Source organism: Methylococcus sp. ANG, assembly GCF_040730495.1.
In the GTDB taxonomy this organism is placed as follows: Bacteria; Pseudomonadota; Gammaproteobacteria; order Methylococcales; family Methylococcaceae; genus Methylococcus.
The window spans coordinates 2300001-2409518 of the sequence record NZ_CP160399.1 but is presented as its reverse complement, the minus strand read 5'-3'; the positions used below and the strand labels follow the sequence as shown (position 1 = coordinate 2409518).

General features: G+C 64.2%; 122 protein-coding genes, 1 other RNA gene and 5 pseudogenes (2 of these 128 running past the window's edge). 66 read left to right on the top strand and 62 right to left on the bottom strand.

Annotated elements, in window-relative coordinates; translation table 11 throughout:
- The 6 genes from ABZN20_RS11740 to iscX form a co-directional block, all read right to left on the bottom strand.
- A protein-coding gene (locus ABZN20_RS11740; protein ID WP_367025374.1) for a hypothetical protein crosses the window boundary here: on the bottom strand, window positions 1-644 show its 5' portion. Its footprint begins 286 nt before the window's first position; 644 of the gene's 930 nt are visible here — the first part of the coding sequence; the start codon lies at window positions 642-644; the stop codon falls past the left edge of the window.
- On the bottom strand, window positions 641-862 hold the full coding sequence (locus ABZN20_RS11735; protein ID WP_218808548.1) for a hypothetical protein: 222 nt from the start codon (window positions 860-862) through the stop codon (window positions 641-643). Before ABZN20_RS11735 ends, ABZN20_RS11740 begins: the two co-directional genes overlap by 4 nt.
- 49 nt (window positions 863-911) lie before the next feature.
- Window positions 912-1478, bottom strand: a complete 567-nt coding sequence (locus ABZN20_RS11730; protein ID WP_218808549.1) for an HPF/RaiA family ribosome-associated protein — start codon at window positions 1476-1478, stop codon at window positions 912-914.
- Between the two features lie 74 nt (window positions 1479-1552).
- Window positions 1553-2194, bottom strand: a complete 642-nt coding sequence (locus ABZN20_RS11725; protein WP_367025372.1) for a phosphoribosyltransferase — start codon at window positions 2192-2194, stop codon at window positions 1553-1555.
- 120 nt (window positions 2195-2314) lie between these two features.
- Window positions 2315-2818: a BCAM0308 family protein gene (locus ABZN20_RS11720; protein WP_367025371.1), complete on the bottom strand. Its 504-nt coding sequence runs from the start codon at window positions 2816-2818 to the stop codon at window positions 2315-2317.
- A gap of 119 nt (window positions 2819-2937) precedes the next feature.
- Window positions 2938-3132, bottom strand: coding sequence for a Fe-S cluster assembly protein IscX (gene iscX / locus ABZN20_RS11715; RefSeq protein ID WP_218808552.1), 195 nt, complete (start codon window positions 3130-3132; stop codon window positions 2938-2940).
- A gap of 285 nt (window positions 3133-3417) precedes the next feature.
- Here iscX and rsxA point away from each other — a divergent pair, with 285 nt between their 5' ends.
- The 9 genes from rsxA to ABZN20_RS11670 all read left to right on the top strand — a co-directional run bounded on the left by rsxA (window position 3418) and on the right by ABZN20_RS11670 (window position 10550).
- Entirely contained in the window at window positions 3418-3999 is a 582-nt protein-coding gene (gene rsxA / locus ABZN20_RS11710; protein ID WP_218808553.1) for an electron transport complex subunit RsxA, read from the top strand.
- Window positions 4000-4022: 23 nt separating this feature from the next.
- Window positions 4023-4571, top strand: a complete 549-nt coding sequence (locus tag ABZN20_RS11705) for an RnfABCDGE type electron transport complex subunit B (protein WP_218808554.1) — start codon at window positions 4023-4025, stop codon at window positions 4569-4571.
- Between the two features lie 2 nt (window positions 4572-4573).
- Window positions 4574-6064: an electron transport complex subunit RsxC gene (gene rsxC / locus ABZN20_RS11700; protein WP_367025370.1), complete on the top strand. Its 1491-nt coding sequence runs from the start codon at window positions 4574-4576 to the stop codon at window positions 6062-6064.
- Entirely contained in the window at window positions 6061-7140 is a 1080-nt protein-coding gene (locus ABZN20_RS11695; RefSeq protein ID WP_218808556.1) for an RnfABCDGE type electron transport complex subunit D, read from the top strand. Before rsxC ends, ABZN20_RS11695 begins: the two co-directional genes overlap by 4 nt.
- Before the next feature lie 5 nt (window positions 7141-7145).
- Window positions 7146-7841 carry an electron transport complex subunit RsxG gene (gene rsxG / locus ABZN20_RS11690; protein WP_367025369.1) on the top strand — a complete coding sequence of 232 codons (696 nt, stop codon included), beginning with the start codon at window positions 7146-7148 and terminating at the stop codon, window positions 7839-7841.
- A complete protein-coding gene (locus ABZN20_RS11685) occupies window positions 7838-8524 on the top strand; it encodes an electron transport complex subunit E (RefSeq protein ID WP_218808558.1) in 687 nt (228 codons plus the stop codon). The genes rsxG and ABZN20_RS11685 overlap by 4 nt, the downstream gene beginning before the upstream one ends.
- 10 nt (window positions 8525-8534) lie before the next feature.
- The gene (locus tag ABZN20_RS11680) at window positions 8535-8825 is read left to right on the top strand and encodes an RnfH family protein (RefSeq protein ID WP_218808559.1); all 291 of its coding nucleotides are present in this window, start codon (window positions 8535-8537) and stop codon (window positions 8823-8825) included.
- On the top strand, window positions 8806-9180 hold the full coding sequence (locus tag ABZN20_RS11675) for a hypothetical protein (RefSeq protein WP_367025368.1): 375 nt from the start codon (window positions 8806-8808) through the stop codon (window positions 9178-9180). Before ABZN20_RS11680 ends, ABZN20_RS11675 begins: the two co-directional genes overlap by 20 nt.
- A 323-nt stretch (window positions 9181-9503) precedes the next feature.
- Complete coding sequence (locus tag ABZN20_RS11670) at window positions 9504-10550, top strand: DUF7482 domain-containing protein (protein WP_367025367.1); 1047 nt, start codon at window positions 9504-9506, stop codon at window positions 10548-10550.
- 496 nt (window positions 10551-11046) lie between these two features.
- On the opposite strand, the gene ABZN20_RS11665 is transcribed toward ABZN20_RS11670, so the two are convergent.
- The 8 genes from ABZN20_RS11665 to ABZN20_RS11630 all read right to left on the bottom strand — a co-directional run bounded on the left by ABZN20_RS11665 (window position 11047) and on the right by ABZN20_RS11630 (window position 21075).
- Complete coding sequence (locus tag ABZN20_RS11665; RefSeq protein WP_367025366.1) at window positions 11047-12516, bottom strand: TolC family protein; 1470 nt, start codon at window positions 12514-12516, stop codon at window positions 11047-11049.
- Window positions 12517-12584: 68 nt separating this feature from the next.
- A complete protein-coding gene (locus ABZN20_RS11660) occupies window positions 12585-15644 on the bottom strand; it encodes an efflux RND transporter permease subunit (RefSeq protein WP_367025365.1) in 3060 nt (1019 codons plus the stop codon).
- On the bottom strand, window positions 15641-16753 hold the full coding sequence (locus ABZN20_RS11655) for an efflux RND transporter periplasmic adaptor subunit (RefSeq protein ID WP_367025364.1): 1113 nt from the start codon (window positions 16751-16753) through the stop codon (window positions 15641-15643). Before ABZN20_RS11655 ends, ABZN20_RS11660 begins: the two co-directional genes overlap by 4 nt.
- Before the next feature lie 144 nt (window positions 16754-16897).
- Window positions 16898-18250: an SCP2 sterol-binding domain-containing protein gene (locus tag ABZN20_RS11650; protein ID WP_367025363.1), complete on the bottom strand. Its 1353-nt coding sequence runs from the start codon at window positions 18248-18250 to the stop codon at window positions 16898-16900.
- Between the two features lie 66 nt (window positions 18251-18316).
- On the bottom strand, window positions 18317-18781 hold the full coding sequence (locus ABZN20_RS11645) for a MarR family winged helix-turn-helix transcriptional regulator (RefSeq protein WP_367025362.1): 465 nt from the start codon (window positions 18779-18781) through the stop codon (window positions 18317-18319).
- A gap of 205 nt (window positions 18782-18986) precedes the next feature.
- Window positions 18987-19295: a hypothetical protein gene (locus ABZN20_RS11640; protein WP_367025361.1), complete on the bottom strand. Its 309-nt coding sequence runs from the start codon at window positions 19293-19295 to the stop codon at window positions 18987-18989.
- A gap of 487 nt (window positions 19296-19782) precedes the next feature.
- On the bottom strand, window positions 19783-20220 hold the full coding sequence (locus ABZN20_RS11635) for a VOC family protein (RefSeq protein WP_266020558.1): 438 nt from the start codon (window positions 20218-20220) through the stop codon (window positions 19783-19785).
- A 120-nt stretch (window positions 20221-20340) separates the two neighbouring features.
- Window positions 20341-21075, bottom strand: coding sequence for a methyltransferase domain-containing protein (locus ABZN20_RS11630; protein ID WP_367025360.1), 735 nt, complete (start codon window positions 21073-21075; stop codon window positions 20341-20343).
- A 147-nt stretch (window positions 21076-21222) separates the two neighbouring features.
- On the opposite strand from ABZN20_RS11630, the gene ABZN20_RS11625 reads away from it, so the two are divergent.
- The 4 genes from ABZN20_RS11625 to hisA all read left to right on the top strand — a co-directional run bounded on the left by ABZN20_RS11625 (window position 21223) and on the right by hisA (window position 25050).
- The gene (locus ABZN20_RS11625; RefSeq protein ID WP_367025359.1) at window positions 21223-22890 is read left to right on the top strand and encodes a pyridoxal phosphate-dependent decarboxylase family protein; all 1668 of its coding nucleotides are present in this window, start codon (window positions 21223-21225) and stop codon (window positions 22888-22890) included.
- Between the two features lie 94 nt (window positions 22891-22984).
- Window positions 22985-23578 (top strand): imidazoleglycerol-phosphate dehydratase HisB, encoded by a 594-nt coding sequence (hisB, locus tag ABZN20_RS11620; protein ID WP_367025358.1) that lies wholly within the window; start codon window positions 22985-22987, stop codon window positions 23576-23578.
- Window positions 23579-23626: 48 nt separating this feature from the next.
- Entirely contained in the window at window positions 23627-24268 is a 642-nt protein-coding gene (gene hisH, locus ABZN20_RS11615) for an imidazole glycerol phosphate synthase subunit HisH (RefSeq protein WP_367025357.1), read from the top strand.
- A gap of 50 nt (window positions 24269-24318) precedes the next feature.
- The gene (gene hisA, locus ABZN20_RS11610) at window positions 24319-25050 is read left to right on the top strand and encodes a 1-(5-phosphoribosyl)-5-[(5-phosphoribosylamino)methylideneamino]imidazole-4-carboxamide isomerase (RefSeq protein ID WP_367025356.1); all 732 of its coding nucleotides are present in this window, start codon (window positions 24319-24321) and stop codon (window positions 25048-25050) included.
- Between the two features lie 3 nt (window positions 25051-25053).
- On the opposite strand, the gene ABZN20_RS11605 is transcribed toward hisA, so the two are convergent.
- Window positions 25054-26124, bottom strand: coding sequence for an IS630 family transposase (locus ABZN20_RS11605; protein ID WP_367025355.1), 1071 nt, complete (start codon window positions 26122-26124; stop codon window positions 25054-25056).
- A gap of 71 nt (window positions 26125-26195) precedes the next feature.
- On the opposite strand from ABZN20_RS11605, the gene hisF reads away from it, so the two are divergent.
- Genes hisF through ABZN20_RS11590 form a run of 3 tightly spaced genes read left to right on the top strand, consistent with a single transcriptional unit; the run spans window position 26196 to window position 27691 of the window.
- The gene (hisF, locus tag ABZN20_RS11600; protein ID WP_367025354.1) at window positions 26196-26987 is read left to right on the top strand and encodes an imidazole glycerol phosphate synthase subunit HisF; all 792 of its coding nucleotides are present in this window, start codon (window positions 26196-26198) and stop codon (window positions 26985-26987) included.
- Window positions 26984-27370: a phosphoribosyl-AMP cyclohydrolase gene (hisI, locus tag ABZN20_RS11595; protein WP_367025353.1), complete on the top strand. Its 387-nt coding sequence runs from the start codon at window positions 26984-26986 to the stop codon at window positions 27368-27370. The genes hisF and hisI overlap by 4 nt, the downstream gene beginning before the upstream one ends.
- A gap of 3 nt (window positions 27371-27373) precedes the next feature.
- Window positions 27374-27691: a phosphoribosyl-ATP diphosphatase gene (locus ABZN20_RS11590; RefSeq protein ID WP_367025352.1), complete on the top strand. Its 318-nt coding sequence runs from the start codon at window positions 27374-27376 to the stop codon at window positions 27689-27691.
- On the opposite strand, the gene ABZN20_RS11585 is transcribed toward ABZN20_RS11590, so the two are convergent.
- Together ABZN20_RS11585 and ABZN20_RS11580 are read right to left on the bottom strand one after the other, a co-directional pair.
- Window positions 27688-28614 carry a GIDE domain-containing protein gene (locus ABZN20_RS11585; protein ID WP_367025351.1) on the bottom strand — a complete coding sequence of 309 codons (927 nt, stop codon included), beginning with the start codon at window positions 28612-28614 and terminating at the stop codon, window positions 27688-27690. The two genes, ABZN20_RS11590 and ABZN20_RS11585, sit on opposite strands and share 4 nt — an antisense overlap.
- Window positions 28614-29186, bottom strand: a complete 573-nt coding sequence (locus tag ABZN20_RS11580; RefSeq protein ID WP_367025350.1) for a LemA family protein — start codon at window positions 29184-29186, stop codon at window positions 28614-28616. Before ABZN20_RS11580 ends, ABZN20_RS11585 begins: the two co-directional genes overlap by 1 nt.
- 77 nt (window positions 29187-29263) lie before the next feature.
- On the opposite strand from ABZN20_RS11580, the gene ABZN20_RS11575 reads away from it, so the two are divergent.
- Complete coding sequence (locus tag ABZN20_RS11575) at window positions 29264-29806, top strand: gamma carbonic anhydrase family protein (RefSeq protein WP_367025349.1); 543 nt, start codon at window positions 29264-29266, stop codon at window positions 29804-29806.
- Between the two features lie 39 nt (window positions 29807-29845).
- Here the strand turns inward: ABZN20_RS11575 and ABZN20_RS11570 are convergent, their stop codons facing one another.
- Window positions 29846-30268 carry a HigA family addiction module antitoxin gene (locus ABZN20_RS11570; protein ID WP_367025348.1) on the bottom strand — a complete coding sequence of 141 codons (423 nt, stop codon included), beginning with the start codon at window positions 30266-30268 and terminating at the stop codon, window positions 29846-29848.
- Here ABZN20_RS11570 and ABZN20_RS11565 point away from each other — a divergent pair.
- The 4 genes and pseudogenes from ABZN20_RS11565 to ABZN20_RS11550 all read left to right on the top strand — a co-directional run.
- Window positions 30260-30400 (top strand): annotated as a pseudogene (locus ABZN20_RS11565) (ISAzo13 family transposase); the annotation flags it as partial. The gene ABZN20_RS11570 and the pseudogene ABZN20_RS11565 overlap by 9 nt on opposite strands.
- A 64-nt stretch (window positions 30401-30464) precedes the next feature.
- A pseudogene (locus tag ABZN20_RS11560) lies at window positions 30465-30641 on the top strand (transposase); the annotation flags it as partial.
- The gene (locus ABZN20_RS11555) at window positions 30641-31228 is read left to right on the top strand and encodes an IS5 family transposase (RefSeq protein WP_367025145.1); all 588 of its coding nucleotides are present in this window, start codon (window positions 30641-30643) and stop codon (window positions 31226-31228) included. The pseudogene ABZN20_RS11560 and the gene ABZN20_RS11555, both read left to right, overlap by 1 nt.
- 25 nt (window positions 31229-31253) lie before the next feature.
- Window positions 31254-32303 (top strand): annotated as a pseudogene (locus tag ABZN20_RS11550) (ISAzo13 family transposase); the annotation flags it as partial.
- On the opposite strand, the gene ABZN20_RS11545 reads toward ABZN20_RS11550, so the two are convergent.
- The gene (locus ABZN20_RS11545) at window positions 32285-32629 is read right to left on the bottom strand and encodes a type II toxin-antitoxin system RelE/ParE family toxin (RefSeq protein ID WP_367025347.1); all 345 of its coding nucleotides are present in this window, start codon (window positions 32627-32629) and stop codon (window positions 32285-32287) included. The pseudogene ABZN20_RS11550 and the gene ABZN20_RS11545 sit on opposite strands and share 19 nt — an antisense overlap.
- Before the next feature lie 29 nt (window positions 32630-32658).
- Here ABZN20_RS11545 and ABZN20_RS11540 point away from each other — a divergent pair, with 29 nt between their 5' ends.
- The 3 genes from ABZN20_RS11540 (at window position 32659) to ABZN20_RS11530 (ending at window position 36352) form a co-directional block, all read left to right on the top strand.
- A complete protein-coding gene (locus tag ABZN20_RS11540; protein WP_367025346.1) occupies window positions 32659-33765 on the top strand; it encodes a transposase in 1107 nt (368 codons plus the stop codon).
- Window positions 33766-34134: 369 nt separating this feature from the next.
- Window positions 34135-34671, top strand: a complete 537-nt coding sequence (locus ABZN20_RS11535) for a phage virion morphogenesis protein (RefSeq protein ID WP_367025345.1) — start codon at window positions 34135-34137, stop codon at window positions 34669-34671.
- A 133-nt stretch (window positions 34672-34804) separates the two neighbouring features.
- Complete coding sequence (locus ABZN20_RS11530; protein ID WP_367025344.1) at window positions 34805-36352, top strand: DUF3320 domain-containing protein; 1548 nt, start codon at window positions 34805-34807, stop codon at window positions 36350-36352.
- Window positions 36353-36519: 167 nt separating this feature from the next.
- Here the strand turns inward: ABZN20_RS11530 and ABZN20_RS11525 are convergent, their stop codons facing one another.
- Window positions 36520-37203, bottom strand: a complete 684-nt coding sequence (locus ABZN20_RS11525) for an RES family NAD+ phosphorylase (RefSeq protein ID WP_367025343.1) — start codon at window positions 37201-37203, stop codon at window positions 36520-36522.
- A gap of 65 nt (window positions 37204-37268) precedes the next feature.
- On the bottom strand, window positions 37269-37628 hold the full coding sequence (locus ABZN20_RS11520) for an MbcA/ParS/Xre antitoxin family protein (RefSeq protein WP_367025342.1): 360 nt from the start codon (window positions 37626-37628) through the stop codon (window positions 37269-37271).
- Window positions 37629-37830: 202 nt separating this feature from the next.
- On the opposite strand from ABZN20_RS11520, the gene ABZN20_RS11515 reads away from it, so the two are divergent.
- Window positions 37831-38175, top strand: a complete 345-nt coding sequence (locus ABZN20_RS11515) for a phenylpyruvate tautomerase MIF-related protein (protein WP_367025341.1) — start codon at window positions 37831-37833, stop codon at window positions 38173-38175.
- Between the two features lie 53 nt (window positions 38176-38228).
- Here the strand turns inward: ABZN20_RS11515 and aroE are convergent, their stop codons facing one another.
- Both aroE and hemB read right to left on the bottom strand, forming a co-directional pair.
- A complete protein-coding gene (gene aroE / locus ABZN20_RS11510) occupies window positions 38229-39068 on the bottom strand; it encodes a shikimate dehydrogenase (RefSeq protein ID WP_367025340.1) in 840 nt (279 codons plus the stop codon).
- The gene (hemB, locus tag ABZN20_RS11505) at window positions 39065-40069 is read right to left on the bottom strand and encodes a porphobilinogen synthase (protein ID WP_367025339.1); all 1005 of its coding nucleotides are present in this window, start codon (window positions 40067-40069) and stop codon (window positions 39065-39067) included. The genes aroE and hemB overlap by 4 nt, the downstream gene beginning before the upstream one ends.
- Window positions 40070-40182: 113 nt before the next feature.
- Between hemB and ABZN20_RS11500 the strand changes: the two genes are divergently transcribed.
- Window positions 40183-40836 carry an MlaC/ttg2D family ABC transporter substrate-binding protein gene (locus ABZN20_RS11500; protein WP_218808586.1) on the top strand — a complete coding sequence of 218 codons (654 nt, stop codon included), beginning with the start codon at window positions 40183-40185 and terminating at the stop codon, window positions 40834-40836.
- Here the strand turns inward: ABZN20_RS11500 and hemF are convergent.
- Window positions 40831-41745: an oxygen-dependent coproporphyrinogen oxidase gene (gene hemF, locus ABZN20_RS11495; protein ID WP_218808587.1), complete on the bottom strand. Its 915-nt coding sequence runs from the start codon at window positions 41743-41745 to the stop codon at window positions 40831-40833. The genes ABZN20_RS11500 and hemF overlap by 6 nt on opposite strands.
- A gap of 95 nt (window positions 41746-41840) precedes the next feature.
- On the opposite strand from hemF, the gene cmoB reads away from it, so the two are divergent.
- The 5 genes from cmoB to ABZN20_RS11470 all read left to right on the top strand — a co-directional run bounded on the left by cmoB (window position 41841) and on the right by ABZN20_RS11470 (window position 45309).
- Entirely contained in the window at window positions 41841-42815 is a 975-nt protein-coding gene (gene cmoB, locus ABZN20_RS11490) for a tRNA 5-methoxyuridine(34)/uridine 5-oxyacetic acid(34) synthase CmoB (RefSeq protein WP_367025338.1), read from the top strand.
- Between the two features lie 81 nt (window positions 42816-42896).
- Window positions 42897-43433: a C40 family peptidase gene (locus ABZN20_RS11485; protein WP_218808589.1), complete on the top strand. Its 537-nt coding sequence runs from the start codon at window positions 42897-42899 to the stop codon at window positions 43431-43433.
- A gap of 5 nt (window positions 43434-43438) precedes the next feature.
- Window positions 43439-44437, top strand: a complete 999-nt coding sequence (locus tag ABZN20_RS11480) for a zinc-dependent alcohol dehydrogenase family protein (protein ID WP_367025337.1) — start codon at window positions 43439-43441, stop codon at window positions 44435-44437.
- Between the two features lie 24 nt (window positions 44438-44461).
- Entirely contained in the window at window positions 44462-44980 is a 519-nt protein-coding gene (locus ABZN20_RS11475) for a glutaredoxin family protein (RefSeq protein WP_367025336.1), read from the top strand.
- A gap of 128 nt (window positions 44981-45108) precedes the next feature.
- Entirely contained in the window at window positions 45109-45309 is a 201-nt protein-coding gene (locus tag ABZN20_RS11470; protein WP_367025335.1) for a hypothetical protein, read from the top strand.
- A gap of 24 nt (window positions 45310-45333) precedes the next feature.
- On the opposite strand, the gene ABZN20_RS11465 is transcribed toward ABZN20_RS11470, so the two are convergent.
- Together ABZN20_RS11465 and radC are read right to left on the bottom strand one after the other, a co-directional pair.
- The gene (locus tag ABZN20_RS11465; protein WP_367027559.1) at window positions 45334-45402 is read right to left on the bottom strand and encodes an SEC-C metal-binding domain-containing protein; all 69 of its coding nucleotides are present in this window, start codon (window positions 45400-45402) and stop codon (window positions 45334-45336) included.
- Window positions 45403-45406: 4 nt separating this feature from the next.
- Complete coding sequence (radC, locus tag ABZN20_RS11460) at window positions 45407-46081, bottom strand: RadC family protein (RefSeq protein WP_367025334.1); 675 nt, start codon at window positions 46079-46081, stop codon at window positions 45407-45409.
- Between the two features lie 91 nt (window positions 46082-46172).
- Between radC and coaBC the strand changes: the two genes are divergently transcribed.
- The 5 genes from coaBC to ABZN20_RS11435 all read left to right on the top strand — a co-directional run bounded on the left by coaBC (window position 46173) and on the right by ABZN20_RS11435 (window position 51670).
- On the top strand, window positions 46173-47405 hold the full coding sequence (coaBC, locus tag ABZN20_RS11455) for a bifunctional phosphopantothenoylcysteine decarboxylase/phosphopantothenate--cysteine ligase CoaBC (RefSeq protein ID WP_367027558.1): 1233 nt from the start codon (window positions 46173-46175) through the stop codon (window positions 47403-47405).
- Window positions 47377-47832 (top strand): dUTP diphosphatase, encoded by a 456-nt coding sequence (gene dut / locus ABZN20_RS11450; protein ID WP_367025333.1) that lies wholly within the window; start codon window positions 47377-47379, stop codon window positions 47830-47832. The genes coaBC and dut overlap by 29 nt, the downstream gene beginning before the upstream one ends.
- Before the next feature lie 2 nt (window positions 47833-47834).
- Complete coding sequence (locus tag ABZN20_RS11445; RefSeq protein WP_367025332.1) at window positions 47835-50249, top strand: phosphomannomutase/phosphoglucomutase; 2415 nt, start codon at window positions 47835-47837, stop codon at window positions 50247-50249.
- Window positions 50250-50273: 24 nt separating this feature from the next.
- Window positions 50274-51176 carry an acetylglutamate kinase gene (gene argB / locus ABZN20_RS11440; RefSeq protein WP_218808594.1) on the top strand — a complete coding sequence of 301 codons (903 nt, stop codon included), beginning with the start codon at window positions 50274-50276 and terminating at the stop codon, window positions 51174-51176.
- Window positions 51177-51265: 89 nt separating this feature from the next.
- Complete coding sequence (locus tag ABZN20_RS11435) at window positions 51266-51670, top strand: ankyrin repeat domain-containing protein (RefSeq protein WP_367025331.1); 405 nt, start codon at window positions 51266-51268, stop codon at window positions 51668-51670.
- 49 nt (window positions 51671-51719) lie between these two features.
- Here ABZN20_RS11435 and ABZN20_RS11430 read toward each other — a convergent pair whose 3' ends face one another.
- The gene (locus ABZN20_RS11430) at window positions 51720-52052 is read right to left on the bottom strand and encodes an SMR family transporter (protein ID WP_367025330.1); all 333 of its coding nucleotides are present in this window, start codon (window positions 52050-52052) and stop codon (window positions 51720-51722) included.
- 369 nt (window positions 52053-52421) lie between these two features.
- On the opposite strand from ABZN20_RS11430, the gene fae reads away from it, so the two are divergent.
- The 6 genes from fae (at window position 52422) to ABZN20_RS11400 (ending at window position 55846) form a co-directional block, all read left to right on the top strand.
- Window positions 52422-52940: a formaldehyde-activating enzyme gene (gene fae, locus ABZN20_RS11425; protein WP_218808597.1), complete on the top strand. Its 519-nt coding sequence runs from the start codon at window positions 52422-52424 to the stop codon at window positions 52938-52940.
- A gap of 224 nt (window positions 52941-53164) precedes the next feature.
- Window positions 53165-53449: a hypothetical protein gene (locus tag ABZN20_RS11420; protein WP_367025329.1), complete on the top strand. Its 285-nt coding sequence runs from the start codon at window positions 53165-53167 to the stop codon at window positions 53447-53449.
- A gap of 36 nt (window positions 53450-53485) precedes the next feature.
- Complete coding sequence (locus ABZN20_RS11415) at window positions 53486-53926, top strand: hypothetical protein (protein WP_218808598.1); 441 nt, start codon at window positions 53486-53488, stop codon at window positions 53924-53926.
- 21 nt (window positions 53927-53947) lie between these two features.
- Window positions 53948-54352 (top strand): hypothetical protein, encoded by a 405-nt coding sequence (locus ABZN20_RS11410; RefSeq protein WP_218808599.1) that lies wholly within the window; start codon window positions 53948-53950, stop codon window positions 54350-54352.
- A 29-nt stretch (window positions 54353-54381) separates the two neighbouring features.
- On the top strand, window positions 54382-55560 hold the full coding sequence (locus ABZN20_RS11405; RefSeq protein ID WP_218808600.1) for an NAD(P)/FAD-dependent oxidoreductase: 1179 nt from the start codon (window positions 54382-54384) through the stop codon (window positions 55558-55560).
- 55 nt (window positions 55561-55615) lie between these two features.
- Window positions 55616-55846 carry a DUF2934 domain-containing protein gene (locus ABZN20_RS11400; RefSeq protein ID WP_218808601.1) on the top strand — a complete coding sequence of 77 codons (231 nt, stop codon included), beginning with the start codon at window positions 55616-55618 and terminating at the stop codon, window positions 55844-55846.
- A gap of 4 nt (window positions 55847-55850) precedes the next feature.
- Here the strand turns inward: ABZN20_RS11400 and ABZN20_RS11395 are convergent, their stop codons facing one another.
- The 4 genes from ABZN20_RS11395 to ABZN20_RS11380 form a co-directional block, all read right to left on the bottom strand.
- On the bottom strand, window positions 55851-56501 hold the full coding sequence (locus tag ABZN20_RS11395; protein ID WP_218808602.1) for a response regulator transcription factor: 651 nt from the start codon (window positions 56499-56501) through the stop codon (window positions 55851-55853).
- Between the two features lie 87 nt (window positions 56502-56588).
- A complete protein-coding gene (locus tag ABZN20_RS11390; protein WP_218808603.1) occupies window positions 56589-57191 on the bottom strand; it encodes a 5-formyltetrahydrofolate cyclo-ligase in 603 nt (200 codons plus the stop codon).
- 19 nt (window positions 57192-57210) lie between these two features.
- Window positions 57211-57394: non-coding RNA, 6S RNA (ssrS, locus tag ABZN20_RS11385), on the bottom strand.
- 73 nt (window positions 57395-57467) lie between these two features.
- Entirely contained in the window at window positions 57468-57761 is a 294-nt protein-coding gene (locus ABZN20_RS11380; protein ID WP_218808604.1) for a cell division protein ZapA, read from the bottom strand.
- A 128-nt stretch (window positions 57762-57889) separates the two neighbouring features.
- Between ABZN20_RS11380 and ABZN20_RS11375 the strand changes: the two genes are divergently transcribed.
- From ABZN20_RS11375 to ABZN20_RS11335, 9 genes are all read left to right on the top strand, one after another.
- A complete protein-coding gene (locus tag ABZN20_RS11375; protein ID WP_218808605.1) occupies window positions 57890-58426 on the top strand; it encodes a UPF0149 family protein in 537 nt (178 codons plus the stop codon).
- Between the two features lie 8 nt (window positions 58427-58434).
- Entirely contained in the window at window positions 58435-59745 is a 1311-nt protein-coding gene (pepP, locus tag ABZN20_RS11370) for a Xaa-Pro aminopeptidase (RefSeq protein ID WP_218808606.1), read from the top strand.
- A complete protein-coding gene (gene ubiH / locus ABZN20_RS11365; RefSeq protein ID WP_367025328.1) occupies window positions 59742-60947 on the top strand; it encodes a 2-octaprenyl-6-methoxyphenyl hydroxylase in 1206 nt (401 codons plus the stop codon). The genes pepP and ubiH overlap by 4 nt, the downstream gene beginning before the upstream one ends.
- 207 nt (window positions 60948-61154) lie before the next feature.
- Window positions 61155-62693 carry a Re/Si-specific NAD(P)(+) transhydrogenase subunit alpha gene (locus tag ABZN20_RS11360; RefSeq protein ID WP_218808608.1) on the top strand — a complete coding sequence of 513 codons (1539 nt, stop codon included), beginning with the start codon at window positions 61155-61157 and terminating at the stop codon, window positions 62691-62693.
- 19 nt (window positions 62694-62712) lie between these two features.
- Window positions 62713-64110 carry a Re/Si-specific NAD(P)(+) transhydrogenase subunit beta gene (gene pntB / locus ABZN20_RS11355; protein ID WP_367025327.1) on the top strand — a complete coding sequence of 466 codons (1398 nt, stop codon included), beginning with the start codon at window positions 62713-62715 and terminating at the stop codon, window positions 64108-64110.
- A 58-nt stretch (window positions 64111-64168) separates the two neighbouring features.
- Complete coding sequence (locus ABZN20_RS11350) at window positions 64169-64603, top strand: DUF29 domain-containing protein (RefSeq protein WP_218808610.1); 435 nt, start codon at window positions 64169-64171, stop codon at window positions 64601-64603.
- A gap of 484 nt (window positions 64604-65087) precedes the next feature.
- Window positions 65088-65429, top strand: coding sequence for a hypothetical protein (locus ABZN20_RS11345; protein ID WP_367025326.1), 342 nt, complete (start codon window positions 65088-65090; stop codon window positions 65427-65429).
- A gap of 102 nt (window positions 65430-65531) precedes the next feature.
- On the top strand, window positions 65532-65906 hold the full coding sequence (locus ABZN20_RS11340) for a DUF3592 domain-containing protein (protein WP_367025325.1): 375 nt from the start codon (window positions 65532-65534) through the stop codon (window positions 65904-65906).
- A 337-nt stretch (window positions 65907-66243) separates the two neighbouring features.
- Window positions 66244-66975, top strand: coding sequence for a DUF4410 domain-containing protein (locus ABZN20_RS11335; protein ID WP_367025324.1), 732 nt, complete (start codon window positions 66244-66246; stop codon window positions 66973-66975).
- Window positions 66976-66993: 18 nt separating this feature from the next.
- Here ABZN20_RS11335 and ABZN20_RS11330 read toward each other — a convergent pair whose 3' ends face one another.
- The gene (locus ABZN20_RS11330) at window positions 66994-67254 is read right to left on the bottom strand and encodes a zinc ribbon domain-containing protein (protein WP_218808613.1); all 261 of its coding nucleotides are present in this window, start codon (window positions 67252-67254) and stop codon (window positions 66994-66996) included.
- 117 nt (window positions 67255-67371) lie between these two features.
- Here ABZN20_RS11330 and ABZN20_RS11325 point away from each other — a divergent pair, with 117 nt between their 5' ends.
- On the top strand, window positions 67372-67968 hold the full coding sequence (locus ABZN20_RS11325) for a nicotinamidase (RefSeq protein WP_218808614.1): 597 nt from the start codon (window positions 67372-67374) through the stop codon (window positions 67966-67968).
- A complete protein-coding gene (locus tag ABZN20_RS11320) occupies window positions 67965-69311 on the top strand; it encodes a nicotinate phosphoribosyltransferase (RefSeq protein ID WP_367025323.1) in 1347 nt (448 codons plus the stop codon). The genes ABZN20_RS11325 and ABZN20_RS11320 overlap by 4 nt, the downstream gene beginning before the upstream one ends.
- Before the next feature lie 40 nt (window positions 69312-69351).
- Here the strand turns inward: ABZN20_RS11320 and ABZN20_RS11315 are convergent, their stop codons facing one another.
- From ABZN20_RS11315 to ABZN20_RS11300, 4 genes are all read right to left on the bottom strand, one after another.
- On the bottom strand, window positions 69352-69663 hold the full coding sequence (locus tag ABZN20_RS11315; protein ID WP_218808616.1) for a type II toxin-antitoxin system RelE/ParE family toxin: 312 nt from the start codon (window positions 69661-69663) through the stop codon (window positions 69352-69354).
- On the bottom strand, window positions 69663-69905 hold the full coding sequence (locus ABZN20_RS11310) for a type II toxin-antitoxin system ParD family antitoxin (protein ID WP_218808617.1): 243 nt from the start codon (window positions 69903-69905) through the stop codon (window positions 69663-69665). The genes ABZN20_RS11315 and ABZN20_RS11310 overlap by 1 nt, the downstream gene beginning before the upstream one ends.
- Window positions 69906-70104: 199 nt before the next feature.
- Entirely contained in the window at window positions 70105-70440 is a 336-nt protein-coding gene (locus ABZN20_RS11305) for a helix-turn-helix transcriptional regulator (RefSeq protein WP_367025322.1), read from the bottom strand.
- 763 nt (window positions 70441-71203) lie between these two features.
- The gene (locus tag ABZN20_RS11300; protein ID WP_367025321.1) at window positions 71204-71494 is read right to left on the bottom strand and encodes a hypothetical protein; all 291 of its coding nucleotides are present in this window, start codon (window positions 71492-71494) and stop codon (window positions 71204-71206) included.
- Window positions 71495-71607: 113 nt separating this feature from the next.
- On the opposite strand from ABZN20_RS11300, the gene ABZN20_RS11295 reads away from it, so the two are divergent.
- A complete protein-coding gene (locus tag ABZN20_RS11295; RefSeq protein ID WP_367025320.1) occupies window positions 71608-71787 on the top strand; it encodes a hypothetical protein in 180 nt (59 codons plus the stop codon).
- Window positions 71788-72019: 232 nt separating this feature from the next.
- Here the strand turns inward: ABZN20_RS11295 and ABZN20_RS11290 are convergent, their stop codons facing one another.
- Window positions 72020-73909 carry a TonB-dependent receptor plug domain-containing protein gene (locus ABZN20_RS11290; RefSeq protein WP_367025319.1) on the bottom strand — a complete coding sequence of 630 codons (1890 nt, stop codon included), beginning with the start codon at window positions 73907-73909 and terminating at the stop codon, window positions 72020-72022.
- Window positions 73910-74092: 183 nt separating this feature from the next.
- Entirely contained in the window at window positions 74093-74422 is a 330-nt protein-coding gene (locus ABZN20_RS11285) for a hypothetical protein (RefSeq protein WP_367025318.1), read from the bottom strand.
- An 84-nt stretch (window positions 74423-74506) separates the two neighbouring features.
- On the opposite strand from ABZN20_RS11285, the gene ABZN20_RS11280 reads away from it, so the two are divergent.
- On the top strand, window positions 74507-75655 hold the full coding sequence (locus ABZN20_RS11280; protein WP_367025317.1) for a choice-of-anchor tandem repeat GloVer-containing protein: 1149 nt from the start codon (window positions 74507-74509) through the stop codon (window positions 75653-75655).
- Between the two features lie 363 nt (window positions 75656-76018).
- Window positions 76019-77197, top strand: coding sequence for a helix-turn-helix transcriptional regulator (locus ABZN20_RS11275; protein ID WP_367025316.1), 1179 nt, complete (start codon window positions 76019-76021; stop codon window positions 77195-77197).
- A 32-nt stretch (window positions 77198-77229) separates the two neighbouring features.
- On the opposite strand, the gene ABZN20_RS11270 is transcribed toward ABZN20_RS11275, so the two are convergent.
- The 3 genes from ABZN20_RS11270 to ABZN20_RS11260 are packed head-to-tail and all read right to left on the bottom strand — an operon-like array spanning window position 77230 to window position 80408.
- A complete protein-coding gene (locus tag ABZN20_RS11270) occupies window positions 77230-77427 on the bottom strand; it encodes a type II toxin-antitoxin system HicA family toxin (RefSeq protein WP_218808634.1) in 198 nt (65 codons plus the stop codon).
- Window positions 77427-77663 (bottom strand): DUF1902 domain-containing protein, encoded by a 237-nt coding sequence (locus ABZN20_RS11265; protein ID WP_218808635.1) that lies wholly within the window; start codon window positions 77661-77663, stop codon window positions 77427-77429. Before ABZN20_RS11265 ends, ABZN20_RS11270 begins: the two co-directional genes overlap by 1 nt.
- A gap of 33 nt (window positions 77664-77696) precedes the next feature.
- The gene (locus ABZN20_RS11260; RefSeq protein ID WP_367025315.1) at window positions 77697-80408 is read right to left on the bottom strand and encodes an MMPL family transporter; all 2712 of its coding nucleotides are present in this window, start codon (window positions 80406-80408) and stop codon (window positions 77697-77699) included.
- Between the two features lie 530 nt (window positions 80409-80938).
- Between ABZN20_RS11260 and ABZN20_RS11255 the strand changes: the two are divergent.
- Window positions 80939-81484, top strand: a pseudogene (locus ABZN20_RS11255) (bile acid:sodium symporter); the annotation flags it as partial.
- Between the two features lie 87 nt (window positions 81485-81571).
- On the opposite strand, the gene ABZN20_RS11250 reads toward ABZN20_RS11255, so the two are convergent.
- On the bottom strand, window positions 81572-82957 hold the full coding sequence (locus tag ABZN20_RS11250; protein ID WP_367025314.1) for a sulfotransferase family protein: 1386 nt from the start codon (window positions 82955-82957) through the stop codon (window positions 81572-81574).
- Between the two features lie 495 nt (window positions 82958-83452).
- Between ABZN20_RS11250 and ABZN20_RS11245 the strand changes: the two are divergent.
- Together ABZN20_RS11245 and ABZN20_RS11240 are read left to right on the top strand one after the other, a co-directional pair.
- Window positions 83453-83629: pseudogene (locus ABZN20_RS11245) on the top strand (transposase); the annotation flags it as partial.
- Window positions 83629-84216 (top strand): IS5 family transposase, encoded by a 588-nt coding sequence (locus tag ABZN20_RS11240; RefSeq protein ID WP_367025145.1) that lies wholly within the window; start codon window positions 83629-83631, stop codon window positions 84214-84216. The pseudogene ABZN20_RS11245 and the gene ABZN20_RS11240, both read left to right, overlap by 1 nt.
- Before the next feature lie 272 nt (window positions 84217-84488).
- On the opposite strand, the gene ABZN20_RS11235 is transcribed toward ABZN20_RS11240, so the two are convergent.
- From ABZN20_RS11235 to ABZN20_RS11200, 8 genes are all read right to left on the bottom strand, one after another.
- Window positions 84489-86825, bottom strand: a complete 2337-nt coding sequence (locus tag ABZN20_RS11235) for a nitric oxide reductase activation protein NorD (RefSeq protein WP_367025313.1) — start codon at window positions 86823-86825, stop codon at window positions 84489-84491.
- Between the two features lie 133 nt (window positions 86826-86958).
- Window positions 86959-88926 (bottom strand): cellulose binding domain-containing protein, encoded by a 1968-nt coding sequence (locus ABZN20_RS11230; RefSeq protein ID WP_367025312.1) that lies wholly within the window; start codon window positions 88924-88926, stop codon window positions 86959-86961.
- 288 nt (window positions 88927-89214) lie between these two features.
- Window positions 89215-90021 carry a CbbQ/NirQ/NorQ/GpvN family protein gene (locus ABZN20_RS11225; protein WP_218808640.1) on the bottom strand — a complete coding sequence of 269 codons (807 nt, stop codon included), beginning with the start codon at window positions 90019-90021 and terminating at the stop codon, window positions 89215-89217.
- A gap of 103 nt (window positions 90022-90124) precedes the next feature.
- On the bottom strand, window positions 90125-90442 hold the full coding sequence (locus ABZN20_RS11220) for a CcdB family protein (protein WP_218808641.1): 318 nt from the start codon (window positions 90440-90442) through the stop codon (window positions 90125-90127).
- A complete protein-coding gene (locus ABZN20_RS11215) occupies window positions 90442-90678 on the bottom strand; it encodes a type II toxin-antitoxin system CcdA family antitoxin (protein ID WP_218808642.1) in 237 nt (78 codons plus the stop codon). Before ABZN20_RS11215 ends, ABZN20_RS11220 begins: the two co-directional genes overlap by 1 nt.
- Window positions 90679-90814: 136 nt before the next feature.
- Entirely contained in the window at window positions 90815-91171 is a 357-nt protein-coding gene (locus tag ABZN20_RS11210) for a ribulose bisphosphate carboxylase small subunit (protein WP_367025311.1), read from the bottom strand.
- A gap of 25 nt (window positions 91172-91196) precedes the next feature.
- Window positions 91197-92618 (bottom strand): form I ribulose bisphosphate carboxylase large subunit, encoded by a 1422-nt coding sequence (locus tag ABZN20_RS11205; RefSeq protein ID WP_367025310.1) that lies wholly within the window; start codon window positions 92616-92618, stop codon window positions 91197-91199.
- A gap of 384 nt (window positions 92619-93002) precedes the next feature.
- The gene (locus ABZN20_RS11200) at window positions 93003-93584 is read right to left on the bottom strand and encodes a DedA family protein (protein ID WP_218808645.1); all 582 of its coding nucleotides are present in this window, start codon (window positions 93582-93584) and stop codon (window positions 93003-93005) included.
- 106 nt (window positions 93585-93690) lie between these two features.
- On the opposite strand from ABZN20_RS11200, the gene ABZN20_RS11195 reads away from it, so the two are divergent.
- The 6 genes from ABZN20_RS11195 (at window position 93691) to ABZN20_RS11170 (ending at window position 99530) form a co-directional block, all read left to right on the top strand.
- The gene (locus ABZN20_RS11195; protein ID WP_367025309.1) at window positions 93691-94734 is read left to right on the top strand and encodes an AAA family ATPase; all 1044 of its coding nucleotides are present in this window, start codon (window positions 93691-93693) and stop codon (window positions 94732-94734) included.
- 23 nt (window positions 94735-94757) lie between these two features.
- A complete protein-coding gene (gene pyrE / locus ABZN20_RS11190; protein WP_367025308.1) occupies window positions 94758-95399 on the top strand; it encodes an orotate phosphoribosyltransferase in 642 nt (213 codons plus the stop codon).
- 4 nt (window positions 95400-95403) lie between these two features.
- Window positions 95404-96435, top strand: a complete 1032-nt coding sequence (locus ABZN20_RS11185; RefSeq protein ID WP_367025307.1) for a DUF4124 domain-containing protein — start codon at window positions 95404-95406, stop codon at window positions 96433-96435.
- A gap of 132 nt (window positions 96436-96567) precedes the next feature.
- Entirely contained in the window at window positions 96568-97737 is a 1170-nt protein-coding gene (hxlAB, locus tag ABZN20_RS11180) for a bifunctional 3-hexulose-6-phosphate synthase/6-phospho-3-hexuloisomerase (protein ID WP_367025306.1), read from the top strand.
- A gap of 197 nt (window positions 97738-97934) precedes the next feature.
- Window positions 97935-98411 carry a DUF6763 family protein gene (locus tag ABZN20_RS11175; RefSeq protein ID WP_367025305.1) on the top strand — a complete coding sequence of 159 codons (477 nt, stop codon included), beginning with the start codon at window positions 97935-97937 and terminating at the stop codon, window positions 98409-98411.
- An 81-nt stretch (window positions 98412-98492) separates the two neighbouring features.
- Window positions 98493-99530, top strand: a complete 1038-nt coding sequence (locus ABZN20_RS11170; RefSeq protein ID WP_367025304.1) for a ribonuclease Z — start codon at window positions 98493-98495, stop codon at window positions 99528-99530.
- 74 nt (window positions 99531-99604) lie between these two features.
- On the opposite strand, the gene ABZN20_RS11165 is transcribed toward ABZN20_RS11170, so the two are convergent.
- The 6 genes from ABZN20_RS11165 to ABZN20_RS11140 form a co-directional block, all read right to left on the bottom strand.
- Entirely contained in the window at window positions 99605-100258 is a 654-nt protein-coding gene (locus ABZN20_RS11165; protein ID WP_367025303.1) for a hypothetical protein, read from the bottom strand.
- Between the two features lie 489 nt (window positions 100259-100747).
- The gene (gene nhaD, locus ABZN20_RS11160; RefSeq protein WP_367025302.1) at window positions 100748-102229 is read right to left on the bottom strand and encodes a sodium:proton antiporter NhaD; all 1482 of its coding nucleotides are present in this window, start codon (window positions 102227-102229) and stop codon (window positions 100748-100750) included.
- Between the two features lie 134 nt (window positions 102230-102363).
- Window positions 102364-102663, bottom strand: a complete 300-nt coding sequence (locus tag ABZN20_RS11155; RefSeq protein ID WP_367025301.1) for a hypothetical protein — start codon at window positions 102661-102663, stop codon at window positions 102364-102366.
- A 38-nt stretch (window positions 102664-102701) separates the two neighbouring features.
- A complete protein-coding gene (locus ABZN20_RS11150) occupies window positions 102702-103421 on the bottom strand; it encodes an HAD family hydrolase (protein ID WP_367025300.1) in 720 nt (239 codons plus the stop codon).
- A complete protein-coding gene (locus ABZN20_RS11145; protein WP_367025299.1) occupies window positions 103408-104364 on the bottom strand; it encodes a nucleotidyltransferase domain-containing protein in 957 nt (318 codons plus the stop codon). The genes ABZN20_RS11150 and ABZN20_RS11145 overlap by 14 nt, the downstream gene beginning before the upstream one ends.
- On the bottom strand, window positions 104354-104848 hold the full coding sequence (locus ABZN20_RS11140) for a flavin reductase family protein (RefSeq protein ID WP_367025298.1): 495 nt from the start codon (window positions 104846-104848) through the stop codon (window positions 104354-104356). The genes ABZN20_RS11145 and ABZN20_RS11140 overlap by 11 nt, the downstream gene beginning before the upstream one ends.
- Before the next feature lie 66 nt (window positions 104849-104914).
- Between ABZN20_RS11140 and moaC the strand changes: the two genes are divergently transcribed.
- Window positions 104915-105418, top strand: coding sequence for a cyclic pyranopterin monophosphate synthase MoaC (gene moaC / locus ABZN20_RS11135; RefSeq protein ID WP_367025297.1), 504 nt, complete (start codon window positions 104915-104917; stop codon window positions 105416-105418).
- Here the strand turns inward: moaC and ABZN20_RS11130 are convergent.
- From ABZN20_RS11130 to ABZN20_RS11105, 6 genes are all read right to left on the bottom strand, one after another.
- Entirely contained in the window at window positions 105373-105891 is a 519-nt protein-coding gene (locus tag ABZN20_RS11130) for a dihydrofolate reductase (RefSeq protein ID WP_367025296.1), read from the bottom strand. The two genes, moaC and ABZN20_RS11130, sit on opposite strands and share 46 nt — an antisense overlap.
- Window positions 105888-106682, bottom strand: a complete 795-nt coding sequence (locus ABZN20_RS11125) for a thymidylate synthase (RefSeq protein ID WP_367025295.1) — start codon at window positions 106680-106682, stop codon at window positions 105888-105890. Before ABZN20_RS11125 ends, ABZN20_RS11130 begins: the two co-directional genes overlap by 4 nt.
- 7 nt (window positions 106683-106689) lie before the next feature.
- Window positions 106690-107478 carry a prolipoprotein diacylglyceryl transferase gene (gene lgt / locus ABZN20_RS11120; protein ID WP_367025294.1) on the bottom strand — a complete coding sequence of 263 codons (789 nt, stop codon included), beginning with the start codon at window positions 107476-107478 and terminating at the stop codon, window positions 106690-106692.
- Between the two features lie 62 nt (window positions 107479-107540).
- On the bottom strand, window positions 107541-108083 hold the full coding sequence (locus ABZN20_RS11115; protein WP_367025293.1) for an NADP oxidoreductase: 543 nt from the start codon (window positions 108081-108083) through the stop codon (window positions 107541-107543).
- Window positions 108076-108807 carry a 2Fe-2S iron-sulfur cluster-binding protein gene (locus tag ABZN20_RS11110; protein WP_367025292.1) on the bottom strand — a complete coding sequence of 244 codons (732 nt, stop codon included), beginning with the start codon at window positions 108805-108807 and terminating at the stop codon, window positions 108076-108078. Before ABZN20_RS11110 ends, ABZN20_RS11115 begins: the two co-directional genes overlap by 8 nt.
- Before the next feature lie 38 nt (window positions 108808-108845).
- A protein-coding gene (locus tag ABZN20_RS11105; protein ID WP_367025291.1) for an NAD(P)H-dependent oxidoreductase subunit E crosses the window boundary here: on the bottom strand, window positions 108846-109518 show its end. The gene runs 1160 nt beyond the window's last position; the window shows 673 of its 1833 coding nt (coding positions 1161-1833); its start codon lies beyond the right edge, outside the window; its stop codon occupies window positions 108846-108848.

Sequence of the window (109518 nt, the reverse complement as noted above, 5' to 3'; positions counted from 1 at the left end):
AGCGGATCGCCGCGGAGCGCCGCTTCCACCCGCTCGAACCCGGCACCCTCGTCCAGCTCCACGTACAGATAGCGCTGCTGTTTGCCGCCGGGGACGTGCAGCTCGGTGCACAGCGCATCCTTCACGCCCGGTACGGCTCGGGCCACCGTGGAATGGTGGAGGCTGGTTCCGGCCGGCCGGTGGGTCGTCTCGGTGTCCCCTTTCGGGGTGAGCAGGGCGAAGAGGCCGCGGAACAGCGACAGCGCGCCGGGTTCCCAGCCGGCGCCGACGATGGCCGGAGTTTCGTAAAGGGCGGCCATGCGCCCCATCTCTTCCTTGTGTTCCGCGAGTTCCCGGCCCTCGAAGCGCGCGCATTCCACCACCGGGATGCCTTGCTGCAGCAGTTCGCGGGACACCTCCCGCACCTGGGCGAGCGGCACGCAGACCAGAGCGGCGTCGACCGTTCCGAGTTCGCTGACGTGGGTCACCGCCGGCCAGGCCGAGAAACGTGAGGGCAGGGGTACCGCCACCGTTTGCTGACGCCGGACGAAACCGGCCGGCACGAAATGATCGTCCAGCGCCAGAACCTCGGCGCAGGCCCGCCCCAGCCGGCCGAACCCAACGACGGCCACCCGCATCGTCTGCGGCATGGCGTGGCGGGTCACCAGCGGACCGCGTAGTTCATGACCTCGATATTCTTCTTGAAGATTTCGAGGGCGAAAGGCTGAGCGAGTTCGTAGAGATCCAGGATGGAATAGTCGATTCCCGGCCGCGCGCCTCCCTTCTTCAGGCTTTCTTCCACGTTCCTGGCCATGACCAGCAGCAGGTCGTCCAGATTTTCCGGGGCTACGGTTTCGATGTCTCGCAATAGCTGGTCGCTCATGGCGGTTCCCCCTCAAAACGGAGCGTCATCAGGATTCGCAGACCGGCGTTCATCCGATCAGGTGGTGCTTCCCTTCGACCAGCACCGAACTGGCCTGCGGTCCTTCGTCGCCCATTTCCTCGGCGAAGCGTACCGGTTCGCCGATGGTCAGCCTGTCGAAGTCCGAATTCACCACGCTGTGCCGGTGAAAATAGATTTCCCGTCCATCCGGTGTCTCGATGATGCCGTAGTCCTCAGCCGGGATCAGCCGGGAAATCCGGCCGTGCGCCTGTACCTCGTGCGCCTTGACCTGGGAGCGCCGGCGCCGTCCCAGGTCTTCCAACTGCCTGCGCGCCGCATCGAAGGCGTCGCGGATCGCGACGTAGGCGTCCTCGTGGGCATGATCGAGTCCCGGGTCCCGGCTGACGGCCAGTTCATGGCCGGGCACGGTGAGATCGATCCGCACGTGGTAGACATTTCCTTGATGGTGATGCCTGTGGGACGCCTCGACCATGACCCGGCAGCTCATGATCCCGTCGTAGAACGAATCCAGCTTCCCGACCCGCTCCAGGATGTTCCGCTCCATCGCTTCGGACGGCGACATGTTTCGAAACGTGATCTGCGGCGAAAGTTTCATCTCTCCCCCCCACTCATTTCGGTTTGATATCCAACGATAGACCTTTTCGGTCCGCGTCGATAGGGCCGGTATTCTCAAGTCCGGGTCGCGCTTCCCCGAGGTGCCTGGGGCTGTTTCATCAGGGCCAGCACGTATTCCACCGCACGCTGCGGCGCCTTGATTCCATGGCGGAGACGCAGTTGGCGGATTGCCTCTTCCGCCGTCGCCGGGAGGGGCTCCATGGCAGCGATGAAACCGCTCAGGTCTTCGGTGAGCGCCCAGGGATAGACGAGCCAGCGCCAGGAGACGATCCGCCGGCCGTAGTAGTCCGGCACGACAAGGGAAACCTTCTTGTGATGAAGCACCGCAACCCTGACCTCCCGAGGTTTGCAGCATCGAAGCTGCTCCAGGGCCAGTTGGAGGGTGTCGCCGGTGTCGCTGCAATCGTCGGCCAGCAGCACCCTGAGGCCGTGAACGTTCACGGGAGGAGGCGAATAACAGCGCGCCTTTTCGGTTTTTCGAGCCCCCGCCTCGTAGTGGCCGATACGGATGCTTTGCAGGTCGTACAGCCCCAAGGCATCGCACAGAAGCCGCGCCGGCACGTAGCCGCCTCTGGCGATGGCCACCACGACGTCGGGCCGGTAGCCGGAGGCGCGGATGTTCTCGGCCACGCGCAGGGACAGCCGGCTCACCTGGCTCCAGGTCACCAACTCGCAATGCATGGAGGGATCGCTCATGGCCGGTGAAGCTCGCTCGGCAGTTCCGGTCGCCGGAAGATTCATCGAGTGCAATCGGCCGGCTGGGCCGCTCGAAGCGGAGCGGATGCCGCGGTGCCGCTGTTTCCGGCCTGGCTGCCCTCAGCGGCTCCAGGACACCCGCAGGAGCGCATCCTCGTCGGTGTAGCGCGAATCCAGCTCGCCCTGGTAAGCATGCCGCAGCGCCTCCCCGACGCCATGCGCGAGATGCGTGTCCGTAAAGGTGATGACGGTGCGGTCTTCCCCTTCCTCGATGGCCATGATCCGCTCGAGCGGATGCTCCGCCCGGGCGGCGGCTTCGGTGTTGCGGACGAGGTTGAGAATTTCCGGACGGTGGGCGCCGAAGAAAGACCCGCTCAGCGTCAACTCGCCGGCCGGTACCTGATCGCGTATCCGCTGGCATGCGGGACAGAGATGCCGTTCGGCGTCCCGCGCAGCCTCGCCCCACTGCCAGCGTCCCTGATGGAAGACGGCGCCGCATTCGGGACACACCGTCGGTTCCGGCCATTTGCCCCGGGCGCGGTAGGGATCGTGCACATGCTCTTCGAACATGCTGTCCCTGCGCGGCTGGTGGGCGGGGTCGAGTCGTTTGCCGGGTCCTGTCATGGGTCACCTCGCATGGCTCAATGGGCATCGGTCCGGGGCTCATCATCGGCCCGCCTTGCCCGCCCGTCAAGCTTCGCCGTGCCGGAATGCGCGGCCGCACCCCGCCGGACCGCCGCTCGTTAGCTTATCTCATCGATCCACGCCATCTGGATTGCCTCCAGGATTTTCTCGTTGCATTTGTCGGCGCTGTCGGCGAAGCCGTCCAGCGCCGTGATCCATGCCAGCAGATCGGTGAAGCGGACGTATCGCGGGTCGACGTCCGAGTGCTGGTCGGCGAGGGCGGCGGCAATGTCGTAGGTGTCGTTCCATTTCATGGGGCGGTCCCGAAGTTTCGGAAGAAGCGATGCCATTGATCGAGCAAATTCGCGGCCAAGCGCCGTTATCCCGCGAAAATCCGGGACGGCGGCCGACCGGATTTGTAGTAAAGGTGACAAAGCCCCACGAAACGGAGGGTCATGTGCAATTTCCGACAAGCCGGGGTTCGTCGGCCGGCGCTTACGGCGCCGCAATTACCCACGGTTGGCGGGGTAAGGGCCGCCGTTCGCCATTGGCATGCGTTATGCCTCAGCCAAGCTGAAACCCTCGAGGAAGCCTTAAGAGTGAACGACTACCTGATGCTGCTGCTCGGCACGGCCCTGGTCAACAACGTGGTGCTGGTCAAGTTCCTGGGGCTGTGCCCTTTCATGGGCGTGTCCAGGAAGCTCGATTCGGCCATCGGCATGGGCTTTGCGACGACCTTCGTGTTGACCCTGACCGCGGTGGCGAGCTGGCTCATCGAACATTTCATACTGATGCCCCTGGGCATCGGCTTCCTTCGCATCCTTTCGTTCATCCTGGTGATCGCGGCCGTGGTCCAGTTCACCGAGATGGTGGTGAAGAAGACCAGCCCGGTCCTGTACCAGGTGCTGGGCATTTTCCTGCCGCTGATCACCACCAACTGCGCGGTGCTGGGGGTTGCGCTGCTGAACATCCAGCAGGAATACGATTTTCTTCACAGCGCACTGTTCGGTTTCGGCTCGGCGCTGGGATTCACCCTGGTCATGGTGATTTTCGCCGGCATCCGGGAGCGGCTGGCCCTGATGAGCGTGCCCGAGGCTTTCACCGGCCCGCCCATCGCCTTCATCACGGCGGGCATCCTGTCCCTGGCATTCATGGGTTTCGCGGGTTTGGCCACGCATTGAACCAGATACCTGAAGGAGAGCATATGTACATTCTGTTCGCCATCATCAGCCTGACCGGCATGGGGCTCGCGCTGGGGTTTCTGCTCGGTGCCGCGGCGCGTTATCTGAAAGTGGAAGAAAACCCGCTGATCGACGAGATCGAGGCGATGATGCCGGGGTCGCAGTGCGGCCAGTGCGGCTATCCCGGCTGCCGCCCGGCGGCCGAGGCGCTGGTGGCGGGCGAGGCGCCGGCGACCCTGTGTCCGCCGGGCGGGCGGGCGCTGGCCGAGCAACTGGCCAACAAGCTGTCGATCGATCTGGATCTGTCCGAGGTGGAGGATCAGGTGCCGATGGTGGCGCGGGTGGACGAATCCACCTGCATCGGCTGCGCCCGTTGCTACAAGGTGTGTCCGACCGACGCCCTGGTGGGCGCGCCCAAGCAGATCCATGCCGTGATTTCCGACGCCTGCACCGCTTGCGGCAAGTGCGTGGACGTCTGCCCGACCGAATGCCTGCGGCTCCACCCCATCAAGGTGACGCTGCGCAACTGGCGCTGGCCCAGTCCGGACACGGTCACGGCGAAGGCGGCTTGACCATGGCGGCCTTCAGCTTCCTCTCGTTCGGAGCCTCCGGCAAGATTCGCGGCGGCGTCCATCCCGAGCCGCGCAAGGAATCCACTTCCGACCGGCCCATCGAAACCGCGTTCCCGCTGCCGAAGCGGCTCTATCTGTCCCTGCAGCAGCATGCCGGCCAGCCCGCCGAACCCGTGGTCCGGGTGGGCGACGAGGTGCTCAAGGGCCAACTGCTGGCGGCGGGGCAGGGCACGATTTCGGCACCGGTGCATGCGCCGACTTCGGGTGTCGTGACGGACATCCTGGAGTATCCCGCGCCTCATCCGTCCGCCCTGCCGACGCCGACCCTGCTGCTCGAACCCGACGGGGAGGACCGCTGGATCGAGATACGAGGGGTCGCCGATCCGTTCAGTCTGTCGCCGGAGGAAATCAGCGCCCGCGTCGGTGCGGCCGGTGTGGTGGGCATGGGCGGGGCGGCATTCCCTTCCGCCGTCAAACTGAACCTGGGACGCAAGACCAAGATTCAGACCCTGCTGATCAACGGCGGCGAGTGCGAGCCTTATCTCACCTGCGATGACCGGCTGATGCGCGAGCGCGCGGCGGACATCGTCGACGGCATCCTCATCATGCTGCACGGGCTGGAGTGCAACAAGGCCATCGTAGGCATCGAGGACAACAAGCCCGAAGCCTATGCCGCGATGAACGAAGCGGCGGCGCCGCACGGCGGCAAGGTGGAGGTGCGGCAGGTGCCCTCGCTTTATCCGATGGGCTGGGACAAGCAGCTCATCCGCTATTTCACCGGCAAGGAGGTGCCGGCCGGCGGCCGCTCCGCCGACGTCGGCGTCCTGATGCACAACGTCGCCACGGCCTATGCGGTGCAGCAGGCGGTGCGCCACGGCAGGCCGCTGGTCAGCCGCGTCGTCACGGTCAGCGGTTCGGCGGTGAGCGCGCCGCGCAACGTCGAAGCACCGATCGGCACCCTGCTGGCGGATCTGCTGGCCTTCTGCGGCCATCGTCCGGACGATACCGCGAGCTACGTCATGGGCGGCCCCATGATGGGCGATTCGCTGCCGCACCCCAGGGTGCCTCTGGTCAAGGGCACCTGCGGCATCCTGGCGCTGTCGCCGCAGGAGGTGGCGGCATCCGACGCCAAGGCCTGCATCCGCTGCTCGCGCTGCGTGAGCGCCTGCCCCGCCGGCCTCCTGCCGCTGGAGATGATGACGCGGATCCGGGCCGGACAGTTGGAATCCGCGCTCGGCTACGGCCTGAAGGACTGCATCGGCTGCGGCTCCTGCTCCTACGTCTGCCCCTCGGAAATTCCGCTGGTGCACTATTTCAAATACGCCAGCGGCGAACTCGTGGCGCGCGAACAGACGAAGCACCGGACCGAGCAGACCAAGCGCCTGGCGGAGGAACGGCAGGCGCGGTTCGATCGTCAGAAACGCGAACAGGCGGCGCTGGCCGCCCAGCGCAAGGCCCAGGCGCAGCAGCGCAAGGCGGAGGAGGCCGCATGAGCCTGTCGATATCGAGCGCGCCCTTCACCCGCTCGGACAGCCAGGTCCAGGGGATCATGGCGGCGGTGATGCTGGCCCTGGTGCCGGCCACCGTATTCGGTTTGGTGATCTTCGGCTGGCCGGCGTTTTTCCTGTGGGCGGTGACCCTGCTCTCGGCCCTGGTGTTCGAGGCGGGCTGTCTCGCGCTGGCTGGCAAACCGGTCAAGGCGGTCCTGCTGGACGGCTCCGCCCTGTTGAGCGGCTGGCTGCTGGCGATGACGCTGCCGCCCTGGGCGCCGTGGTGGATCGGCGTGGTCGGTGCCGGCTTGGGCGTCGTGGTCGGCAAGCAGGTGTTCGGCGGTCTCGGCCAGAACCCGTTCAATCCGGCCATGCTGGCGCGGGTCGCCCTGCTGGTGGCGTTTCCGCTGGAAATGACCACCTGGGCGCTGCCTTCGCTGCCGTTTTCCTCGTCTGCGCCGGGGCTGTTCGACAGCCTGGCGATCACCTTCGCCGGCGCCCCGGCGGTGGATGGCATGACGGGGCCCACCCTGATCGGCAACTGGAAGACGGAACTTTCGCAGGGGCGGGGCTTGAGCGAATCGCTGGTTTCCGGCCATTACAACGTGGTGACGTCGATTCTCGGCTGGAAGGCGGGCAGCCTGGGCGAGACCTCGTCCCTGCTGGTGGCTTTGGGGGGGCTCTGGCTGCTGAAAAAAAAGATCATCACTTGGCATATTCCCGTGTCCTTGCTGGCGACGCTGGCGCTGCTGGCCAGCGTGTTCGCCTGGATCGACGGCGAACGCTATGCCGGTCCGGTCTTCCATCTCACTTCCGGCGCCGTGATGCTCGCGGCGTTCTTCATCGCCACCGACTACGTCACTTCGCCCAGCAGCCCCGCCGGGCAACTCGTATTCGGCGCGGGCTGCGGCCTGTTCATCTTCGTCATCCGCACCTGGGGCGCTTACCCGGAAGGCGCGGGGTTCTCGGTGCTGCTGATGAACGCGCTGACGCCCGTCATCGACCATTACGTGCGGCCGCGCATCTACGGCCGCGACCTCAAGGGCCGGCCGCTGGATCTGCCGGGAGGACGGCGATGAACAGCATGGCGCCTGAAAACCTGCGGGCGGAGGCCGCCGGCCGGTGGGAGCGGCTGCGGCGGCGGTTCGACGACCTGGAGACTCTGCGCCAGCGGCTGGACTACCAGACCTGGCTGCTGGCCGCCGCCGGCCTGGTGGCCAGCCTGTTGCTGGGCCTGGGCGATCTGGCGACTCGGGGGCCCATCGAGCAGCGCCAGGCCGAGGACATGCGGGCGACGCTGGAGCAGGTGCTGCCACCCGATCTGCATGACAACGACCTGCTGCGCGATGTGAAAACGGTGTCCGACACCGGCTTGGGCGAGACTCGGGTGTATCTGGCGCGCAAGAACGGCGAGGTCACCGCGGTCGCCTTCAAGTTGTCCGCCACCGGCGGCTATTCCGGCCCGATCGCCCTGGTGATAGGCCTGAAGGCCGACGGTACGGTGCTCGGGGTCCGCGTGGTGGCCCATGCCGAAACGCCGGGGCTGGGCGACAAGATCGAAACCGCCAAGTCGGAGTGGATTCTGTCCTTTTCAGGCCGTTCGCTGGACAACACCTCGGACGAACGCTGGCGGGTCAAGAAGGACGGCGGCGATTTCGACCAGTTCGCCGGCGCCACCATCACCCCGCGCGCCGTGGTGGGCGGGGTGTTCAAGGGCCTGCAGTTCTTCCGGCGGCACCGGACCGAACTGGTGCCGCCCGCAACAGGAGGTCAACGATGAATCCGGAGTTTCGCAAAATCACCCGCGACGGCCTGTGGGACAACAACATCGTCTTCAGCCAGAGCATCGGCCTGTGTCCGCTCCTGGCCGTCACCGGCACCGCGACCAACGGTCTCGGCATGGGACTGGCCACACTGGCGGTCATGGTCGTGTGCAACGTCCTGGTTTCCTGGGTACGCGTGCTGATTCCCCCGGAGATACGCATCCCGGTGTTCGTGGCGCTGATCGCCATGGTGGTGACGCTGGTGGACATGATGATGAACGCCTGGCTGCACGAGATGCACAAGGTGCTGGGCCTGTTCATCCCGCTGATCGTGACCAACTGCGCCATCCTGGGCCGGGTCGAGGCCTATGCTTCCCGCCATCCGGTGGCGCATGCGGCGATGGACGGGCTAATGATGGGACTGGGTTTCACCCTGGCCCTGGTGGTGCTGGGCGCGGCCCGCGAAGCGCTCGGCGCCGGTACCCTGTTCGCCAGCGCGCGTCTGCTGATGGGCGACTCCTTCGCCTGGCTGGAAACGACGTTCATCCACGACTACCGGGGATTCCTGCTGATGGCTCTGCCGCCGGGCGGATTCCTGATGCTCGGCTTCCTCCTGGCGGGAAAGAAACTGATCGACAAGCGTCTGGCCGCCCGCCAGCGCCGGTTGATCGCGGTGGGCGAAACGCTGGTGGAGACTTGAGGGAGGCGGCATGAACGTGGGGGTGTGCTATGCGGATTCCGACCGCCAGCTCTGGCTCCGGATGGAGATGCCGGATGAGAGCACGGTTGAACAGGCCATCCGCTACTCGGGCATTCTGGAACGGTTTCCGGAAATCGACCTGGGCGTCCAGAAAGTCGGCATCTTCGGCAAGCTGGTGAAACTGGACGCGCCGGTGAAGGAAGGCGACCGCATCGAGATCTATCGTGCGATCACCGCCGATCCCAAGACGGTGCGGCGCCGCAAGATCGCTTCCGACGACGATGATGACGACGACGATTGATGCCGACACCCGGCGCCGGGGCGAAGCCGTCTGCGCAAGGCTCCTGGACGAAATCGAGAAGTTGGGCATCGCGCCCGGCCGGCTTGCGCGGCTGCCCGCCTATGACCAGGCCGAGTTCGAATCCAGCAAAGACCCTTACAGCGGCGAGGAGACCCTCTGCGGCCATTGGCGCGACGCCCGCGGCCACAGCATCGGGCAGATGAAATTCCATGGCGACGGCTCGTTTTATGCCGAGTTCGACGTGGTCCTTCCGCACCCCACCGATCCGCGCTGGTTCGTGGAGGGCGTAACGGCCTGGGGCCGGGACGATGCGATCAAGAGCGAGGCGAAGCTGCTGGAGACTCTGGGGGAGTGAAAAGCGTGCGAGTCATCGCACAAGAAGGGGGGCCAAGAAAAACAAAGAAGGGGGTCAGGTCTTGCATATGGCAAGAAGGGGGTCAGGCAAGAAGGGGGTCAGGTCTTGCATATGAGCATGATGTTTTGCAAGACCTGACCCCTGCGTGCTCTCTTCTCGATAGCCTTCGCCTCGTAATCATTCAGAAACGATCCTCACGGCGATTTGAAAGTCCCGTGAGGACTTTGTGATCACGCGCCCGGCATAGTGGCTCCGCGTCCGCCAAACCTGTTTCGGCAAGGCGACGTATTTGCCCAAGCCACTTCAAATCAGGAGTATCTGTCATGCGAAACACCCGTAACACCTCCCTTCCCTCAACCCCTTTCCACTCTCTGACCGGCGCGCTGTTGCTCGCCGGTTTGGGCCTCCTGTCTTCCAATGTCTATGCAACGGAGAACGAAGGCGGCCGCGACCTATTTATCCGCAGCGCCGTGGAAAACCCTACGGAAGATACCGTGAACCTGCCCCTCTATCGCGGCCGCAGCCAGGGGCAGACGGTCTGGTATGTGGTGCTGGACGCCTCGACCGGCACGGCGGCGGAAAAATACGGTGTCAACCGTGCCGACAAGCTGAAAAATGCCAGAGGCACGGCCGCGGTGCAGAAGGTCCGCCTCGTAGATGGCCTGATCGAGTTTCCGGCGACGGTGGATTTCAGACCGGAGCGCCTGGTGGTCCCCGGCCCATCTGGTTTTCCTCCTCTAGCCGTGCAGCCGGGCGCGGTCGGTCAACCCGGTTACAGCCCTTTGATTGAATTGCCGGATGGCACCATTCTCAATGCGCCGCATCTGGCCAACGATTCAGGGCAAGCGGACAAGGTGGTCGCGCTCGACACCGGGGCTCGCAGCGTGACGTACAAAGAAACGGAAGGGTATGCGAACGGCAAGGAGGTCTATTACGTCTCCACCGATGCCTCGGGCTTTACCGCCGCGGCGCTGGAAGGGGTGACTTTCGCGCCGCAGCTGGACGCCGCACCGTTCTTGGGCGGCGACGGCAGCAAATCCGCCCGCGCCGCGCTGGCCGCCTTCGTCAACGGCCAGACCGGCGCCGACAACCCGGAACGTCAGGGGCTCAACTCGGCCCTGCTGGATGGTCTCGACCCGCTCAACGTGATCGCCTGGACGCCGAATCAGGGTCGTTACAGCCCGCTTTGGGACGTGCATCTCGCCATGTGGAGCGATGCCGCCGTGACCGATGGGCTGAACGTGATGCAGGAGGACTTCGGCGACATCCTCGGGCTGGCCCGGAAGGGTCTGGTGACCGCACCCGGTGGCGCGAAGTTCGGTCCGGCGGGCTTCATCGTCAACTGCCCGGTGGTCAGCCGGGTCAGGTGAGGCTCGGCCGCCTCGTTCGATCGCCGCCGGGTCGTCCGGCGGCGGTCTTTTCCTTCGTGGTGGTCACGGCGATTTGATGAGGCCATGAGGATTTCGCGATTTCCCGCCCCGCATAATTCTCCCCGCCCTTTCGATAATTGCAAAGAGGGGGGCAGGTCTTGCATAAGAGCATGATGTTTTGCAAGACCTGACCCCTTCGTGTGCGCACGTGACCCCTTCGTGTGTGACCCCTTCGTGTGCGTGCTGAAGGTAAATCGGTTACCGTGAAAGCTCCTGATGTTTGAGGCGAGCAGGGTCCTTCCGCCGAAACGGAAATCTGGGTGTTACGCTGGCCGAGGCGAGTTACGCCGCCGCGGGAGCGGCCTTATGCCAGAGGCCGAACTTCTTCCAGAGAAAGGGGGTCAGGTCTTGCATATGAGCATGATGTTCTGTAAGACCTGACCCCTTCGTGTGAGCATGACCCCTTCGTGCGCTTGAATGGATCATTCCAAATCAATCAGTTGCCGGGGGTTTCTTGAGAGTCTGTCTTAGCCGAGAGTCGCTCGTCCTGCCATCCCCCTCCAAACGCCCGATACAGCGAAACCAGCGAAACCAGCGATGCGGTCCGGGCTTTGACGTTTTGATCCAGGGCCGAGAGTCTGCCGCTTTTGGCATCGAGCACCGAAAGGTAGTCGCCGGCCCCCCGTTCATACAGCGCCTCGGCCGAGCGCCGGGCCTGTTCCGCCGCGGCTTCCGCCTGCAGCAGGCGGGCGTGGCGTTCGCTGGCGGTGCGATGGGCTAGATAGGCGTTTTCGACGTCCTCCAGCGCGAGCAGGAAGGTCTTTTCGTAATTCGCCGCCACCTCGTCGAGCCTTGCATCGGCGGCCGCGATCTGCGAGCGGATGCGCCCCGCATTGAAGACCGGTGCGGTCAGGCCCGAGCCGAGCGCATAGACGCTTTCCGCGAGGCTGGGAAAACCGCCGACCGCCAGGGCGCCGAAGCCGCCGCTGGCCGACAGCACCAGTTTCGGCAGCAGGTCGGCGCGGGCCGCCCCCAGGCTGGCCGCGGCGGCGAGGACTTCGGCCTGGGCCTGGCGGAGGTCGGGCCGCTGCACGAGCAGGCTCGACGGCAGCAGTTGGGGAATGGAGGGGGCCGAGGCCGGCAACGGACGGGAGGCGGCCAGCCTGGCTTGCAGCGCCTGCGGTGGTTGGCCGGTCAGGATGCTCAGGCGGTGGATCAAGCGGACGGCGGTTTCGTTCAGCGCCGGCAGGGCCGCTTCCGCGCTTTGCAACAGCGCTTCCTGGCCGGCGACGCCGGCTTCATTGGCGAGGCCGGCACGGTAGAAGGCCTTCAAGGCTTTCAGCCGCTCGCGCTGCACCGCGAGATTGTCTTCGAATATGGCCGTCTGCCGCTGCACTCCGCGCAGTTCCAGGTAGTTCGTCGCCACCTGCGCCAGGAGGCCGACCTGGGCCGCGTGCAGCGTTTCTTCCACGCCCAGCGCCTGGGCCGCCGCCGCTTCGGCTTCCAGGTGGCGCTGGCCGAACAGGTCCAGCTCCCAGCGCGCGGAGAGGCCGCCGGTGACCATGTCGGCGGTGGGCGTGATCAGTTGGTATCCCTGCGAGCCGGGCACGGCGATGATGCGGTCGATCCGTTTTTCGCGTCCGCCGGAGGTGAAGAAATCGATGCTGGGATAAAGCGCGGATTCCGCGACGACCACCATCGCCGCGGCCTCCCGGACCCGGGCCTGGGCACCCCGGAGGTCCTGGTTGGCGGCCAGCGCGCGGTCGATCAGGCCGTCCAGAACCGGGTCATCGAATTTCTTCCACCAGTCTTTCAGGGCCGCAGGGTCGGATACCGGCGCCGCCGGCGCCTGAGCCCAGTTTTCGGGCACGGCCGGGGCCGGGGGGGGATCGACCCGGGTCGGCGTGCAGCCGTACAGCAGGCTTGCGGCCAGCGCGCCGGCCAGCACCTTACGGAACGGTTTCATGCGCGCCCTCCTTGACGCGCCCCCTTCGGGCGCCCTCCGGCTGTCCAAATTCGCTCCCGACGAATTTGTCATGCGGCCTCCTCGCGCCGGCCGACCCTGAACCAGGCCGCGTAGAGCGCCGGCAGGAAGAACACCGTGAGCAGGGTGGCGACGGTGAGACCGCCCATGATGGCGATCGCCTGCGGAGCGAAGAAGTCGTTGGTGGACAGAGGGATCATGGCGAGGATCGCGGCCGCCGCCGTGAGCATGATCGGCCGGAAGCGGCGGACCGTGGACTCGATGATGGCGCGGCGGGTGTCGAGGCCGGCTTTTTCGTCCTGCTCGATCTGGTCCACCAGGATGACCGAATTGCGCATGATCATGCCGGCCAGGGCGATGATGCCGAGCAGCGCCACGAATCCGAACGGCGCCCGGAACAGCAGGAGGGCGAAGGCGGCGCCGATCACGCCCAGGGGCGCCGTGACAAACACCAGGAAGGTCCGGGACAGATTCTGCAATTGCAGCATCAACAGCAGCAGCGTGGCAACGATAACCAAGGGAATCCAGACCAGGATGGATTTCTGCGCGGTCCAGGCGTCCTCCCTGGCGGCGCCGGTTTCGACGAAATAGCCGGGCGGCAGCTCGTCCAGGATGGGTTTGAGCGCCGGTTCTATCTCCGCCGCCACGTCGGGTGCCAGCATGCCGTCGGTCACGTCGGCGCGCACCGAGATCGCCGGGAAGCGGTTGCGTCGCCAGCGCACGCCGTCCTCGAACACGGTTTCGAACCGCACCAGTTGGGACAGCGGTACCGGGTTGCCGCTGCCGGCAGGCACGGCGAGGTCGGGCAGGCCGCCGGCGTCCGTCCGCAACCGGGGCTGGGCGCGCCAGACGATGTCGATGAGCTTGTCGTCTTCGCGGAGCTGTCCCACCGTCACGCCGCTGTAGTAAGCCTGCAGGGCTCGGGCGAGAGACGCGGTGCTGACGCCCAGCGTCCGTGCCTTGTCCTGGTCCAGCGCCAGCCGCAGCGAGGGAATGCGCTCGTGCCAGTCGTCGTTCACGTCCACGGTATGGGGATTGGCGCGCATGACCGCCGCCACCCGGTCGGCGACGCCGCGGACGACGGCCGGGTCTTCGCCGAACACCCGGAATACCACGGGATAGTCCATCGGCGGGCCGACGTTCAGCCGCATGGCGCGCCCGCGCACTTCCGGAAAATCGGCGGCCAGTGCCTCGCGGACCCGCCGCATCACCCGTTCACGGGCGCCGTTGTCGCCCGTCATCACCACGAATTCGGCCAGATTGGCATTGGCGAGCTGCTGCACGATGAGCAGGAAAAAGCGTGGGCTGCCGCCGCCGATATAGGTGGCGTAATTCAGCACATCCGGGTCTTTGGCCAGAACCGCCTCCATCCGCTTGGCCGCGGCTTCGGTCTGGGCGAAGCTGCTTCCCTCGGGCAGCCACAGGTCGATCACGACTTCCGGCCGGTTCGACAGCGGGAAAAACTGCTCCGGCACCCGGCTCAAGGCCGCGATGCCGACGGCGAACAGCGTGGCCGTCGCCAGGATCACCTTGCCGCGGTGCTCGACGCAGGCCGACACCCATCCCCGCAGGCGGTTGTAGAAGGGTGTGTCGTAGAGTTCGTGGGCGAAGCCGGCTCCGGCGCCTTTCGGTCGGAGCGCCATGAATCCCAGGTAAGGCGTGAAGATCACCGCGCCGAACCAGGACAACAGCAGCGAGAGCCCCACCACCTGGAAGATCGCTTGCGTGTATTCGCCGGCCTGTGAACGGGCCAGGCCCACCGGCAGGAAGCCGGCGATGGTGATCAGGGTGCCGGTGAGCATCGGAAAGGCGGTGGCGCGGTAGGCGAAGGTCGCGGCCCGCATCCGGTCCCAGCCTTCCTCGAGCTTCCGGGCCATCATCTCGATGGCGATCATGGCATCGTCCACCAGCAGGCCCAGCGCCAGGATCAGCGCGCCCAGGGAGATGCGGTGCAGGGCGATGCCGGCCAGCAGCATGCCGAGCAGGGTGGCGGCCAGTACCAGGGGCACCGTCAGCGCGACGACCGCACCCGCCCGCAGCCCCAGACTTAGAAAGCTGACCAGGAGCACCGCCGCCAGGGCTTCGAAGAAAGTGCGCTTGAATTCGCCGATGGAGCGTCGGACGACCTGTGCCTGGTCGGCGATCTTTTCCACCTCGATGCCCACCGGCAGCTCGCTTTCGATGCGCTTCAGCGTGGCGTCCAGGGCTTTTCCCAGCGCCAGCACGTCGCCTTTCCTGTTCATGGCGATGCCCAGCCCGATCACGTCCTTGCCGTTGAAACGCATCCGGAATTCCGGCGGGTCGGCGTAGCCGCGCTTGACTTCGGCGAAGTCACCGACCCGGAAGGTCCGGCCGCCGACGCGCACCGCGAGATTCGCCACGTTTTCCACCGAGTCGAAGGCCCCGCTGATCCGGATCGGTAGATCGCCCGCGGCGGTGTTCACCGTTCCCGCCGGCGCCATGGCGTTCTGGGCCTGCAGGGCGGCGGCGACCTCCGTGGCGTCCAGTCCCAGCCGGGCCATCTTCTTGTCGGAAAACTCGATGTAGATTTTTTCGTCCTGGGCACCGATGAGATCGGCCTTTTCCACGTCCTTGACCCGCAGTATCTGCTGACGGGCGGCGTCGACCTGATCCTTGAGCCGGGCGTAATCGAAGCCTTCACCGGAAAAGGCGTAAACCAGGCTGTAGGTGTCGCCGAATTCGTCGTTGAAGAAGGGGCCGACGATGCCCTGCGGCAGCGTCATCCGGATGTCGCCGATTTTCTTGCGGACCTGGTACCAGATGTCGGCGACCTCTTCCGGCGAGGTCTCCTCGCGGGGCACCACGAAGATCAGCGATTCTCCCGGCTTGGAGTAGCTGCGCAGGTGGTCGAGGTCCGGGAGTTCCTGGAGCTTTCTTTCCAGGCGGTCGGTGATCTGCTGCTCCACCTCGCGCGCCGTCGCGCCCGGATACAGCGTCTTCACCACCATCAGGCGGAAGGTGAATTCCGGATCCTCCCGCTGTTCCAGGCGGAAATAGGCGAAAAGCCCGCCCAGCAGGATGAGGGCCATGAGGAAGCCGGTAAAGGCGCGGTGTTCAAGCGCCCATTGGCTCAGGTTGAAATCTTTCATGGCCGGCGGCCGGCCGGGTCGGGGAGGATGCGCACTTTCTGGCCTTCGGCCAGGCGCTGCACGCCGGCAGTCACCACGATCTGGCCGGGCATCAGTCCTTCGACGGAGACGCGCTCCGCGCTCAAGACCCCGCTCAGCCGGACGGGCACCGACCTGACCGTGAGCCGCGCCTCGTCCACCAGCCAGACGCGTGGAGGTTCGGGCTGTTGCTGGGGGCTGAACACGGCCGAGAGCGGGATCGCCGCTCCCTCCGCCGGCCCGGCTGCGTCGATCCAGAGGGTCGCGGTCATGCCGAGGCGGGCGGTGTCCTGGCCTTCCAGCAGGGTCGCCCGGACCCGGTAGGTCCGGCTCGCCGGATCGGCCGCCGCGGCGATCTCGCGGATGCGCGCCTTGAGCCGCCGCCCGTCGGCCCAAAGCGTCACCGCCGCCTCCTGCCCCGGATGGATCCGTCCGACGCGATGCTCGGGAATGTCGACGCTGACCTCCTGTTCGTCGAACCGGGCCAGCGTGAGCACCGGCTGGCCGGCGGCGAGCACCTGGCCGGTTTCCGCCGAGACCGCGGTCACCACTCCGTCCCGGTCGGCACGCAGCTCGGTGTAGTCCACCTGGTTGGCCGCTTGGCCGAGCTGGGCTTCGAGCGCGGCCACGCGCTCCTTCGCGGCGGTGAAAGCGGTGCGGCGGCGATCGAATTCGGGAGGGCTGACGACGCGCTGGTCCAGAAGTTCACGGTATCGCTGAAGGTCTTCGCGGGTGAACTCCAGGTCCGCCCGGGCGGAGACCAACTGGGCCTTGACGGTTTGCATGGCCAGCTTGTAGTCGGCGGCGTCCAGGCTGGCCAGCAACTGGCCTTTCCGGACCCTGTCCCCCAGTTCGACCGGGCGGGAAGCCAGCTTTCCGGCGACCCGGAAGGACAAGGCGGTCTCGTGGCGGGCCTTGATTTCGCCGGCGAAGCTCATGGCGGCGGAATCCGTTTCCGCGCCGACCCGGAAGGTGACGACCGGCCGGGTCTGGTCCGGTCCCCCGCGGCTGTCGGAGCAGGCCGCGAGAGTCGACAGAATCGCGAGGAGGATGAAAGTTCCCGGTTTCCGCGGAATCGTGTCGTATGTCATGGAGGGTTCCCTGGCCCGGGCAGCCGAGGCGGGGAAGCAGGGGCTTCCGCGGGCGTAAAGTCCTGAAGGTTGGGCGGCGGCGTGACCCGCAAGGCGGGCGATGCATTTCATAACGCTTTTTCCCTGTTCATGGCAAGGGGGAAATCAAACGGGAAAACACCGGCCGAATGCCTGAAGCAGCCCCGGAGCGCCCCTGAAGCGTATTTTCCGGCGCAGCAGTGCCCCGACGAGGTTGACTTCTCCCGCGAGGAAGCCGAGCCAGGTCTTGCCGTCCGCCGTGAGCCGGAAATCGGGCCGGCCGTGGAGGCCCTCCCGGACCTCGAGCGTCCGGTCGCGGATCACGACGGTGGCGTCGAGCGTTTCCTCACCGGTGAACCTGAAATGGTAGGTCGCACGAAGGCCCGTGGCCCGGCCGCGCTGAAACACCAGCGGCAGTCCGCTCAGGAAGGTCCGTACCGAGGCGGGCCGGAGCGTGTTCCGCACCCGTTTGGCGGACTTATGCGGAAACCGGCGGCGGACGTGGTCTTCCGCGTCGGAACCGGCGACCACGTACACCGTTTCGGATTTGTCCTGCAGCGGGCGCATCACGTCGGCGATGAAGCGTTTCCGATCCTCCAGAAACGGGCGGACCACGTCTTCCCCCGCCGGGCACACCGACAGGCAATAGGCCGCCTTGTAGTTCGCCCCGAAGGAGAGGCTCTGCCACAGGGACACCGATTCGGCATCGGAGACCTTTTTCCGGTAACGCGACACGCTTGTGCTGGCGGCGACCGTTTCGGCCCAGTCGGCGAAGCCTCCCATGAACTCCCGGTAGTTGTGGGTGTAACAGGCGGAAAAATCGAAATGGCCGTCCGCCCCGATCGCTCCCGTCGGGCAGGCGCCGACGCAAAGTTTGCATTCCAGACAGGGATTGTAGTCGATGGGGCGGGATTCATGGTCGACCGTGGCATCCAGGACCACCGTGCCGAGCAGGATGAAGCTGCCGAAGACGGGATGAATGACGTTCCGGTGCAGGCCCATCCGGCCCAGTCCCGCGGCTTCGGCCACCGGCTTGTGGGAGATCAGCCACATCCTGGCCGGCCACCGGTCTGCTTCCATGGGGAATCCGACGGCGGTGTTGGCGGCGCGGACGCCGTGCCGCTCCAATGTCTGGACGATCCGCCGGCCGGTCTCGTTGACCGCATCCGCCGACTGGTGGAATTCGAGATTGGCGACGGAACGGGCGGGTGCCCGGATGTTTTCGCGGTTCATGCGGCAGACGAAACTCAGCAGGGTTTTCGCATAGGGAAAGGCCCGCAGGATGTCGTCCCGCTGCGGCGCCATTTCGGCGCGTTCCATCCCGACGAATCCGACATCCTCGGCGCCGGCCTCCAGGGCAATCTTGCCGAGCCAGGCGGCCTCGAGCGCCGGTGTGTCCTTCGCCTGTACCGGAGGCTTATCCAGCAGGCGTCTTACCGTGGGATGGTTTTGCAGACCTTTCGCATGGGTGTGGTTCATGGCTGTCGACCTCCGCCGTCGAGCCGGCGTAAAAAGTGTAGATACACATAACTGGCGAAAAAAATTTCACCGCGCCAAGGCGGCTTCGACCAGCGTCGCCATGTTATCCCTCAAGGATTGCAACCGGTCGGGCCCGAGTTTCGCCATCAGCCGGGCCTGGGCTTGCTGCCAAAGCGGGTAGGCCTGCCGAAGGACGGCGAGGCCTTGCTCCGTTATTGCGACCCGTCTGGTCCGGCGGTCCGCACCCGGAGCCACGGCGACGAGTCCTTGCTTTTCCAGCACGTTCAGGTTGCGGGTCAGTGTCGTCCGATCCATCACAGCCATTTCGGCCAGCCGGGTCACCGTCACCGGCCCGGCCATCTTCGCCGCAACCAGGAGGGAAAACTGCGTGCCCCGAATACCGGCGGGACGCAAGGCGTCGTCATAGTGCTGGCCGACCGCGCGCATGGCCTTGCGCAGGTTGAATCCCGTGCAGTCCGCGCACATCTGGTAGTCCGGTTCGTACTCGGCAGGGGGCTCGGAGGGAAGCAAGGTCGCACCGTTCTATCACTGGTAGGAAGGAGTATATGCACCTATTGTCTTCTGTCAATGCCGATGCGGGGCGAGGATGGCGGCAGGGCGCAGGCCGCCGCAAAAAAATACAGGACGGATGAGCCGTCCTGCCCAAAACGATGGGGATTGAGGAAGTCCGTTTATTGGCCGGGGGACGCGGCGTCCCCTGGCTTTGGGGGGGGTACTACCTGCCGCAGTCGTAAGCCTTGGCTGTCGCGACACCGTTGAATACTCCGGACGACCTGAGGTCGCCCCAGACGATGTGGCTCGCGCCGATCTGGGCGGCCTCCCTTTCGGCGGATGCCTTGGCCTGGGGCTGCCAGCTCCCGAAGTTCTTGCCGTATCCCGAAGAACCCGTGACGTTTTTCAAGAACCGGCAGCTCTTGACGTCGCTTTCGGTGACGATATCGGGTTTGGCGTGGGCCTGCCCGGCCAGGAGGCCCATGGTCAGCGCGATGCCCAAGGTAGTTGTCGTTATGGTTTTGGTAAGCATGGAGCGTTCCTCTTGGACGGGATCTTGGCGTCACTGTAGATCGCATCAAAGAGGTGCACAAAATCTATATGCACCAATGATGTGCGCAAGATCATATTACGTATCGTCTCAAAACGAAACCTCTGGCTTATTCTTTTTTCAATTCGTCGCGGATGTCTTTATACTTTAGGCGTGGAAAGCCTTCCGTTCCTGGATGGCCGTACGGGTCTGATTAGACGGGCGTTTGGGTGGTAGGCGCTCTATAATGGGGCGTCGCCTCAGTTTTGGGCGCGCCCGCCCGGGCGGCTGGTGCTGGGCGGGAGCGATTGAAAGTGTCAGCCTTGGGCCGCGGCGAGTTCCGCGTCCAGTGCCGGCACCGGGCCGAATTTGACCGTAATGCGCCGTTCGCAGCCGGCGCCGAGTTCTTTCAGCAGCCTGAGCGTGCCGGTCGAGCGGCCGTCGGGCGCATGGAGCAGCGTGACGCGGCGGTCGGCGTTTATGCGAACCTTCAGTGCTTGGAGAAGAAGACTTCGGCGCGCTGCTTGAGTTCCTCGGCCGGCACGTCCTCGATGTGGGTGGCGATCCACCAGATGTTGCCCGATGCGTCGCGTACGCCGCCGTGGCGGTCCCCGTAGAACTGGTTGGCGGGCGGCGAGATCGAGGCCGCCCCCGCGTCGAGCGCGCGCTGGTAGGCGGCGTCGGAGTCGGGGACATAGAGATAGATCGCGCCGGGCATGGGCTGCCACTCGCCTCTCGCTTCGCTCAGCATGATCACGGAGTCGCCGACCCGCATTTCGGCATGGCCGACGGTGCCGTCCGGCCGCATGATCCGTTCCCATTCCTTCGCGTCGAAGGCGGTTTTCATGAACTCGATCAATTCGGCGGCGCCCCGAACCACCAGATAAGGGATGACGGTGTGATAACCGTCGGGGATTGCTTTAGCCATGTCTTGCCTCCTGTGCTCGCGACCTAGGGCGGATTTCAGCCGGACGCTGCCTGACGGACAGGCATACCGAATTCTAAGCGTAATCGCAGTTTTGCAGATAGGCCAACATCCCGGTCACGGTCAGGCCCAGTCCAGCGCCTTCGCCCGCACGAGTGTGCCGCCCAGCCTTCCCTCGGCGAGCGCCTTCGCAAGCGCTCCATACCAGCCGATCACGGAGCCGCACCAATCCGGACCGTACGTATCCACGATCCAGTCGCGCTCGCGTGCGAATCGGCTAAGGAGGTCCTCGTACCAGCCTGCAAACCGCAGGGTCCAGTCCTCCCGGGTCTGCAGCTTCCAGCCGGCCGCGGCCAGGGTATCGGCCACCGTTTCGAATTCGATCGGATGACCGATCTCGGAACCGAGTTCGGGTGGCGGGGGCTGGCCCGCGGGCCGGGTATAGTCGACGAGGAGCAGGATGCCCCCCGGACGCGCGGCCGCCTTCATTCGGCGCAGTGCCTCCGCCTGGTCGGGGAAGGCGTACAGGGCCGTGAACAGGTAGATCAGATCGAATCGGTCGAACTGTGCCGGCTCCATGCGGCAGGCGTCCTGCTGCATAAACCGGACTTCGGGATAACGCTCCCTGGCGTAATCGATCGACGCGGCGTCGATGTCCACTCCGGTCACCTCGCCCCAGCCGTGGCGCTGAAACCAATCGGCGGTACCGCCGCGCCCGCAACCGACATCCAGGAGGCGGTGGATCCCATCGCGCGGCAGTCCTTCGACCGCGGCGAGAATGGCGTCCTCTTCGCCGGGGTGGGCGTAGTCCGCGCCCCTGGCGCGCGCCAGGATGGCCTTGCCGGTGGGGGAGTTCATTCGGAAATCCATTCGTGCTCCTCGGCGGGGTGTTGGCTGCGGCGATTATATCGCCCGTGTTCGAAGCTGGACCTCGGAGGGCGCGTGGTTTAGTTTGCTAAGATCGAACGCTCCCGAACGGGAGCAGGGCAAAAGGGACGGATGAACGTGAATACCTATCATCGTCATTACAGCGAGATTCTCGAAACCCTCAAGACCTGCTTCCCTGCGCCGGTGTCCAATCCGGTCATGGACGGCTACTTCGTGCACACGCTGTCCTGTTTCCTGGACCGGGTGGACGATCTCAAGTCGGCCTCGCCCATCCTGGGCTCGACGCTGGACGGCGATTATTCCGCCCAGCGCGCCTTGCCGATGCCGGAGCGGATGAGTTCGATCGAGCAGATTACCGCGATGTTGGCGGACTATTGCCGTGGCATGGTGGTATGGGCTCATCCCAACGCCCAGGCCAACGTGATTCCGCCTCCCACCATCGCCAGCATCACCGCCTTCATCGCCAGTGCCATCTACAATCCGAACATCATCTGGGACGAATATTCGGCACGCTTCGCCGAAGCCGAAATCGAGGCGGTGGCCATGCTGGCGGATCTGGTGGGCTACGAGCGGGAGCATGCCGGCGGGGTGTTCACCTTCGGCGGCACCGGCACGATACTCTACGGCCTGAAGCTGGCACTGGAGAAAATTTCGGGCGGTCGTGCGATGCGGGAAGGCGTCCGCAAACCGTACAAGGTACTGGCTTCGGGGGTGTCGCACTATTCCCGGGTGAACGTCGCCGGCTGGCTGGGGCTCGGCAGCGAGAATCTGGTCACCGTGCCCACCACGCTGCAGAACGAGATGTCGCTGACGCATCTGGAAAGCGAGTTGCGGCGGCGGTTCGACGCCGGCGAGGAAGTGGCGGCGATCATCGCCACCCTCGGCACCACCGACGCGTTCGGCATCGACGACCTCGCCGCGATCGCCGATCTGCGGGATGTGCTGGCGGAGGAATACCGCCTGCCGTATCGGCCACACCTCCATGCGGACGCGGTGATCGGCTGGCCGTGGTCGGTGTTCAAGGACTACGACTTCGAGCTGAATCCCTTGGGATTCCATGCCCGTACCCTGCGCTCGCTGCAGGATTCGGTGGAGCGCATCGGCTTCCTGCACCGCGCCGACAGCATCGGGCTGGACTTCCATAAGACCGGCTATGCGCCCTACGTGTCCAGCGCCGTGCTGGTGAAGAACCGCGAGGACCTCGCGCTGCTGAGCCGCGATCCGGCGCAGATGCCTTATCTCTACCAGTTCGGCCATTACCATCCGGGGCTGTTCACGCTGGAATGCTCGCGCTCCGGGGCCGGTGCGCTCGCCGCCCTCGCCAATCTCCGGCTGCTCGGCAAGGAGGGCTACCGGGTCATCCTCGGCCACAGCGTGGAAATGTCGGAACGCCTGCGCGAGCTGCTGGAGGAGCTGGATTTCGTCCATATCCTGAACGGCTGCAATTTCGGCCCGGTCACGCTGTTCCGGCTCTACCCGCCAGGGACCGACGCGGCGGCGGCCTACCATCGCGAGCTGACCGATCCGGGATTCGCCGACGTGCTGGAGCGCCACAACCGTTTCAACCGCGAAATCTTCGACCGGATGCATGCCAAGGCGGTGAAGGGCGAGGGCGTGCTGCTGTCCTGGACCGACGCCTATCGCGATGCCGGGCGCGGCAATGGCCGTATTGCCGCCATCAAATCCTTCATCATGAGCCCCTGGACCGACCGACGGGCGATCGACCGGGTGGTGGACCAGGTATGGCGGGCGTGGGAGGCCTGTGGGCCGGGTTTTTCGGCCTGAATGGCCGGACAGGGCCTAGGGGCTTATGCTCGTTCCGCCCGCGGTATATCATAGGCACTTCAACCGCCAAGACACGATTCATTCCCCCTCCCCCATGAACAGGCGAACCGCTGAGGTCGAGCGCTATACCCTGGAAACGCAGATACGGGTCCAGATCGACCTGGATGGTACCGGCAAGGGCAAACTCCGGAGCGGCGTGCCTTTTCTCGACCACATGCTCGACCAGGTGGCGCGGCACGGCTGCATGGACCTGGAAGTCGAAGCGAAGGGCGATCTGCACATCGACGCCCACCATACGGTGGAAGACGTCGGAATCGCGCTCGGCCAAGCCCTCGCCAAGGCGCTGGGCGACAAGCGAGGCATCCACCGCTACGGCCACGCCTACGTCCCCCTGGATGAGGCGCTGTCCCGCGTGGTGATCGATTTTTCCGGGCGTCCCGGCCTGTTCTACGAAGTCGATTTTCCCCGAGACCGCATCGGCGATTTCGAGGTGGACCTCTTCGTCGAGTTTTTCCGCGGATTCGTGAACCATGCCCAGGCGACGCTGCACATCGACAACCTCAAGGGGCAGAACGCCCATCACGTCGCCGAGACGATCTTCAAGGCGTTCGGGCGCGCGGTGCGCGCGGCCGTCGAACGCGATGCGAGGGCCGCCGGGGTCCTCCCCTCGACCAAAGGCCTGCTCTAAGCCCGATCCCTGATCTATCCTTCCTTACTTTTGACAGAACCTGAGCTTATGTCTTCGGTGGCGGTCATCGATTACGGCATGGGGAATCTCCACTCCATCGCCAAAGCGCTCCAGCATGCGGACGCAAACGCCGTTGTTGCGGTCACCTCCGACCCGGCCGCGATACTCGCGAGCGATCGCGTGGTGTTCCCCGGCGTGGGAGCCATGCGCGACTGCATGGCCCACGTCGCCGAACGGGGGCTGGAGCCGGTGATCCGCCGCGCCGCCGCCGAGAAGCCGTTCCTCGGCATCTGTCTGGGCATGCAGGCGCTGCTTGAAGAGAGCGAGGAGAACGGCGGCACCCGCAGCCTCGGCCTCATTCCCGGCCGGGTGCTGCGGTTCCCGGAAGGGCTCACCGATGCCCGCGGCGAGCCGCTCAAGATTCCGCACATGGGCTGGAACCGGGTGCAATTCAGCGACCCGTCCCATCCGCTCTGGGCCGGCATCCCTGCGGAGAGCTGGTTCTATTTCGTGCACAGCTATTATGCGGCGCCCGCCGATCCGGCCGACGTCGCCGCGACCAGCGACTATCCCGGCCCGTTCGCGGCCGCCGTGGCGCGGGGCAATGTTTTCGCGGTGCAGTTCCATCCCGAAAAAAGCCAGGCCGCCGGCTTGCGCCTGCTGGCCAATTTCCTCCGGTGGGAACCTTAGGACATCCCGTTGAAAAACCCGTTACTGAGGGCGTTGAGGGCCTTACGTTTATGCTGCTGATACCGGCTATCGACTTGAAAGACGGCAAATGCGTCCGCCTCCGGCAGGGCCGCATGGAAGACGATACGGTGTTTTCCGACGATCCGGTGGCGGTGGCCGGCCGGTGGGTCGCCGCTGGCGCCAGGCGCCTCCATCTGGTGGACCTGGACGGCGCCTTCGCCGGCAAGCCGCGCAATGCCGAGACCATCCATGCCATCCGGGAGACCTACCCCGACATCGAGATCCAGGTCGGCGGCGGCATCCGCGACGAGGAGACCATCCAGGGCTATCTGAACGCCGGGGTCGATTTCGTCATCATCGGCACCAAGGCCGTCAGCGCGCCGCATTTCGTGAGCGACGTCACCGCCGAATTCCCCAACCATATCATCATCGGGCTGGACGCCCGCGACGGCAAAGTCGCCATCGACGGCTGGTCCAAGCTCTCGCACCACGACGTGATCGATCTGGCGCAGAAGTTCGAGGAAGATGGGGTGGAGGCGATCATCTACACCGACATCAGCCGCGACGGCATGATGGGCGGCGTGAACATCGAGGCCACCTCCCGGCTGGCGCGCGCCATCCACATCCCCGTGATCGCCTCCGGCGGCATCACCACCATTGATGACATCAGGGCGCTGGGCGGGATCGTCGGCGACGGCGTGATCGGCGCCATCACCGGTCGGGCGATCTACGAAGGCACGCTGGATTTCGCCGAAGGCCTCAAGCTGGCGGAAACCTTCTAGTGTTTAATTGCGTAAATTAGCGATAGTATTGCGCAGCTGGGAGCCTTTGACTTCCCGCTTGCGCCAGACGAATGGGGCGGCCTTGTCGTTGTAGGCGGCGATGAAATCGTTGATCGCCTGCGCCAGTTGGTCGATGCTGTTGAAACTGGCCCCACGTAAGGCCTTGCGGGTCATGATGCCAAACCAGATTTCCACTTGGTTCAACCAACTGGCTGAAGTGGGCGTGAAGTGAAAGTGCACGTTGGGATGGGCGGCCAACCAGTCATCGTTCTTCTTGTGAGTGCAATAGTTGTCGAGAATCACATGAATTTCCCGATCAGCCGGAACATCGGCGACCACCTCATCGAGAAAGGCCTGAAAGTCAGGACGCTTCTTGGTCGTGGTGGTTTTGGACTGAATGGTACCGGTCGCCACATTCAAGGCCGCAAAAAGATTGATCGTGCCATGGCGCTTATAGGTGCTTTTCAATCCACGAACCAGCTTGCCGCTGCTGGTAAAGACGAAACCGCTGGCCCTTTCCAGCGCCTGAATGGAAGGCTTTTCATCAACGGAAATGACCAACGCATTTTGCGGCGGATTCAGGTACAGCCCGATAATGTCGGCCGACTTGATGGCAAACTGAGGGTCCGTGCTGACGCACCACGAGCGATGCCGCTGGAGTTGGATGCCTTCTTTGCGCAACAGACGCCAGACGGCATCATCGGAAACCCCCAAGGCTTTCGACAACGACCCGCCATCCCACGTCGCCTGTCCGGCCGGCGGCGGCTGTTCAATCTGCGCAAGCAATCGATTGCGCAACTCGGACGGCGGGTACCGCGGAGGCTTGCCCGGTCTTTTTCGATCACGCAGTCCTTTCAACCCTTCAGCCGCAAAGCGTCTGCGCCAGATACCCACCGTGCCGGGCCGGATGCCCAACTCAGCAGCAATCTCGTCATTGCGCTTGCCCGCCAGGCAGCCCATGACAATCTTGGCGCGCTCGACCAGACGAGCCTCCTCGGTGCGGCTATTGCTCAAACGCTCCAACTCACGCCGATCTTGGTCCGTACAACTCACCGATATGGCAACTCGCGCCATCCTTCCCTCCGTTCCTGTGGGTAACGGAGACATGATATTACAGTCGCTTAATAATGCAATTAGACACTAGAATGCTGGCTAAGCGCATCATTCCCTGCCTCGACGTCGACAACGGCCGCGTCGTCAAAGGCGTCCGCTTCGTCGACATCCGCGACGCCGGCGATCCAGTCGAGATCGCCCGCCGCTACGACCGGGAAGGCGCGGACGAACTGGCCTTTCTCGACATCACCGCCAGTTCCGACAACCGCGAAACCATGGTGCACGTGGTCGAGCAGGTGGCTGGCGAGGTATTCATCCCGCTGACGGTGGGGGGCGGCATCCGCACGCTGGACGACATCCGCCGCATGCTCAACGCCGGGGCCGACAAGGTCAGCATCAACACCGCCGCGGTGTTCAATCCCGAATTCGTGCGCGACGCCGCCGAGCGTTTCGGGTCGCAGTGCATCGTGGTGGCCATCGACGCCAAGCAGGTGAGCCCTCACCCTGCCCTCTCCCAAGGGGAGAGGGTAAGTCAAAGGTGGGAAATCTTCACCCATGGCGGCCGGAAGCCGACCGGGCTGGACGCCGTGCAATGGGCGCGACGCATGGTCGAGCTGGGCGCCGGCGAAATCCTCCTGACCAGCATGGACCGTGACGGCACCCGCGCCGGCTTCGACCTGGGGCTGACCCGGGCGATCAGCGACGCGGTCAGCGTGCCGGTCATCGCCTCCGGCGGCGTGGGCAATCTCCAGCATCTGGCAGACGGCATCCTGCAGGGCCGGGCCGATGCCGTGCTCGCCGCCAGCATCTTCCATTTCGCCGAGTACAGCGTCGGCCAGGCCAAGGATTTCTTGGCCGCCCAGGGCATCGAGGTGCGGCGGTGAGCGCCTGGCTCGACGAGATACGCTGGACCGCCGACGGCCTGGTGCCGGTGGTGGCGCAGGAGGCCGGGACCGGCCAGGTGCTGATGGTGGCCTGGATGAACCGCGAGGCTCTGGCCCTGACCGCCGAGGAAGGCTATGCGGTGTACTGGTCGCGCTCGCGCGGCCGGCTGTGGCGCAAGGGCGAGGAGTCCGGCCATCGCCAGAAGGTGCTGGAAATCCGCCTCGACTGCGACGAGGACGTGGTGCTGCTCAAGGTCGAACAGGCCGGCGGCATCGCCTGCCATACCGGCCGCCACCACTGCTTCTACCGGGTGCTGAAGGACGGCCGCTGGGAGACGGTCGAGCCGGTGCTGAAGTCGCCCGATTCGATCTACGGAGCCTGAGCGATGGACGTCCTGAACCAGTTGGCGGAAATCCTGGAACAGCGCAAGACCGAAGCGCCCGACACGAGCTATGTGGCGAGCCTGTACGCCAAGGGGCTCGACACCATCCTCAAGAAGATCGGCGAGGAAGCGACCGAAACCGTGATCGCCGCCAAGGACGGGGAACGCGACAAGATCGTCTACGAAATGGCCGACCTGTGGTTTCACTGCTGCGTTCTGCTCGCCCAACAGGGACTCGCACCGGACGACGTGCTGCGGGAGCTGGCCCGGCGCTTCGGCATGTCGGGCCTGGAAGAGAAGGCTTCGCGCAAACCCGGCTAACCGGCCCACAGCCTGGCCGACACGGCGCCGCCCACGCCCGCGGCGACCAGGAAACCCGTCAGCCAGGCCAGCCCTAACCACAAATGGCGCCGGGCCAGGTGATCCTGGGACAGCGCCGAGATCAGGAACCTCGATCCATTGCGCGGCTTCCGCAGCACGTTGAGCTCGACCGAGTGGACCGCCGTGCCCCGGCGCTGCAAGACCTCGTTGCGGGCCGCTTCCCGCGCCGTCTCCCATTCCTCCAGGTCGATGTCGCCGTCCTTGTTCGCGTCGAAGCGCCGCAGCAACGTGGCTTTGTCCCGTTTCCAGGCCGCCAGCAGGTCTCGCGTCTCCTCCTCCGGGGAGCAATCGCCGCCGCCGATGCCGGCGAACTGGCCGGAAACGAAAAGCCATTCGCCTTCGGGGATGCGGGACTCGGTATAGCGGTAGGGACCGGCCGGGAGCAGGACGTCCCAGAGACTTCGGCGCCCGCGCGGCAGGCCGCCGGGCCGAGGGTAGAGGCCGCGCCAGCTCAGGCGGATGGGCGGCAGCACCTCGGCGTCCTCCGGATCGACGACGCAGCGGCCGGTTTCATCCTCGATTTCGAAGATGGCGGTGCTGGTGCCCTCGTCGAGGGTTTGCCAGTCCGAGTCACCGTTTTCCCGGTCTTTGCGTTCCAGCGTGTAGCGGTACCAGATGCAGCGCTTTCCGCTCAGCGGCGCGACGATGGGTTCACCCGGCATCATTCGGGCACGCCCTTCCAGCTCGACGTAGCCCTGGGCCGCCGAACGTATGCGCGAAGTCGGACGGTCGGTGATCGCCCGGCCATGGCTCAGATGGCTGAAGCTCCGCCACAGGCACAAGGCCGCTGCGGCGGCGCACAGCCACGTCAGCAGCCAGATTTCGCGCTCCCCGGCCGCCGCGAGCCAGTCGGACGCCCCCATCAGCCGAACAGGGCGCGCAGGTCCGGGTTGCTGATGTCGGTATCCGAGAATTCCAGCAGCTCGAATGGCTTGAAGCCGAACAGCCGGGCAACGATGACGTCGGGGAACTGGTCGAGCCGGACGTTGTTGGCGTTGACGTGGTCGTTGTAGAACTCGCGGCGGTCGGCGATCGAACTTTCCAGTTCGGTGATGCGCCGCTCCAGCGCCCGGAACGACTGGTCCGCCTTGAGCTCCGGGTAGTTCTCCGCCACGGCGAACAGGCTCATGAGCCCCTGCCGCAGTTCGCCTTCGGCGGAGCCCAGGGCCCGGACGTCGTGATGTTCGCGCGCCGCGGAAACGCCGCTGCGGGCCTGGATCACCCGTTCCAGCGTCTCCTTTTCGTGCTTCATGTACTGCTTGCAGGTTTCCACCAGCTTGGGCAACTCGTCGTGCCGTTGGGCCAGGAGCACGTCGATGTTGGCCCAGGCTTTTACGGTATCATGCTTGAGTTGCACGAGACGGTTATAGATCAGGATCACGTACAGGGCGATCAGGATCAGCACCCCGAAAAATATGAAACCGGCGATGGGCATGGCGACTCTCCTCCTGCGTGGGGCCTAGTATAGCGGCCGGCGGCCATCGCCAGAACGCCGACCGGCAGAGAGGAAAGATGGCGATTCAGACCTACAATGGCATCCACCCCACACTGGGCCAGAACGTATTCGTTGCGGAAAGCGCCTTCGTCGCGGGCGACGTGAGCCTGGGTGACGACGTGTCGATCTGGCCCAGCGTAGTTGCCCGCGGCGACGTCCACCGCATCGAAATCGGCCCCGCCACCAACATCCAGGACGGCAGCGTGCTGCACGTCACCCAGCCCAGTGGTTTCAACGAGGCCGGCTTCCCGCTGATCGTCGGCGCCGGTGTCACCGTCGGCCACCGCGCGGTGCTGCACGGCTGCACCATCGGCGACCTGTGCCTGATCGGCATCGGCGCGATCGTCATGGACGGTGCGGTCATCGAGGACCACGTCATGGTCGGCGCCGGCACCCTGGTGCCGCCGGGCAAGCGCCTGGAAAGCGGCTACCTCTACGTCGGATCGCCCGCCAAACAGGCGCGGCCCCTGAAGGACTCCGAACTCGAATTCCTCGTCCATTCCCGCGATGGGTATGTGAAATTGAAGAACCAGTATTTGCGCGATCTCGGCGCCGCCTGACGGGGTGCCGCGTGACGGGCCGGCGCGAGAGGCTATCGTTCAGGCGGCGACGCGCTGAACCTTGGGGGCGGGTCGCTGGCGGGCTTGCCACAAATCGTAATCCGCCTGCATACGCACCCAGGTCTCCGCCGTGGGACCGTTGATCCACGCTTCGAGCCGCAACGCCATGTCGGCGGAAATCGCGGCTTTGCCGTGCAGTACGCGGGACAGCGCTACCCGCGAAACGCCGAGCTGACGCGCGGCCTCCGTCACGCTCAAGCCCAGTTCCGGGAGAACGTCTTCTTTCAGAATTGCCCCTGGATGGGGCGGGTTATGCATCGCCATGGTGGCGCCTCTTTCAGTGATAGTCCTGGTAATCGACCAGAACTGCGTCTTCGCCTTCAAAGTGGTACGTAAGGCATTGGAACAAAATAACTCTTCCAAATACTGAGGGGTTTGTTTTAAAGTTGCGGTATGGAACATGCCGCAATCAAGAAGCGCTTTGAGAAACTCGATCGGTACCTGGACGAGCGTCTGCGGCGCTTGGTTGCCGGGGCGGAGGCGCTGGCGATTGGCCGAGGCGGAATCTCGGCCGTGTCACGGGAAACCGGTTTAGAACCTGTCTTGAAAAACAAAACGTAGTAAAGTCAATGGTCCCTGGACCTGACGAGCGAAGCCATTGAGTTATCCGAGTGATTTGAAAGAGCACGAATGGGCGCGGATAGAGCGCTACTTTCAGCCCAATGATCGGCGAGGCAGCGGGTGTAAGCATTCGCGAAAACGCATCGTCGATGCCATTCTGTACTTGGTGAAAACGGGTGCCCAGTGGCGGCAGTTGCCCAACGACTTTCCTCCGTGGAAAACGGTGTACGACCATTTCAGCCGCTGGAACAAAAACGGCGTTTGGGAACGCGCGCTGGACGACTTGAATCGGCAACGGCGAAAAAAAACGGCAGAGCGCCCTGTCCCCGCTACGGCATCATTGATTCGCAAAGCGTCAAAACCCAGTACGACAGCGAAGAGCGTGGCATCGACGGCGGCAAAAAAGTGAAAGGCCGCAAACGCCATATCGTGGTCGATGTCTTGGGCAATCTGTTGCACGTCCAGGTTCATGCCGCCAACCTTCACGATACGGTGGGGGCTTGCGAGGTGCTGCGTCGAGCCGCGGAAAAGCATCCCGGTCTACAGGCCTTTTCCGGCGACGCCGGGTATCGCGGCACCGCCGTTCGGTTTGTCGACGAGACCTTGGGGTTGACGCTGCATATTTCCGAGAAGATCAAAGATGGCTTCGCAGTCCTGCCCAAGCGCTGGGTGGTCGAGCGCACCTTCGCTTGGCTCGGGTCGTTCCGCCGACTCGCCAAGGATGTCGAAATCCTCACCGCCACTGCCGAAAACATGATTCGCATCGCCATGCTCAAGCTGACTCTTGCTAAATGTGCTTAAACTTTTACCAGACAGGTTCTTATGTCGAGAGGCGATTCGTCAAGGCTGCCAAGAGTTGGAACAACAGAATGCCTTGCCTCAGGGCCGTATTCGCCGGAAGGGGGCAGGCCGGAAACGGACGGTTGACCAGGACTCCACCCTGAAGGCCGATTTGGAGCGATTGATTGATCCGGTGACGCGCGGGGATCCGGAATCCCCGTTGCGTTGGACGTGTAAGAGCACGCGGCAATTGGCCGAAGCCCTCACTGAGATGGGGCACCGAACCAGCCATCGGATGGTGGGCGAACTGCTCCGCGCGCTGGGCTATAGCCTGCAAGGTAATCGAAAAACCTTGGAGGGCGGTTCGCATCCGGATCGCAATGCCCAGTTCGAGCATATCTACACCCAGGTGAAGCAGTTCCAAGGGCGGGGCGATCCGGTCATCTCGGTGGACACCAAGAAGAAGGAACTGGTCGGGAATTTCAAGCAACAGGGCCTGGAATGGCGCCCCGAAGGGCAGCCGGAAGCCGTTCGGGTGTATGATTTTCAAGACCCCGAACTGGGGAAGGTGGCACCGTATGGCATTTACGATCCGACGTTGAATATCGGCTGGGTCAATGTCGGGACGGATCACGACACCGCGCAATTCGCGGTGGAAAGTATTCGCCGCTGGTGGCACTCCATGGGCGCACCGTGTTATCCGAAGGCACGGCACTTGTTGATTACGGCCGATGGCGGTGGGAGCAATGGCTCGCGTGTGCGCTTATGGAAGCGGGAGCTTCAGGCATTAGCCACCGAGTTAGGACTGGCCATCACGGTGTGTCACTTCCCGCCGGGAACCAGCAAATGGAACCAGATTGAGCATCGCCTATTTTCCTTTATCACGATGAATTGGCGCGGTCGTCCGCTCATCAGTCACGAGGTCGTGGTGAATTTGATTGCCTCGACGACCAATCGCAAAGGCTTGCGGGTCTATTGCGAACTGGACGATAGCGAATATCCCAAAGGGATCAAGGTCACCGACGCGGAAATGGACGGCCTCAAAATACAGCGCCATGCCTTCCATGGCGAATGGAATTATACGATCCTGCCGTAGCATTCATATGGCAGATTTATTTTGTTCCAATGCCTAAGCCGCCAATTTCCCGAGACCTTGACTGCCCACAAGCCGGCCATGCCTCCCTTGAGCGGGTGCAGGCGCCATCCGGGGAGGTCCATTTCCTCCGCCGCTTTCGCCGCATTCAACACGGCCAGTTGGCGGGTGAGCTTGTTTGCATGCTCTGCCTGAATGCCGGCCTTGGAGCCTGTCTCGAAGAAAGCTTGAAGCCCCTTGTGCCGGAAGTCCTTGATCATCGGACAACTGTATAGCGTGCCGATACATTCGGCAATGGCTGGGTCATGTGTAGGGGTCAGGTCTTGCAAAGAAATACATTCCAATATACTCTGCCCCAATGGCAAGACCATTACGTATAGAACTGTCCGGCGGTCTGTATCACGTCACGTCACGCGGCGACCAGCGCGAGGATATCTATCTGTCCGATGATGACAGGAAAGCATGGCTGGCGTTGTTAGGTGAGGTCTGCCGACGCTTTAACTGGGTCTGCCATGCATATTGCCAGATGACCAATCATTATCATCTGCTGGTCGAGACCCTGGAGGGCAATCTTGCCCAAGGTATGCGGCAACTCAATGGGGTTTATACGCAGTTTGTGAACCGGACACATGGGCGTGTTGGTCATGTATTCCAGGGACGCTACAAGTCGATCATGGTAGAAAAAGATAGTTATCTGCTGGAGCTGGCGCGCTACGTGGTACTCAACCCGGTGCGGGCCGGTATGGTAAGCGATGCCGGGGATTGGGCCTGGAGCAGTTACCCGGCAATGATAGGTGCGGCTCCGTCGCCATCCTGGTTGCAAATGGATTGGATTCTTGGGCGGTTTGGCCAGCAACGGGATAGGGCGCGCGCCGGATATGTGGATTTCGTTCGTGCAGGCGTCGGGTTGCCCAGCGTTTGGGATAATTTGCAAGGCCAGATTTATCTCGGCAGCGCAGCATTTGTTTCCCGCATGCAATCGCTACTGCCATCGGATGAGGTTTTGAATGAGATTCCACGCATACAGCAGCGGCCCATTGCAAAGCCACTGGCACATTATATCGAAGAATTTTCTGATGATCCTCGTACGGGCATGGCCTTAGCTTATCTTTCCGGCAATTACTCAATGAAAGCTATCGCCGAGATATTCGGCGTGCATTACGCTACAGTCAGTCGAGCGGTCAAAGCGTATGAAACTAAGGGGTTATGCGGTTATGCAAGACCTGACCCTGAGTTACTCAAACAGCGTCGCGTTTTCAGCCGAGGAGTTGGCGTTGCTCAAGGATTCGGTAGTGACCCACAATCACCCGGTGGTAACGTCGTTTTCCATCGAGGATGTCGCTCTGCTGATAAGATTCGATTTGGCAGAATTGCGGGCGGTCGATGTTCAATGGACGTACGTGCTCGTCAGGGTCGGGTCTCCATTGACGGACGCAGAAAAGCAGGCACTGATTACGCATGCTGAAGAACTGGAGGCCGCAGGATGGGGGGATGCGTTGAAGAAGCTGCGATCTGGAGAGATTGATCAGGCCGCATTTAATGACAATCTCTACCATTGGATTTGGGGCGGACTCAACGATAGCAACAGGTTGTCCTATAGGCGGGAGGCTCGATAGGTTGTGAGTGCAAACGGCGATTTCGTTCTGGATGGGTGGGATTTTTTCCATCCGTACTCCCCTATTTGCCTATTCTGCAAGCATAAGTCCATGACGCCGAAACACACGTGCTCGGCGTTTCCAAATGGCATCCCCCGTGAAATATGGCTAGGCGAGAATGACCACACGACGCCCTATCCGGATGATCAAGGTATTCGATTCGAGCGGGCAGAGACCTGATGGCCGGTACGTTCATTCAAGTCGATGACGAGAACGCCAGGAAAGCCCTGGCGGAGCTGGCGCGCCTGATCGGCAATCCGGAGCCCGCGCTCCATGACATCGGTGCTTATCTGGAGCGGTCCCACGACGAACGCTTCGCCGCGGGGGAAGCGCCGGATGGCTCAAAGTGGGCGCCGCTGTCAGAGTCCTACCGGGCCATCAAGCCACAGCACCAGGACAAGGTGCTGGTGCTCGAGGGGCATCTGCGCAATTCCCTTCACTACCAAGTTGAGGACGACGGCCTGCTGTTCGGTACCGACAGGATCTACGGGGCCGCTCATCAGTTCGGTGCGGCGATGGGCGAGTTCGGAAGGTACTACCAGCTGTCGCGCTTGAAGTACGACAAGAACGACTTCAGGCGCCATGCCGGCTCAAAGAAAGGACATCCGATTCCGTGGGGAGACATCCCTGCGAGGCCGTTTGTCGGCTTGTCCGATGCCGACCGGGAAGAGATCGCCGCGATTCTTGAGGAGCACATTCAGGCCGCGATTGGCTGATTTGTGTTGTTGCGTCGTGTGAAACGTTTTTTCGTTTTGACGTTCCGTTTCTTCCTTCTTTATCCCTGTTCTTCCCGTTTATCTCACACATTCCCGTTCATTTATCTCACTCCCCTTCACCGAAGATCGGGCAGTGAGCTTCCACTATGTGAAAGGCGTGTATGAGAAAGGCGGCGCTCGTATCAACAAGCCGGAAGCCAAGGCGCTGGTAGCTGACCTGGTCGGGCGGTTGAAGTCGTCGGGGTTTCGCCAGTCCGGCCTTACCATCGGTGTCGTCACTTTCAACTCCGAACAGCAAGCCCTCATCGAGGACCTGCTGGACGAGGAGCGTCGCAAGAACCCGTCCATCGAGCCCTATTTCGCGGAAATCGAGCTGGAACCGGTGTTCGTCAAGAACCTGGAAAGCGTCCAGGGCGACGAGCGCGACATCATGTATTTCTCCATCACCTACGGTCCGGACTTGCACGGCGCCGTATCCATGAACTTCGGCCCCTTGAACCGCGACGGCGGCGAGCGGCGGCTGAATGTGGCCATCACCCGCGCCCGTCACGAACTGCGGGTGTTCTCGACCCTCAAGGCCGAACAGATGGACTTGGTGCGCACCCAGGCAGCGGGCGTGCGCGACCTCAAGCATTTCCTCGAATTCGCCGAGCGCGGCCCACGGGCTCTGGCGGAAGCGACACATGGCAGCCGCGGCGACTTCGACAGCCCGTTCGAGCAGGCAGTGGCCCACGCACTTTCCCGCGAAGGCTGGGAACTGCACACCCAGGTCGGCGCTTCCGCTTTCCGCGTGGACTTGGCCGTTGTCCATCCCGACGCGCCCGGCAACTACTTGACCGGCATCGAGTGCGACGGCGCCACCTACCACCGTTCCGCCACCGCCCGCGACCGCGACAAGCTGCGCGAGCAGGTGCTGCGCGGCCTCGGCTGGGAAATCCTGCGCGTCTGGTCGACTGATTGGTGGATCGACGCGGAAGGCACGCTGCAAAAACTGGATTCGAGCTTGCGCGCCCTGCTGGAAACCAGCCGCGCCCAACGCGCGGAGGAAGCCGCGCGGCAAGCGGCGCGCTCGGCCGAGGCAGCGGTTGCCGAGGCCGATGCGGCCGACCAAGTGATCGTTACGGCCATGGATGAAACATACGCCCGGAATGCGGCCGAAATCCCGAGGTCGGCGGCAGCGGTCTTCGTGGAGGCGGACCCGGCTTCCGCCGTCGACCGCGTCGATCCGGAAGCCTTTTACGATCCCGCTTACGAACCCATTCTGGCCCGCATGATCGCCCACGTGGTCGAAGTCGAGGGCCCGGTCTTGGACACCGTCCTCGCCCGGCGCATCGCCAGAACCCACGGCTGGCAGCGCACCGGCTCCCGCATCCAGGAACGGGTAGATGCCGTGGCCGCCAAAGTTCACCGCACCACGCAGGAGGATGTCGGAACGTTCTATTGGCCGGCGGACAAAAGCTCCAAAATGCCCTTTGCCTTTCGTCGAGCGGCAGACGAATCTGTTCGGACAGTAGACGAAATCTGTATGCCGGAGTTGGTTGCGCTGGCGCGGGAGGTTATGGCTGGCGGTAAAGTCGGCGACGAGGTCCTTTTGATTATGGCACGCGAGCTGGGCTTACAGCGGCTGCGGGCGGCGAGTCGAAGGAGGTTTGAAAATGCGATGCAACAAGCAGAGGGTTAGAGATGGCTATTGGTATGTGCGCACTCCACGAATTTTTACTACTGCTCGCCCCGTCCGGCCGGGGCCGATCAACGGCATGGGAAGCTTGGCCGCGGGTGTCGCCGGCCATGGTGATGATACTGGGGCGTCCCGGCTTCGTGGGAACAGATGAAGCCGGTGGCGACCGCTCAGCAAACGGCTGGTAGGGGCAACACACCCTCGACCAGGAAGGTTTCGAGCTCGAAACCTCGAATCTGCCTCGCCTCTCCCAAGAACGCCACTTGTTCCCCCGAGGTTTCCGCGAGCCAGTTCTGGCATTCGACCGGCCGCTGGCTGGCCAGCGCAGCGGGCTCGAACAAGGCGACGTTGATTCCCCCTGCCGGATCCCGTGCCGACACGTACTCGAACGCCTGAACACCGGCTTCTCTCATCGTGCTTCCCAGGTCTTGGGTGGCCGCATAGTGCCCGGGGTCGGTCAGCGCCGCATGCCAGGCGTCGAAGGGCGGATTTTGCAGTTTCAAACCCCTGTCGCAGGCGTAGCGTGCGCTGAACACAGTGTGCTGGGTGACGATGGGGGCTTGAGGCAGCGTTTCCATGCCTTGCCAGAATACGAATCGGTAGTAGGCAACTTCCGCCAGCATCGTGTCGACAGTGGCCGAACCATAGAACAGGCTGGGTTCGTGCCGCCGGCCAAAGCGAGAGCCATGGCGCAGGGGCGGGTAGCGGAAAGGTGTCGTGAGCAGGTAATGGAAATCCCCGGCTGTTTCCGGCGCTGAGGGCTTGGAGGTCTCCAGGAGTTCTTCCAGCAAGGCCTGTTCTTCCAGCGAAGACACGATCCGATAGGTCGCCACCTGTTCCTGGCTTTCGACCATCCGGTAGAGACAACCGTGGAGCGGGTCAAAGGGCGCCTGGCCGCGGCATGTGGCCCATATCGAGCTCAAACCTTCCCTCGCATGGCGTCGAGGTATTCCACGATGCCTACCAGGCCTTGAACGCTGCGGATCTGTTCCGCCGGAATACCGCCGGTGTGCCGATTGCGGGTCTTTATCCAGTGCGCCATCTGCGCTTCATTGCCCCCCATCAGCGCAAACAGGGACCGGTAAATCCGGATCAGCAACAGCGCCAATTCCCCGGACTTGCTGGCCGGGTCGATGCCATTGCGGCTGATCGAGCTCCGGTTGCGAGCGATCGTGGCCTCCAGTACCGACTGGCTCAGTCCAAGTTTCCTGCCAGCCTCGAGAAAGGCGTGTCCCAAAACGGATGAGGGCTCTGGCTTGGCCTTGGCTACGGTATTCATGCTCTTTCCTCCGCGTTATCGTGCGTATGCAACGAATATATCATATGAATTGCGTATGCAGCGATCGGAGTGGATCATTGAGGTAAGCCCCTGGCTTTGCCGGCGGATCAGCACGCAAAATGAGGGCGCGCCGGGCTTTCGGATGTGACGCGGCCGTTTGCATCCGACGTCCGAGGCGGAAGCCAACTACAAGGAGAACACCATGCCTTACCTGAAAATCCAGATGAGCCGTGAGCTCGAACCCGGGAAGTCGAAAGCGCTGCTGGCTGCGGCTTCCCAAAGAATGGCCAGCGAACTGGGCAAGCCGGAACGTTATGTGATGGTGGAGCTTACCTCGAATCCGGCCATGCTTTTCGCCGGCACGGACGAGCCGGCGGCTTTCGTGGAACTGAAGAGCATCGGCCTCCCCGCCGGCAAGACCAAGGCCTTGTCCCAGGTCTTGTGTTCGCTGCTGCAGGATTCCGCTGGAATAGCGCCGGCGCGCGTCTATATCGAGTTTACCGATGCCGCCGGGGGTTTCTGGGGATGGAATAGCTCCACCTTTTGACGGGGTAGGAGGCGTACCCGGGCGGGGTTTTCTTCGAGTGTTGCTCCGCTCGATCACTTCGCGGCTCGCCGCTCGGCTTCGAGGGTCTCGATCACCGGCCGCGTTTCCGGGCGCACGCCGCGCCAGAGCAGGAAGGCTTCGGCGGCCTGTTCCACCAGCATGCCGATGCCGTCGGCGCTGACGACCGCATGCTTTTCCCGGCCCCACCGCGCGAAGGGCGTGGGCTCGGATGCATAGGCCAAGTCGTAGCAACTGCCGCCGGGGGCGAGCGCGTCGGCGGGGAGCGGCGGGAGTTCGCCGCTCAGGCTGGCGGCGGTGGCGTTGAGGATCAGGTCGAAGCGGTGCCCGGCCAGTGCAGCGAAGCCGCAGCCTTCGACTGGGCCCAGGTCGCCGAATTCCGCAGCCAGGGTTTCCGCCGTGGCGACGGTGCGGTTGGCGATGACCAGCCGGGCCGGCCGCTCCGCCAACAGGGGCGCCAGGATTCCCCGCGTCGCGCCGCCGGCGCCGAGTATCAGGATTCTCGCGCCCGCCAGGTTCAGCCCGAGGTTGTCCCGCAGGTCGCGGAGCAGGCCGATGCCGTCGGTGTTGTCGCCGAAGACCGAGCCGTCGTCCCGCAAGGCCAGCGTGTTGACGGCGCGCGCCCGCTCCGCCCGCTCGCTGCGGCTGTCCGCCAGCCGCCAGGCGAGTTCCTTGAGCGGGACGGTGCAGTTGAGGCCGCGGCCGCCGCCGTCGAAGAACTCGCGGACTTGGGATTCGAACCGTTCGGGCGGCACGTCCTCGGCGGTGTAGATCAGGTCCTGGCCGGTCTGGGCGGCGAACAGGGCGTGGATGCGGGGCGACTGACTGTGCTTGATCGGGTGCCCGAACACCGCGTATCGGTCGGGCCGGGTCATTTCAGCCAGGTCGCCACGTCCTTGGCGAAATAGGTGAGGATGCCGTCGGCGCCGGCCCGCTTGAAGGCCAGCAGTGATTCCAGGACGACCGCGCGCTCGTCCAGCCAGCCGTTCTGCGCCGCGGCCTTCAGCATGGCGTACTCGCCGCTGACCTGGTAGGCGTAGGTGGGTACCCCGAAGCGCTCCTTCACCCGCCGCACGATGTCCAGGTAGGGCATGCCGGGCTTGACCATGACCATGTCCGCGCCTTCCTGCAGGTCCAGTTCGACTTCCCTAAGCGCTTCGTCGCCGTTGGCGGGGTCCATCTGGTAGCTGTATTTGTTGCCGCCACCGAGGTTTGCGGCCGAGCCCACCGCGTCGCGGAACGGGCCGTAGAAGCTGGAGGCGTACTTCGCCGAGTAGGCGAGGATGCGGGTGTTGACGAAGCCCTCGGCCTCGAGGGCCTGCCGGATGGCGCCGATGCGGCCGTCCATCATGTCGGAAGGGGCGACGACGTCGGCACCGGCGGCGGCGTGGGACAGCGCCTGTCTCACCAGGGCTTCCACCGTCTTGTCGTTGACCACGTAGCCGGCCTCGTCGATCAGGCCGTCCTGGCCATGCGAGGTGAAGGGGTCCAGGGCGACGTCGGTGACGACGCCGAGTTCGGGCAGCCGGGCCTTCAGTATCCTGACGGCGCGCTGGGCCAAGCCTTCCGGGTTCCAGGCTTCGCTGGCCTCCAGATCCTTCTTGTCCGGGTCGATCACGGGAAACAGGGCGACCGCCGGGACGCCCAGCTCGAAAGCGGCGGTTGCCTCGTCCAGCAGGAGGTCCAGGCTGAGGCGCTCCACGCCGGGCATCGATGCGACCGGTTCGCGGAGCTTGCTGCCTTCGGTGACGAACAGGGGATAAATCAGGTCGTCCACCGTCAGCCGGTTTTCCCGCATCAGGCGGCGGCTGAAGTCGTCCTTGCGCATGCGGCGCGGGCGGATGGAAGGGAAACGTCCGGGTCGGGTCTCGAGCATGTCCATTAACTGGGTAGTTTCCGAATCGAATGGTATAGTGTACTGAAGGCCCGCACGCTATGATACCGCGTGCTTCTCGCCTCCGTTTTCCCTAATTCCCTCAGGAGTCTTTCATGAATGTCAAGGCCGTATTGCGTTACGCGAGTTGCTTGCAATTCGTGCTACTGCTATGCGGGGTGTCTGCGGCGTCGGCCTATGCCGAGCAACTCTCGCCTCCGCAGCAAGTGATCCAGCAGACGTCGAACCAGCTCCAGAGCTCGCTGCAAAAGCCCGAATACAAGGAGGACTTCCGCAAGGCGACCGAACTGGTCGAGCGCATCATCGATCCGCATGTGGATTTCGAGCGGGTCTCCATCCTGGTTCTCGGAAAATTCTGGAAGACCGCCACGCCGGATCAGAGAGACCGGTTCAAGAAGGAGTTCAGGACGCTCCTGGTCCGGACCTATACCACGGCGTTTACCGAGTATTCCAACTGGAACATCCGCTATCTGCCAGTGCAGGAGGGCACCGATCCCGGCAAGACGATGGTCCGGACCGAAGTCCTGCAGGAAGGCGCGCAGCCGGTCGCGGTCAACTACCGCATGGTCCTGACCGGCGGCGAGTGGAAGGTCTACGATGTGCTGATCGAAGGCATCAGCCTGCTGCAGAACTATCGCACCAGCTTCACCAATCAGGTCGCGCAGACGGGCCTGGAACCGCTGATCAAGGACCTGGTAAAGCGCAATGCCAACGCGTTCAAGGAACCGCTGGCTCACAAGGAATCATGATTCCAGCCATTCCCGCGGTTTCAGATAGTTGAGATAGAGGTTTTCCTCGGCACTGCCTTGCTCCGGCCTCCAGTTGTAACGCCAATGGGCGACCGGGGGCAGTGACATGAGGATGGATTCGGTTCTCCCCCCCGACTGGAGCCCGAACAGGGTTCCGCGATCGTAAACCAGGTTGAATTCGACGTAGCGTCCGCGCCGGTAAAGCTGGAACTCCCGCTCCCGCTCCCCATAAGGTATCGCCTTCCGCCGCTGGACGATCGGGAGGTAAGCCTTCGGGTAATGGTCGCCCACGCTGCGCAGGAAGGCGAAGCTGCGCTCGAATCCCCATTCGTTCAGGTCGTCGAAGAACAGGCCGCCCACGCCGCGGGTCTCGTTGCGATGCTTCAGGAAGAAATACTCGTCACACCAGCGCTTGAACCGGGGGTAGACGTCCTCCCCGAACGGCAGGCAGGCGTCCCGGGCCGTCCTGTGCCATTGGATCACGTCCTCCTCGAACGGGTAGTAAGGCGTCAGGTCGAAGCCGCCGCCGAACCACCAGATCGGCGCCTCCCCTTCCTTCTCGGCGAGGAAGAACCGCACATTGGCGTGCGAGGTGGGCACGTAAGGATTCAGCGGATGGATGACCAGCGACACGCCGGTCGCCTGGAAGCTGCGGCCGGCCAGTTCCGGCCGGTGTGCCGTCGCCGAGACCGGCAGGCTGGCGCCCAGGACATGCGAGAAATTGACGCCGCCCTGCTCGAAGGTGTCTCCGCCGCTCAGGACGCGGGTCCGGCCGCCGCCGCCGGAGGCGTGCTCCCAGCGGTCCTCGCCGAAGCGGGCGCGCGGTTCTTCGCCTTCCAGGGTATCGCAGATGCGGTCCTGAAGATCGAGCAGATAGGTCTTGACGGCTTCGATGTCGGGTCCGGCCATGCCTTGATTCCTCCGTGGGGTGGTTCCGCTCGGCGCGGCGCCGAGGTTTGGGCGGATTCTAGCACGGCCGGCCGGGTGCTCCGGGCGGAGGGGGCGTGAGCGATCGCGATCTGTTTTCCGGGCTGCTGGCTCCCCGGTTTTGTCCGGGCTGGGCGGAGCTTCTTCTGCCCAGGATCGAGGCCCGTCTTCAGGACGGGCGCCACGGCGATTGGCCGGGCTGGCTCGCGCTCCTGCGGGAGCTGCCGAATGTCGCTCCCACGCTGCTGGACTTCGCAGCGGATGCGGTGACGGTGGGGGCGGAGACGGATTGCGATGGCGCCACCCGCCGGTCCATCGAAACCGCTCTGCGCCGGCTCCACCCCTGGCGCAAAGGGCCTTACGCGATTCACGGCATCCTCATCGACACCGAATGGCGCTCGGATCTGAAGTGGCGGCGGCTGGCGGGAGCCATCGCGCCGCTCGCGGGGCGGCGGGTGCTCGACGTCGGCTGTGGCAACGGCTATCACGCCTGGCGCATGCTGGGGGCGGGAGCGAAGTCCGTGATCGGTATCGATCCCACCCTGCTCAGCGTGGCGCAGTTCCTAGCCGTGCGGCATTTCGCGGGAGACTGGCCGGTCGCCGTGCTGCCTTTGGGAATTGAGGACTTTCCGTCCGGGACCTGCGCCTTCGACACGGTGTTCTCGATGGGAGTGCTGTATCACCGCCGCTCGCCGTTCGACCATCTGGCGGAATTGAAAGGCTGTCTGCGGCCGGGCGGGGAACTGGTACTGGAAACCTTGGTCATCGAAGGCGAGGCGGGCCAGGTGCTGGTGCCCGAGGGGCGCTATGCGCAGATGCGCAACGTCTGGTTCATTCCGTCGCCGCCGACGTTGTCGTCCTGGCTGGCGCGCGCCGGCTTTCGCCGTGCCCGGCTGATCGATGTTTCCCCCACTACGATCAGGGAACAGCGCTCGACCGGCTGGATGCGGTTCCAGTCGCTGGCGGACTTCCTCGATCCGGACGATCCGTCCCGCACGGTCGAAGGCCATCCCGCGCCGCGGCGGGCGATCTTTCTGGCCGAGGCGCCCTGAGTCCGGCCGGGCAGCGCACTTCCTCCCGCAGTGGAATCTCCGGATAATGGCAGCCCGTGACTTAGAACGCTTCATCCGCCGATGGCCGTGGTTCCCCTGACGCGCTTCGTCCTGTTGCTGTTCCCTGTGCTGCTGTCGGGCTGCGCGAGCACGCCCGAGGTGAAGCAGAGCGCGCCGGCTGCTGCCAATGGCCATGTCGTTCCCTATGCGCTGAGTCTGCAAGGGGCACCGTATGTGTGGGGCGGAGCCTCGCCGGCGCGTGGATTCGACTGCAGCGGTTTCGTCCAGCACGTCTACCAGCGGCATGGCGTCGACCTGCCGCGCACCGCCCGCGAGATGGCGAGCAAGCTGCCGGAGGTGCCCAAGCATTGCCGCCTGCCCGGCGACCTCCTGTTTTTCCGGACCGACGGACGCTCGTATTCCCACGTCGGCATCTACATCGGCAATGAATCCTTCGTCCATGCCTCCAGCAGCCATTCCGGCGTCAAGATTTCCAGCCTGAACAAGCCGTACTGGCTGAGCCGCTTCCTGGGCGTGCGGCGGCCGCATTCCCGATACCGGTTGCCGGACGATACCGTGGCCGCCGCCAATCACCGCCATCGAACCCAACGGAGATGACATCCATGAAAGCCATCGTCATGACCAAGCCCGGCACGGCTGCCGAAGCGCTGGAACTGCGCGATCTGCCCGAGCCGGCGCTGGCGGCGCCGACCCAGATCAAGGTCCGGCTCAGGGCGGCCGGGGTCAATCCCATCGACACCAAGGTCCGCCGCCGCGGGCTGTTCTACGACGATGCCCTGCCGGCGGTACTCGGCTGCGACGGCGCCGGCGAAGTCGTCGAAACTGGGGCCGAGGTCGACCGCTTCCGGATCGGCGACCGGGTCTGGTTCTGCAACGGCGGACTCGGCGCGGAGCAGGGCAACTATGCCGAATACACGGTGCTGGACCAGCGCTGGGCGGCGCCCATACCGGCATCGCTCGATTTCATCCGTGCGGCGGCCGGTCCCCTGGTGCTGATCACGGCCTGGGGCGCTTTGTACGACCGGGGACGGCTGCAGCCCGGCCAGACCGCGCTGGTCCATGCCGCGGCCGGCGGCGTCGGCCACGTCGCGGTGCAACTGGCAAAGCTGCGGGGGGCGCGGGTGATCGCCACCGTGGGATCTCCCGAGAAGGCTGCACTGGCCAAGCGCTGGGGAGCCGATGAAACCATCGATTACCGGACTCAGGATTTCGTCGCCGAGGTCAACGCCCTGACCGGCGGCCGGGGCGCCGATCTGGTGCTGGACACGGTCGGTCCCGAGGTGTTCCGCCGCAGCATCGAATGTACCGCCCACTTCGGCGATCTGGTGACCCTGCTCGATACCGGCGATACGTCCCTCGCCGAAGCGCGGATGCGCAACCTCAGGATCGGCTTCGAACTGATGCTGGTGCCGATGCTGCGCAAGCTGGACGCGGCGCGGGACCATCACGTGGAAATCCTCCGCGCCTGCGGCGAATGGATCGATGCCGGCAAGCTCGAGCTGTATGTCGGTGGCGTCCATCCGCTGGAACAGGCCGCCCGGGCGCATGAAATCATCGAGGCAGGACACGCCACCGGCAAGCTGGTGCTGCGTATCGACTGAGCGGCGAATACGGCTTCGACACGGATGGCGACGCTGGCCAGCGCGGCGTGGGCGGAGGCGCCTGCCGACGTCGAAGTCTTCGTACGGCCGGGGTGCCCGCATTGCGAGGAAGCCGAAGCCTTTCTGGAGGCGCTCGCCCGCGAGCGTCCCGCCCTGCGTGTCCTGATCCGCGACGTCGTCCAGGACCGGCGCGCCCTGGCCCGGCTGCAGGCGCCGGCAGCCGAACACCATGAACCTCCCCGGTTCCCTCGTTTCTGGTGCGGGGACACTGGTTCGTCGGCTATTCCGGTGAATCCGGCGATGGGCAGCGGATCGCTGCACTGCGGGGTGGTGCCGGGCCGGCCGGTAGCTGCGCAGCCGAAGCAGACCTACGGCCGCGGGGTGTCGCTCTCCCTTCCCGCCTCCGCCAAGCCGGGCTTCTATGCCTGCATGCGGAAAACCTCTGGGACGCCATTGTCGGCGCCGTCGTGCTCGCCGTCCTGGTTCAGTGGCTCGAACTCCTTTGCACCTCCGGGTTCCCGGCCCCGTACACCCGGATCCTGACCCTGCGGCAGTTGGGTGGCGCCGAATACTATGTCTATCTCCTGGGTAGGGCTGGGGCTGTACTTGATCGGCATGCCGCGGTAACGATGGGCCGTCTGGTCGCAAGGGTTTGGCACGCGGGAAAATCCATGTCCAAGATGCAAACCGAAACCTGTGTCGGCGACCGCCTCATCGCCAGGCAAGCTGGGGACACGTTGGTGCTGGAGCGGCGCGAAGCCGTCGAACGACGCCTGCTTGCGCGTTTCGCCCAGATCCCTCGCGAAGAAGACCTCGCCGCTGAATTGATTGCCGATCGGCGGGTCGAGACCGGGCGGGAAGAACCGCCGTGAGCGTGGTGCTCGACGCCTCGGCCCCTACGCCGTGCAGCAATGCTTGAATTTCCTCCCGCTGCCGCAGGGGCAGCCCGATGTCGTGCCGGTCATGGGCTCAGAGCAATCCCCGCTCGGCAAAGGAATAAGGTAGGCCGTCGCCGATGATGAAATGGTCGAGCACGCGGATGTCGACCAGTCCCAGCGCCTGCTTCAGCCTTTGCGTGAGCATGCGGTCGGCCTCGCTGGGTTCGCAGATGCCGGAGGGGTGGTTGTGGGCGAAGATCATGGCCGCGGCGTTCTCGGCGAGCGCCTGTTTGACCACTTCGCGAGGGTACACCGAGGCCCCGTCGATGGTGCCGCGGAACAGCTCCTCCGCGCGGATCACCCGGTGCTGGTTGTCCAGGAACAGCCCGACGAACACCTCGTAAGGTTTGCCCTTCAGCCAGTTGGAGAGGTATTGCCGCGTCAGCTCGGGGCTGGTGAGCGCATCCTCGCGCTTCAGGCATTCTTCGAAATGGCGCCGCGCGAGTTCGAGCACGGCTTGAATCTGTGTGTATTTCGCGGTGCCCAGGCCGGCCGATTTGACGAAACGCTGGTGGTCCGCCTTGAGCAGGGCGGACAGCGAGCCGAACTCCAGGAGCAGGTCGCGCGCGAGGTCGACCGCGCTTTTGCCGGCGATGCCGGTACGCAGAAAAATGGCCAGCAATTCGGCGTCGGACAGCGCGGCGGGGCCGAGCTTCAGCAGCCGTTCGCGCGGGCGTTCGTCGGCGGGCCAGTCGGTGATGGGCATGATCTTAGCGTCCTTCCGTGTCGGGTCGTTTCAAGCATAGAAGGGCTGGACTAAACTTGCCATAATGTCGCCCCGTGTGACCCTTCCTTAGATTCCATCCTTGGCTGACCTCCACCACAAGCGCATTGTTCTCGGCGTGACCGGCGGCATTGCGGCCTATAAGGCCGCAGAGGTCACCCGTCGCCTGCGCCAGGCCGGTGCCGAGGTGCGGGTGGCGATGACGCCGGCGGCCTGCCGGTTCGTCCAGCCTTTGACCTTCGAGGCCCTGTCCGGCCATCCGGTCGCCCACGACATGTTCATGCCCGGTGCCGAGTCGGCGATGGGGCACATCCAGTTGTCCCGCTGGGCGGACGCCATCCTGGTCGCACCGGCTTCGGCGGATTTCATGGCCCGGATCAGCCTGGGGCTGGCCGACGACCTGCTGGCCACCCTGTGCCTGGCCGCGGAAGTGCCGCTGTTTCTGGCGCCGGCGATGAACCGCGCGATGTGGCTGCATCCGGCGACCCGCTCCCACGCCGCCGCCTTGGCCGGGCGGGGAGTTGCCCTGTTGGGGCCGGACGAAGGCGATCAGGCGTGCGGCGAGACGGGGCCGGGCCGGATGCGGGAGCCGGCGCGGCTCGTCCCCGACCTTGCCGACGCGCTGGCGGCGGAGGGCCTTCTTTCGGGCCTCAGGGTGTTGGTCAGCGCGGGTCCTACCCGCGAGCCCATCGACCCGGTACGTTTCATCGGCAACCGCAGCTCGGGAAAAATGGGCTACGCCCTGGCCGCCGCGGCGCGGAATGCCGGCGCGGACGTCACGCTGGTCAGCGGGCCGGTGGCGCTCGATGCGCCGGCCGGCGTGGAAACCGTGCGGGTGGACACCGCCGCCGAGATGTACGCGGCGGTAATGGCCCGGACCGGCGGCGCGGACATCTACATCGGCACCGCCGCCGTGGCGGATTACACGCCCGCGCGGGTGGCGGACGCCAAGATCAAGAAACACGGCGAGCAGTTGGAGCTGACCCTGAACCGGACCCCGGACATCCTCCGTTCCGTCGCGGCTTTGCCGGACAAGCCGTTCGTCGTGGGATTCGCCGCCGAGACCGGCGAGGTCGAGGCCCACGCCCGCGCCAAGCTGGAGGCCAAGGGCGCCGATCTGGTGGCCGCCAACGAGGTCGGCCGTGGGGCGCCGGGCGGTTTCGAGCGGGACGAAAATGCCCTGTTCGTGTGCTGGCGCGGCGGCGAGTGCCATTTGCCGCTGGCCGGCAAGACCGAGATTGCCCGCCGACTGATTCGATTGATAGCCGAACGCTACTATGCCGAAAATACAGATCAGGATCCTTGATCCCCGCCTCGGCAACGAAATCCCATTGCCGCACTACGCCACGCCGGGCGCCGCCGGGCTCGACCTCCGGGCCTGCCTCGACGCACCGATGGTGCTGCGGCCGGGCGAGACGGAGTTGATCCCGACCGGCTTCGCCATCCATATCGGCGACCCGGACTTGGCGGCCGTGCTGTTGCCGCGCTCGGGACTGGGCCACAAGCACGGCATCGTGCTGGGCAATCTGGTGGGCCTGATCGATTCCGATTACCAGGGCCAGGTGCTGGTATCCTGCTGGAACCGGGGCTCGGAAGCCTTCGAAATCGCCGTCGGCGAGCGCATCGCCCAGATGGTGTTCGTGCCGGTGGCCCAGGTCGCCTTCGAGCAGGTCGAAGCGTTCGCCGAAAGCCGGCGGGCCGAGGGCGGATTCGGCCATACCGGCCGGCATTAGCCGTGCCCTCGCTGAGTCTCCGCCGGCTCCTTTGGTCGGTCGGCCTGGCGTCGATGCTGGCGGTCGCCGCGACCGCTGCCGGTCTCGTGGGGGCCGAGCGGCACCGCACCGAAGTTTCCAGCCGGCAGGCGATGGCGGCCGCGGCGGATGCCGCGGCATTCAATGTGCGCGACCGTCTGGGCTGGTCCTTCCGCGCCCTGAGCGGCATGGCGGGCGACGCGCGGCTGGCCGAGGCGCTGGCGTCCGGCGATCCGGCCGGCATCGCGGCGGAGGAGGGCAGGCTCACCGGCGCCCTGCCGGGTTCGCTCCTCGTGCGCCTGATACCGAATCACAGCGACCTGCTGGATACCGCCCGCGCGCCGGCGATGGGATACGCCGACCTCGAGGCGATCCGCGATGCCCGGCACGGCCAGTCCTTGCCCGCCATGCACGCGGCCAACAGCCCGAATGTCCACATTGCGCTTGCCGTGCCGCTTGCCGAAGGGCGAGGGGTGCTGCTGGCCAGTTTGTCCCCGGATATCCTGCTCGATGCCATGCGCTCGGTTCCGATGCCTTTCGGCGCCGCGCTGGAGCTCCGGCAGGGCGAGCTTCCCCTGGTTTTCACCGGCGACCGCGCCCGCCGGGCCGAGCCGCCGGACGGAGACGCATCGGTGCTGGGCAGCCGCGGCTGGCGGATCGTCTACTGGCGTCCGGCGCAGGACCAGTCCCCTGCGTGGTGGGCTTTCGCGGCCGGCGGACCGGCGCTGCTGCTGATCCTGGCGGTGCTGCTCTGGACGGGCTTTGTGCTGGCGAAGGCGATGAATCACGATACGGCGCTGGTGTTGGCGCTGGTCCCCGCGGTGCCGTCGGGGATCCCGCGCATCACCGGCCGCGCGCGGCTCAGGGAAATGCAGGACTTGCTCGAAGGACTGAGGGCGCTTGGCACGCCGGTGCCGGAGGAAATCGAGGTACGGCCCCCCTCGCCGGAAGAAGCCCCTTTGCTCCGGCCGGCGCTCACCGATGATCAGAACGAGGAGAAGATTCACATGCACACCCAACCGGTTCCGCCCATTGCCTCCACCCTGTTCCGGGCCTACGACATCCGCGGGATCGTCGGCGACACGCTGACACCGGAAGCGGCCCAGGCGATAGGCCGGGCCATCGGCAGCGAAGCGCTCGACCGTGGCGAACGGCGGGTCGTCGTCGCCCGCGACGGGCGGCTGAGCAGTCCCGCGCTCTGCGCCGCCCTGGCGGAGGGGCTACGCGAGGCCGGCTGCCAAGTCACCGATCTGGGGTTGGCGCCCACGCCTGTGCTGTACTTCGGCACCCAGGTGCTGGCGGGTCGTTCCGGCGTCATGGTGACCGGCAGCCACAATCCCGCGAATTACAACGGCTTCAAGATCGTATTGGGGGGGCAGACGCTGGCCGGCGAAGATATCCAGGCGCTGCGGTGCCGCATCGAATCGGGGAATTTTCATAGCGGGGAAGGGCGGATCGAGCGCCGCGATCTGCTGCCCGACTACCACTTGGCGATCGTGGAAGACATGCAGGTCGGCAGGCAATTCAAGGTCGTGGTCGATTGCGGCAACGGCGTGGCGGCGGTGGCGGCGCCGCAGATCCTCCGGGCGCTGGATTGCGAGGTGATCGAATTGTTCTGCACGGTCGACGGCAATTTTCCCAATCATCACCCCGATCCAAGCAAGCCGGAGAACCTGGCGCTGCTGATCGGAACGGTGAAGCGGGAAGGCGCGGACATTGGCGTCGCCTTCGACGGCGACGGCGACCGGCTCGGCGTGGTCGACTCGGCCGGCAACATCATCTGGCCGGACCGGCAGATGATGCTGTTCGCCGCCGACGTGCTGTCCCGCGAGCCCGGCGCCGACATCATCTACGACGTCAAATGCACCCGCCACCTCGCCGGCTACATTTTGCGCCACGGCGGCCGCCCGCTGATGTGGAAGACCGGCCATTCCCTGATCAAGGCCAAGATGAAGGAAACCGGTGCCCTGCTGGCGGGGGAGATGAGCGGCCACTTCTTCTTCAAGGAGCGCTGGTACGGTTTCGACGACGGTATCTACGCCTGCGCCCGGATGGTGGAGATCCTGTCCGCCGATTCCCGCCCCACCGCCGAAGTGTTCGCGGAGCTGCCGGACAGTGTGAACACGCCCGAACTCGGCGTGCGGCTGCAGGAGGGCGAGAACCTCGCCTTCGTGGAAAAAATGCGCGCCCTGGCCGATTTCGACGATGGCCGTATCACCGACATCGACGGCCTGCGGGTCGATTTCGCCGACGGCTGGGGGCTGGTGCGCGCCTCCAACACCACGCCCTCCCTGGTGATCCGCTTCGAAGCCGATACCGCCGAAGGGCTCGCCCGAATCCAGCAGCGCTTCCGGGAGCTGCTGCTGAAGGTGCGGCCCGGTCTCGAGCTGCCTTTCTAGACACACTGACACACCGGTTTGCCCATGAAACAACAGGAACCCCTGGAAACCTCCTTCGCCAATCGGATCGCCCATGTCCTGACCGAAGCGTTGCCTTATATCCGGCGCTTCAAGGGCAAGACCATCGTCGTCAAATATGGCGGCAACGCCATGATCGACGAGCGCCTGAAGAACAGCTTCGCCCGCGACGTCGTGCTGCTGAAACTGGTCGGCATCAACCCGGTGGTGGTGCACGGCGGCGGGCCGCAGATCGGCAATCTGCTCCAGCGTTTGGGGAAAACCAGCGAATTCGTGCAAGGCATGCGGGTCACCGACGCCGAAACCATGGACGTGGTGGAGATGGTGCTGGGCGGTCTGGTGAACAAGGAAATCGTCAACCTCATCAACCGCCAGGGCGGCGCCGCGGTGGGCTTGAGCGGCAAGGACGGCAACCTGATCCGGGCGCGCAAGATCCGCATGTCCCAGCCGCAGTCCGACGCGCCGGAACTCATCGATCTCGGCCACGTCGGCGAAGTCGCCAGCATCGATCCGGCCGTGGTGGACATGGTGGTCAACAGCGACTTCATCCCGGTGATCGCCCCGATCGGCGTCGGCGAGGATGGCTGCTCCTACAACATCAATGCCGACCTGGTCGCCGGCAAGATGGCCGAAGTGCTCAAGGCCGAGAAGCTGATCCTCCTCACCAACACCCAGGGCATCCTGGGCAAGGACGGTGCACTGCTGACCGGCTTGTCGCTCAGGGAGGTCGACGCCCTGATCGAGGACGGCACCATAAGCGGCGGCATGATCCCGAAAGTACGTTGCGCGATGGATGCGCTGCGCGGCGGCGTCAACAGCGCCCACATCATCGACGGCCGCGTCGACCACGCCGTGCTGCTGGAGCTGTTCACCGACCAGGGCATCGGCACCCTGCTACTGCGGCGTTGAGCAGCCGGACGGGCTTCGTCCGCGCAGATGCAGTTCCGGCGGGATCGCGCCGGGCGTTTTACGTGACCTTTGACTCAAGGAGTCGTGTCATGACAATCGGCCGTTCGCGCCACGACAAATCCTCTCTCGGCCTCATGCTGTTCGCCGGGGTCCTGGCGGTGTCTCACGTTCCCGCATCCTTTGCGGCTCCCGATCCGGCCCAGGCAAGGACGGCGCTGCATCGGATGGGTGTGGAGTATTCCGAACAGCAGTTCGCCAAATCCGCCGGCGCCGGCGACAAGACGGCCGTCGAGCTCTTCCTTGACGCGGGCATGGATGTGAACGCCGGCGGCGGTGCGGCGATCGGTCTGGCCGCGGGCCGGGGACAGCTCGAAATCGTCAAGCTGTTGCTTGCAAGAGGCGCGAAGCCGACATCCAACGCCTTGCAGTTCGCCCGCACGCGCGGCCACGCCGAGATCGCAAAGCTCCTGACGGACGCCGGCGCCATGGAATGAACCTCGTCCGCGGACGCGCCTTCGGTTTCGGCGCACCGCTCGCCGCCGGTCATCCGTGGGTGGCCGACTTCGACCACAGCGTGCAGACCAGCACGCCGGCGATGATGAGCCCCATGCCGGCGATGGCGGGGCGATCCAGCGCCTGGCCGTGGAGAATCCAGGCGATGAGCGAGACCAGCACGATGCCGAGAGCCGACCAGATCGCGTAGGAGATGCCCACCGGAATCTTGTCGACGGTGAGCGAGAGGAAATAGAAGGCGACCGCATACCCCACGATAACGGTCGCCGAGGGCCAGAATCGGGTGAAGCCCTCCGTGGACTTCAGCGCCGAGGTGCCGATGACCTCGCCGATTATCGCGATCATCAGATAGATCCATGGCATAGCTGCTCCCCAGAGCGGATGGAAAAGGCCGCAATGATACTCGCCCCCTCCCGAGCCGGTCTGCGGATCCCGGCAATTTGCCCGACGCGGCCTTCACCCTGGCCGCAAGGCAATACGGCAAGACCGGTGGGCGCCCAGCCCGCGGTCAACTGAGGTTCAATCGCACCGCCCCCCTCGTGCCCGCCGGGATATCCGGGATTGAACCTTCGCCATTCAGTGCTCCCACCATACGTAGATCTACTTAGGTAGCGGTTCGTATTGGCGCCGGGGCGGTGCCGGTATTAAAAGACCTGAGAGGATGGGCAGGTGATCCTTCTGTTCGTCGGACCAGCGGTCCGTCCCCCCGGCAGACATACAGGAGAAACCGAGATGAACGGTTTGAAGATCGATCGGGTTCTGGTGGGCGAGGCTCTGGTCGGCGAAGGCAACGAACTGGCGCATATCGATCTCATCATGGGACCCCGCGGGAGCGCCGCGGAGCTGGCCTTCTGTACCACCCTCACCAATCAGAAGCGCGGCGACAACGCCTTGCTCGCGCTGGTCGCGCCCAACCTGATGGCGAAGCCGGCCACGGTGATGTTCAACAAGGTGGAAATCAAGAACGAAAAGCAGGCGACCCAGATGTTCGGACCTGCGGAACGCGGCGTTGCCAAGGCGGTCGTGGATTCGGTCAAGGACGGTATCATCCCGAAGGCGGAGGCCGAGCAGATATTCATTTGCGTCGGCGTGTTCATCCACTGGGACGCCCAGGACAACGCAAAGATCCAGGACTGGAACTACCAGGCGACCAAGCTGGCGATCGCCCGAGCGGTGGGAGGCAAGCCGGGCATCGAAGAAGTCATCGCGCAGGAGGACGTCGTACACCATCCCCTTGCAGCACATGACTAACGATCATGGCGACCAGCCGCCCTGGATGATGAAAGTAACTGCCCGCCATGATCGTTCCCCCCACCGCGGCCCAGTCATGCCAGGCTGTCCTGCCCGGCGCCCTTCGGGTCAATGCCCAAATCGGCAGGAAAGCCGATTTGCACGCGGAGCGCCCGAAGAGGCGGATAGGGATGTGCCGCATAAAATCTGCTCCTGGCGGATTTGTGTGCGTCCGTGAGGACGCTTTGTTAGCGACTTCATCCCGGCGAAAGAGCGCGGGACTGGCCATCGGAGGCATCGCCGGCACCCTGGCGGGTCGGGTGGCGCCCGCCCTGCCGACCGGCATGATAGGGCTGGACGTGGAGCATTCCCGGCTCAAGAATTATCAGGGCGCGGTCGAAAAAGGCGGGCTCCTGCTGATGGTGGACGTGCCGCGCGATCGGGTGGAAGAGATTCATCAACGGGTCCAGAAGCATCATCCGGAAGCCGAATTCGAGGGCGCCGAGCCAACGATTCCGGCGTTTCCCTGACACGGCCGGCCGGGTTTCCGGCGGCAAGGAGGACGTATGAAAATGACATCGGCCATTCATGTCTGGCTGGCAGTGATCGCGTGGGTGGTGAGCGGTTCCGCGGCGTCGGCGGCTCCCCGTTCCGGCAGTTGCTGGGTGGACATTTACAAGGGGCCGGACTATACGGGTACCAAGATCAGGGTATTCGGTCCGGCGGAGTTGGCGAACCTGAAAAATCTCGAGGGTGCCGACTGGAACGATGCGATCGAAAGCCTGGAAGTCGGGCCGGGCGCGGAGGTCAGCGTCTACGGCAACGAGAACTTCGTCCTTCCCTCCGGGCCGGTTTACCACGAGCAGGAAATCCGGAGCTGGGGAGGCGAGGACGAGAATTACCGCAGCCAGGTTGCGACTTTTACCGCCGGGCACAAGGTGCATCACCTCGGTGAATACGGTCTCCACGACCAGGTCAGCGCCCTGAAAGTCCGCTGCACGAACTAACGCTTCCAGGCTGCCGATGAAATGAGCACCAAGCCTGTCGCTTCAACCGATTGGGTCGGGTTCTGCGAGGAGTTCAGCCGCCAGCACCGGGGATGGCTGGTGACGACCAGCATCAGGGACAAACCGCTGGCGGCTGAGAACAATGTGGCCGATGCCGCGGAAGAGCGTTGCGTCGTGCGCGACGTGCGATTCCGGGGCCTGTCCTTCGAGCCGAAGGACGGCAGCCTGTCGGTGTCGCTGGGGGAAGGGGCGCTGCAGATCACTCAATCGATCGCGGAGGTGGCCGCGATCGGATTGCTGGAGGCGGGACAAGGCGTCCATGCGGGCCTGCGCATTGACAGCGCCGGCCATGGTGCCATGATACTGAGGTTCCGTGCACCGGCCTCGCCGGATAGCCTGGACGGACCTTTTGCACCTTGGCTCTGATCAAGTTTTTTCAGATGCGGAGAGCGATCATGCACAGCTACAAATACCTGGTGGTCGGCGGCGGCATGACGGCGGATGCGGCGATCCAGGGCATACGCGAGCTCGATCCGCAGGGCTCGATCGGCCTCATCGGCGCGGAACCGCATCTTCCGTATAAGCGGCCGCTGCTGTCCAAGGGACTCTGGCTGGGCAAGTCCTTCGACCAGATATGGTACGGCACCGAAACCCGGGGAATCAGCGCATTTCTGGGGCGGACCGCGACCCGTCTCGACTTGGCGGAAAAGTCCGTCGCCGACGATGAAGGTACCCTCTACGGATTCGAGAAGCTGCTTCTGGCCACGGGCGGCCGGCCGCGCCGTTTTCCGTTCGGGGGCGACGATATCCTGTATTTCCGCACCGTCGACGACTACCTCCGGCTGCGGACGCTGACCGAGACGGGGCGGAAGTTCGCCGTCATCGGCGGCGGCTTCATCGGTTCGGAGATCGCCGCCGCCCTGGCGTCGATCGGCAAGGAAGTCGTGATGATCTTCCCGGAAGACTGCATCGGCGGCCGGGTGTTTCCGGGAAACCTTTGCCGGTTTCTCAACGGGTATTACCGGGACCAGGGCGTCGAACTGGTGAGCGGCCGGACAGTCACCGGCCTGGTTCGGGAGGGCGATAAGATCCGCCTCGCGCTCGGCGAGACCGGTGAAGAAGCCATCGTGGTGGACGGCGTCGTCGCCGGGATCGGGATCGAACCCGAGACACGGCTTGCCGAGGCGGCCGGGCTCCCGGTGGAGCGTGGCATCGTCGTCAACGAGTTTCTGCAGGCCGGCCACACGGACGTCTATGCCGCCGGCGATGCCGTCTCCTTTTACAGCCCGGCCCTGGGCCGCCGGATGCACGTGGAGCACGAGGATAACGCCCGAACCATGGGGCGGCTGGCCGGGCGCAACATGGCCGGCGAAGCGAAACCCTACCGGCATCTGCCCTACTTCTACTCCGATCTGTTCGAGCTGGGTTATGAAGCGGTGGGGGAACTGGATTCGAGGCTGGAGACCGTGGAGGACTGGTCCGAGCCTTACCGCAAGGGAGTGGTCTACTATCTGGTCCAGGGGCGCGTGCGCGGCGTGCTGTTGTGGAACGTCTGGGACCGGGTGGAAGCCGCCCGCGCGCTGATCGAGGAGCCCGGCCCTTTTGGGGCGGGAGAACTGGCAGGAAGGCTGTGACAAGGAGGACGCGTGGAGTAGGGAGTTTTTTGACCTGACGAAGAGGTGAGGCATCATGGCAGCAACCGTATTGTCCCGAACCACCAAACCCGTTCGCTACGAGGAGGCGGAGACCGTGCCACCGCCGCCCGACCCCGACATGCTGCGCGCGCTGATCGCGGAAGCGGCGTATTTGAGGGCCGAAAAGCGCGGTTTCGTAGGAGGCAGCGAGCTGGAAGACTGGCTGGAGGCGGAGAAGGAAGTGCTGGAAATGCAGGAGAGGCTTTCGATCCCGACGCCCGATTGAGGGCTCAATCGGTTTCGAGCAGGAGGGCTATCCGTACCAGTTCCGCCAAAGTTTCGGCGCGCATTTTCCTCATCACGTTGGCACGGTAGATTTCGACGGTCCGATGGCTGATGCCGAGGGATTTCGCCGTGTCCTTGGACGAATAGCCCTTGACGGTGCAATGCAGCACCTGCTTCTCCCGCTTGCTGAGGCGGGCATACTGCGATGCGGCTTCCGCTTGCCTGCGCCGGTGCTCGCAGGTCCTCAAATCCAGCGCAATGGCTTCCCGCAGCCGGTTCATGAAACCCGCATTCTCGAACGGCTTTTCGATGAAGTCGAAGGCACCGCTCCGGAAGGCCTCCGCCACGGCCGGTACGTCGCCTTTCCCGCTGATGAAAATGATCGGTGTCCGTATGCCTTTGTCTGTCAATGTCTTCTGCAGTTCCAGGCCGGAGATTTCCGGGAGCCGCAGGTCGAGGAGGATACAGCCGTGGGTATCGGGCGTGCAGTAATCCAGAAAGTCCTTCTCGGTGGCGAAGCAGCGCGCCGGCAGGCCCTCGGATTCGACCAGGATTTTCAGCGCGTCGCGCACCGCCGGCTGGCCGTCGACGATATGGACCAGGGGTTCGGTCCTGCCGTGCAGCGGGTTGTTGCGGATGTTTAGGCTCGTTGGCATAAACAAGACTCCGTGCTGGCAGGTAACGGTTGTTTGACCTGCCGCAAGAGGAAAATACTCCGTCTTCCGGCAATTATCCAGCACGGATCAGGCTGAACGGGGTGGCCGGTCTGGAAAGCGGTAAACGCTTGCCTCGGTGACCACGGCGTCCAGCGGGACGTCCCACGGTTGGGCATCCAGCCGCTCGAGCTTCTGGCCTTCGAAAGCGAGGCCGATCAGACGGGGTTTTATGGACGCAGGTTCATCGCGCCGGAATGCGAAGGTGCGGTCGTAATAGCCGCCGCCCATGCCGAGGCGGTTACCCTGCGGATCGAACGCCACCAGGGGCACGAATACGAGATCGAGTTCCCTGGCGTCGGCGATCGTCCCTTCGTCGACAGCGGGTTCGGGAATGCCGTAGCGGTTCGGATGCAATGTGGCCGGGCCGGCATACGGTCCGAACCAGAGCATGCGTTGCCGCAGAATGGGGATGAAGGCGGTGCGGCCGCGTTCGCGGAGGTAATCGAACAGCGCCGTCGTATCGACCTCGCCGTCATTGGAAAGATAGGCCGCTATCCGGCCATCGGCGTCGAGCCAGCCCGAGCCGATGCAATGGCCGGCTATCAGCAGGCTGTTCCGGTGGATGTCGAAAGGAGACTGGGCGTGCCGCCACTCGCGGATTCGGGTCCGGATCTCGGCAGGTGTGGTCATGGAAACCGCGCGAGAAAGAGTATTCCCCGTTTGCGCCGTAGCATGCTTTCGCCCTTGAACCAAACGGTTCAGGTGGGACCAGAGGATGCCGAATCAGGCTTTCCGCCCGGAGCGGACTTGCGCACATCGAGCATCCGGAAGTCCCGGGGTTTTAGATTAGGCTCAAAGAGTAACCCAGCACGCTTCGAGCGTTACAGGGAATACTGGCGGCTATCTTACCCGATAAATGGCGCAGGTGAGAGACTTGACGCGCCCGAAAAATCCCGTTCCCGGCCCTCAGCCGTTCCAGCCGCCGCCGGAGCCGAGCGAACTCATGGCATGCTGACTGGCGAGGCTCTGGTTCAGCAGCCGGATTTCGTGCTGGGCCTGGACCAGTTCGTGGGCGATGTTCAAGGCCGCCATGATCGCGATGCGCTCGGTGCCGATCACCCGGCCGGTTTCGCGGATCTTGCGCATTCTCTCGTCGAGGAAACGGGCGGCGATCAGCAGATCGTGCTGCTCATCTTCGGCGCAGCCGATGGGATATTCCTTGCCGAGAAGCTGCACTTTGATGGGGCGATGTTCGCTCATGGCGGGTATTTCCTGGAGATGGGGAAGAATCAGAGGGTTGCGGGACGGCCGGCCAGAGTTTGGGTACCGGCCTTGCCTCGAGGGGTGGTAGCATAATGAAATATCCGCAAGTTCGACAAGTCACCTCCATGCACGAGAGTCCCTCCTACGAGGACATCCAGGCGATATTCCTCAACCACCACGTTCCTGGCAGCGCCGCCGAAGCCCACGGCACGCTGGCGGGCCTGCTGTGCGTCGACGGGCGGCTGGATTGCGGGCAATGGCTGAGCACCGTGTTCGGCAAAGACAAGGCGGGGCTGGATCCGGACGAGCGGGCGTCCTGCGAAAACCTGTGCAACCGGACGCGCGAGCAACTGGATGCCTTCGACTTCAGCTTCGAATTGTGCCTGCCGGACGACGCCCACCCGATGACCGACCGCGCCCGCGCCCTGGGCGAATGGTGCCAGGGATTCCTCTACGGTCTGGGTTACAAACTCGGCGGCAGCGACTGGCCCGGCGAATGCACCGAGGTGCTCGACGACATCCTCCAGCTATCCCGTCTCGACGCCGAGCATGCGGATGAAACCGACGAAGAGGCCTATGCCGAACTGACCGAATTCGTACGGGCCGGCGTACAGCTCGTCCGCAGCGAATTCGAGCAGAACGCCGCTCCCCAGCTTCACTGAGTCCTTCCATGTTGCCTCTGTCCGAATTCCAGCAGCGGCGCCGCCGCCTGCTCAAGCGCATGAAGAAACGGAGCGTCGCCCTGATCGCCGGCGCGCCCGCCGCGGTGCGCAACCGCGACGTGGAGTTCCCCTACCGCCAGGACAGCGACTTCGCCTATCTCACCGGCTTCGCCGAGCCCGAGTCGCTGGCGGTATTCATTCCGGGCCGGAAAGAGGGCGAGTTCGTGCTGTTCTGCCGTGAATTCGACGCCAAGATGGCCGTCTGGGTGGGGCGCAGCGCCGGGCTCGAGGGCGCCCGCGAGGTATTCGGAGCGGATGAGGCCCATCCGATCACCGAGCTCGACGCGGTGCTGCCGGGCCTTTTGGAAAACCACGAAACCGTGTACTACCCGATCGGGCATCAGTCCGAATTCGACGCCCAGGTGATGCGGGCGATCAACAACATCCGCAGCCGGGCGCGCAGCGGGGTTGGCGTGCCGGAACAGTTCGTCTCGCTCGACAAGCTCCTGCACGAGCTGCGGCTGTTCAAGTCGGAGCACGAGATCGCCCTGATGCGGCGGGCCGCCGAAGTCTCCGCCGAGGCGCACAAGCGGGCCATGCAGGCCTGCCGTCCCGGCCTGTGCGAGTACCAGATCGAGGCGGAAATCCTGCACGAATTCACCCGCCACGGCATGCGTTCGCCCGCCTATCCCAGCATCGTCGCCGGCGGCAACAACGCCTGCACGCTGCACTACACCGCCAACGACGCGGTGCTGCGCGACGGCGATCTGCTGCTGATCGACGCCGGCGCCGAGCATGATCATTACGCCGCCGACATCACCCGGACCTTCCCGGTCAACGGCCGATTCAGCGAAGCCCAGCGTGTCCTGTACGAACTGGTGCTGGAGGCGCAGTTGGCGGCGATAGCCGAGGTCAGGCCGGGCAAGCGCTGGAGCGACCCGCACGCCGCCGCGGTGCGGGTGCTGACGAAAGGCCTCATCGACCTCGGGCTGCTCGACGGCAAGCCGGCCAGGCTCATCAAGAGCGAGGCCTACAAGAAGTTCTACATGCACCGGACCGGCCATTGGCTCGGCATGGACGTCCACGACGTGGGCGACTACAAGGCCGGCGGCGACTGGCGCAAGCTGGAGCCCGGCATGGTGCTCACGGTCGAGCCGGGACTCTACGTGCCGGCGGATTGCGAGGAGGCCGATCCGCGGTTCCGGGGCATCGGCATCCGCATCGAGGACGATGTCGTCGTCACCGAAGCGGGCTGCGAAATCCTCTCTTCCGGCGTGCCCAAGACGGTCGCCGAGATCGAAGCGCTGATGCGGTCATGAAATCTGTCGACTACGACGTCCTCATCATCGGCGGCGGCCTGGCCGGCGGCAGCCTGGCCTTGGCCTTGGCCGGTTCGCCCCTCAAGGTGGCCGTGGTGGAGAGCAGCACCGAATCCGAACGCCAGGCGGCTCCCGCCGGCGCGCGCGCCCTGGCGCTGGCCCGCGGCACCGCCCGTATCCTCGAGGCTCTGGGGGTTTGGACCTCGGTCGAGCCGAAAGCCACGCCGATCCGCGACATCCACGTTTCGGACCGGGGCCATTTCGGCAAGACCCGACTCAGCGCCGAACGCGAAGGCGTCGCAGCTTTAGGGTATGTGGTTACCGCGCGCGATGTCGAGGATGCGGTGGCCGGCGCCCTGCACGCCGGAGCGGTCGAGCTGATCCAGCCCGCCCGCCTGATCGGGCTGCGGGCCGGGCCGGACTCGGTCCACGTCAGCCTCAAGCGCGGCGACGAAACCCTGATGCCGTCCGCCCGTCTCGTCGTCGGCGCCGACGGCAGCGATTCCACCGTCCGCCGGCTGCTGGAAATCCCCCAGATCGTCCGCGAATACGGACAGACGGCCCTGGTGTTCGAGGTCGCCACCGAGCTCGACCACCGCAACGTCGCCTACGAGCGCTTCACCGTCTCCGGCCCGCTGGCCGTTCTGCCGCTCGGGCGGCGGCGCTGCTCCATCGTATGGACGCTGGCGCCGTCCGACGCCGAGGAGCTGCGCGCCGTGTCCGAAGGAGAATTCCTGGCCCGTCTGCAGGATGCCTTCGGCTACTGGCTGGGGGCGCTGGGTCCGGTCGGTCCGCGCCAGACCTTCCCGCTCAAGCTGATCCGCGCCGGCCGCATGGCCGATGACCGGGTGGTGCTGATCGGCAACGCCATGCACCAGCTCCATCCGGTGGCGGGGCAGGGCTTCAACCTGGGGCTGCGCGACGCCGCCCAGCTCGCCGAGCGCCTGATCGTGAAACAGGGTTTCGGTGAGGACATCGGCGACCCGGCCTTCCTCCACGGCTATGCCGAGGCCCGCCAGCGTGACCTCCGCAGCACCGTCGCCTTCACCGACAGCCTGATCCGGCTATTTTCCAGCGATTTCCCGCCTCTCGCGCTGATTCGCAATATCGGTCTGCTCGCGCTCGATTGCCTGCCACCGGCCAAACACTTGCTGGCCCGCCACGCCATGGGTCTGGCCGAGCGCCTGCCCCGTTTTCGCTGATCTTTTCCGTTTCCCTCGCTTGGGAAAAAAGGTTGACCCGGCCCCGCTTTGCCGGTATTAAAAGAGCGGGCGCTCGGCGCCCGATTTGCTTTTGTCAATCCAGACTCACGAGATGGGTTGTTTCCTCGGGATGACGGTTCGCCGCTTGCGGGCGGCTTCCATGCGAGGCCCATCTCCCAACCAGAACAGGGATAAGGAGTGGCTTGCATGCGAATTGGAATACCGAAGGAAATATTCCCCGGGGAGCGCCGGGTAGCGACCACACCGGAGGTGGCCGAGAAGATAAAGAAGCTGGGATTCGAGGTCGCGGTCGAGTCGGGCGCCGGGGACGCGGCGAATTTCTCCGACGACACCTTCAGGGAAGCCGGCGTTGCCGTCGTCGAAAACGCGTCCGACCTGTGGGCCGGTTCCGACATCGTCCTCAAGGTGCGCGCGCCTTCCTTCGCCGAAGTCGAACTGATGAAGGAAGGCGGGTGCCTGATCAGTTTCATCTGGCCGGCCCAGAACCCGGAGCTGATGGACAAGCTGGCCGCCACCGGCGGAACCGTGCTGGCCATGGACAGCGTGCCGCGGATCTCCAGGGCGCAGAAACTCGACGCCCTGAGCTCCATGGCGAACATCGCCGGCTACCGTGCGGTGATCGAAGCGGCCCATCATTTCGGCCGCTTTTTTTGTGGCCAGGTGACGGCGGCCGGCAAGGTGCCGCCGGCCAAGGTCTTCGTCATCGGCGCCGGCGTGGCGGGGCTTGCCGCGATCGGCGCCGCCAGCGGGTTGGGCGCCATCGTCCGGGCCAACGACACCCGGCCGGAAGTGAAGGACCAGGTCAAGTCCATGGGCGCCGAGTTCGTCGAGGTGGAATACCAGGAGGAGGGCACTGGCGTCGGCGGCTATGCCAAGATCATGAGTGAAGGCTATCAGAAGGCTCAGGCCGAGATGATCGCCCGCCAGGCCATGGACGTCGACGTCATCGTCACCACCGCCCTGATTCCCGGCAAGCCCGCGCCCAAGCTGATCACCGCCGGCATGGTCAAGTCCATGAAGCCGGGCAGCGTGATCGTCGACATGGCGGCCGAACAGGGCGGTAACTGCGAACTGACCGTTCCCGGCGAGGTCGTGGTGCGCCACGACGTCACCATCATCGGCTATACCGACCTGCCCAGCCGGCTGGCCCGCCAGTCCAGCACGCTCTACGCCACCAACCTGCTGCGTCTGCTCGAAGAGCTGTGCCCGCAGAAGGACGGCAACGCCGTGGTCGACATGGACGACGAAGTGATCCGCGGTGCGACGGTGATCAAGGACGGGACCATCACCTGGCCACCGCCGCCGCCCAAGATCAGCGCGGCGGCTCCGCAGATGGCCACGGCCGCGCCGCCGGTCGTGGTCGAAAAGAAGCCGCTGCTGCCGGCCTGGGCCCGAACCGGCCTCGGCATCGGTATCGGCGCATCGATCTTCTACCTGATCGGGGCCAACGCCCCGGCTGACTTCATGGAACATTTCACCGTGTTCGTGCTCGCCTGCTTCGTCGGCTATATGGTGATCTGGAACGTGACGCCCGCGCTGCACACGCCCTTGATGAGCGTCACCAACGCCATCTCCAGCATCATCGCGATCGGCGCGCTGATCCAGATCTCCTCGCCCGGCACGCTGATCCTGGCGCTGGCAGGGTTGGCCGTCGCCCTGACGGCGGTCAACATGGCGGGCGGATTCTGGGTGACCCAGCGCATGCTGCGCATGTTCAGAAGATAACTAAGGACGGGAGAAGATCATGTCTGAAGGTTTGGTTACGGTCGCGTACATCGGCGCGACCATCCTGTTCATCCTCAGCCTGGGCGGGCTGAGCCATCCGGAAACCGCGCGGCGGGGCAATTTCTACGGCATCGCCGGCATGGCCATCGCCATCCTGGCGACGCTGCTGGGACCGAAGGTCACGAGCTACGTGCCGATCCTGATCGCCATGCTGGTCGGCGGCAGTGTCGGCGTATATGCCGCGATCAAGGTCAAGATGACCGAGATGCCGGAACTGGTCGCGCTCATGCACAGCCTGGTCGGCCTCGCGGCAGCCCTGGTCGGTTTCGCCAACTACTTCGATCCGAGCGCACACTTCGCCGGCGTCGAGAAGACCATCCACGAATCGGAGATCTACATCGGGATCCTGATCGGCGCCGTGACCTTTTCCGGGTCGGTCATCGCCTTCGGCAAGCTGTCGGGCAAGATCAGCGGCAAGCCGATGCTGATACCGGGGCGCCACTGGCTCAACCTGGGGCTATTGATCGCCGTCCTCGTGGTCGGCAAGCAGTTTCTCGACGCCGATTCGACCACGACCGGCATCGTGCCGCTGGGTATCATGACGGGGATCGCCCTGCTGTTCGGCATCCACATGGTCATGGCGATCGGCGGCGCCGACATGCCCGTGGTCGTGTCCATGCTCAACAGCTATTCGGGGTGGGCGGCCTCGGCCACGGGCTTCATGCTGTCGAACGACCTCCTCATCGTCACCGGCGCGCTGGTGGGCTCTTCCGGCGCGATCCTGTCCTACATCATGTGCCGCGCCATGAACCGCCACTTCCTGTCGGTCATCGCCGGCGGCTTCGGCACCGAGGGCGGCACCGCCGCGGCGGGCGCCAAGCCGGAGGGCGAGGTGCAGCCGATCAACGCCGAGGAAACCGCGGAGCTGCTGCGCGGCGCCCGCAACGTGGTCCTGGTGCCGGGCTACGGCATGGCCGTGGCCCAGGCCCAGCACACGGTGTATGAAATCACCAAGCACCTGCGGGACAAGGGCGTCAACGTGCGTTTCGCCATCCATCCGGTGGCCGGCCGCATGCCGGGGCACATGAACGTGTTGCTGGCCGAAGCCAAGGTGCCTTACGACATCGTGCTGGAAATGGACGAGATCAACGAGGACTTCCCGGAGACCGACGTGGCGATGGTCATCGGCGCCAACGACATCGTCAATCCGGGTGCCCAGGAAGACCCCAACAGCCCCATAGCCGGCATGCCGGTGCTGGAGGTCTGGAAGGCGGGCACTTCCATCGTCATGAAGCGTTCCATGGCGTCCGGCTATGCCGGCGTCGACAATCCGCTGTTCTACAAGGAAAACAACCGCATGCTGTTCGGCGACGCCAAGAAAATGCTGGACGAAGTCCTGCAGCACCTGAGGGGATGAGCGGAAATCCGCGGGGCGGGAACTCCCGTCCCGCGCTCCTGACGACGAGGGTCATCATGTGAACGCCAGTCTCTACGAACACGATTTTTTCGGCTGGACTCTGCAACAGTCCGAACTGCTCAAAGCCGGCCGCTTCTCCGAACTGGATACCGAGCATCTCTGCGAGGAAATCGAGGCCATGGGTCGCAGCGCACGGCTGCAACTGACCCGGCGCCTCGAGGTGCTGCTGACGCATTTGCTGAAATGGGGCCACCAGCCAGAGTTTCACGGGCAGCGCTGGGAGTCGGCCATCCTCGACCAGCGCAGGCGCATCGCCAAGCTGATCGACGCCAACCCGAGCCTGAAGCCCGCTCTCCACGTCTGTTTTCTCGAAACCTACGACAACGCCCGTTTCAGCGCCATGATGGAGACGGGGCTGACGCTGGAAGCCTTCCCGGCGCAGCCACCCTTCGATCTCGTGGAGGTGCTGGATCCGGATTATCTGCCCGAGTGAGTGCTCGGAGCGGCTTCGTCATGGTGTGTGTTGCGAGTTCCCCTGTCCGGGCCTATAGTCGAGTCGCTTGAGGCTACCAACACAAAAAATCCAGCCTCACGCGAAAGGTCAACGCCGGCCGATGGATGCACGAGCGCCGATATCGTGAGATTCAGCAGAGGAGACTCAGCCGTGTTCAGGAAAATCCCGTTCCTTATCGTTTTCCTTGTACTTTCGGGTTCATTGACGATGTCCTCGCCGGCCCGCGCGGCCGAGCCGAACGGACTCTACACGCCGCACGGTCCCACGTCCGTCAAATTGAACGCTCCCCATGTCGCCAAGGCCTCGCTCACCAGTCCGGACGTGGCCGTTTTGAACGCCTTGCTCAAGCTCGGCTTGCCCATGCAGTTCTCCCCGGCGGTCAATGGGCAGGACAACTTCCTAATGACGATCAACAACCCGCTCGACAGCGGCAAGCCCATTCATTTGCACGGCGTCTGGTCGGATGCTCACCTCGTCCAAGTTCCAGGTCGACATCGACTTCCAGGCGCTGATCGCTGCGGTCCAACAGCGCGGCGGCAGCGTGACGATCACCCGCAATTCATTCGCGGGGAAGGTCTTGGATAACGGCAACCTCAAGGGCGCCTATAATCTGGGCCTGATCATTTCCCTCTCCGGAATCAACATGAGTCTCAAGGCTTCCGGTACCTATCTCGCAACCCCGCTACTGCTGGCGGCCACGCGGGCGGAAGGATCGGAACCGGCTGAAGAGGATTCGACGGCTTCCGCCAACGCCATTGCTCTGGAGCGGTTCGTTCTCGATGTCCTCGAAAAGAGCCCGCAATAGAGGGGCCTTCGAGAACACATCCTCCCGTATACCCCGGCCTGGCCCGCACGATTCGTTTTTTGATCCGGACCAGTCCTGACTAGTCGCGCGGGTTCGAAAGTGATGAAAATACCGGCCTCGCCCTGGCGCGGCGCCAGAGGGTTCCCGTTGTCCCTGTTCGCCTCGGCAGCGGGTCGCGCCACGATCGTCGACCCGTTCAGCGGACGCAGCGAGGCCTGCGAGATTCTGCGCACCGGCAGGCCCGCAACCACCCGGATCGTCGGCCTCGCGGATACCGGCATCACCATCAACCAGAACCCCGTGGCCGAATTCGTGCTGGAAGTGCGGCCGGACCAGGGTCCGCCGTTCGACGCGAAAACCAAGGCCCTCATCTCCCGTCTGGAAGTTCCCCTGGCCCAGCCGGGCCGCACGGTTCCGGTCGAGTACGATCCGCGGCGGCCCGAGCGGGTGGCGCTGGAACTGTGGGATTGCGACTGAACGAAGGGGCGAGGCGGATCGGGTCCGGCGGGCGCCGTCATCAGCCGGTGGCCGGGAACCGCCCGAATTCCTCAGCTTTTTGAAATCTCAAGGAGAGTGCATGAATCGCCGGATTTCCCTTTTAGAACCTGTCTTGAAAAGTCTATTCAAGCGAAGTCAATCAGTTGAAATCAGGAAAAGTCTCCGCTCAGGTAGGGTGGATAAGCGTAGCGCATCCACCGCAACGCCGACTCGAAGAGCAGCGGAGCCGAATTTGGCGGATGCGCTGCCGCTTATCCGCCCTACGATCCCCCATTTTCTTTTTCAAGACAGACTCTTACTTCTGGTTTGCTTAAGTGTGGCGCTCGGCGGTTGCGGAGCGGACCGCTCCCGCAAATTGCTCGGCGGCGTGGAGGTCCGCAACGAACAGCTCGGCGCGGTCAAACCCGGCGAAGGGCCGAGGACGGTGTATGTCGCCGATTTCGCGCTGGATGCCGAAAACATCCAGGGCGATCCCGGCGTCAGAGGCTTGCTGCCCGGCCGGTCGCAATCGCAACGCCAGGGGCTGCTGGATGGGCTCGGCCAGCGCCTGAGGAAACCCTTCGGCCCCGGCAGTCCCGACGACCAAGCCCGGGAAATCGTCGACACCATGGCGGCCGCGCTGGTGAAGAGCCTGTCGGACAAGGGGCTCCCGGCACAGCGCATCGCCTCCACCACTGGCGCGCTGCCGCGCGACGGCTGGCTGGTGCAGGGCATGTTCACCGAGGTCGACGAAGGCAGCCGGCTCAAGCGCGCCGTGATCGGTTTCGGAGCCGGGGCGACCTCCATGGACGTGCAGGTCGGCGTGAGCGATCTCGCCGGCAAGGACCCGCGCCAGCCCTTCATCGTGTTCGGCACGGTGAAGGACCCCGGCAAGATGCCGGGCGCGGTCGTGACCATGAACCCCTACGTCGCCGCGGCCAAGTTCGTGATGGAGAAAAATGCGACCGGCAAGGACATCGAAAAGACCGCGGAACAGATCGTAGACGAAATCCTGAAATACCGGCAGAAGTTCGAAGACGAGGCGCGGGCCAACCGGGCCGCGCGCTAAAAACTCCTTCGCTGCCCGTCAGTTGAATCCGCAGGCCCCGGCGCCGCAGCAGGGCGCACCGCTCTGGCAAGGGGGCGCTTCCGGATTTTTGAGGGCGCCGGAGCGGACGATGCCGCCGCCGGTGATCAGCTTCCTGACCGGTGTATCGGGCGGGGTATCGCCCACAGCCAGCCCAGCGCGCTCGCACACTTCGCCCCAGGTCGCCAGGCGATCGTTCATCGGATGGCTGACTTCCACGACCCGGTCGTTCGCTTCACAAAAATAATCGTATTTCGGCACGGCGTTTTCCTTCCTGCATTCCAAGGATGCGGCATTTATAGGGGCGGACGACGGAAAACTCAATCCGTCCGCGCCTTGCCCGGCGTATCATCTCCTCATCGTGATGGAGTGGCTGAAATGAACACCAAGACTGACGCGTTCCGCCTTTCGCCGGGCGATGCCTTGATCGTGGTCCACGTGCAGAACGACTTCCTGCCGGGCGGCAGCCTCGCCGTCCCCGGGGGCGACGAGGTGATACCGGTGCTGAATCAACACATCGCGCGCTTCGTCCGGGAAGGGCTGCCCGTCATCGCCACGCGTGACTGGCATCCGCCGGACCATTGCTCGTTCCACGCCCAGGGCGGGCCGTGGCCGCCGCACTGCGTGGCCGGCAGCCAGGGGGCGGAGTTCGCGGCCGGCCTCGCCTTGCCCGAGGACGTTCCCATCGTATCCCAGGCGACATGGCCGGATAAGGAGGCCTATTCCAGTTTCGAAGGCACGGACCTCGCCTACCTCCTGCAGGAAATCGGCGTTCGCCGCTTGTTCATCGGCGGCCTCGCGACCGACTACTGCGTGCTGCATACGGTGCTCGACGGTCGTCGCCTCGGTTTCGAAGTCGTCGTGTTGGAAGACGCAGTGCGCGCCGTCGACGTCGAGCCCGAAGACGGCAGCCGCGCCCTGGCCCGGATGCGAGAGGAAGGCGCAGAGTTCGCCGGATGCAAGGATTTCGCATGAGTCTGCCGGTCGACAGCGTACTGCTCACCGATCTCTATCAATTGACGATGCTGCAGGGCTATCACGCCCAGCGCATGAACGAGACCGCGGTATTCGAATTCTTCGTGCGCAAGCTGCCCGGCGGAGCCGAGCCCAAGCGCAACTTCCTGGTCGCGGCCGGGCTGGAACAGGCGCTGGATTTTCTGGAAGGCATGCGGTTCCGGCCCGACGAGGTCGAGTGGCTGCGCGCCACCGGGCGGTTCGCGCCGGATTTCGTCGACGCCCTGGCCGCACTGCGCTTCACCGGCGACGTCGATGCCATGCCCGAAGGCACGGTGTTCTTTCCCGGCGAACCGATATTGCGGGTGACGGCGCCCCTTCCCGAGGCGCAACTGGCCGAAACCCGGCTCATCAACCTGCTGCATTTCCAGACCCTCATCGCCTCCAAGGCGGCGCGCATGACCCTGGCCGCGCCGGGCCGGCTGCTGGTCGATTTCGGCCTGCGCCGCGCCCACGGCGCCGAAGCGGGACTCCTGGCGGCCCGCGCCGCCTGCCTCGCCGGCTTCTCCGGCACCTCCGACGTGCTCGCCGGCCGGCTTTGGGACATCCCGCTGTACGGCACCATGGCCCATTCCTTCATCCAGGCCCACGACGACGAACTCACCGCCTTCGAGCATTTCGCCCTGGCCCAGCCGGACAACCTGGTGCTGCTGATCGACACCTACGACACCGAAGCCGCGGCGGAAAAGCTCACCCCCCTGGCCGAACGCCTGGCCGCCAAAGGAATCCGCATCCAGGGCGTGCGCCTCGACAGCGGCAACCTGGCCGAGCACGCCCGCCGGGTCCGGAGCATCCTCGACCGCGGCGGCCTCGGTCAAGTCAGCATCTTCGCCAGCGGCAGCCTCGATGAATATCTCCTGGCCAGGCACACCGCGGAAGCCGTGCCGATCGACGGCTACGGCATCGGCACCCGCATGGACACCTCGTCCGACGCACCCTATCTCGACTGCGCCTACAAGCTCCAGGAATACGCCGGCATCCCCCGGCGCAAGCGTTCCGAAGGCAAGGCGACCTGGCCCGGCCGGAAACAGGTTTACCGCTATTACGACGGCGAGGGGAAAATGCAGCGGGACAGCCTGACGTTGGTCGACGACGCGCAGCCGGGGGAGCCCCTGCTGCGCCCGGTGATGCGCAGCGGCCGGCGGCTCGGACCGAGCCCGCCGCTGCAGACCCTTCGGTCCCATGCGATCGAACAGCTCGGGCGCCTGCCGGAAGCGTTACGCCGGCTGTCACCGGCGCCGGCTCATCCGGTCGAGATCGCCGCGCGATTGAAGGCTTTGGTTCAAGCGATGGATGGCTGTTAGGTACTTTAGAACCCAGACAGCGATCTCGCGCGCAACCCCTTCAATCCGTATCCGGTCCCTGCAGATGGCATTCCACGTCCATGCGTTCATGCAGGACGCGTACGATCTCGATGCAGCCGGCGTTAAGCAAGCGGTAGAAGACAATGTGCCGGCCGACTCTAAGCTTGCGGTAGCCGGGGCGAACGGCTCCGCAGTCCCCGCCTTTGAAGGGATCAGCCGCCGGTTCGTGGAAAGCGCCGTCCAGCGATGCGAGATAGCGGTTTCGCTGTTCGCGTCCCCAGGTATCGGCGGTATGGCGTCCGATGGACTTCAAGTCAGCCTTGGCTTTGTTCGTGAGGACGAAGCGCGGCATCAGGAAACGTTTTCCCGGTCGAGCTCCTCGATCAGGCCTTCAAGGGAATAATCCGCCCTTCCGCTATCCTCCCCATCCTTCAGGGCGCGCGCCAAAGCTTCGAGCCGTGTTTCCCTCTCTTCGAGCACCCTCAGTCCTGCCCGGATGACTTCGCTCGCGGAAGCAAAACGCCCTTTGGTGATCTGCTGGGCGATGAACTGATCAAAATGCTGGCCCAAGGTGACGCTGGTGTTCTTGTGCATGTGTCATGACCTCCACATCCGTAATATATACCAATAAATATTGATTATTGGTATGGCAAAGGTTGCCATGGTATTCAGCCAGTCGCAAGCCGCTCATGCCATGGAAAAGGATCGTATGTGCTGACGCAAGGAAGCGCATCGTTCGAGTATAGCGCGAGCGATGCGCCTCTCTTCGTTCGGCACATCCAACGAAGATGTCTCACCCGCCATCCAAATCCACCTTGACCGCCGGCAGCGAGGCGAGCAGCTTCACCAACTCGGCCAGGCGTCGGGTATGGGTTTTCTCGAACAGGCGGCGGACCTGGGTGCGCACCGTGCTGAGCGACACGCCGCTATCGGCCGCGTACTCGCCGGGGCTCAAGCCCCGGACCAGCGCCCCGGCCAAGCGTGCCTCCGCCGGGTCGGACACCAGCAGCAGAACCAGCGGCGTTTGCCAGGCGCGAGCGGGCCGACAGCGGCACCGTCGACAGATGCAGGTCCGGCCGCTCCCCGCCGCGCGGCAGCCGCATCCCGCCGCCTTTGCCCGCGGCGGCATCGCGCAGCAGGGTGCTCAACGCCGCTTGGCTGCGCGGGAGGGTATGGACCAGCCTGCCGTTCCGTACCGACAGCCCCATCTTGTTTCTCAGCAATGCTTCCGCCGCCGCATTGGCGAAGCGGACCGCGCCGGTTCCGTCCGCGATCAGCACCGGGAAATCCAGCGTATCCAGGGCCCGCAGGCCGCCGTCCAGTTTCAGGCGCAGGTCTTCGGACTTGAGATAAAGCCGGGTTAGCGAGGATTTGGCAAAGAATAACTTCCCGAAATTGACAGCCGTCGTTCCGGCATGGACTCACGGCAGGCCATCCTGCCTGCCGCCCTTCGGGTAAATGCACAAATCGGCAGGAAAGCCGATTGACAGGTCCCGTCCCTGGGATCTGCCCTCCGGGCCATGCTCCGCATGTTCAAATTTGCTCCCTGCAAATTTGTGCACGCGTAGCGCCCGAAGGGGGCGGCATAGGGATGTGCCGCATAAAATCCGCTCCCGGCGGATTTGTGCCGGGACCCAGGTTCCAGGGATGGCATGGCCCGGGAACATCCCTGTAGCCTGGATGCCGGCACTCGCCAGAGCGCGTATGCGAATCCTTGCCGGCATGACGGTGCTTTGAACGAAAATGTCGTTCGGCCATATCCGTAGCTCGTAGGATTAGGACACTGCTCCCGCTTCGGTTTCGCTCAGTGCAAGGCTCAGGGCACCAAGCCTGCCGACATCAGTCCTGAGCGCAGTGTCCTGAGTACAGCCGATAGGGGTTGAGTACAAATGTCAAGCGGCGTGTCCTACATGGCTGTCATGTGCCAGGTCAACCACTGCCTTGAGCATCTTTACGTCGAAAGTGGCCGGGCCGCGGTACTCGACCAAGAGATTGGCGGCTCTTTGATCGATGCCGTTCAGTGCAAGCATTTGCTGCCGGCTCATCGCCTGAATACGCTCTTCCAGCGCTTCTCGAACGTCACACATCAGATGCCCTTCACCGAAATCCGCGTCCCAGTACTCAACGTGCAGCGAATACTCTTTTAAGATCTCGTCGATAGTCTTCTGAGATGTCTTGGTCATAAACCCGGTCTCCTAAAATGCGGTGATTATCTTCGAACGATTTCGCGTCAGAATTGGCAGGATACGAAGTAATCAGCGTCCCATTTTTACTTAGTAGCACGACCCATCGCCCGGTGTCCAACGCCGCTTTTGCCGAAATCAACCGCCTGTCGCAGGGCTCCGCAATCGTAAGAGTTCGCGCCGCCGCCAGAACGCCGAAGGTTTTTTTCCAAGTAGCCGGCTTCGTCCTCGACCGATCCCTCGCGCAAGCGTTTTTCCAGGTGCCGCTGACGATTTCGATCGCTATTCCATAACCCGCGGAATACTTCGAGATGGCTGCTTCCGGCCTCCCTGGCTGCTTCTGCTCTTCGCGCTACTGCGTCTATGACGCGGTCGGCAACCTTCCTCATGGATGCCAGTTATCACCTACCCGCCTGAGCCGGTAAAGGAGGTCGGCATTGCTGTTGACCACATTCTCTCTGTCTTCGCGGGTTGGGACTCGCGGGAACCGTCTTTTTCTGGTTCCGCCGGAATGATCGAACCCGGTCAGGGCAAACCCGCCCGTATCCCTCCATACATCGCGGCACCGGGGACGCCGAGGATGTAGGTGTCGGAGGTCTGGTTGTTGGTGATGTTTTCGCCGCGGACGTAAAGGGAGAGACGGGGGTCGACGATGTAGTTCAGCGTCATGTTGATGAGCAGGGCGTCGCCTATGCGGATGTTGCGGCCATCGGAGTAGCTCGCGCCGCGGTAGATGGCTTCGCTCCAGAGGCGCAGGGGCCAGGCCTGGCCGCGCCATTCGGTCCAGAAGCGGCCGATGTTGTCGGGGCGGTGCGGCAGCGGGGCGCCGGTGTCCAGGTTTTCGTTCGAGCTCAAGGTGTAGTCGATGCCGCTGCTGAATTGCGCGTTCCAGGCCGTGGCGCCTTGCATTTCCAGGCCCATGATGCGGGTGCGGGGAATGTTTTCCGAGCGGTAGAGGCCGATCGGCAGCCGGGCCAGGATGATCAGATCGTCGAAGCGGTTGTAGTAGCCGGTCAGGGAAAGCTGGGTCGAGCCGGTGACGTCCCAGTTGAATCCCGCCTGGCCGCTGGCGCCATGCTCGGGGCGCAGCGTGGGGTTGCCGATGAAGGGCGTGAGCAGCTCGGGGAAACCGGGCAGGCGGTAACCGATGCCGCCGTCCGCGAAGACGGCGAATTCGGGCAGTATCCGGTACTGACTGCCGGCGTGGAAGGTGGTGTGGACGCCGTACTGTTCGTAGCTGTCGGTACGGAAGCCGACCACGCCCGAGTAGCGGTCGGACTTCACTTCCAGGCGCCCGACGGCGGCGCCGGTGGCGCGCTGGCCGCGGTACCGTCCATCCGGCGTGGAGCCGTCCTCGTACCAGCCTTCGCCGCCCCAGGTCAGGCGCCAGGTGCCGGTATCCGGCGTGATCCACTGGTGCAGGTTCTCCCAGCGCGCCAGATAGGTGTGGGCGAGCATGCCGGTCTCGACGGTGCCGGAGCGGACCGTCTTCTGCTGCTGGGTGAAGCCGAACTGAAGCCCGCTCTGCCAATGATCATGGAGTGCGACGCGGCTGCGGTTCTGCGCCAGCCAGGTTTCCTGGTCGATGAAGGCGTTGGGGTCGTCCACGAAATCGAGGACGTGCTCCGGTGTAAGGACGTACTTGCCGTAGCCGCTGTGGGAGTCGGAATACACCAGGCTGCTCTCGGTTTCCCCCACATCGCCCAGTTTGGCGCTGCCGCGCAGGGTGGCGAGGCTGGCGTTGGCCGGTTTGCGGTAGCCGTCCCCGAATTGCGGATTGACATAGGGCGTGCCGTCGAAGAAATCGTCCCGGCTGTAGGTGCCGCTGATCCGGCCGTGGTCGCCGGCCCAGCTTCCGGCCACGGTATCGCGCAGAGCGCCGAAACTGCCGCCTTCGATGTGGGCCGAACCGGTGGTGGCGAGCAGGTCGCGGGTCGACAGCCGGATCAGTCCGCCCAGGGCATGGCTGCCGTAGAGCACGGCGCCGGAACCGCGGATCATCTCTGTATTCTCGAAGGCTTCCGCCGGCATCCCCGCGAGGTTGAACTGGCCGGTGTTGCTGATCGGCAGCGGGATGCCGTCGATCTGGATCAGGCCGTAGCCGCTGGCGCCGCGCAAGGTGAGGGAGGCCACCCCGCCTGCAGGCACCGTGAGCATGTTGAGGCTGGGAAAGCCCTGCAGCGTCTCTTCCAGCCCCCGTTTGCCGGAGCGGATCAGCGCCTGGTTGTCGAGGGCGGTGACGGCGTGGTCGTCGGTCTGGTGGCCGAAGGGATAGCTCAGGGTGCCGGACACCACCAGCGGGCTCAGGTGGACGATGGATTTCTGCTCGTCTTCCTTGAGCGTTTGCTCATTGGCCGTGGCCGACAGGCTTGCCATGGCCGTCAGCAAGCCGATGACTCCAGCCCGCAAGCTCATAGAGCGATTCTCCTTTCTTGTAGTTGTAAGTGGAATGCCTCGCCGCTCGGATCGCGCCGGCATATGGGGCCGAAGTCTATGCCGACCTGTTGAGAACCTCAATCTGCGCGCGGGATGGCGCCGATCCGCGGCACTGTGGGGCGGACCTTTCGGCTCCCGCTTCGGCTTCGCTCAGCGCAAGGATCAGGACTGATGCCCGTACCCTTTATCACAAATCACCGAAGAAATCATCATCCATTTGGATGATGTGCGGGAGGAAACCGAGGTGGTAGCTTGGCTGCCGTACGGGCCGGCGCTTCGCGAGCGCCGCACCGGCCCGGCCAGGAACGACAAAGATCGGGTGGAACCCGGCAATGAACGAGAAAACGCCATGAACGGAGAGATGAACATGCCTTCTTTCAAGCCTTCGTGCTTCGCGGCCTCGGTCGTATCCCCGCTGCTGAGGGCGCGGCGGGCCATTTCCGAAGCGAGCAATCCGCAAACTTCCCGGGCCTTACTATGAACGCCGCTCATTTTCTTGACACGTCGCCGGGTGCTCCGGCCCCACACGGCCGCTGTACCGAAGACGGTACTTTCGGTGAGGAGCAACACGCGGGTATGGGCCGTGTCGCCGCCCCCGGCGCCATTGCGGGCGTGTGCCGCGACTTCGACATGGCGCGTGGAGCGCATCCCTACGCCGCGGTAAGCTTCGGGCCGGATGGCGCGCTGTACGGGACGACCTGGCGCGGCGGCAGCGCCGACCGCGGCACGGTGTTCCGGCTCGGCCTGGATGGCGCCTTCCGCGTGCTGCACGACTTCGACGGGGCGCACGGTTCGAATCCGTATGCCGCTCCGGCCTTCGGCCCCGACGGGACGCTCTACGGCACCACCGTGAACGGCGGCGAATCGGACCAGGGTACGGTCTACCGGATCGATTCCGCCGGTCGCTTCGGTATCCTGCACGACTTCGAGCGCATGCACGGGGCGAACCACTACGCGCCCGTCAAGCTGGGACCGGACGGCGCCTTGTACGGCGCGGCCTGGACCGGCGCCCATGCGGGTCACGGCACCGTGTACCGGATCCATCCCGACGGCGGCTTCGACGTCCTGCATCATTTCGACGGAACCGCCGGCGCCAACCCTTACGGCGCTCCGGCATTCGCGCCGGACGGAACCCTCTACGGCACCGCCTGGAGCGGCGGCGGCCTGGGGGCCGGTCTGGTGTACCGGATCGACCCGGGCGGCCGTTTCGGCGTAGTGCACACTTTCGACCTCAAGCGCGGCGCCAGTCCGTACGCCGGACTGGTTGCCGGTCCGGACGGCGCGTTCTACGGCACCACCGTCGGCGGCGGGCGTTCGAACGCCGGCACGATCTACCGTCTCCTCCCCGACGGCCGTTTCGGCGTTTTGCACCACTTCGACGGGAAGGAGGGGGCCCAGCCCTTCGCCGCCGTGGCGTTCGGAAAAGGGGGACTTTACGGCACCACTCGCGGAGGCGGCCGAGCGGGCGCCGGGACCGTGTACCGCATCGGCCCGGACGGCCGTTTTGGCATCCTGCACGAATTCGATGGGGCTCAAGGGGCGTATCCCTACGCCGGCATCACCCTCGGCCCGGATGACACGCTCTACGGCACCACCGCTAACGGCGGCGGCTCCAGCATCGGCACGGTGTACCGGATCGACCCGGCCAACGGTTTCAGCGTGCTGCACGATTTCGAGCGGAGCCCCGGCATCTATCCGGGCCTCGCTGCGATTTTTGGGTTGTAGTGGCGGATCGCCTGCCGGCTCCGCCCACCGGTGGTAGCTCCGATTAGCGCAGCGTAATCGGAGGGAATGCTGTAGGGCGATGCCAAAGGCGATCCGCCAACCAATCCCCCAAGCCACACGATTTGTGGGCTTGGCCAGCATGCGTGTTGTTTCGGGATGGCGGAACCCGGAGAAGCCGGTTCCGCCCTACGGCGGATGCCGAAGGGCGATCCGCCAACGGCGTCCGGATGAGGCGCGCGCCTTTTTCGGATTGAAGGAACGGCGGGAAAAATAGTGTAATAGGTTCCGGTTCGGATCAGTGGCTGGCCGGTCAGGCGCTTTCGAGCCATTCGGGCAAATCGGGCGTCTCATGCGGAAGGCCTTATGAGCGGGAAAGATTCAAAGCCGGAAACCGTGCACACCGAAGGCCGGTGCGGCCCGGATTACGATGAGCTGGTTCAGGCCATTTACGAGTCAGCCCTGGATCCGGAGAGCTGGCAGAAAACGCTCGATCAGTTGCGCATCCACCTCGATGCGAGCGCGTTCAATCTGATCGGTTTCAAGCTGACCGACTACGCCAACCCGTTCCTGCTCAGCTACAACATCCCAAGCGATTACGGCAAGAACTACCAGGCTTACTGGGGCGAGCGCGACATCTGGGTTCAGGCGGCACGCGACAAGAGCCTGGCCGAGGGCGGCCACACGCTCGCCGGCGGCATGCTGGTGGAGCGGCGGGAGCTGGTCCGGAGCGCGTTCTACAACGACTGGCTGGTGAACCAGAACATCGGCGATGTGCTTTGCAGCAATTTATGGGATGCGGAGTCCGATACGCCGCATGTCGTGCTCTGCTTCTTCCGCGGCGTCGGCTCGGAGGGTTTCGAGGAGGCAGACCGCCTGAGGCTGCAAAGCATCTCCAGGCACCTCAACCGGGCTTTCCGGATCGCTTTCCGGTTGGGTGTGCTGGAGCGCGGCGGCGTTCTCAAGGAGTCGGTGATCGCCGGGTTCAGCCATGCCGTTTTCGTGCTCGACGCCGGATGCAGGGTTCTGCATTGCAATCCGGCCGCCGAGCGGCTGCTGGATTCCCGGCCGGCGGCGATCAAGATCCGCCATGGCCGGGTCATCGCGCTCGGCACGCGCGCCTGCCCCGACTTCGACGAAGCCCTGAGTCTGGCGGATCAGGGCCGGCATGCGCGAGTCGCCTTCACCCTTGCCAAACCGGGGGAGGCGGGCGAAACGCTCAGTGCCCTGGTCGCCCCGCTGGGCGAAGTCTCCGTGCTGGGGCTGCCGTCGCTGCATGCGCGCTATCTGCTGGTGATCGAGAATTGCCGCGGGATCAACGAGGACGCGCTGCGGTCGTTCTGCGGGCTGTTTCAACTGACCGCGGCGGAGCAGTCCGTGCTGCTCGGGCTGATGGATGAAGCGACGCCCGAGGCGATCGCGGCGACCCTGCGCGTGAGCGTCGCCACGGTCCGCTCCCACATCCAGCATATCCGCCAGAAAACCGGCGTCCGCCGCCTCGCCGAACTGGTCCGCATGGCGCTGGCCGCCAGCCGTGCGCCGTGATCCCGGCTTCCGGGGCCGATTCCCGCTCGTTTTCAGAATCGCTTGGGCAGGCCGGCCTGTTTGAGCACGGCGTTTGCCGTATGGCGCGACTTGATCTTTTGGTCAACGGTGAAGTGGGTGCTAGTCTGGGGAGAAAACCAGATGTCGTGATCGCCTTTTCCTCCCCGGACGAAGTGACAGCCTGCTTCGAGCAATATCCGTTTGAGTTCAGGTGTGAAACTATTGCCCATCAGTGCATGGCCCGGTGCGCCACCGAAAATTTGCGGGCCAGAAGTTCGAATGGCACTTCAGGGCCTTCTGGATAGCTGTTCGCATCAAGCAGTTCTGGGACCAGGCTTTCCAATTTCGATGACAAGGCTTCCAGTGTTTCGGCTTCTGTGGCGAGGCCTGCTACGTCGTCGGACGTCGCTACCCAGACTTCCGCCTCGTCGTCCCATTCGGCCCGAATAAAAAGGATCTTGCGCATGTTTTGCTCCTGTTCAGCAGATCGGCTGCTGGTTCATTCTAAGCCGGGAGTCTCCTCATGTGTTCGATCGCAAGGAAATCGTTTCAATCGCCCCAAATGCTCCGTCTGCGCCAGCAGCGCCGGCAGCACGATCATGCTGCACAAGAGCGTGGCGAAGATGCCGATGCTCAGCATGATCCCCATGCTGGCCATGCCGAGATGGGGCGACACCGCGAGGTTGCCGAAGCCGCTGATGTTGGTGAGCGCGCTCAGCACGACGGCCAGGGCGGTGCTGGTGTGCAGGAGGATGCCGTCCTTCGGCGGTGCGGTGCGGAAGCGGTGGACCATGTGGATGCAGTTGTCCACCCCCATGCCGAAGACCAGCGGCAGGGCGATGATGTTGGCGAAGTTGAAGGGAACCTTCGCCAGCGCCATGGCCGCCCCCGTCAGCAGGGAAGCCAGCAGCAGCGGCAGCAGGACCAGCAGCACGTCGATCTTTTTCTCCATGGTCAGGAACAGGATCACGGTGATCGCCACGATGGCGTAGGCGAAGGCCTGCAGGAAGGCCGTCACCACGGCGTCGCTGGATTCGAGGAACAGCACCGGCACCCCGGTGGCATGCGGCACCACCTGCCGGACCTGGTCCACGAACCGGCGCATGGCTTGCGGGTCGTGGAGGTCCTCTTTCGGCCGGATTTCGACCCGCTGGACGCCATCCTTGGTGATCCAGCGGGAGCGGAAGTCGTCCGGCAGGTCGCCGATGCCGACCCGGCGGGCTTTCAGCGCGTCGGCCAGCCGGGCGAGCCGGCTGCCGAGCCCGCCCACCAGGGCCTGCGATACCCGCGCCACGGTTTCGGTGCGGGCCTCGCCCTGCGTGGACTGGATGCGTTCGGCCAGCCGGGCCTGCTGTGCGGCGAGGCGGAAGCCGGCCGGCGCGTCGGCGGCGTCGGGGTGGGCCGAGAGGTGAGCCGTGAGGGTCGCCAGGAACCGGAGCACGGCTGCGGCCTCCTCGTCGGGCGCGGGTCGCGGCTTGGTGTCGCCCGATGCCGGCTGCGGCCCCAGGGTCAGTGCCATCTGGTCGATCAGGTCCAGTTTTTCGTCCTGGTCTTCCGGCACGAAATCCTCGAGCGTCAGGACCTTGTCCACGACCGGCAGGCTTTCCAGCCGCTGTTTCATGGCCGCCGCTTCTCCGCCGTCCCTGGCCAGCGCCGCCAGGAACCACGGTGAATCGGAGCCGTCGGCCAGCAGTTCGCGGAAGGTCCGGACCGACTCGGCGGTGGGGTCCTGGAGGTTGAGCGGATTCTGGTCGAAGCGCGCCGACTTCAGTTGTACGAAGGCGAGGGCGGCGACGATGGCCGCGGTGATCAGAACGCTCCGCGAATGGCGCAGCGGAAACGTCAGGAGATTCCGCTGCCAGCGCGGCGGCTCCGTGTGTCCGGCATGGGGGCCGAGGTAACGGGAAGGACGCCGCAGGCCGAGGAAAGCCGGGAGGATGGCGAGCGTCACCAGCAGACTGATGAACATGCCGGCGCCGGAAATGATCCCCAGCTCGGCGACGCCCCGATAGCTGGTCGGCACGAAGCAGAAAAAGCCCACGGCGGTGGTGAGTGTGCCGATTTCCAGCGATCCGCCGACGTGGCGGACGGCGCGTTTCAGCGCACTGCGGTGGCTGTGCGAGCGGCAGGCCAGCTCGCGGTAACGCAGGCTCAGATAAATGGCGTAATCGGCGCCGATGCCGATGTACATCACGGAGAAGGCGACCGAGATCAGATTGAGCTGGCCGAGCGCCACGGCGGCGAAGGCGGCGGTGAAGATCAGCCCGAGCACCAGTCCGATCTGCACGGTCAGCACCAGCCACGGCGACCGCAACCCGACCAGCATGACCAGGCTGACCCCCAGGAACGAGCCGAGGCTCGCCATCTGGGCGCCGATGCTGGCGCTCTTGAGCTCGTCCACGGACAGGGCGGCGGCACCGGTGAGCCGCATGGTCACGCCGCTTTCCTCCAGGCGCAGTTCCTTGCCGGTCTGGCGGATCGCCGCCATCAGGTTTTCGCCGGGCGCCAGCGAGCTGTATTCGATCCGCGGCATGACCTCCAGCAGCACGCGCCTGTCGGCGGGCTTGGCGTCCTCGCCGGCCATCAGTTCGATCCAGGACAGGGGCGTCCCGGAGCCGTCCAGATGGCCGCCGAGCGCCGAGGCGATCCGGTCGAACACGGTGGCGAAATCGATGTCCTTGTCCTCCCCGGTGCGCAAGGCCCGCTCCAGGAGCGAGAACACGCCGCGCAGGCTCCGGTCGGCGGACACCTCCGCCAGGAATGGCTGCACCTTGGCCAGGTGATCGGACAGTTTTTCCAGGTCCGCGTCGTCGTCGAACAGCAGGCCGTTCTCGCGGAAGAATCCGCTTTCCGGCGAATAGAACACCCATTCGAATTGGGCGGAATCCTCGCGCAGCCGGTGATAGAGTCTGGCCGCCGCGTCCCGCGCCTGGTCCGGCGTCGGGGCGTCGAGGACGATGACGATGGAATCGCGGAACTGCGGGAAGGCCCTTTCGTAGGCCAGCTTGTCCTGGCGCCACGGCAGTTCGTCCGACAGGACGTTGCCGGGGTAGGTGTTGATGCGGAGGTTGTGGATCGTGTAGTTTACGGCGGCCGCGGCGGCGAGGATCGAAATAAGGATCACCGCCACGGCGTGGCGCATCGAAAAATAGAACCAGACGGACAACAGGCGGTCGATGCGGGTCCGCAGGCGTATTTTTCGCGTGATCAAAACGTGCCTCCTTTTTATATTTCTGGACGGTCGGGCTACGAGAATCTGATAATGAAACGCTGCGCGAGGCGTTTTGAATGTGGGTATCCGAACCCACGGTCGGGTTACTTTCTTTTGTACGGACAAAAGAAAGTAACCAAAGAAAAACCGCCCGGAGACCGCGAAATCCCTTGCGCTTCTCGCTTTCGGCGAGGGTCCATCGAAGGGGCTCCTGCCCCTCGATGGACGAGCCGCCTCCCCGCGGCTCCCCTTCGGGCCATTCTCGCCGAAAGCTGCGATGCTCAGCGCGGTCTGACGGGAAGAAAATCAAGAGCCGAGTCGGCCACGCTTCGCGTAGCCTTTGAACAGATTCTCCTTATCTATATAGCGCAAGCGTTCCGCCGTCGATTTGGCGGGCGGTTGAAGTCGTATTTCACATCGGCTTACTCTTGCCGCCGGGAAAGGCGGCTCCACGGCCTTGCTTCTTCTTATCATCTTCCGTGTCCTACAATCTTCCGATACCACCCGAGCTTCTGATCCGCGGTCTGACCATGGCTTCCCTGGGAGGGCTGCTGCTGGCGGTCGGCCTGCGGCTCGAAGTCGCAGCGGTCGCCACGGCCATCCGGGGCTGCCGGTGGTCCGTCGTTCTGCCGCTCAATTTCATCGCGGTTCCGCTGCTGGCATACGGCCTGGCGCGTGGCTTCGCGCTTCCTCCGGAATATGCGGCCGGGATGCTCTTGCTGGCGGCCGCACCCTTCGCCCCGGTCGTGCCGGTCTTCGTGAAAATGGCGCGGGGCGATCTGGCGCTCGCGGCCGGGCTGACCGCGATTTTTCCCCTGTTCGCCATTTTTCTCACGCCGCTGGCTTTCGATGCCGGTTTCACGGCCCTGGGTGGCGCTGCCACGCTCCGGTTCAGCTATCTGAATCTTCTGACCGTGCTGTCCTGCACCGTCAGCATGCCGCTCATCGCGGGCATGGCACTCAGATTCGGACTGCCCGGGCTGGCCGGCCGCCTCCTCCGGCCTCTGGATATCCTGGCGGAAACGGCGGGAGCGGTGTCGCTGGCGTTCGTGACCTGGGTCGAGTCCGCCACGCTTTTCGCCACCGGCTGGAAACCTCTCATGGCATTCGTTCTGGCGGGGGAGCTATCGTTCTGTCTGGGCTATGCCTTCGGCGGGCCGGGCTCACAGGGCCGGCGAGTGATCGCATTCGGCACAGCCAACCGCAACATCGCCCTGGCCATCCTCATCTCCGTGGAGAGCTTCGCCGGCACGCAGGTGGTGGCGGTGGTGGTGGCCAACGGTCTTGCGCTGATTCTCCTCGGCCTCCTGCACGCCGCGTATTACCGCTTGCTTGCTGGAAGCCGGGGACTGGCGGTGCCCGCCCGGACCAAGCGCCTTCCTTAGGTTTTTCGCCTTCCGGCCTTGGAGGGAGGCCGCCTCGCCGTCCAGGCCGTAGCTTTCGAGCACCGGACCCAGTTCCTCGCGTATCCACTGTTTCGACAGGCCGAATTCTTCCAGTGAATAGCGATGGGTGCTCTGGAATGCGCGCTGCCGCTCGGTGAATTCCCGCAGCGCCGCTCGGTAGGATCCGGCCATGTTCCAGCCGAAATGGCGGTAAAGGGCGGCGATCGTGCGGCCCGGATCGGCCCGGAGATCGCGGTAGTCGATGGCGTAAAAATTGGCGGGTTCCACTCGCGCGCGGAACCGGTGCAGATGCCGGTACCACTCGGCTGCCAGGGCGGCGTAGGCTTTCGACTCGCCCCCGTCTTTCTCGATTTCCGGCGAATGGGCCTGCCAGACCGGAACGAACAGGCTGACGTGGGAGGGGATGGCTTCGTCCGGGTGGCGAACGATGGTGATGAAGCGGGCGTCGGGAAACTCCTCTGCGATCGACTCGATGGCGCCCGAAGCATGGGTCGACTTGACCAGCAGGATGCGCCCGCCGCCGTTGGCGTAAACGTGGCGCTGCATGCAGGAGCGGTAGTAGGCCATCAGCTTGCGGCGGGATGCCGGCGGAAGGGCATCGGGAAAACCCACCTCCCAAAGCGGCTCCACGAACGGAAACAGCATGAAGATCGCTTCGGAAGCGAAGGCGTAGAGGAACAGCGCCTGGTCTTCCTCCGGCTGGTCCAGCCGCATCCGGTGCATCTCGTCCCAGCCGCCGAACCATTTCCGCTCGCACCATTGCATCAGGCGCCGGATCATGCCGCCGCATTGGACGTCGATCCGGGCCAGACCGTTGAAGACGGCCTGAAAGCAGATGCTCGGAAAGATGGTCTGGTACATCTTCCAGTGCACGAAACGCTGCTCATCCGCGCAGAGCACGCGCTGCAGGAAGGAGGTCCCGCTCCGGGGCGGGGCGATCACGAATACCGGCCGTTCGACACCGGTTTTTCTGAAGCCGGGAAAGAAGACGTGGTCCAGCAGGCGGCCGAGCAACACGAAAGCCACGAATGCGAGATAGAGGGCTGAAAAGAGCAGTACGTAAAACCAGCGCCTGAGGCGGAACGGCCGCTGGAACAACGCCAGGCGCAGGGCTTTCAGAAAGCCGCGGTAATTGAAGAACATGGGGCTGCCACTGTGAGAGGTTTTGGTGGGTGCGCGCCTGGATTCGCGGCCAGCCCGGTCCGCGTGATCCACGCCAATGGGCGCGTCCGAGTTCTGTTCGAAAGGGCCTAGGAGCGGCGTGCGAGTCCGGCGTTATCGGCAGGATATCGCAAGGCCTTCTCACGCGGATCGGATCGGCGATCGCCGAATTCACTCGGCGCCGCGCCGATCCGCCGGCCCGGGCGGAATGAATGAGAAGAAATGTGGGATGACAATTGTTCGGGTGTTCTCATTATTTTTTCTTCATCGGCAGGGTTTCTGTCGGCGGGCACTCATGGAAGCGGCCTGATCCGTGCTCAGCCGTATGTGGTGAGAGTACTTTACTAGAACTTCGGCCATTTTTCGCTCTCGAATAATCTCGGTCTGAGAACCTGTCTTGAAAAATCTATTCAGAACCTGTCTTGAAAAACAAAACGTAGTAAAGTCAATGGTCCCTGGACCTGACGAGCGAAGCCATTGAGTTATCCGAGTGATTTGAAAGAGCACGAATGGGCGCGGATAGAGCGCTACTTTCAGCCCAATGATCGGCGAGGCAGCGGGTGTAAGCATTCGCGAAAACGCATCGTCGATGCCATTCTGTACTTGGTGAAAACGGGTGCCCAGTGGCGGCAGTTGCCCAACGACTTTCCTCCGTGGAAAACGGTGTACGACCATTTCAGCCGCTGGAACAAAAACGGCGTTTGGGAACGCGCGCTGGACGACTTGAATCGGCAACGGCGAAAAAAAACGGCAGAGCGCCCTGTCCCCGCTACGGCATCATTGATTCGCAAAGCGTCAAAACCCAGTACGACAGCGAAGAGCGTGGCATCGACGGCGGCAAAAAAGTGAAAGGCCGCAAACGCCATATCGTGGTCGATGTCTTGGGCAATCTGTTGCACGTCCAGGTTCATGCCGCCAACCTTCACGATACGGTGGGGGCTTGCGAGGTGCTGCGTCGAGCCGCGGAAAAGCATCCCGGTCTACAGGCCTTTTCCGGCGACGCCGGGTATCGCGGCACCGCCGTTCGGTTTGTCGACGAGACCTTGGGGTTGACGCTGCATATTTCCGAGAAGATCAAAGATGGCTTCGCAGTCCTGCCCAAGCGCTGGGTGGTCGAGCGCACCTTCGCTTGGCTCGGGTCGTTCCGCCGACTCGCCAAGGATGTCGAAATCCTCACCGCCACTGCCGAAAACATGATTCGCATCGCCATGCTCAAGCTGACTCTTGCTAAATGTGCTTAAACTTTTACCAGACAGGTTCTCAAGCAAAGTCAATCAGTTGAAATCAGGAAAATTCTCCGCTCAAGTAGGGTGGATAAGCGATAGCGCATCCACCTCCGCGCCGACTCGAAGAGCAGCGGAGCTGACTCGGAGAGCAGCGGAGCTGACTCGGAGAGCAGCGGAGCTGAATTTGGCGGATGCGCTGCCGCTTATCCGCCCGACGATCCTCCATTTTCTTTTTCAAGACAGACTCTGAGAGCCGATCCGCCCGGTTTCGCATCTCGACGGCCGGCTCAGGCCGTCAGGCTGGCGAACAGCATGGGCAGCCGTTCGGGCAGGCGCTGCACGCGGTCCACCACCGTATAGCGGTTGGGGCCGAAAATCCGGGAGACGTAGTCGTCGGCTTCCGGGTCTAGCGTCAGGCAGTAGGTCATGATGCCCGAAGAGGCCAACTCCTCGACCGCCTTTCGGGTGTCGAAGCGGAGATACTGCGGGTCGCGCTCGTCGATGTCGGCGGGTTCGCCGTCGCTGACCAGGAGCAGCAGTTTCTTCTGTTGCGGCTGGTGTCCAAGATGGTGCGCCGCATGCCGCATGGCGGCGCCCATGCGGGTGGAAAGCCCGCCCTTCATCCCGGCGAGGCGGGACTTGGCCTGGTCGTCGAAGGGCTGGTCGAAGTCCTTGAAGCGGTAGTACTGCACGTCGTGGCGGCCGTCGGAGGCGAAGCCGTGGATGGCGAAGGGATCGCCGATGCCGTCGATGGCCCAGGCCAGCAGGGTGCAGGCCTCGCGCGCCAGTTGGATGACCGGCCGGTCGCTGCCGGGCGGGGTCTCGTTGGTGGATTCCGACAAATCGAGCAGCAGCAATACCGCGAGGTCGCGGGTCTTGCGGACGGTGCGGATGTTGATGCGGGGGTCGGGCATCTCGCCCAGGCGGATGTCGATCATGGCCCGGATCGCGGCGTTCAGGTCGATCTCGTCGCCGTCCTCCCGCCGCCGCTGGCGGATCACGCCCTGCGGCTGCAGGGCATCGATGATATGCTTGAGGCGGCTGGCGATGGGCTTGTATTCGAGCAGTATCCGCTCGATCAGGGCCGGGTCCTCCTTGGCCTGACGCCGCTCCAGCACGGTGGCCCAGTTGGGGCGGTGCAACTGGACCTGGTAGTCCCATTCGGGGTAGTGGTAGGGGTCGCTGACGGGCTCCTTGCCTTCCAGTTCGTTGATGGTGCAGCCTTCCTGATCGAGATAGAACGGCGTTTCCAGGGTCCAGACCTCCTGGGCGTCGTCGCCGGCCAGCTCGCAATCGATCTCGTCGAGCATCTCCATCAAGGACACCTTCCTGCGCACCTGGCGCTGGCTGGCGGCGATGTAGTCGGCCTCGGCCCATTCGGTTTCGCCGAAGGTCCAGAGGAAGCGGTTGTCGTCCCGGTAGGGCACGCCGAAGCTCTCCAGGAGGCGCAGCGAGGGCAGTCCCCACCGATCCTTGATGCGGTTGGAGAGGGTGACGCCCAAGCCCCAGCTCAGCCGGTTGTCGGCCGGATCCTTGGCCAGCGCGGCATGGAAGGATTCGCGCATCTCGGCCACGATCGGATCGTCGGTCCGTATCCGTTCGTCGAGCAGGGCGTGAGCCAGCCGTTCCAGCCAGAGCAGCATCGGGTCGACGTTGCGTTCGCCGCCGAGGGCGGTTTCGAACAGAGGCGCCCAGAGCTGTTTGAGTCCCGGGAATTCGCGGACCGCCAGCGCCTCCACGCGGGCGTCCTCGAACAGCCCGATCAGGAACATCTGCACCGGCGTCAGTTGCTCCGCGGACAGCGGGCGGGTGGTGTAAGCCAGGTGGGCAGCGGCATGGGCGGCGGTTGCCCGATAGAGTTCCTTGCCCGGCACCGGGCCGAAGTCGTCGTACGCATCGGGTACGAAGATCACCCCGTGTTCGATGTACGGTTTGTAGCCTTCGCGCGTCTCGAAATCGCCGGAGGTCGGGCGCAGGTAGAAATCGCGGCCCCACAGTGCGCGCAGATAGAAGTTCAGCTTGCGCTGGGTGTCGACGAACAGGGTGCCGCGCCGCTCCTGCTGCATCACCGCGAGGCTGTCGGCGGTCTCCAGCGCGAAGTATTTGGCCAGGGTTTCGAAGTCGCGGGCATGGGCCTGGGCGCCCCACAGCGCCCAGCGCCGCAGGCCCCCCAGGGTCAGTTTGTCGAACAGCGGGTCGAGGTGATCCAGCATCGGCCTAAGGCCCCGGGGCGCCTTGGCCGAAAGCTGATGGACCAGCCCGAGGTACTGCCGTAGCAGTTCGGCGTCGCCCAGCCGCCTGGCCGCGGTCGGCAGGCTGTCGAACAGCCGCTCGATCACCGCCCCGCTGACCATGGACGCCAGTTTCATCACGCCGGTGACGACGTCCGGGATCACCTCGTCGCCGACTTCCTTGCACACCAGCGGCATCTGCTGGACATAGCCCAGCACCAATCCGGCGCCGCGCCCGAGTTCGGAAAGCGCCCGCGCCCCTTCGATGTAGTTCTTGAGGGCGCCCGGCGACATGACCCGCGCGGCTTCGTGAAAGCTCGCCCCCAGTGTGTCCTTGACGTGGGGATCGAGCCGTTCGAGATGTTCCTGGTAGTCGCTCAAGTTCAAGCTCATGGCGCCGTCGACCATTTAATTGCAGAGAAGCCTAGTTTATCGCAAGGATTGGCGGCCTTCGCCGCGGCGCAATGAGGAAAAAAAGGAGCGGACTCGCGTCCGCTCCCTTGGCTTGACGCTTCAAGTGCCGACGTTACAGGCCGAGGTCGGTGACGAAGCGGTTGGTGTAACCCCAGGCCGGCACGCTGGGGACCGAGCTGCAGATCGGCGAGGCCGAGCTCTGGCTGCACGGCGTGTCGCGGTCGACCGACCAGAAGTGGATGCCGGCGATGCCGTTGGCGAGCGCCCATTGCACCATGGTGCCGGTGTCCTGCAGCGAGAACAGTTCATCGGCGACATCGTTCACGCCGATCATCGGTGTGAGCTCGATCCGCTCGTAGGGGATGCCGTATTTGGCCGTCAGATTCTTGGCCGCCTGGATGGCGGTCTGACCCATGTCGCACTTGCCGTTCACGACCACGCAGTTGCCGGCGTTGGCCGTGCCGTAGTCCATGACCATCAGGTTGATGGTGTAGTTGGCGACACCGTATTGCTGCACCGCCTTGACCACGTTGTACCCGGTGACGTTCAGGTCGCCGTAGGGGTTCGACGTGGCGGTCCCGTTGGACGATCCCAGCGTGGCCACCGTGAAGCTGAAGCGCAGGTTGGGGTAGTCCGACTGCACCGCGGCCACCTGCCGGACCAGGCTGGCGATGGCGGCCTGGCTCTGGCCGGCTTCGATGTCGAAGTCGATGCCCACCAGGCGGCTCGAGGCATAGCGGTTGATGAAGGCCCGCATACCCGTTTCGCTCGAACAGGTGAAAGCGCCCGCCGCACCGCCGGTGGAGACGACGTAGTCTATTCCGGCGTCGACGAAGGCTTGCAGGTTGGCCTGGACCAGGGCATCGGGCTGGATGCCGGCCCAGTTCTCGCTGCCGCATTCGCCGGTCGCGAAGGCCCAGGTCACCGCGGGTACCTTGGCCGGCAGCACGCTGAGGAGCGGCGACAGCGTGCCGGTCACCGCGGTCGACATGACGTTGGTGTTCCAGTTCATCGAGATCGTCACGTCCTTGTAGGGGCTGAACAGCAGCCCGCCGGCGCCTCCGGTCGGCGGGGTGGTCGGTGCCGGCGTCGGACTCGGCGTCGCCGAGGCGACCGGAGTCGGGGCCGGGGTGGCCGTCGGATTCGGCGTCGGGTTCGAATTCGGCACCGAGGGTGCGAACAGCACCGTCACCGTGGAATCCGCAGCGGCTGCCTTCTGCAGGTTGGCCGGCGAACCGCCGTTGAAGCCGCTTGCCGCCACGTCGCCGGGTGCCAGGGCCGCCGCCCAGGATTTCGGCGTGAGCGTCGCGGTGCCGTCGCTGGCGATGCTGACCGAAAAGTTCCACGGTCCGCTCTTGAACACGTCCTGGGCAGTGGCTGCATCGGGGAATTTCAGCGGTGCCTGCCAGCCGTTGGCGCCGGCTTGCAGTGTGCTAGACGACAGGTTTTTCACCGCGACGTTGCCACTGTAACCGCCGTCCCACGAACTGCTGATGGAAAACAGCACTTCCAGTTTCGGGCTGGCTGCCGGGGCCGGTGTGGCCGAAGGCGCCGGTGTCGGCGTGGCCGATCCGCCGCCCGGGTAGCCGGCTTTCAGGTTGGCCAGGGTCTGCTGGGCCGACTGGGACGTCATGGCCGAGATCACGCAGGGCTGGCCGTTGAATTTGCAGTTGGCCAGATCGACGGAGGTGTCGAACGCGCCATTGGCGTTGAAGCCGATGTCCAGCACGCTGTTTGCGGCCACCTCGCCGCTCCAGGAGGGCGACGTGAGGGTGAACGTGCCGGTCCCGGCATCGAAAGCGGCATCGGCGTTCCAGAAGGAAGATACCTGTGCCTGCCGGCCGAGGCCGGCCGACTGGAACGTCAGCGTCCAGCCGCCGCTGACGGCGTCTGGCACCCAGATTTGCAGGGCGCCGGTGTAGCCGGCCCAGGAATCGCTCGCGGTGCCCCAGGACGAGGAGGCACTGATGATGGCATTGGGAACCGGTGCGGGCAGTGTGGCGGCCCGCGCCGTGGTTCCCTCCCCCAAGGCGGCCAGCAGGGCCAGCCCGGATAGGGGGGCAAGAAATCTTGTGTTCATTTGCTCAACTCCTTCTTGGATTTTCCAAGTTCGATGACGCCGGATGGCCATTGCGGCGGCGATAGAACTATAAAAAGCAAATAGTCCCCGTGGAAAACGCATGTAAATGGCATTAACCACACCCGTATGACATGCGTCGGGCGGAATGGTTGCGCTCGATGACGGTTTTTGCCGTGTCGCTGAAGAAATGTAGTGAAGAACGGAGAGAGAGGAGCGAATCCGCCGGTGCGGAGCGGCACGGGTGTTTGGGCCGCGGGAGGGCAGGGCAGGCGCCCTGCCTCTAGCGGGTCAGAAAAACGTCGCTACGGCGGCATCCAGCGTATCGCGCATATCCGGGTCGTCGGTGAGCGGGCGGACCAGGGTCATCATGCAGGCCGCCCTGGGGTCGATGCCCTTGGCGATCAGGTGGCCGGCGTAGACCAGCAACCGGGTCGAGATGCCTTCGTCCAGACCGTGGCCCTTGAGGTTGCGGGCGCGATGGGCGATCTGCACCAGTTTTTCGGCGATCTTGGGATCGACGCCGGTTTCGTGTGATACCACGTCCACCTCGACAGCGGTTTCGGGGTAACCGAAGTCCAGCGCGCCGAAGCGCTGCTTGGTCGATTGCTTGAGGTCCTTCAGCAGGTTCTGGTAACCGGGATTGTAGGAAATTACCAACTGGAAATCCGGGTGCGCATGCACCAGCTCGCCCTTCTTGTCCAACGGCAGGGTGCGGCGGTGGTCGGTCAGCGGGTGGATGACCACGGTGGTGTCCTGGCGGGCCTCCACGACTTCGTCGAGATAGCAGATGGCGCCGATGCGGGCGGCCAGGGTCAGCGGACCGTCCTGCCACCGGGTCCCGGATGCGTCGAGCAAGAAGCGGCCCACCAGGTCCGAGGCCGTCATGTCCTCGTTGCAGGCCACGGTGATCAGCGGGCGCTTCAGCTTCCAGGCCATGTATTCCACGAACCGGGTCTTGCCGCAGCCGGTCGGCCCTTTCAGCATCACCGGCATGCGCGCGGCGTAGGCGGCTTCGAACAGCGCCACTTCATCGCCGGTGGGGCGGTAATAGGGTTGTTCCTCGATCAGGTACTGGTCCGCGGTTTGTGCGGTCATCGATGCATGCTCCTTCTGGGGGAAATCGACTGTGCAGATTACCCCGAATTCCGAATCGGAGTAAGAGTAAGGATAAGCTGGAGCGAGGGGGCGGCTGACGCGTTCAAATTCCTGTCAGAAGGATGTCCAGCGCGGCGAGGACGGTTTCCCGCGCTTGGCGCAAATCGCCGATTTTGAGCGGGAGTCGTTTTCTGGGGACGCCTGTCAGTTCCGGCGTCACCAGCACCAGGGGCCGGCCTTCGAATTCCAACACCGGCATCAGGCCGCGGACCGGAGGCACGTCGACTTCGGCGGGATCGTAGAGGGGGATGAGAACGGTCGTTTTCAAGACGGCCAAGAGGTCGCTCTGTATCTCCAGCAGATACGGAATTCGTTGGTTCGTGTGCGGGTCCGGGTTGGGATAGACATCGAATTGAGCCATCAGAAACTGCGCCAGCCGTCACCGAATACTCCGGTTTCCTCGATGCGCCGATTGTAGGCTTCGATGGCGCTGAGATTTTCCGCAAGCCACTGCTCTTGTTTTCGGGCTCTGACCAGTTCGGCCAGATGGGTTTCGAAGGTTTGCGAAAGATTGATGTTCAGGGCTTTGGCTTCGCGCAACAGCTCGGCGTTGGCCGAGAGATTGACGGCTTTCTTGGCGGCGGTGGGGGAAGGCATGGCGTGTCTCTTGCGCGTGGTTTGTGCGCAGAAATTATGCGCACTATTGTCCGCGGGCGCAATTGCCTGAAAAAAAGCCCCTGCCCGGTTTCCCGTGCAGGGGCTATTCACTGTGGGCTTGCGTGCCGGAGGGGAATCAGACCGACGGCCCCCGGTAGATCACCATGGCCGCGCCCTGGCTCTGCTTGAAGTTATCGTAGCCGACCAGGCGGACGTGGTTGTGCGGATGCGCTTTGTGGCAGGCTTCGGCCTCGGCCAGGATCGCATCGACGTCGGTTTCGCCGAACATCGGCAGCTTCCACATGTACCAGTAATGATCGAACGCGTTCTCCGGCTCGGTGTGCTCCACGGCCGGGTTCCAGCCGCGGCTGACGATGTATTCCACCTGACGGCGGATCTTCGCCGGGTCCATCGGCGGCAGGTAGGAGAAGGTCTCGAACTTGCGCGAGCCGCTGTCGGACAGGCTGGATTTGTAGTCTTGCATTTCGCTCATGGTATTTCCCGAATCCTCTTGAAGCTTACCGGTGGGCCACGTCGAGCTTGTCGACGGTGTCGAACTCGAACTTGATTTCCTTCCAGGTCTCCATCGCGGCCTTGAGTTCCGGGCTGCTCTTGGCGGCTTCGGTCAGGATTTCCTTGCCCTCCTTCTCGAGCTGGCGGCCTTCGTTGCGGGCTTCCACACAGGCTTCCAGCGCCACGCGGTTGGCCGCGGCGCCGGCCGCGTTGCCCCAGGGATGGCCCAGGGTGCCGCCGCCGAACTGGAACACCGCGTCGTCGCCGAAGATCGAAAGCAGCGCCGGCATGTGCCAGACGTGGATGCCGCCGGAGGCGACCGCGAATGCGCCGGGCATGGAGCCCCATTCCTGGTCGAAGAAGATGCCGCGGCTGCGGTCTTCCTTGATGTGCTTTTCCCGCAGCAGGTCGATCCAGCCCAGTGTCGACTGGCGGTCGCCTTCCAGCTTGCCCACCACGGTGCCGGTGTGCAGATGGTCGCCGCCGGACAGGCGCAACATCTTGGTGAAGACGCGGAAGTGGATGCCGTGGTTGGGGTTGCGGTCCATCACGGCGTGCATGGCGCGGTGGATGTGCAGCAGCATGCCGTTGTTGCGGCACCAGTTGGCGAGGCCGGTGTTGGCGCAGAAGCCGCCGGTGATGAAGTCGTGCATGATGATGGGCGCGCCGATCTCCTTGGCGTATTCCGCACGCTTGTACATCTCTTCCGGGGTCGGCGCGGTCACGTTCAGGTAATGGCCCTTGCGCTCGCCGGTTTCGGCCTCGGCTTTCTCGATCGCCTCCATGACGAAGTCGAAACGCTGGCGCCAACGCATGAACGGCTGGCTGTTGACGTTCTCGTCGTCCTTGGTGAAGTCGAGGCCGCCGCGCAGGCACTCGTAGACGGCTCGGCCGTAGTTCTTGGCCGACAGGCCCAGCTTGGGCTTGATGGTGCAGCCGAGCAGCGGACGGCCGTACTTGTTCATGATGTCGCGCTCGACCTGGATGCCGTGGGGCGGGCCGCCGCAGGTCATCACATAGGCGATGGGGAAGCGCACGTCTTCCAGGCGCAGGCCGCGCACGGCCTTGAATCCGAAGACGTTGCCCACCAGCGAGGTGAACACGTTGACGACGGAGCCTTCTTCGAACAGGTCGATCGGATAGGCGATGAAGGCGTAGAACTGTTCGTCCTGGCCGGGCACGTCCTCGATCCGGTAGGCGCGGCCCTTGTAGTAATCGAGGTCGGTCAGGAGGTCGGTCCAGACGGTGGTCCAGGTGCCGGTCGAGGATTCCGCGGCCACGGCGGCGGCGGCTTCTTCGCGCGGCACGCCGGGTTGCGGGGTGATCTTGAAGACCGCCAGAAGATCGGTGTCGGCGGGGGTGTAGTTCGGGTCCCAGTAGGTTTCGCGGTATTCCTTGACGCCCGCGTTATAAGTTTTGACAGCCATGGTTTTCTCCTACTCGTTTAACGTGAAAGCGGCAGCAACCTTGCTCACCCTCTCCCTCTGGGAGAGGGTCGGGGTGAGGGGAACGATCATGGCGGGCAGTTACTTTCATCATCCAGGGCGGCTGGTCGCCATGATCGTTAGCAGAGCGCTGTGGCAATGAACCGCCGTTCCCTAGCCGGCATCGGGCCGATCCCTTTTCGCGAGGCACTATAAGCGCTGGCATCCATAAACGGAACTAAATTGTCATAATAACGACAATAAGCGCACGTTATGCTAAAAGACCCGCAGTGCCGGGTGAGGGCAGATAGCATAATCCATCCGGTCCCATCGCTCCAAACCCGGCTTGCGACCCTCCGTGCGCGGGGAAGCCCCGGCCGCGGCGAATCAGTCGTCCGCGGCGCCGTTCCGGTTGCGGTCGCCGATGTGTTTCCACCGGTAGAGCGCCAAGCCCGAACCGATGACGAACAGCCCGCCGACCAGCAAGGATTCGTACTGGCGCAGATCCTCGATCATGCCGGCGACGGCTTTCCCGAACACCAGCCCCAGCCCCGTCGTTGTCACCGCCCAGACCGCCACCGCGATGACGTTGACCGTGAGATAGCGGGCCGGCGAGAAGCGGCTCATGCCGATCAGGATCGGCGTCACCACCCGCAGGCCGTAGAAGAACCGGAAGCCGAAGATGAAGTAGGAATGGTAGCGGTGGAACAGGGTCGACGCCCTTTCCACCGCCGGCGTCAGCGAGGGGAAGCGGCGCAGCAGCGCGTCTCCGTGCTTATAGCCCAGCCAGAAATACCCCTGGTCCGCTGCGAGCGTCACGGCGAAGGCCACCATGACGATATGGAGGAACGAAAAGTAGCCGCGGCCCACCAGGAAGCCCGCGATCAGCAGGACGGTCTCGCCCTCCAGGAGCAGCCCGACGATGAGGGCCGGGAAGCCGTATTCGGTGATCAGCGATTCCAAAGACATACGGGCGTATCCGCCTGGTGGCTGAAACGATCGAATTCTAGATGGCCAAGGTTAAGGCTGCGTGTAATGGGCCGCGGTGAATGCGAGGCCGCGGACACGATTTATAATGTCCGCCCCGAACGAACAGCCAGCCTATGCCAAACGCATGAATGCCAATCCTCAATCCCAGGCGGCGCCGGTGTCCGCTGCGCAGCGGGATCTCCAGCGGCTCCGGACTTATCTCAACGCCCAGATCATCGGCCAGAGCGACCTGGTCGACGCCATGCTCATCGCCCTGCTGGCGGACGGCCACATGTTGGTCGAAGGCGCGCCGGGGCTGGCGAAGACCCGGGCGATCCACGTCTTGAGCCGCGGCGTGGAAGCCGATTTCCAGCGTATCCAGTTCACTCCCGACCTGCTGCCGGCGGACCTGACCGGCACCGAAATCTACCGGCCCCAGGACGGCTCGTTCCATTTCCAGCCGGGTCCGCTGTTCCACAACCTGGTGCTGGCCGACGAGATCAACCGTTCCCCGGCCAAGGTGCAATCCGCGCTGCTCGAAGCCATGGCGGAACGGCAGATCACCGTGGGCCGCAAAACCTATCCGCTGCCGGGTTTGTTCCTGGTGATGGCCACCCAGAACCCGATCGAGCAGGAGGGCACCTATCCCTTGCCGGAGGCGCAGCTCGACCGGTTCCTGATGTACGTGCGCATCGGCTATCCCAGCGCGGACCAGGAGAAGACCATCCTCCACCTGGTGCGCGGGGAGGCCCGCCAGCCGGAGCGCAAGGCCGCCGATGCGATGGCGCCGGTGAACCAGCAGACGCTGTTCGCCGCGCGGGAGGAAGTGCTCGGCGTCTACATGACCGAGGCGCTGGAGGATTACCTGCTGCAGATCATTCTGGCCACGCGCGAGCCGGCCCGCTACGGCGACTCCCTGGCGCGCTGGATACTCTACGGCGCCAGCCCGCGCGCCACGCTGGCGCTGGACCGTTGCGCCCGCGCCCGCGCCTGGCTCGACGGCCGCGACTTCGTGACGCCCGACGACATTCAGGCCCTGGCGCCGTCCATCCTGCGCCATCGGCTGATCCTGAGCTATGAGGCGGAGGCCGAAGGGGTCTCCACCGACCAGGTCGTGAAGGACCTGCTGCGGCGGGTCGCCGTGCCTTAACCCTGAGTTTCCGTATCCGTTTCATGCAGACCTATCAGAAAGACTTCATCGATTTCGTCCTCGGCTGCGAGGTGCTCCGCTTCGGCGATTTCACCCTCAAATCCGGACGGCAGAGCCCTTACTTCTTCAATGCCGGATTGTTCAACACCGGTGCCCGGCTCGGCCGGCTGGGCGAGTTCTACGCCCAGACCCTGACTGCGGGCGGCGTCCGGGCCGACGTGCTGTACGGCCCCGCCTACAAAGGCATCCCCCTGGTCGCCGCCACCGCCATCGCCCTGGCCAGGGCCAGCGGCGAAGAAATTCCCTACGCCTTCAACCGCAAGGAAGCGAAGGACCACGGCGAAGGCGGCACCCTGGTGGGCGCGCCGCTGCAGGGCGAAGTGCTGATCGTCGACGACGTGATCACCGCCGGCACCTCGGTGCGGGAGTCGATCGAGATCATTCGCGGGGCCGGCGCCAGGCCTTGCGGCGTGCTGATCGCGTTGGACCGGGAAGAGGTCGGTCAGTCCGGAAAATCCGCCGTGCAGGAGGTTCAGGACAGCTTGGGAATTCCGGTCCACGCCATCGTCGGTTTCCGCCACCTGATCGATTACCTGCGCGGCTCGGGCCGGGCCGGGGAGCTCGTGGCGCTGGAGGCCTACCGCAGCCGCTACGGCACCGCCTGAACCCATGGCCGCTTCGGCGCATTCCGTCGCCTGTGCCGGAACAGCGCTTCCCGCGCGGGTGACGGGCCTGGCGCTGTGCGCATTGCTCGCCATGCCTTGGCTCGCATCGGCGGCCACCTACAAATGGGTGGATGAAGAGGGGCGCGCCCACTATTCGGACAGCGTTCCTCCCGAACGGAGCCGGCAGAAGCATTTCCGCCTCGACGGTCAGGGACGCCAGGTCGAGATCATCGAGGGCGCCAAGAGCCCGGAGACCCTCAAAAGGGAACGGGCGCTCCGGCATCTTCGGGCGGAAACGGCACGTCTCGTCGAAGAGCAGCGCAACCGCGACGGCGCGCTGCTGCGAACCTATGTCAGCGAAGAGGACATGCGGCTGGCTCTGAACGACCAGATCACCCGGAGCGACGCATCCGTCCACATCCTGGAAAAATACCGGGCACGGCACGCGGACATCCTCCGGACCCAGGAAAAGCGCGCCGCCGACATGGAACGCCAGGGCCAGGCCGTCGCGGCGCAAGTCCTGAAGGCGATCGAGGACGAGCGCCGCCGGATCGCGGATTACGAAGACAAAATCCGCGTCCTGGAAGACAAGAAACGCATCATCGCCGACCGTTTCGGCCGCGACATCGAGCGTTTCCGCTCGCTCAGGGCGGAACAGGCGCGCGCCAGCCATGGCGCCCTCGGCGAGGTGTTCGCGGGCGACGGCGGCAGCGGCGTGCTCAGCGCGGTGGCCTGCTCCGCCGAGGCGGTCTGCGCCAAGGCCTGGGCGCTGGCGCGCAGCTACGTGCTCGGCAAGACCGATACGCCGTTGGCGATGGACACCGAACGCCTGGTGTACACTTCGGTTCCGCTGTCGGACCAGGAAATCGCCCTGACCCTGGCGCGCATCGCAGGACCGGAAGAAGAAACGGTTTTCCTCGACATCCGCTGCCGCCAGTCGAGCCTCGGCCGCGAGCTGTGCACGAGTCCCCGCGTGCAGGAAATCCGCGCGGGCTTCCGCGCCAGCGTCGAGGCGGGAATGGGGGCCGTTCCCTGAAGGAAAAGCCCCGCGGTTCTGGACCGGGCTTTAACCGCTTGGCAAACTTGCCGTCCGAAAGCGGACGGCTCGATCCCGGCGTTCCGGGCATCGCCCCAGCTCACAAAAAAAAAGTCTATTGGAGGATCGCTCATGGCAAGACCACTCATTCAGTTGGCCCTGGATTCGCTGGATCGCAACCAGACCCTCGAACTTGCGCGCCTCACGGCGCCTTACGTCGACATCTTCGAGATCGGCACGCCCTGCATCAAGCACAACGGCATCGAAATCGTCCGCGAGCTCAAGCGTCGTCATCCGGACCGGCTCATTCTGGTCGATCTCAAGACCATGGACGCCGGCGAATACGAGGCCGCGCCGTTCTATGCCGCGGGCGCAGACATCTGCACCGTGCTCGGGGTGTCGGGACCGGCGACCATCGCCGGCGTGGTCAAGGCGGCTCAGGCGCATAACGCGGAAGTCCAGGTCGATCTCATCAACGTGCCGGACAAGGCCGCTTGCGCGCGAGAGGCTGCCAGGCTCGGTGCGCAGATCATCGGCGTGCACACCGGTCTCGATGCCCAGGCCCAAGGCCAGACGCCGTTCGCCGATCTCGAGAGCATCGCCCGCCTGAAGCTGCCGGTCAGGATCTCCGTGGCCGGCGGCATCAATCAGAATACCGCCTCGCGGGTCGCCAAGGCGGGTGCGGACATCGTCGTGGTCGGCGCGGCGATTTACGGGGCGCCCTGTCCCGTCACCGCCGCCCGCACGATCCGCGAGCTGCTGGACGGCGCCCACCACAAGTTCATCGTGTCGAAGATCGGCGGCGTGCTCGGCGCGACCGACAAGACCCACGAGGCGCGCCTGACCGGCCTGCTCGAACGTTCCCGCCGCATCTTCGTCGCCGGCGCCGGGCGTTCGGGGCTGGTCGGCCGTTTCTTCGCCATGCGCCTGATGCACGGCGGCTATCAGGCCTACCTCGTCGGCGAGATCGTGACGCCCAGCATCCAGAAGGGCGATCTCCTGATCGTGATCTCCGGTTCGGGCGAAACCGAAACCATGATCGCCTACACCAAGAAGGCCAAGGAACAGGGGGCCAACATCGCGCTGATTTCCACCCGCGACAAGTCCACGATCGGCGACATGGCGGACATGGTGTTCCGGATCGGCACGCCCGAGCAGTACGGCAAGGTGGTCGGCATGCCGATGGGCACTACCTTCGAGCTTTCCACCCTGGTGCTGCTCGAAGCCACCATCTCCCACATTATCCATACCAAGAAGATCCCGGAAGAGCAGATGCGGACGCGTCACGCCAATCTGGAATAGGTCTTGGGATTGGGGCATCCAGCCGCGATTCGACGGGGGGCCGGCTTTCACACCGGCCCCCCGTCGTTCGGGCAGGAAATCACCCATTGACTGACACTTCAGGGGGGCGAGTGTCGCCATAGCCTTCGGGCGGTGCTAACGTGTACTTGCCAGCCAAGCTTTTTCGCGTTTCACAGCGTGGTAATAGGAGGTACGCAATGAACTCCGAAGCTGATCCGATCGTCGGCAACTGGTACCGGCATCTGGACAAGGGGCAGTCGTTTACTGTCGTCGCCATCGACGACGACGCCCGCACCGTCGAAATCCAGCATTTCGACGGCGACCTGGAAGAGATCGACCTCGACACCTGGTACCTGCTTCCGATCGAACTCATCGAAGAACCCGAAAACTGGAGCGGCCCGATGGACGTCGCCGAGCTGGACGATCTCGGCGGCACCGAGATTACCGACACGCGCCCCGAGGACTGGTCGGAACCGCTGGAAGAAGTGGTCAAACAGGAAGAGCGGCCGGCGGAAGAGATTTCGGAAGAAGCCGGGGAAGAAGAAGCCCTGTTCGAGGAAGAAGGGCCCGAGACGATACCGCTGGAGGCCGAGCCGGCGGCGGAAACGCCCGAAAAAACCGAGGAAGAGGAGCGGGCGAAGGGAGGCGGAACCGCCTATTCGGAAGACGAATAGCCTGCGGCTTCCCAACTTGGGCTCGATCGCGCTCTTGCTCCTGCGCTGAGAGGAACCGAACCGAACTCGAGAAACACCGCCGTGAAACCGGTCTTCCATGCCGCCCTGGTGAACGGCCCCTGTGGGGACCCGGCGGTCTACGTGGATTTCCTATTCGAGAAGCGCGCGGTATTGTTCGATCTCGGCGATATATGCGCGTTGCCGGTCCGCAAGATTCTGCGCCTGAGCGATGTGTTCGTATCCCATGCCCACATGGATCACTTCTTCGGATTCGACTGGCTGCTACGGCTGTGCCTGGGGCGCGATCTCCGCATCCGCATGTTCGGGCCGGTGGGTTTCCTGGCCCAGGTCGAGCACAAACTCTCGGCTTATACCTGGAATCTGGTGGGAACCTACGCCACCGATTTCTCCCTCGAAGTGACCGAGGTGCTGACCGAAACCCTCGGGCGCAGGGCATCGTTTCGCTGCCGCACCGCCTTTCGCCGGGAGGCGGAAACCGAATTTCCGATAGAAAATCTCCGGCTGCTGGACGAGCTCAATCTGGCGGTCGAATTTGCGGTCCTGGACCACGCAACGCCGTGCCTCGCGTTCGCCCTGCGGGAAAAACGCCACCTCAACGTGTGGAAAAACCGCCTGGCGGAACGCGGCCTGGAGCCGGGCGCCTGGGTGCGCGACCTCAAGCACGCCTTGCTGACGGGGCAGCACGAAGACACGCCGATCCGGGCGATGAGGCGTGACGGAGGCTGTTTAGGGGAGGCGGACTATCGCCTGGGGGAACTGGCCCGATCCATCGTGCATGTCTCGGCAGGGCAGAAAGCGGCCTACGTCACCGACGCCGTCTATCACGAGGAGAACGCAGGGCGCATAGTGGCACTGGCATCGGGTGCCGACCAGTTCTTCATCGAGGCGGTGTTCGGCGACGAACTCAAGGAGCGCGCGGCCCGGAAGTACCACCTCACCGCCCGCCAGGCCGGAACCATCGCACGTAGGGCCGGCGTCAAATTCCCCACGCCGTTTCATTTTTCGCCGATCTACCAGGGGCGGGAGTTCGAGCTGGAGCGGGAGTTCTGGCAAGCTTTCCACACGGCTGAGCCAGTGGCGGACTCCAAATTTACTTGACTAGGGCGAGTCGGAGCTGGCTGAGGAGCGCGAAGTTGCCCGCAACAGGCTCTTCAATGCCACATCTGGGCCAACTAAATAACCATGCGCCTTCGTAAATATCGGAAGGCCACGAAGCCAGTTAGTGCCAGGCTAAATGGGATGCTGAGTATGGCCGTGATTCGTTTGATCGAAAATCTTGCGCTAGAGTCGACGCCTACGCTAAGTGGTATTTTCAGTTTGTCTTCTTCTGAGGTTGAGTCTGCGCCACCTCTAATCAAGTAAATGGAGTAATACCCATTCTTGTTAAGTTCAAAATTCGATTCGATGATGCCTTTGGAATAAATTGTGGGTGGTACTGTCACCACCGTGCGTTGCTCCTTTGGGCTCCCTGCGTCTTCACTGCTGTCTGCGGACTGCTGCTCGGTGACTCTGATTACAATGGGGGATTTTCTGAGTTCGTTACCAACCAGGTCGGCTGTAAAAAATATCTTGCCTGGTGCTGGTATGTCATTGCAGTAAGACTGAAACAGCTCCCTTGTTATTCTTGCATCCCCTGATTGACCGGACGGTTGGACATGCAAGCTGAAATAAACCGAGAAAAAATCTGTGGCCCCGAGGCAGCCGACCCTGGCGTTTGTAATCTGCTGGGAGGGATTGTTGTTGTAGCCTGGACTGGTGCAAGCAGTTATTAGCGCCGTGCAAGCTATCAGAGCATAAAAGGGGAATTCTGGCCGAAAAGCTTTCATGGCATGCCTCGTTGGCCTGTATAAGGGGGACATAGGCCGGTAGAGCAATAAACCCCGCGATTTTGCAAAGCTTCATAACGAAGCTAAGAGACTCGATAGGGTTGGCTGCCTGTTTCGAGCAAAATGGTGCGCTCGGCATGAGCCGCCGTCAAGCGGTGTTGGGGGCACCGAAAAGAACGGTGCCTGGAGAATGAGCCGGCGGAATTCAAGGGTGCGGACCAAAGGCTGTCCCTGGTGATCGCCATCCTGAGAGCGTCCTGTGATGGTATCTTCACGACACGAAAGCCGGATTCTGAAAGTGGTTTCAGAGCCGAGCTTCGCCGCTCTCCAATTTCTTTTCGGACTATTGGCAGCGGGAGGTTTCAAAACGTCCGTTGCCCATTTGCCGCAGATCGGCGCCGAATTTCGTTTGCGGTGTGGCGTTATGTCATCCGTCTCGCCTGATTCTGGTGCAGCAGGTCGAGGGTGAAATAATCGAGGCTCACCGTCCTAGAAGTACGACCGGTTGATCAAGAAGTGTGCGCCGATGCTGGCGAAATAGCCCAGCAGGATCACCGGTCCCCATTTCAGGTGGGCGCCGAAGGAGTAGTAACCCTTGGTTTGGCCGAGCAAGCCGACCCCGGCGGCCGAGCCGATGGCGAGGAGGCTGCCTCCCACGCCGGCGGTGAGGGTCACCAGCAGCCATTGGCCCTGCGAGATGTGCGGGTCCATGGAGAGTACCGCCAGCATGATGGTGCCGTTGTCGATGAATGCCGAGGCGATGCCGACGAGGATGTTGGCAAAGGTGGTCCGGTCCGGATCGGCGTAGAGGAATTCGGAGATGTATTCCAGATAGCCGATGAAGCTCAGCCCGCCCATGCTCAACATCACGCCGTAGAAGAACAGCAAGGTGTCCCATTCCAGCCGGGACACTTTCTTGAAGATGTCGAACTCGTCCGCCTCCCCGATCGGTTCGTCCTGAGCGACGAGTTCGTCCGGGTCCGGGGTTTTGGGCGCAGTCTTCTTCTGCAGGTAGAAGCTGTAGAACTTCAGGTAGGTCAGCCCCGCCATCATGCCGGCGGCGGGAGGCAGATGCAGAAAGTTCTCGAAGCCTACCGCGGTGACGATGGTCAGCAGGAACAGCACGATGATGGGGCGCCCGCCGGTCTTGATCGGAATCCTTTTATCTACCGCGGCCGGCCGCTGGCGGGGGAGGAACAGGAACATGCAGGCCGCGGGCAGGGCAAAATTGACGATTGACGGAATCAGGAGATGGAAGAAATCCACGAAGGGCACTTTGCCGTTCTGCCAGATCAGCAGGGTGGTGATGTCGCCAAACGGGCTGAAAGATCCGCCGGCGTTGGCCGCAACGACGATGTTGATGCAGGAAAGCGTGACGAAGCGCGGACAGTCCTTGCCCAGCGCCATGACGACGGCGCCCATCAGGAGCGCCGTGGTCAGGTTGTTGCATACCGAGGAAATCATGAAGGCGAGGATGCCGGTCAGCCAGAACAGTTGCCGGTAACTGTATCCCTTGCCCAGCAGCCAGCAGCGCAAGGCCTCGAACACGTCGAGGTCTTCCATGGCATTGAGGTAGGTCATCGACACCAGGATGAACAGCAAGAGTTCCGCATAGGTCAGCAGCGAAGCGCGGAACGCCTCACCGGCCTGCTCCGGCATTCCGCCGCCCACGTAAACCGCCGCGACCAGGCCCCAGATCACGCTGGCGGCGAACACCATCGGCTTGGACTTCCGAAGTTCCGTCACCTCTTCGGCCATGGCGAGGAAATAGGCGAGGAAGAAGATCAGCACGGCAAGGTAGCCGGCCCAGTGCCGGGTCAGGTCCAAGGGGCCCACCGGGCCGTGATCGCCCGCAAGACAAAGCTTCGGCGCGCCGATGAAAAGGACGCATGCCGCCAGAACTGGAAACAGTATGCGCGTCAGGGGAAGCTCACGCAGATGGCGCCGTTGGGACAGGGAGAGGGACAGCATTCGGATTCCTGTTTGAAAGGCCTGGGGCACGCCGACCGGCCTGCGTCCGCAGTCGAAGATATCGATGAATTCGCGAGGCGGAGAACCAGGAACGGCGGCCGCTTCGGGGTCGGGGCTGGCGTTTGCTTTCCGCGTCAGAAGTGTTTTTCGTAAGGGGCATCGCCCTGTTTCAACATGACATTCGCACGGAACAGCGCGGCGAGCAGGGTTCCGACCAGCACCGAGGAGAGGTCCATCCCCAGGCCCAATAGGAAGGTATGATGGCGGAAGGAGTCTCCCAGCATGGGTTTCAGGACCAGATAGAGCCAGACGACGAAGCCGGCGTAATAGACGATTACGCCGCCAGCGGCCCAGGTGACCGGGGGCAGCTTCAGCCGCAGGGCGGTGCGGTAGAACCAGTAGGCAACGAAAAGGACGGCTATGGCGCCGATCATGCCAGTTGTTTCTCTCTCACGACAAAGGACGCTGCATCTTATATCAGAGTGGCGGCCTTGGGGTAAGCCTTGTCGGCCGATGTTCCCTGATTCCACAGCGCCGGCACGTCATTCAGGGAGGCCAGATGCAGCCGGGCGAAGCGCCGTTCGCGGGAGCTGGCCGGCCGCCGGCCGTTGACCAGCACGGCGAAGGTTCCTGCAAGGGCGGCGGATTCGATGCCCGCTTCCGAGTCCTCCAGCGCCAGACATTGGCCGGGCGCCAAACCCAAGTGGCGGGCGGCTTCGAGGTACAGGTCCGGCGCGGGTTTGCCCTGGGCGACCTGATCGCGGGTGACGATGAGCGGGAAGAGGCTCGCCATTCCCGACCGCTCCAGGCAGATGCCGGCGAAGCGGGCTTCGCTATTGGTCGCCAGTGCGTAAGGCAGGTTCCGTTCGCGGAAAAACCTCAACAGACTCTCCAGGCCGGGCATAGGAGCGATGCCATGGGCCTCCACGTGCCGGTGCCAGATTCGGGTGGCGATCTCGTCGAAGCGGCCGATATCGAGTCGCGGGCCGGCGTAGTCGCCGATCCGCTGCTTGACCGCATCGGCATGGCAGCCGAACAGCGATTGGCAGAAGGCTTCGTCGAGTTCGATCCCCAGCTCGGTGGCGGCGCCGCGCCAGGCGGCGACATAGGTCGCTTCGGTGTCGATCGCGAGGCCGTCCATGTCCAGGATGGCCGCACGCAGGCCGGCGATGGCGGAATCAGAGTGTGTCATCGTGAAGGACCCGGATGTATTCGCCGGGGGCTTCCCGGCTGCTGCCCACGATCAGGCGTTCGGTGCCGTCGGGAAGCGCTTCGATCAGGCCGGAGGCCTCGATCCTTTCCCCGGTCCGCGCCTGTCCGACATAGGTATGGGTGAAGCTCAGAATTTCGCCGATTCGGGGGTGATCGGTCCGGTAGCGGGCGGGGGATTCGAATGCCCGCCGGTCGTCGGTCACCGTGGCGCGCAAAATCATGGGGCCGCGCTTGGCGGCGGGTTGAACAGGGTCCAGGGGGCGAGGAAGAACCAGCGTCAGGTCGAATTTGGTGCCTTCGATCAAGCCGGCATTGAATTTTCGCCGCTCATGCCAGAGATAGTCCTCGAAGCCGAGCGTGCAGCCGCGGCGCTCGTAAGCCTCCCGCCAGTCCGCTTCTCCCGGCGCGCTCAGCCGACCGTCCGCCGTCGCTTTCGCCACCACGGCGCGCGCGGCGTCGAAGGTGCTCGGGTCGTAGACGACCAGGTCGATGTCGGAGGCCGGGGTCTGGGCGCCGATCAGGAGCGATCCGGTGAGGCCGAATTCCGCCAGGTTCAGCTCTTCCGCGGCGAAAAGCCCGAGCAGCCGGCAGGTCTTGGCTTCGAGGGAGCTGCAGGGCTGGCCTGTGAAGAGGGTTCGGACCCGGTCGCGGGGGCGGATGTGCCTGGCGACGCATTCGACCGGCACCGCCGGCAGCACGGCGTCCAGCCGACGTGAAAGGCGCAGATAATCCGGATGGTGTTCCTGCAGGAAGGCCGCGGCTTCCGCCGTGCCCAGCTTGCGCAGCCGGCCGTCGTCGGTCGGGACGTAGCGCAGGGTGCAGAGCAGCCGATCGTCTTCGGGGTTGCCGTCGACGATTGCGAAATGAAGTCCTTCCGCCGTCTGGATGAAGTCCTTCGGCAGAAAATCGGGTTCAGAAGCCATCGGGATACAGTGCGGCGGAGCCGTCCAGGTCGCCAGTGTCGCGGTAGCTCAGCGGCTCGCGCTCGGGAAAGTTGAGCCGGCCGTCGAAGACTCGGCCGACGGCCACCACGTGATCGCCGCTGGCCAGGGTCCCGGCGAGCCGGCACTGGAACCAGGCGATTGCATCCGCCAGCAAGGGAACGCCGCCTTGGCCGGCTGTCCACGCGATGTCGGCCAGCTTGTCGCTGTCGGCCGGTCGGGCGAAGTGCCCCGCCCATTCCGGCCGGTCTGCCGGCACCACGTTGATGCTGAAAAAACCGCCGGCCATCAGTTTCCGATAAGACTTGCAGACGGGGTTGATGCTGAGCGCTAGCATGGGCGGATCGAACGAGGTCTGCATCACCCAGGCCGCGGTAAAGGCATTGGGCCCTTCGGCGTCGGCGACGCCGATCGCATAGACGCCGTGGCTGATGCTTCGGAACAGCCGGGCCATTTCGAGGTTCATCGCGTTCGCCCCATCCGCGGATCAGGCACTAAAATACGCTCTTCGTTTCCCGCTACGGAGCCGAGCGTGCCCAAGCTCACCCATTTCAACACTGCCGGCGACGCCCACATGGTGGACGTCGGCGGCAAGCCCCGCACCACCCGCACGGCGGTGGCCGAGGGGTACATCGCCATGCTGCCCGAGACCTTGCGGCTCATCATGGCGGGCGGGCACAAGAAGGGCGATGTGCTCGGCATCGCCCGCATCGCCGGCATCATGGGCGCCAAGCGGACCGCGGACCTGATTCCCCTTTGCCATCCCATTCCGATCACCCATGTCGATCTCGCGCTGGAGCCTCAGCCGGAGGCCAGCCGCATTCGCTGCCAGACGACGGTCCAGACCGTCGGCCAGACCGGCGTGGAGATGGAGGCGCTGACCGCCACCCAGGTCGCCCTGCTGACCATCTACGACATGTGCAAGGCAGTCGACCGCGGCATGAGCATCGAGTCGGTGCGCCTGTTGGAGAAGATCGGCGGCAAGTCCGGTCATTGGCAGCACGACTCCGGCGAGGCGCGCTCCAGCACCACATAGCTGTAGGGCCAGGGGAAATCCGGATCGTCCCGGATATCTTCGCGGCCGATTTCGCGCCAGTCGCTGGCGGCGAATTCCGGAAAGAAGGTGTCGCCGGCGTAGTCGTGATGGATCAGGGTCAGATAGAGTTTCTTGGCCTGCGGCAGCAGGACTTGGTACACGGCGCTGCCGCCGATGACCATGAGTTCCGCAGCTCCGGCGCATACCGCCGCCAGTTCGCCGAGATCGTGCACCACGGTGCAGCCGGGGGCGGAAAAATCAACCGAGCGGGTCAGCACGATGTTCTGGCGTCCGGGCAAGGGGCGGCCGATGGATTCGTGGGTCTTGCGCCCCATGAGGATGGGCTTGCCCAGGGTCAGGGCGCGGAAGCGCTTGAGATCGGCGGACAAATGCCAGGGCATGGCGTTGTTCGCGCCGATGACCCGATTCTGCGCCATGGCGACGATGATCGAGATGTCCGGTAATCCCGTCACACGGCCACCTCGGCCTTGATGTGCGGATGGGCCTGATAGCCTTCGACGATGAAATCCCCGTAGCGGTAGTCGAACAGGCTGTCCGGCTTGCGGGCGAATTTCAGCGCCGGCGGCGCGAAGGGCTCGCGCTCGAGTTGCAGCTGCGCTTGCTCCAGGTGGTTCCGGTACAGGTGCACGTCGCCGCCGCACCAGATCAGTTCGCCCGGCGCGAGGCCGGCCTGCTGGGCCAGCATCGAGGCGAGCAGGGCATAGCCGGCGATGTTGAATGGCAGCCCCAGGAACACGTCCACCGAGCGCATCTGGAACATCAGCGACAGCTTTCCTTCCGTCACATAGCACTGGAAAGCATAGTGGCACGGCGGCAGCGCCATGGCTTCGACGTCGGCCGGATTCCAGGCGCTCACCAGCAGGCGGCGAGAGTCGGGATTCCGGCGCAGTTGCGCCACCAGCCCGGCGAGCTGGTCGACGGCGCTGCCGTCCGGCTTGGCCCAATGGCGCCATTGGTGCCCGTACACGGGACCCAGTTCGCCGTTTTCATCCGCCCATTCGTTCCAGATCGAGACGCCGTTCTGCTGCAGGTAGCGGACATTCGTGCTGCCCGAGACGAACCAAAGCAGTTCGTGAACGATCGAGGGGAGATGCAGCTTCTTGGTGGTGACGAGGGGCAGCCCCGCGCCGAGATCGAACCGCATCATGCGTCCGAACACGCTCAGGGTGCCGGTGCCGGTCCGGTCCTCTTTGGCGCTGCCGTGCTCGAGGATGTCGCGCAGCAGGTCGAGATAGGGGCGCATGGCACGTTCAGGCGGAGCGGCGGGCGTAGGCGGCGGCCAGCAGGACGATGCCGAACAGGATCATCGGCAGGCACAGGATCTGCCCCATGGTCAGCCAGCCGAAGGCGAGATAGCCGAGTTGCACATCCGGCAGCCGGACGAATTCGACGGCGAAGCGGAATGCGCCGTAGCCCAGCAGGAACATGCCGCTTACCGCCATTCGCGGCGGCGAGCGCAGGCTGAACCATTGCAGGATGACCAACAGGACCAGCCCTTCCAGAAAGGCTTCGTAAAGCTGAGACGGGTGGCGCGGGACGTCGCCGCCATTGGGGAAGATCATCGCCCACGGCACGTCGCTGGGCTTGCCCCAGAGCTCGCCGTTGATGAAGTTGCCGATGCGCCCGGCCAAGAGGCCGATAGGCACGTAAGGGGCGAGAAAGTCGGCAACGTCGAAAAACCGGATGCCCTGGGATCGGCCGTAGACATACATGGCGATCAGCACGCCGATCAGGCCGCCATGAAAGGCCATGCCGCCCTCCCATACGCGGAACAGCATCAGCGGGTCACGTAGAAAGCCGGAAAAGTTGTAGAACAGCGCATAGCCGACCCGTCCGCCGACGACCACGCCGATGGCGGCGTAGAACACCAGATCCTCGACCTGGGCCGGGGTGAACAGCGGTTTCGCGCTCCGGCGCACCCGCCGCCGCGCCAGTATCCAGGTGGCGGCGATGCCGATGACGTACATCAGTCCATACCAGTGGACCTTGAGCGGGCCGATGGCGACGGCGACGGGATCGATGGCGGGGTAAGTGAGCATCTTGTGTTCAGGTCTGTCAGGTGCCGCATGCGGCGCAGCATTGACTCACCATTATGCCACTATCAATCGTAGTGAATCAGCTCGCGCGGGAGAGACGGCTCCCGACCGGCTGCCAGATCGCTGAGGAACTTCCAGATCGTGTCGGCCGAAGGCGGGCAGCCGGGCAGGAAATAATCGACCTTCACGACCTCGTGGATCGGATGCACCTTATTAAGGAGCAGCGGCAGTTCGATGTCGTTGGGTATTTGCGGATTCTCGACGCCGATGCCGTTGAGATACGACTCGTCCAGGCACTCCTCGAGCGCGATGTGGTTGCGCAGCGCAGGCAGGCCGCCGTTGATGGCGCAGGCGCCGACGGCGACCAGGATCCGGCAATGCTTGCGGAACTCGCGAAGCGTGTGGACGTTCTCCGCGTTGCACAAGCCGCCCTCGATCAGGCCCAGATCGACTTTGTCGCCGCAGTGCTTGATGTCGGTCAGCGGCGAGCGGTCGAAGCTGGCGACCTCCGCCAGGGCCAAAATCCGTTCGTCGATGTCGAGGAGCGACATGTGGCAGCCGAAGCAGCCGGCTAGGGAAGTCGTGGCGACGGTGAGTTTTTCAGTCATGGCGGCTCTCCACGATCGGCTCCTCGCGTTCCAGGCTTTCTTCGGCGAGTGTGTGTCTGTCGTAGATGCGTTCTCCGATCGGCACTTCGAAGCCGCGTCGTTTCACCAGGATGGCTCCCACCGGGCAGACCTGTGCGGCCTTGTCGGTGGCGGCGATGGACGTGTCCGCGAGCTTGCCCGAAGGCGAATTCACGATCAGATGGGAGTCGATGCCGCGTCCGCCGATGGCGAACACGTTCTTGCCGTCCACGTCGCGGCTGGCGCGCACGCACAGCTCGCAGAAGATGCAGCGGTCGCGGTCGAGCAGGATGTCGGGATGCGAGCCGTCCAGCTCCCGCGCGGGATAGAAGAAGGGGAAATGGGCGTCGACCATGCCGAGGAAATAGGCGGCCGCCTGCAACTGGCAGTTGCCGCTCTTCTCGCAGGACGGGCACAGATGATTGCCCTCCACGAATAGCAATTGGGTGATGGTGCGGCGCAGTTCGTTCAGCTCGGCTGTATCGTTGAGCACATCCTGGCCGTCCGCCGCCGGAAAGGTGCAGGCCGAGCAATTACGGCCGTTGACCTTCACCGTGCACAGTTTGCAGCTTCCGTGCGGCTCGAATTCGGGGTTGTGGCAGAGGTGGGGGATATAGACGCCGGCCGCGGTGGCGGCTTCCATGAGGGTCTGGCCTTCGGTGTAGGGAATGGGTTTGCCGTCGATCTGGATGGAGGGTTTCGTCATGGCGCTCTCTTTACATATATAAGACGGGCGGAGTGTCCTTAGGTTTGCGTCAGGTGGGCATTCTCATCGTCCCGGCCGCTCAGGCGCCGGGCGATGGCGAGCGCTCCGTCCAGATCGAAGCCCGGTTCGAAGTCGATCGTTTTGAGCCGCTTCTGGTACAGCTCGGGGTAGCGTTCCAAGGTGCTGAGGATGGGGTTAGCGGCAGTCTGGCCTAGCCCGCAATGGCTGGTGCTCCGCACGAACCGTCCCAGTCGGGAAAGTTCAGCCAGATCGCCCGCCGCGCCGTGGCCGTCGCCGATCTTGTCCAGCAGGTTTTTCAGAAGCGAGGTGCCGACCCGGCAAGGCGTGCAGAAGCCGCAGCTTTCGTGGGCGAAAAAGTGGGTGAAGTTGCGGGCGATCTCCAGCACGTCCCGGGTCCGGTCGAACACGATGAACGAACCGCCGGTGGCGAGGTCTTCGAAGGCCAGTTTGCGGCCGAACTCCCTGTCGGAGATGAAAATTCCGGAAGGGCCGCCGATTTGGACCCCTAAGGTGTCGTCTGCGCCACAGTCGTCGAGTATCCGCGAAATGGTGACTCCGAACGGATACTCGTAGATTCCGGGCCGGCTACAGTCGCCGCAGATGCTCAGAAGCTTGGTGCCCTTGGATTTCTCGGTGCCGACCGAGGCGAACCACTCGCCGCCGCGCAGGGTGATGGCGGCGGCCGCAAAG

Coding starts and splice junctions, on each gene's coding strand:
- ABZN20_RS11725 (WP_367025372.1), bottom strand. CDS start 2,194: ATGAGCGATCCCTCCATGCATTGCGAGTTGGTGACCTGGAGCCAGGTG.
- ABZN20_RS11200 (WP_218808645.1), bottom strand. CDS start 93,584: ATGTCTTTGGAATCGCTGATCACCGAATACGGCTTCCCGGCCCTCATC.
- ABZN20_RS11605 (WP_367025355.1), bottom strand. CDS start 26,124: ATGGCGCGAGTTGCCATATCGGTGAGTTGTACGGACCAAGATCGGCGT.
- ABZN20_RS11230 (WP_367025312.1), bottom strand. CDS start 88,926: ATGAACACAAGATTTCTTGCCCCCCTATCCGGGCTGGCCCTGCTGGCC.
- ABZN20_RS11375 (WP_218808605.1), top strand. CDS start 57,890: ATGCACGAGAGTCCCTCCTACGAGGACATCCAGGCGATATTCCTCAAC.
- ABZN20_RS11435 (WP_367025331.1), top strand. CDS start 51,266: ATGACAATCGGCCGTTCGCGCCACGACAAATCCTCTCTCGGCCTCATG.
- ABZN20_RS11115 (WP_367025293.1), bottom strand. CDS start 108,083: ATGACTGAAAAACTCACCGTCGCCACGACTTCCCTAGCCGGCTGCTTC.
- nhaD (WP_367025302.1), bottom strand. CDS start 102,229: ATGCTGTCCCTCTCCCTGTCCCAACGGCGCCATCTGCGTGAGCTTCCC.
- ABZN20_RS11660 (WP_367025365.1), bottom strand. CDS start 15,644: ATGAAAGATTTCAACCTGAGCCAATGGGCGCTTGAACACCGCGCCTTT.
- argB (WP_218808594.1), top strand. CDS start 50,274: ATGAAACAACAGGAACCCCTGGAAACCTCCTTCGCCAATCGGATCGCC.
- ABZN20_RS11165 (WP_367025303.1), bottom strand. CDS start 100,258: ATGAAAGCTTTTCGGCCAGAATTCCCCTTTTATGCTCTGATAGCTTGC.
- ABZN20_RS11205 (WP_367025310.1), bottom strand. CDS start 92,618: ATGGCTGTCAAAACTTATAACGCGGGCGTCAAGGAATACCGCGAAACC.
- ABZN20_RS11340 (WP_367025325.1), top strand. CDS start 65,532: ATGAAAATACCGGCCTCGCCCTGGCGCGGCGCCAGAGGGTTCCCGTTG.
- ubiH (WP_367025328.1), top strand. CDS start 59,742: ATGAAATCTGTCGACTACGACGTCCTCATCATCGGCGGCGGCCTGGCC.
- ABZN20_RS11300 (WP_367025321.1), bottom strand. CDS start 71,494: ATGACCAAGACATCTCAGAAGACTATCGACGAGATCTTAAAAGAGTAT.
- ABZN20_RS11215 (WP_218808642.1), bottom strand. CDS start 90,678: ATGCCTTCCCCCACCGCCGCCAAGAAAGCCGTCAATCTCTCGGCCAAC.
- fae (WP_218808597.1), top strand. CDS start 52,422: ATGAACGGTTTGAAGATCGATCGGGTTCTGGTGGGCGAGGCTCTGGTC.
- ABZN20_RS11470 (WP_367025335.1), top strand. CDS start 45,109: ATGTCCAAGATGCAAACCGAAACCTGTGTCGGCGACCGCCTCATCGCC.
- ABZN20_RS11150 (WP_367025300.1), bottom strand. CDS start 103,421: ATGACACACTCTGATTCCGCCATCGCCGGCCTGCGTGCGGCCATCCTG.
- rsxC (WP_367025370.1), top strand. CDS start 4,574: ATGGCGGCCTTCAGCTTCCTCTCGTTCGGAGCCTCCGGCAAGATTCGC.
- ABZN20_RS11730 (WP_218808549.1), bottom strand. CDS start 1,478: ATGAAACTTTCGCCGCAGATCACGTTTCGAAACATGTCGCCGTCCGAA.
- hisB (WP_367025358.1), top strand. CDS start 22,985: ATGAACAGGCGAACCGCTGAGGTCGAGCGCTATACCCTGGAAACGCAG.
- ABZN20_RS11325 (WP_218808614.1), top strand. CDS start 67,372: ATGAACACCAAGACTGACGCGTTCCGCCTTTCGCCGGGCGATGCCTTG.
- ABZN20_RS11185 (WP_367025307.1), top strand. CDS start 95,404: ATGGCCGCTTCGGCGCATTCCGTCGCCTGTGCCGGAACAGCGCTTCCC.
- ABZN20_RS11360 (WP_218808608.1), top strand. CDS start 61,155: ATGCGAATTGGAATACCGAAGGAAATATTCCCCGGGGAGCGCCGGGTA.
- pepP (WP_218808606.1), top strand. CDS start 58,435: ATGTTGCCTCTGTCCGAATTCCAGCAGCGGCGCCGCCGCCTGCTCAAG.
- ABZN20_RS11430 (WP_367025330.1), bottom strand. CDS start 52,052: ATGCCATGGATCTATCTGATGATCGCGATAATCGGCGAGGTCATCGGC.
- ABZN20_RS11140 (WP_367025298.1), bottom strand. CDS start 104,848: ATGAACCTCGAAATGGCCCGGCTGTTCCGAAGCATCAGCCACGGCGTC.
- ABZN20_RS11125 (WP_367025295.1), bottom strand. CDS start 106,682: ATGCGCCCCTATCTCGACCTGCTGCGCGACATCCTCGAGCACGGCAGC.
- ABZN20_RS11475 (WP_367025336.1), top strand. CDS start 44,462: ATGGCGACGCTGGCCAGCGCGGCGTGGGCGGAGGCGCCTGCCGACGTC.
- iscX (WP_218808552.1), bottom strand. CDS start 3,132: ATGAAATGGAACGACACCTACGACATTGCCGCCGCCCTCGCCGACCAG.
- ABZN20_RS11195 (WP_367025309.1), top strand. CDS start 93,691: ATGTCCGCCCCGAACGAACAGCCAGCCTATGCCAAACGCATGAATGCC.
- ABZN20_RS11705 (WP_218808554.1), top strand. CDS start 4,023: ATGTACATTCTGTTCGCCATCATCAGCCTGACCGGCATGGGGCTCGCG.
- ABZN20_RS11500 (WP_218808586.1), top strand. CDS start 40,183: ATGAATGTCAAGGCCGTATTGCGTTACGCGAGTTGCTTGCAATTCGTG.
- lgt (WP_367025294.1), bottom strand. CDS start 107,478: ATGCTCACTTACCCCGCCATCGATCCCGTCGCCGTCGCCATCGGCCCG.
- ABZN20_RS11145 (WP_367025299.1), bottom strand. CDS start 104,364: ATGGCTTCTGAACCCGATTTTCTGCCGAAGGACTTCATCCAGACGGCG.
- hisA (WP_367025356.1), top strand. CDS start 24,319: ATGCTGCTGATACCGGCTATCGACTTGAAAGACGGCAAATGCGTCCGC.
- ABZN20_RS11235 (WP_367025313.1), bottom strand. CDS start 86,825: ATGAGCTTGAACTTGAGCGACTACCAGGAACATCTCGAACGGCTCGAT.
- ABZN20_RS11220 (WP_218808641.1), bottom strand. CDS start 90,442: ATGGCTCAATTCGATGTCTATCCCAACCCGGACCCGCACACGAACCAA.
- pntB (WP_367025327.1), top strand. CDS start 62,713: ATGTCTGAAGGTTTGGTTACGGTCGCGTACATCGGCGCGACCATCCTG.
- ABZN20_RS11380 (WP_218808604.1), bottom strand. CDS start 57,761: ATGAGCGAACATCGCCCCATCAAAGTGCAGCTTCTCGGCAAGGAATAT.
- ABZN20_RS11655 (WP_367025364.1), bottom strand. CDS start 16,753: ATGACATACGACACGATTCCGCGGAAACCGGGAACTTTCATCCTCCTC.
- ABZN20_RS11155 (WP_367025301.1), bottom strand. CDS start 102,663: ATGATCGGCGCCATAGCCGTCCTTTTCGTTGCCTACTGGTTCTACCGC.
- hemB (WP_367025339.1), bottom strand. CDS start 40,069: ATGCTCGAGACCCGACCCGGACGTTTCCCTTCCATCCGCCCGCGCCGC.
- ABZN20_RS11320 (WP_367025323.1), top strand. CDS start 67,965: ATGAGTCTGCCGGTCGACAGCGTACTGCTCACCGATCTCTATCAATTG.
- ABZN20_RS11685 (WP_218808558.1), top strand. CDS start 7,838: ATGAATCCGGAGTTTCGCAAAATCACCCGCGACGGCCTGTGGGACAAC.
- ABZN20_RS11310 (WP_218808617.1), bottom strand. CDS start 69,905: ATGCACAAGAACACCAGCGTCACCTTGGGCCAGCATTTTGATCAGTTC.
- ABZN20_RS11590 (WP_367025352.1), top strand. CDS start 27,374: ATGGACGTCCTGAACCAGTTGGCGGAAATCCTGGAACAGCGCAAGACC.
- ABZN20_RS11400 (WP_218808601.1), top strand. CDS start 55,616: ATGGCAGCAACCGTATTGTCCCGAACCACCAAACCCGTTCGCTACGAG.
- radC (WP_367025334.1), bottom strand. CDS start 46,081: ATGCCCATCACCGACTGGCCCGCCGACGAACGCCCGCGCGAACGGCTG.
- ABZN20_RS11640 (WP_367025361.1), bottom strand. CDS start 19,295: ATGCTTACCAAAACCATAACGACAACTACCTTGGGCATCGCGCTGACC.
- dut (WP_367025333.1), top strand. CDS start 47,377: ATGCCGAAAATACAGATCAGGATCCTTGATCCCCGCCTCGGCAACGAA.
- hisH (WP_367025357.1), top strand. CDS start 23,627: ATGTCTTCGGTGGCGGTCATCGATTACGGCATGGGGAATCTCCACTCC.
- ABZN20_RS11670 (WP_367025367.1), top strand. CDS start 9,504: ATGCGAAACACCCGTAACACCTCCCTTCCCTCAACCCCTTTCCACTCT.
- ABZN20_RS11540 (WP_367025346.1), top strand. CDS start 32,659: ATGGCAAGACCATTACGTATAGAACTGTCCGGCGGTCTGTATCACGTC.
- ABZN20_RS11585 (WP_367025351.1), bottom strand. CDS start 28,614: ATGGGGGCGTCCGACTGGCTCGCGGCGGCCGGGGAGCGCGAAATCTGG.
- ABZN20_RS11735 (WP_218808548.1), bottom strand. CDS start 862: ATGAGCGACCAGCTATTGCGAGACATCGAAACCGTAGCCCCGGAAAAT.
- ABZN20_RS11250 (WP_367025314.1), bottom strand. CDS start 82,957: ATGTTCTTCAATTACCGCGGCTTTCTGAAAGCCCTGCGCCTGGCGTTG.
- ABZN20_RS11305 (WP_367025322.1), bottom strand. CDS start 70,440: ATGCCGCCGCGGGCAAAGGCGGCGGGATGCGGCTGCCGCGCGGCGGGG.
- ABZN20_RS11480 (WP_367025337.1), top strand. CDS start 43,439: ATGAAAGCCATCGTCATGACCAAGCCCGGCACGGCTGCCGAAGCGCTG.
- ABZN20_RS11485 (WP_218808589.1), top strand. CDS start 42,897: ATGGCCGTGGTTCCCCTGACGCGCTTCGTCCTGTTGCTGTTCCCTGTG.
- ABZN20_RS11175 (WP_367025305.1), top strand. CDS start 97,935: ATGAACTCCGAAGCTGATCCGATCGTCGGCAACTGGTACCGGCATCTG.
- ABZN20_RS11395 (WP_218808602.1), bottom strand. CDS start 56,501: ATGCCAACGAGCCTAAACATCCGCAACAACCCGCTGCACGGCAGGACC.
- ABZN20_RS11210 (WP_367025311.1), bottom strand. CDS start 91,171: ATGAGCGAAATGCAAGACTACAAATCCAGCCTGTCCGACAGCGGCTCG.
- ABZN20_RS11650 (WP_367025363.1), bottom strand. CDS start 18,250: ATGAACCACACCCATGCGAAAGGTCTGCAAAACCATCCCACGGTAAGA.
- rsxG (WP_367025369.1), top strand. CDS start 7,146: ATGGCGCCTGAAAACCTGCGGGCGGAGGCCGCCGGCCGGTGGGAGCGG.
- hxlAB (WP_367025306.1), top strand. CDS start 96,568: ATGGCAAGACCACTCATTCAGTTGGCCCTGGATTCGCTGGATCGCAAC.
- ABZN20_RS11720 (WP_367025371.1), bottom strand. CDS start 2,818: ATGACAGGACCCGGCAAACGACTCGACCCCGCCCACCAGCCGCGCAGG.
- ABZN20_RS11270 (WP_218808634.1), bottom strand. CDS start 77,427: ATGGGCAATAGTTTCACACCTGAACTCAAACGGATATTGCTCGAAGCA.
- ABZN20_RS11580 (WP_367025350.1), bottom strand. CDS start 29,186: ATGCCCATCGCCGGTTTCATATTTTTCGGGGTGCTGATCCTGATCGCC.
- ABZN20_RS11390 (WP_218808603.1), bottom strand. CDS start 57,191: ATGACCACACCTGCCGAGATCCGGACCCGAATCCGCGAGTGGCGGCAC.
- hemF (WP_218808587.1), bottom strand. CDS start 41,745: ATGGCCGGACCCGACATCGAAGCCGTCAAGACCTATCTGCTCGATCTT.
- ABZN20_RS11405 (WP_218808600.1), top strand. CDS start 54,382: ATGCACAGCTACAAATACCTGGTGGTCGGCGGCGGCATGACGGCGGAT.
- ABZN20_RS11575 (WP_367025349.1), top strand. CDS start 29,264: ATGGCGATTCAGACCTACAATGGCATCCACCCCACACTGGGCCAGAAC.
- ABZN20_RS11630 (WP_367025360.1), bottom strand. CDS start 21,075: ATGAACTCCCCCACCGGCAAGGCCATCCTGGCGCGCGCCAGGGGCGCG.
- ABZN20_RS11415 (WP_218808598.1), top strand. CDS start 53,486: ATGAAAATGACATCGGCCATTCATGTCTGGCTGGCAGTGATCGCGTGG.
- ABZN20_RS11315 (WP_218808616.1), bottom strand. CDS start 69,663: ATGCCGCGCTTCGTCCTCACGAACAAAGCCAAGGCTGACTTGAAGTCC.
- ABZN20_RS11290 (WP_367025319.1), bottom strand. CDS start 73,909: ATGAGCTTGCGGGCTGGAGTCATCGGCTTGCTGACGGCCATGGCAAGC.
- ABZN20_RS11525 (WP_367025343.1), bottom strand. CDS start 37,203: ATGGTCGAAAGCCAGGAACAGGTGGCGACCTATCGGATCGTGTCTTCG.
- ABZN20_RS11275 (WP_367025316.1), top strand. CDS start 76,019: ATGAGCGGGAAAGATTCAAAGCCGGAAACCGTGCACACCGAAGGCCGG.
- ABZN20_RS11535 (WP_367025345.1), top strand. CDS start 34,135: ATGGCCGGTACGTTCATTCAAGTCGATGACGAGAACGCCAGGAAAGCC.
- aroE (WP_367025340.1), bottom strand. CDS start 39,068: ATGACCCGGCCCGACCGATACGCGGTGTTCGGGCACCCGATCAAGCAC.
- ABZN20_RS11520 (WP_367025342.1), bottom strand. CDS start 37,628: ATGAATACCGTAGCCAAGGCCAAGCCAGAGCCCTCATCCGTTTTGGGA.
- ABZN20_RS11665 (WP_367025366.1), bottom strand. CDS start 12,516: ATGAAACCGTTCCGTAAGGTGCTGGCCGGCGCGCTGGCCGCAAGCCTG.
- ABZN20_RS11110 (WP_367025292.1), bottom strand. CDS start 108,807: ATGACGAAACCCTCCATCCAGATCGACGGCAAACCCATTCCCTACACC.
- ABZN20_RS11515 (WP_367025341.1), top strand. CDS start 37,831: ATGCCTTACCTGAAAATCCAGATGAGCCGTGAGCTCGAACCCGGGAAG.
- ABZN20_RS11410 (WP_218808599.1), top strand. CDS start 53,948: ATGAGCACCAAGCCTGTCGCTTCAACCGATTGGGTCGGGTTCTGCGAG.
- ABZN20_RS11225 (WP_218808640.1), bottom strand. CDS start 90,021: ATGACCGCACAAACCGCGGACCAGTACCTGATCGAGGAACAACCCTAT.
- hisF (WP_367025354.1), top strand. CDS start 26,196: ATGCTGGCTAAGCGCATCATTCCCTGCCTCGACGTCGACAACGGCCGC.
- ABZN20_RS11345 (WP_367025326.1), top strand. CDS start 65,088: ATGCTCACCTCGTCCAAGTTCCAGGTCGACATCGACTTCCAGGCGCTG.
- ABZN20_RS11570 (WP_367025348.1), bottom strand. CDS start 30,268: ATGTTCCATACCGCAACTTTAAAACAAACCCCTCAGTATTTGGAAGAG.
- ABZN20_RS11265 (WP_218808635.1), bottom strand. CDS start 77,663: ATGCGCAAGATCCTTTTTATTCGGGCCGAATGGGACGACGAGGCGGAA.
- ABZN20_RS11680 (WP_218808559.1), top strand. CDS start 8,535: ATGAACGTGGGGGTGTGCTATGCGGATTCCGACCGCCAGCTCTGGCTC.
- pyrE (WP_367025308.1), top strand. CDS start 94,758: ATGCAGACCTATCAGAAAGACTTCATCGATTTCGTCCTCGGCTGCGAG.
- ABZN20_RS11675 (WP_367025368.1), top strand. CDS start 8,806: ATGATGACGACGACGATTGATGCCGACACCCGGCGCCGGGGCGAAGCC.
- ABZN20_RS11695 (WP_218808556.1), top strand. CDS start 6,061: ATGAGCCTGTCGATATCGAGCGCGCCCTTCACCCGCTCGGACAGCCAG.
- ABZN20_RS11635 (WP_266020558.1), bottom strand. CDS start 20,220: ATGGCTAAAGCAATCCCCGACGGTTATCACACCGTCATCCCTTATCTG.
- ABZN20_RS11280 (WP_367025317.1), top strand. CDS start 74,507: ATGGGCCGTGTCGCCGCCCCCGGCGCCATTGCGGGCGTGTGCCGCGAC.
- ABZN20_RS11285 (WP_367025318.1), bottom strand. CDS start 74,422: ATGAGCGGCGTTCATAGTAAGGCCCGGGAAGTTTGCGGATTGCTCGCT.